This is a genomic window from Bacillus sp. FSL R5-0523, from assembly GCF_037975295.1.
GTDB lineage: Bacteria > Bacillota > Bacilli > Bacillales > Bacillaceae > Bacillus > Bacillus subtilis.
Genome location: NZ_CP150251.1, coordinates 633,874 through 749,216 on the forward strand (window position 1 = coordinate 633,874; position 115,343 = coordinate 749,216).

Here is a 115,343-nt window from a genome sequence, read left to right on the forward strand (position 1 = left end):
GCGTAGCCGACCTGAGAGGGTGATCGGCCACACTGGGACTGAGACACGGCCCAGACTCCTACGGGAGGCAGCAGTAGGGAATCTTCCGCAATGGACGAAAGTCTGACGGAGCAACGCCGCGTGAGTGATGAAGGTTTTCGGATCGTAAAGCTCTGTTGTTAGGGAAGAACAAGTACCGTTCGAATAGGGCGGTACCTTGACGGTACCTAACCAGAAAGCCACGGCTAACTACGTGCCAGCAGCCGCGGTAATACGTAGGTGGCAAGCGTTGTCCGGAATTATTGGGCGTAAAGGGCTCGCAGGCGGTTTCTTAAGTCTGATGTGAAAGCCCCCGGCTCAACCGGGGAGGGTCATTGGAAACTGGGGAACTTGAGTGCAGAAGAGGAGAGTGGAATTCCACGTGTAGCGGTGAAATGCGTAGAGATGTGGAGGAACACCAGTGGCGAAGGCGACTCTCTGGTCTGTAACTGACGCTGAGGAGCGAAAGCGTGGGGAGCGAACAGGATTAGATACCCTGGTAGTCCACGCCGTAAACGATGAGTGCTAAGTGTTAGGGGGTTTCCGCCCCTTAGTGCTGCAGCTAACGCATTAAGCACTCCGCCTGGGGAGTACGGTCGCAAGACTGAAACTCAAAGGAATTGACGGGGGCCCGCACAAGCGGTGGAGCATGTGGTTTAATTCGAAGCAACGCGAAGAACCTTACCAGGTCTTGACATCCTCTGACAATCCTAGAGATAGGACGTCCCCTTCGGGGGCAGAGTGACAGGTGGTGCATGGTTGTCGTCAGCTCGTGTCGTGAGATGTTGGGTTAAGTCCCGCAACGAGCGCAACCCTTGATCTTAGTTGCCAGCATTCAGTTGGGCACTCTAAGGTGACTGCCGGTGACAAACCGGAGGAAGGTGGGGATGACGTCAAATCATCATGCCCCTTATGACCTGGGCTACACACGTGCTACAATGGACAGAACAAAGGGCAGCGAAACCGCGAGGTTAAGCCAATCCCACAAATCTGTTCTCAGTTCGGATCGCAGTCTGCAACTCGACTGCGTGAAGCTGGAATCGCTAGTAATCGCGGATCAGCATGCCGCGGTGAATACGTTCCCGGGCCTTGTACACACCGCCCGTCACACCACGAGAGTTTGTAACACCCGAAGTCGGTGAGGTAACCTTTTAGGAGCCAGCCGCCGAAGGTGGGACAGATGATTGGGGTGAAGTCGTAACAAGGTAGCCGTATCGGAAGGTGCGGCTGGATCACCTCCTTTCTAAGGATATTATACGGAATATAAGACCTTGGGTCTTATAAACAGAACGTTCCCTGTCTTGTTTAGTTTTGAAGGATCATTCCTTCGAAACGTGTTCTTTGAAAACTAGATAACAGTAGACATCACATTCAATTAGTAACACAAGATATCACATAGTGATTCTTTTTAACGGTTAAGTTAGAAAGGGCGCACGGTGGATGCCTTGGCACTAGGAGCCGATGAAGGACGGGACGAACACCGATATGCTTCGGGGAGCTGTAAGCAAGCTTTGATCCGGAGATTTCCGAATGGGGAAACCCACCACTCGTAATGGAGTGGTATCCATATCTGAATTCATAGGATATGAGAAGGCAGACCCGGGGAACTGAAACATCTAAGTACCCGGAGGAAGAGAAAGCAAATGCGATTCCCTGAGTAGCGGCGAGCGAAACGGGATCAGCCCAAACCAAGAGGCTTGCCTCTTGGGGTTGTAGGACACTCTGTACGGAGTTACAAAGGAACGAGGTAGATGAAGAGGTCTGGAAAGGCCCGCCATAGGAGGTAACAGCCCTGTAGTCAAAACTTCGTTCTCTCCTGAGTGGATCCTGAGTACGGCGGAACACGTGAAATTCCGTCGGAATCCGGGAGGACCATCTCCCAAGGCTAAATACTCCCTAGTGACCGATAGTGAACCAGTACCGTGAGGGAAAGGTGAAAAGCACCCCGGAAGGGGAGTGAAAGAGATCCTGAAACCGTGTGCCTACAAGTAGTCAGAGCCCGTTAACGGGTGATGGCGTGCCTTTTGTAGAATGAACCGGCGAGTTACGATCCCGTGCAAGGTTAAGCAGAAGATGCGGAGCCGCAGCGAAAGCGAGTCTGAATAGGGCGCATGAGTACGTGGTCGTAGACCCGAAACCAGGTGATCTACCCATGTCCAGGGTGAAGTTCAGGTAACACTGAATGGAGGCCCGAACCCACGCACGTTGAAAAGTGCGGGGATGAGGTGTGGGTAGGGGTGAAATGCCAATCGAACCTGGAGATAGCTGGTTCTCTCCGAAATAGCTTTAGGGCTAGCCTCAAGGTAAGAGTCTTGGAGGTAGAGCACTGATTGGACTAGGGGCCCCTACCGGGTTACCGAATTCAGTCAAACTCCGAATGCCAATGACTTATCCTTGGGAGTCAGACTGCGAGTGATAAGATCCGTAGTCGAAAGGGAAACAGCCCAGACCGCCAGCTAAGGTCCCAAAGTATACGTTAAGTGGAAAAGGATGTGGAGTTGCTTAGACAACCAGGATGTTGGCTTAGAAGCAGCCACCATTTAAAGAGTGCGTAATAGCTCACTGGTCGAGTGACTCTGCGCCGAAAATGTACCGGGGCTAAACGTATCACCGAAGCTGCGGACTGTTCTTCGAACAGTGGTAGGAGAGCGTTCTAAGGGCTGTGAAGCCAGACCGGAAGGACTGGTGGAGCGCTTAGAAGTGAGAATGCCGGTATGAGTAGCGAAAGAGGGGTGAGAATCCCCTCCACCGAATGCCTAAGGTTTCCTGAGGAAGGCTCGTCCGCTCAGGGTTAGTCGGGACCTAAGCCGAGGCCGAAAGGCGTAGGCGATGGACAACAGGTTGATATTCCTGTACCACCTCCTCACCATTTGAGCAATGGGGGGACGCAGGAGGATAGGGTAAGCGCGGTATTGGATATCCGCGTCCAAGCAGTTAGGCTGGGAAATAGGCAAATCCGTTTCCCATAAGGCTGAGCTGTGATGGCGAGCGAAATATAGTAGCGAAGTTCCTGATTCCACACTGCCAAGAAAAGCCTCTAGCGAGGTGAGAGGTGCCCGTACCGCAAACCGACACAGGTAGGCGAGGAGAGAATCCTAAGGTGATCGAGAGAACTCTCGTTAAGGAACTCGGCAAAATGACCCCGTAACTTCGGGAGAAGGGGTGCTCTGTTAGGGTGCAAGCCCGAGAGAGCCGCAGTGAATAGGCCCAGGCGACTGTTTAGCAAAAACACAGGTCTCTGCGAAGCCGTAAGGCGAAGTATAGGGGCTGACGCCTGCCCGGTGCTGGAAGGTTAAGAGGAGCGCTTAGCGTAAGCGAAGGTGCGAATTGAAGCCCCAGTAAACGGCGGCCGTAACTATAACGGTCCTAAGGTAGCGAAATTCCTTGTCGGGTAAGTTCCGACCCGCACGAAAGGCGCAACGATCTGGGCACTGTCTCAACGAGAGACTCGGTGAAATTATAGTACCTGTGAAGATGCAGGTTACCCGCGACAGGACGGAAAGACCCCGTGGAGCTTTACTGCAGCCTGATATTGAATGTTGGTACAGCTTGTACAGGATAGGTAGGAGCCTTGGAAACCGGAGCGCCAGCTTCGGTGGAGGCATCGGTGGGATACTACCCTGGCTGTATTGACCTTCTAACCCGCCGCCCTTATCGGGCGGGGAGACAGTGTCAGGTGGGCAGTTTGACTGGGGCGGTCGCCTCCTAAAAGGTAACGGAGGCGCCCAAAGGTTCCCTCAGAATGGTTGGAAATCATTCGCAGAGTGTAAAGGCACAAGGGAGCTTGACTGCGAGACCTACAAGTCGAGCAGGGACGAAAGTCGGGCTTAGTGATCCGGTGGTTCCGCATGGAAGGGCCATCGCTCAACGGATAAAAGCTACCCCGGGGATAACAGGCTTATCTCCCCCAAGAGTCCACATCGACGGGGAGGTTTGGCACCTCGATGTCGGCTCATCGCATCCTGGGGCTGTAGTCGGTCCCAAGGGTTGGGCTGTTCGCCCATTAAAGCGGTACGCGAGCTGGGTTCAGAACGTCGTGAGACAGTTCGGTCCCTATCCGTCGCGGGCGCAGGAAATTTGAGAGGAGCTGTCCTTAGTACGAGAGGACCGGGATGGACGCACCGCTGGTGTACCAGTTGTTCTGCCAAGGGCATCGCTGGGTAGCTATGTGCGGACGGGATAAGTGCTGAAAGCATCTAAGCATGAAGCCCCCCTCAAGATGAGATTTCCCATTCCGCAAGGAAGTAAGATCCCTGAAAGATGATCAGGTTGATAGGTCTGAGGTGGAAGTGTGGCGACACATGGAGCTGACAGATACTAATCGATCGAGGACTTAACCATATTTTTGAATGATGTCACACCTGTTATCTAGTTTTGAGAGAACACTCTCAATTTGTTTGGTGGCGATAGCGAAGAGGTCACACCCGTTCCCATACCGAACACGGAAGTTAAGCTCTTCAGCGCCGATGGTAGTCGGGGGTTTCCCCCTGTGAGAGTAGGACGCCGCCAAGCATTACTTTTATCATCGCGGGGTGGAGCAGTTCGGTAGCTCGTCGGGCTCATAACCCGAAGGTCGCAGGTTCAAATCCTGCCCCCGCAACCAAATATATGATTAAATAAGGAGTGCCCTAAGGGTACAACTAAAATAATCTTATACAAATATGGTCCGGTAGTTCAGTTGGTTAGAATGCCTGCCTGTCACGCAGGAGGTCGCGGGTTCGAGTCCCGTCCGGACCGCCATTAATGTAAACGAAACGATCATGTTTTCGTTTTTTTTGTGTTTTCTTTTACTGTATCTTCTGCTTGGTGTCATAGCCAAGCTTTCTTTATATCGGGAACATCTTGGATATTTCAGCAAAATTCGATAAACTAGGAAGAGCACATATAGGCATAAGCAGGGTTGAAAGGAGATTTTGGTTCATGGATGAATTTGATTTGATACATAGCATTACTCCGCGGACCATTCACCATTCTTCCGTTGATGTAGGAATAGGTGATGATGCAGCGCTCTACACTGCGAAACACGGCGTTCAGGAAATTGTTTGTGTTGATACTATGGTAGAAGACGTGCACTTCAAATTACACTATTCCTCACCTGAAGATATCGGGTATAAGGCGTTAGCCGTTAATATAAGTGATATTGCCGCGATGGGAGGCATTCCGAAATTTTATCTGGTATCACTTGCGGTACCTTCAAAATGGACTGAATCTGAAATCAAGGCGATGTATGAAGGAATGAATGAACTGGCGAAACTATATCATATGGATCTGATTGGTGGCGATACAGTTTCTACCGCTGACAAATTAGTCGTTACAGTCACTGTGATCGGTGAAATTGAAAAGGGACAGGCCTGTTTGCGCAGCTTAGCAAAACCGAATGATATTGTGTTTGTAACCGGTGAAATCGGTTCTTCTGCAGCAGGACTTTCTTTATTATTAGAGGAGACTCATCCTCAAAATTCTTCTATTGACACGGATTACTTTATCCACAGGCATAAACGGCCTGAGCCAAGAGTAATTGTCGGCAGATTATGCTCGAGTCTTAAACGGGCAGCTTTAAATGATGTTAGTGACGGATTGGCTAGTGAACTGAACGAGATTGCAGAAGCCAGCTGTGTTTCAATTGAAATTGTTGAAAGCATGCTTCCAATTCATTCTGATTTACCTAAGCTTCATCCTAACTGGAAAGAATGGGCTTTGTTTGGCGGTGAGGATTTTGAGCTGACAGGGACGGTTTCAAAAGAGGAGTGGGAAGTGTTGAAGCAGCAGTGCGCAGCACGTCAACTTCCCATTACAAAGATTGGCCATGTCAGGGAAAAAACAAAATCTAAAGTGATCCTAAAAACAGATCAAACATCAATGATCTTAGAGAAAAAGGGATATAATCATTTTAAATAAGACGGGTGACTCGTGTGAAGCAATTAAAATGGAGAACTGTAAATCCAGAAGAAACAAAAGCAATTGCCAAGCTTGCGGCAGCGTTTGCTAAACCGGGAGACGTCCTGACATTAGAGGGCGATTTAGGTGCAGGAAAAACGACTTTTACGAAAGGTTTTGCAGAAGGGCTGGGAATTACACGTATTGTAAACAGTCCGACTTTTACAATTATAAAAGAATATAACGATGGCGTACTTCCTCTTTATCACATGGATGTGTATAGAATGGAAGATGAAAGTGAAGATTTGGGACTTGATGAATATTTTCACGGACAAGGTGTCTGTCTCGTTGAATGGGCTCATTTAATTGAAGAACAGCTGCCACAGGAGCGACTGCAAATTGTCATCAAAAGAGCTGGTGATGATGAGCGGGAAATTACCTTTACTGCTGTCGGGAATCGGTATGAAATGCTTTGTGAGGAGTTAAGTAGACATGACAATATTAGCAATTGATACATCAAATTATACATTGGGCATTGCGCTGCTTCGAGAAGACACTGTTATAGCAGAATACATTACATATTTGAAAAAGAACCACTCTGTAAGAGCGATGCCTGCTGTTCATTCATTGCTGAATGATTGTGATATGGCACCGCAGGACCTTTCTAAAATTGTCGTTGCAAAAGGCCCTGGTTCATACACAGGAGTAAGAATAGGTGTGACGTTGGCCAAAACACTTGCCTGGTCTTTAGACATTCCAATAAGTGCTGTATCAAGTCTTGAGACGCTTGCGGCAAATGGCCGGCATTTTGACGGTCTGATCAGCCCAATCTTTGATGCTAGACGGGGACAGGTGTACACAGGTCTGTATCAATATAAAAATGGGCTTTTAGAGCAAGCTGTTCCAGATCAAAATGTGATGCTGGCAGATTGGCTGGAGATGTTAAAAGAAAAGGATCGTCCTGTTTTGTTTTTAGGTCACGACACTTCTATTCACAAGCAGATGATAGAAGATGTTCTTAGAACAAAAGGATTCATTGGAACTGCCGTCCAGCATAACCCGCGTCCTTCAGAATTGGCTTTTCTCGGGAAGGAAAAGGAAGCAGCTGATGTTCATGGGCTTGTCCCGGATTACTTGCGGCTGGCAGAAGCTGAAGCGAAATGGATTGAAAGTCAAAAGTAGGGTGATAGGATGAAAACAAAAGCAGCGGTCAGAAATATGCGGCTTGAAGATATAGATCACGTATACGAAATCGAAGCATCCTCCTTTACGTCTCCTTGGACGAAGGATTCGTTTTATCATGAGCTGCTGGAAAATCCATATGCTCATTATCTCGTGATTGAAAAGGACGGCCATGTTGCTGGGTATTGCGGGATTTGGATTGTGATGGACGATGCCCAAATTACAAATATAGCGATAAAACCAGAGTATCGCGGCCAGTCTTTAGGAGAAACGCTTTTTCGCTCAGCTGTTGAACTGTGCAAAGAAAAAGACGCAAGGCGGCTTTCGCTTGAAGTGAGGGTTTCGAATCATCCTGCTCAAGGCTTATATAAGAAATTCGGGATGCAGCCCGGCGGAATAAGAAAGAACTATTATACTGATAACGGGGAAGATGCGTTAATTATGTGGGTGACGATAAATGAGTGAGCAAAAAGACATGTACGTATTAGGAATTGAAACAAGCTGTGATGAGACTGCTGCAGCTATTGTGAAAAACGGGAAAGAGATCATTTCAAACGTAGTAGCCTCTCAAATTGAAAGCCATAAGCGCTTCGGAGGCGTTGTTCCGGAAATTGCTTCAAGACATCATGTTGAACAAATCACTTTGGTTATAGAAGAGGCGTTTCGCAAAGCTGGCATGACGTATAGTGATATTGATGCGATTGCAGTAACAGAAGGTCCGGGACTGGTGGGGGCGCTTCTTATCGGAGTGAATGCCGCTAAAGCATTGAGCTTTGCACATAACATTCCGTTAGTAGGCGTTCATCATATAGCCGGTCATATATACGCGAACCGTCTTGTAGAAGACATCGTGTTCCCGGCACTGGCATTGGTCGTTTCAGGAGGCCATACAGAACTGGTTTATATGAAGGAACATGGATCATTTGAAGTCATTGGGGAAACCCTTGATGATGCGGCTGGAGAAGCCTACGACAAAGTGGCGCGGACGATGGGATTGCCGTATCCGGGTGGACCGCAAATTGACAAGCTAGCTGAAAAAGGGAATGACAATATTCCGCTTCCTCGCGCATGGCTTGAAGAAGGCTCTTACAACTTCAGCTTTAGCGGATTGAAGTCTGCGGTGATCAATACGCTTCATAATGCATCCCAAAAAGGGCAAGAGATTGCTCCGGAAGATTTGTCTGCCAGTTTCCAAAATAGTGTGATCGATGTCTTGGTCACCAAAACGGCGCGCGCGGCAAAGGAATATGATGTCAAACAGGTCCTTTTAGCCGGAGGAGTAGCTGCAAACAGAGGCCTCAGAGCTGCATTAGAAAAGGAATTTGCCCAGCATGAAGGGATTACGCTTGTTATTCCTCCATTAGCTTTATGCACGGATAATGCTGCGATGATTGCTGCTGCTGGTACAATTGCTTTTGAAAAAGGAATTCGCGGTGCATATGATATGAATGGGCAGCCCGGCCTTGAATTGACTTCTTATCAAAGTCTCACGAGATAATAGCGTGAGACTTTTTATATGTTTGTTATTAACAGATAATTCACAATTTATCCACATGTCTGTGAGTAATTATAGAGATATAGATGGATAAAGGGCTTAAGTCGCTGTTAATAAAGTGGATAAATTCAGAATATTTTGTGGATATTGTGTATAAAGCGCTTACTTTGTTTTGCTTATTAGGGTATGTTCTGTGGATAAAAAGCACCTCTAAAAAGAGGTGCTTGACTTTTTTAATCTTCTTCTGTGGATAGTTCTTCCCATTCGGACAAAAGAGATTCCAGCTCCTGATTGAGCTTCTCATTGTCTGCATGGATAGCTTGTACTTTTTCATGATCCTGATAGACTTCAGGGTCACATAGCAATTCATCATTGCGGCTGATGTTTTCTTCAATGGTTTGAACAGTGGTTTCAATTTCTTCAATCCGACGGAGTCGTTGGCGCTCTTTCTTTTTCCATTCTTTTTCTTCCTCGTAGGAACGTTTGGAGTCAGACTTCACTGTAGCTGGCGTTTTTTCAGTTTCCTCTTGCTGATTTATTTTCTCCAATTCAAGCTGCTCTGTTTTTTTCTCTGTATAATAATCGTAATCTCCCAGATACTCCTCTATATGGCTTGAAGAAAGCTCCAATACTCTTGTGGCGATTCTGTTAATAAAATATCTGTCATGTGAGACAAATAACAGTGTGCCTGGATAATCAATCAGCGCGTTTTCGAGAACTTCTTTGCTGTCTAAATCCAGATGGTTCGTCGGTTCATCAAGGATGAGAAAGTTGGCTTTTTGAAGCATCAGCTTAGCTAGAGCCAATCTTGCTTTTTCGCCACCGCTCAGTGAATGAACTGGTTTCAGCACATCATCTCCGGAGAATAAGAAATTTCCGAGACACGTTCTGATTTCTTTTTCTGGGAGCCCGGGGTACTCGTCCCACAGCTCATCAAGGACACGTTTAGAGGAAGTCAGCTCAGCCTGTTCCTGATCATAATAGCCGACACTGACATTTGAGCCGTATGAGATCGTTCCTTGATCTGGTTTTAGGGTGTCTATTAATGTTTTCAGCAATGTCGATTTACCAATTCCGTTAGGGCCGACAAGCGCTGCGCTTTCTCCTCTTGTGAGCATGAATGACACTTCTGTTAAAAGCGGCGGCTGGTTTTCATAGCTGATTGTGAGATCCTGAACACGAAGGACTTCATTTCCGCTCTGTTTGGTAATATCAAAATGAAAGTTTGCTGATTTTTCATCGCCAAGCGGTTTTGACATGACATCCATTCGCTCAAGCTGCTTTCTGCGGCTTTGCGCCCTTTTGGTGGTAGAGGCTCTCGCCAGATTTCGGTCTACGAAGTCCTGCAGCTTTGCAATCTCGTCCTGCTGCTTTTCATAAAATTTCAGATCTTTTTCATACTGCGCGGCTTTTTGGTCGAGATAAGCGCTGTAGTTGCCGTGATACTTTTTGCTTTCTGCTCTTGATACCTCGTATACCTGGTTTACTACTTTGTCCAAAAAGTAGCGGTCATGCGAAACGATGAGAATGGCGCCTGAATAGCCTTGTAAATAATGCTCAAGCCAGGTAAGCGTATCAATATCCAGATGGTTTGTCGGCTCATCGAGAATGAGCAAATCAGGCTGTGTTAACAGAAGCTTACCTAAAGCCAGTCTTGTTTTCTGGCCTCCGCTGAGGCTTTGAACCTGTGTAGAATCGTCAAAATGGCTGAAGCCGAGACCATGCAGCACAGATCTAACATCCGCTTCATATTGATAGCCGCCTTTATCTTTGAATTCCTGCTGAAGGCGGTCGTAGGTTTTCATGATGCTTTCTAATTCACCCGGGTCAGCTGCCGCCATTTTTTCTTCTATAGCCCGCATTTCCTTTTCCATTGCTTTTAAATGGTCAAAAACAGTCAGCAGCTCTTCTTTTATGGTAAGCTTAGAATCCAAGCCAGTATGCTGGGCGAGATATCCCATTGTAATATCTTTCGGTTTAATAATTTCGCCCTTTTCATACGAAAGCTGACCTGCGATAATTTTAAGGAGCGTGGATTTTCCAGCGCCATTTCTTCCTACAATGGCGATGCGATCACGATTTCTGACTTCCAGCTTTATATTGTTTAAAATAGTATCAGCACCAAACGATTTGGACAGCTGATTAATTTGTAAGATCATCATATTATTTCACCTCTGCTATAATAAGTTAAGTGTAGCTTATGAACCAGAAGTCAGCAAACAATACATTGGCCATATAAGACATAGAGAAGAAAATAGTGTATGATCTGTTTAAGGAGCGTTTTAATATGAATAGATTTTCTCATTTTAATGAACAGGGCAGAGCCCAGATGGTGGATATCAGCGAAAAATCTTCGACTGTCCGTACTGCGGCGGCTGTTTCAAGCGTACACATGAAGAATGAAGTGTACGAGAAAATACAGAGTCACGATATCGGCAAAGGAGATGTACTGGCTGTCGCGCAGGTGGCAGGCATTATGGCCGCAAAGCAAACGTCGAATATCATTCCGATGTGCCATCCGCTTTCATTGAGCGGGGTAGATATATCGTTTGACTGGAAAATAAAAGAAGCAGAAGTTATACTTCATATAAAAGCACAGGTCAAAACGAAAGGGAGTACAGGTGTGGAAATGGAAGCGCTCACTTCTGCATCGGTGTGCGCTCTTACCGTTTACGATATGTGCAAGGCCCTTGATAAGGGGATGGTCATCGGCCCTACTTTCTTGCTGGAGAAGACAGGAGGGAAAAACGGTGACTTTAAAAGAGAACTATCCGAGTATAATTTGGAGGACCAAAAATGAATAAGGATCAATCAAAAATTCCGCAGGCGACGGCGAAACGGCTGCCGCTTTACTATCGCTTTTTAAAGAATCTGCATGCGTCAGGAAAACAGCGTGTATCATCCGCTGAACTCAGTGATGCCGTAAAGGTTGATTCTGCCACGATTCGGAGGGATTTTTCCTATTTTGGAGCTCTTGGCAAAAAAGGATACGGATATAATGTGGATTATTTGCTGTCTTTTTTCCGAAAAACGCTTGATCAGGATGAGATGACAGACGTCATCTTGATTGGTGTCGGGAACTTGGGAACGGCATTTCTTCACTATAATTTCACAAAAAATAATAACACAAAAATTTCTATGGCTTTTGATATAAATGAGAGTAAAATAGGAACTGAGGTAGGCGGCGTGCCCGTCTATAACCTTGATGACCTTGAACAACACGTAAAAGATGAATCAGTTGCCATTCTTACAGTGCCTGCAGTTGCCGCTCAATCCATTACAGACAGATTGGTCGCATTAGGAATCAAGGGAATCCTTAATTTTACGCCGGCCCGTTTGAATGTGCCGGAACACATTCGAATTCATCATATAGATTTAGCAGTTGAGCTTCAGTCACTGGTTTATTTTTTGAAGCATTATTCAGTTTTAGAGGAAATCGAATAGAGGGAAAGGAGGAGCCCAAATATGCCGATCGGTCCTGGAAGCCTTGCTGTTATCGCAATCGTTGCTCTGATTATCTTTGGTCCCAAAAAGCTGCCTGAATTGGGGAAAGCAGCGGGAGACACACTTCGTGAATTCAAAAACGCTACTAAAGGGTTAACGAGTGATGAAGAGGAAAAAAAGAAAGAAGATCAGTAAGTTAGGATGACACGAATGAAAGTGAATCAAATGTCGCTGCTGGAGCATATTGCTGAGCTTCGAAAACGGTTGCTGATTGTAGCGCTGGCGTTTGTCGTTTTCTTTATTGCTGGATTTTTTTTAGCGAAGCCGATTATTGTGTACCTGCAAGAAACAGATGAAGCGAAGCAGCTTACGCTTAACGCGTTTAACCTGACAGACCCGCTTTATGTGTTTATGCAATTTGCATTTATCATCGGCATAGTCTTGACCTCGCCGGTTATTCTTTATCAGCTTTGGGCTTTTGTGAGCCCGGGCCTCTATGAGAAAGAGCGCAAAGTAACGCTCAGCTACATTCCGATCTCTATTTTGCTGTTTTTAGCGGGCTTATCTTTTTCATATTATATTTTATTTCCTTTTGTTGTTGATTTTATGAAGCGAATTTCTCAGGACTTGAATGTCAATCAGGTGATCGGAATTAATGAATATTTTCATTTTCTTCTGCAGCTGACGATTCCGTTTGGACTGCTGTTCCAAATGCCGGTCATCCTCATGTTTTTGACTAGGCTCGGAATTGTGACACCGATGTTCTTGGCTAAAATCAGAAAGTATGCGTATTTTACGCTGCTGGTGATCGCAGCCCTGATTACACCGCCTGAGCTTCTGTCCCATATGATGGTCACAGTCCCGCTTTTGATTTTATATGAAATCAGTATCCTTATATCGAAGGCCGCTTATCGGAAAGCACAGAAAAGCAGTGCAGCCGATCGGGACGTGTCTTCTGGGCAATAATAAAAAATCCATTTCTCATGCGAGAAATGGATTCAGCGTGTTGACAAACCCCCGCATTCGTTGTCAAGTCTGTGCGTTGGTGCTCACGAATGAAAACATTCGGTCCGCTCCAATGCTCGCCTTTCCTAGACTTCAAGGGTTTTCAATCACGCTGAAAATGACAAAATCCTAAAACGAAAGCCGTTTTAGGATTTAATTTGAATCCATTTCTCATTCAGAAATGGATTTTCTTTATTTTTGGTTCTTTTTGATTTTAAATGAAAAGGCGAACATCTTAAAAGAAATGCTGATGTTGTAAGCGGCGAACACCATCAGCAGGATGGAGTAAAATGACCACATGCTGCCTGGCGAGCTTGCGGCAAGATAAGTAAAGATGCACCCTACGGCAAAGTAGATCATTCCCCAAACTACCGGGTTTCTCATAAAAATAATCCTCCAATAATCAATTGCATTTGTGTGCTCTGCTGTTCAAGGTAATTCCGAACAGGCTCAAGCTGCATGATGACGACGAATGTATTCATCATTAAATGGGCGAAAATCGGCACCCATATCCGTTTTGTTCTCGCATATAAAAAGGCAAAGGTAAAGCCCATTGCTGTATATAGAAGGAGATGCTTCAAATCAGCGTGAACAATACCGAAGATAACCGAGCTGATCAGTCCTGCAAAAAAGAAATTCGTTTTTTCGTACAGCGCGCCGAAAATGATTTTTCTGAAGATAATTTCTTCTAATATAGGCCCGACGATGGAAGAAACGATAATCATGAGCGGCACTGCCTGAATGACATCCAGAATCGCTTGTGTATTTTCTGATTCTCTCCCGATGCCAAAAACATAATATTCAATAGAGCCTGCTATTCCTTGAGAGAAAAGGGCAATGAAAAAACCGGCTATCGCCCAAAGGATAGAAAGTCCGATTGAGCCCTTCTGTCCGTTTCGCAGCGTTTCTTTCGGAACGGTTCTCAGAATGAGCAGAACAACAACGAGACAGGCGATAAAGCTGATAACGGACCATAATCCTTGTGCATGCAGCATATTTTCATCTGTAGGCTGTCCTCCGGCATAACCGAATTTAAATAACAAGGGAATCGCGATTAATGCGGAAAACTGCATGATGATATATGTCAAAATAATAAACCAATACTGTTTTCTCAAATGGTATGTACTCCTTTGTTAAGTGGGTTTCGTTCATCTACAGCTATTGTAACATAATCGGTACGGGGGTGAAAAAGCTAACGGAAAAGGGAGCGGAAAAGAATGATGTAAGCGTGAAAAATTTTTTATCTTATCACTTGAAATTGGAAGGGAGATTCTTTATTATAAGAATTGTGTTAGCACTCTTTAGTGCTGAGTGCTAAAATTACATATTCATACTATTGAGGAGGTTATTACATTGTTAAAGCCATTAGGTGATCGCGTTGTCATTGAACTCGTAGAATCTGAAGAAAAAACTGCCAGCGGAATTGTGTTGCCGGATTCTGCAAAAGAAAAACCGCAAGAAGGCAAAATCGTGGCAGCTGGTTCAGGTCGCGTGTTAGAAAGCGGAGAGCGCGTTGCTTTAGAAGTAAAAGAGGGCGACCGCATTATCTTCTCAAAATACGCAGGTACTGAAGTGAAATACGAAGGTACTGAATACTTAATCTTACGTGAAAGCGACATTTTAGCTGTTATCGGCTAATTCTTAAATAAACAATATTTAAAACATTTGAGGAGGTCTTGTAAACATGGCAAAAGAAATTAAGTTTAGTGAAGAAGCTCGCCGCGCAATGCTTCGCGGTGTCGATGCACTTGCTGATGCTGTTAAAGTAACTTTAGGACCAAAAGGACGCAACGTGGTTCTAGAGAAAAAATTCGGTTCTCCGTTAATCACAAATGACGGTGTAACAATCGCTAAAGAAATCGAGCTAGAAGACGCGTTTGAAAACATGGGTGCTAAGCTTGTTGCTGAAGTAGCCAGCAAAACAAACGACGTTGCCGGTGACGGTACAACAACTGCAACAGTTCTTGCGCAAGCAATGATCCGTGAAGGTCTTAAAAACGTAACAGCAGGCGCTAACCCTGTAGGTGTGCGTAAAGGGATGGAACAAGCTGTAGCGGTTGCGATCGAAAACTTAAAAGAAATTTCTAAGCCAATCGAAGGCAAAGAGTCTATCGCTCAGGTTGCTGCGATCTCTGCTGCTGATGAGGAAGTCGGAAGCCTTATCGCTGAAGCAATGGAGCGCGTAGGAAACGACGGCGTTATCACAATCGAAGAGTCTAAAGGCTTCACAACTGAGCTTGAAGTTGTTGAAGGTATGCAATTCGACCGCGGATATGCGTCTCCTTACATGGTAACTGACTCTGATAAGATGGAAGCGGTTCTTGACAATCCTTACATCTTAATCACAGACAAAAAAATCACAAACATTCAAGAAATCCTTCCTGTGCTTGAGCAGGTTGTTCAGCAAGGCAAACCATTGCTTTTGATCGCAGAAGACGTTGAAGGCGAAGCGCTTGCAACACTTGTTGTAAACAAACTTCGCGGCACATTCAACGCAGTTGCTGTTAAAGCTCCTGGCTTCGGTGACCGCCGTAAAGCAATGCTTGAAGACATCGCTGTCCTTACTGGCGGAGAAGTCATCACAGAAGATCTTGGCCTTGACCTGAAATCTACTCAAATCGCTCAATTGGGACGCGCTTCTAAAGTTGTCGTTACTAAAGAAAACACAACAATCGTTGAAGGCGCTGGCGAAACAGACAAAATTTCTGCCCGCGTGACTCAAATCCGCGCTCAAGTGGAAGAAACAACTTCTGAATTCGACAGAGAAAAATTACAAGAGCGTCTTGCGAAACTTGCTGGCGGCGTAGCTGTCATCAAAGTCGGCGCTGCGACTGAAACTGAGCTGAAAGAGCGTAAACTTCGCATCGAAGACGCCTTGAACTCAACTCGCGCAGCTGTTGAAGAAGGCATCGTATCCGGTGGTGGTACAGCGCTTGTAAACGTATATAACAAAGTCGCTGCAGTTGAAGCTGAAGGCGATGCTCAAACAGGTATCAACATCGTGCTTCGCGCGCTTGAAGAGCCAATCCGTCAAATCGCACATAACGCTGGTCTTGAAGGATCTGTCATCGTTGAGCGCCTCAAAAACGAAGAAATCGGCGTAGGCTTCAACGCTGCAACTGGCGAATGGGTAAACATGATCGAAAAAGGTATCGTTGACCCAACGAAAGTTACACGCTCAGCTCTTCAAAACGCTGCGTCTGTAGCTGCAATGTTCTTAACAACTGAAGCCGTTGTCGCTGACAAGCCAGAAGAAAACGCTGGCGGCGGAATGCCTGATATGGGCGGCATGGGCGGTATGGGCGGCATGATGTAATCAAACGGCGAAAACCCTTGATATACCAAGGGTTTGTCGGCAACGGACGTCATTTTTGATGCCCTTTTGATGCCATTTGTAAATTTCGAGGCTTCTCATGAGTGCATTGAACTTGTGAGAAGCTTCTTTTTTTCTGTCTTTTTTGATGTGTAAATAAACCTGTGTAGTATGTAGGGGCATACATGGCATTTATGGACCGAAAACAAAAGCAAAAAAGGACTACTGAGTCCTTTTCTAAAATCGAAGCAGACTTTTTTGCCAAACACGTCATCTGCAATTGATATTATTTTATCTGGCATTTTACCGTCTCGATAACGATTAGAAACGTTTACTATATATGACTCGCTTTCTTTATGGAAGCTATGTAAGTATCCGAATGCAATTTCTTCCCTATCTTCAAGATCAAAAGTTTCAGGAGAGGGGGTAGCGCTGAATAAATTTTGACATATTCTAAATAATCTTTTGGGAACTTTACTTGTAATGTGTCTTCTACTTCATTAATTTCCTTATTACTAACAGGTTGCTCTCCGAAATCCCATTCAATCATATGAAATCTCCGCCTCGATATGTAAAACCCTTCTTTATGTAAGAAGGGTTTTAATTTTATTCAGCCTTTAAATATGTCCGGAATTTTATCTCGCCATATTAATAGCAATTCTTTAAATTGATCGGTTTCAATTGAGTTTTCATAGGGTTCTTCTATCCTAAAAGAGTTTTCAACAATTGTCACATCTTTTTTAATGAGAACACTTGTAGCATTTAACTCAATCTCAAAATCTTCATATATCCCTTCTAAAACCTTCTCAATGTAATCTATATACTCGTTGGCTTGTTCTTCTGTAGCGATGTTTTCAATGAAATCAGAGAAAATACTGATTTCTTTTGGCAATACTATTCCTAAATCACCAAATGGATCTTCTTCAAATTTATATGGATATTTCATATGTTATTTCACCTTCAAGATTATTTTTTATATAACGGGTATGCAGTTGCTATTGTTCCATCCTTATTTAAATACATTTCTATTTTAATACCCGACGCAGACATGCCCCTGAATTTATTTGAGCCGATTTGCTTTTTAGTTTGGTAAGCTTCATCAATAGCTTTTAATACATCTGCACGGTTCCACTCTCTAGGGAAGAAACTAGAATCAGCTATTTTTTTAACACCGTCAACCTCAACCTTTGCCATATAAACTCCGTTTTTATCAGGTTTTTTTTCCGTACCCTGAATAATTTTTCCGCCCATCATACTTTCATGGTGATAACCAACTGCTTTACCGCGTTTATTTATTTCTCCATGGTAGATGTGCTTCATTGTACCTGTGGTATACTTTCCATTACCCGAACTGAAATTAGATGTTGTAGATTTAGTTAAAATACTCTCTTTTTGATTTTCAATAATACTTTTTAACAAAGGAGTATTTTTTGCATTATACGTATTGTCAATATCTTTAGCTATCCCTACAAGTGCAGGTTCATATTTATTTTTTAATAAGGGGTTAATAAAGTCTTTTCCCTTTAAAAGCCCTTTATTGACATGAGCAGCGGCTGTTCCACCTTCAACTACTTTACCTACTTTAGAAAGCTTGGTAGTCGTTTGCACTGCGGCACCTGCACCTTTTGGGCCAACGATATTTCCTATCGCATAACTGATATAATGCCCTTTTTCGTATGCATCGCCATTTACCATTTTATCATTCCATGAGTCGATCAGGCTTGTCCAGATGATTTTTGAATAAGAGGGCACGCTTAAAACTGTTGAAATTGTTTTTGTGAGTTTTAGTTCGGTAGGAAGCTGTGAATATTCCCATGTACCTACAACCAAGTCTTTGATGCCATATATCGTATCGTCAATCACATCGTCAATTCCATCATTAACTCCGTCGACGAAGTCAATTACTGTCTTACCGGTATTGATTACACTTTCACCGACGGCCTTCAGCTGTTTTGCTTGTTCAAGCTGTACCACATACTGGAGCTGTTCAGGGGTAAGATTCTCATAGCCGACCTTCTTGGCAATTTCTAAGTATTCATCCGGATCTGTCACTCCGTCAGCTAGCTTCTTCTTCAATTCTTTGATTTCTCGTTCTTTCGCTTCGTCTTTCTTGATCTTCAAATAAGCCTCAGTTTGTTTCTCAATATCGCCTTTTTTCTTATGTATGTCACTGTCACGGTACGCCTTGGCATTGTAATGGATGGGGGTAGCATTCTTGCCTTTACCTGTTGATTCCTCAAGCTTGTGGAAGTCCTTCTTGATGAATTGCTCGTTTGGCTCTGATTGGGCATATTCAGTAACAAGTGATTCGTCTACGCTGCCTAGTTTATCGACTGTTTTTTTACGTTTGTTCTCTGCATCAGCAAGTTCGTCTTTGAAGACTTCTGTCGAGAACAAATCAAGCGGAAGAATATCGTCGATATCATTTAAGATATCTTTCATCGCTTTCTTCTGTTCAGACATAATGGATTTTGATTTTGTATAGGCGTTAGCCAGCTCGTGTTCTAAGAAGGATTCTTCTATGTATGCATCCGATAAGCTAGCGTCCTCTAAAGCGCCTGAAATGCTTGTCAAAAAAGCAATTTTCATATCTATTAGATCAATCCAATTGTCAGCCACACCAGCGTGATCTTGATAAAATGCTTTGATGTTGTCAGCGCCTTTTCCGGAAAACTCACTGTCATCTAAATGAGCTACGGATTTAAAGGCTTTTTTAAGATTGACCATCTGGCTTCTTAATTCCTTGTATTCTTTTGCACGTTTATCTGCTTCTGAAAGCAGTGTTTTGGCTTCAAATACTTTCATATTCATATCCTTTCATTTAAATAGATCAACAAGATTTTACCATGGGAAAATGAAGAAACAGACTAAATGTGATACAAAAGTGTGAAATGGTCAACTTTAACTATGTCATTTTACCTATCTGAATCTCTTGTTTGGGTTACCGCCACGCCTATAGCTAGAAGGGCTTTCTACAGTTAGATTTATAGACCGAAAAAAAATTGAGGTTATTGAAATTAAAAATTCCCTCTCATAGAGAGAGGGAATTATTTATTTTTGTTATAAAAATTCATTGTAAAAAAAGATAAAACTAATAAAACTAGAAAATAGACTATGAAGGTTGAGATAAAGTTCCAAGAGAAAAAGTTAAAGTCTTTATTTAGAGAATAAAATACAATTTGACTTACTAAAGTTATTACGAAAACAACTGTTATTAATTTAGAGAATTTTTTGGTCATGACAAAACACCTCTTCTATTTTAGTGAAATAAACCCATTTAATATAGTAGAATATTTGGTAAAATATAGTATGTAAATAACGATTAGGAGGATGTTCTATGAAAAAGCTTTTAGCTGTAGTGTTAACATTTACTATGATAACACTAATGTTCGGAAGTACGTCAATAGTTCAAGCGGAGGAAAAGTGTCCAACCTGTGAGAAAACAGATCCTTTGGTAGCACCTACCACAAAAGATCTAAATAAAACTATTGAAATATTAAAAGACAATAATGTGAACACGTTAGCTTTGGATAAAGAAAAAGCTGCAGTAGTCGAAAATGATAAAGACAAAGCTGTAATTATCGCAGAAAAGCTAGGTGATAGTAAAGATAAGATTGAGTATAACCAGTATTTTGTTGACGTTAATAACGAAAAATTTGTAACTTTAAAACAAAAAGTTGAAAAACTAGATGATAAGACTGTAAAAGCTGAAGTCATAAACGCAGAATCAGGAGCAAAATATTCTGTTACAATTGATAAAGATGGAAATAAATTAGATGAAAATTTTATTTCAGGAAAGTCTGCTGATTTTAAACAATCAAGTTTATGTAGTGCTATCGTAGGTGCAGTTCTTGGTACAGGATCTAAATTTGCTTGTATTGCAGCTTGTACAGCTGTAACTGGAGGTTGGGGAGCAGTTGCATGTGGTGTATTATGTGCAGCAGTAACTGGCGGAATAAGCTGGGCTGGGGCAAAAGATATGTGTGAACAATTATTCGGTTGAAAAACGACGCTCCTATATAGGAGCGTCAGGCTGTCGAGAAAATCTCGACAGCCTTTATTTTTTCTTAAAATATCCATTCTTCTGTAATAAAATAAAAGAGAGACTTCAAAAGGACGGTGTCTTTCCCATGTTCCACACAAGAAATTCTTCTCAAAACGCAGCCGAATTTGTTCTTCTCGACCAACTTGTCGAAGAGGATCATCTGCTTCGAAAAATCGATAAATACATAGACTTCTCTTTTATCATTGAAAAGGTTAAGCCTTACTACAGTGAAAACAAAGGCCGCCCCTCACTTGATCCGCTGATTTTATTCAAAATGATGTTTATCGGATACCTCTATGGTATCCGTTCAGAAAGACAGCTCGAAAAAGAAATTTACTACAATATGGCGTACAGATGGTTTCTCGGATTGAACATAAACGATCCAGTTCCACACCACTCCACCATCAGCTGGAACAGACGCACACGTTTTAAAGATACAACCATCTTCCAAGATATTTTTGATGAGATCGTTCTTCAGGCCATCAATCATGACATGGTGGGCGGACGTGTCCTATTCACTGACTCCACACACCTTAAAGCCAATGCCAACAGGCATAAATACACAAGAAAAACAATTGCGCAGGATACCCAAAACTATATCAAGGATTTAAATGAAGCCATTCAAGAGGATCGGGAGGAACACGGAAAAAAGCCATTAACAGCCAAAGAGGAGGTGAAAGCTGAAAAAGAGATCCGCCACAGTACAACCGATCCGGAAAGTGGCTATCTGTATCGTGAAAACAAACCAGAAGGTTTTTTCTATTTAGATCACCGTACAACAGATATGAAATTCAACATTATCACCGATGCCTATGTCACACCCGGAAATGTCCATGATTCTGTGCCCTATCTTGACCGATTGGATCACCAAATCGCACGATTTGGTTTTCAAGTAGAAGCCGTCGCCCTTGATTCCGGATATTTAACGACTCCGATCTGTAAAGGATTATCTGACCGACAAATCTTTGGTGTCATCGCACATAGACGTTATCACCCTACCCGAGGGTTGTTTCCAAAATGGAAATTTCATTATGACAGTGAACAAGACAGATACATTTGTCCAAATCACCAAACACTTACATACTCAACAACTGACCGAAAAGGCTACCGGTCATACAAATCAAATCCTGAAATATGTTCCTCATGCCCGCTGCTTAAAAACTGTACAAAATCAAAGAATCAGCAGAAAGTGATTACTCGGCATGTATGGGAAGATCATAAAGAAAAGGTCAGACAAAATCGCTTGTCTGTTTCAGGAAAAAACCTCTACAAAAAAAGAAAAGAAAAAATAGAGCGAAGCTTTGCAGATTCAAAACAACTGCACGGGCTTCGCTATTGCAGGTTGAGGGGAAAACGGAATGTGAGCGAACAAGTTCTCCTCACAGCCGCATGCCAAAACATGAAGAAGATTGCCACATACCTAGCCAAGCAGAGCTAGGTATGTGGGAGCTCTTTTTCTGTTTTTGAAATCAGCTGAAAATCTAAAGAAACATTACAAAACAAATAAGCTTGTAGAAAAAACATCGTTTTCTCTACAAGCTGACGCTCCTATATAGGAGCGTTTTTTTATCACTAGTAATATGGAGAAATTAATAAATAAACTAAAACACCCGTAAGGCTAACATACAGCCAAATTGGCATTGTCCAACGTACTATTTTTCGGTGTTTTTGTGTCTGCATTGTTAAACCCCAAATTAATGAAAATAACGCTAAAGGTACGACAATACCAGCAAGAATACTATGAGAAGTTAGAATAATGTAGTAAAAGTATTTGGCGAGCCCTTCTCCTCCATAATGAGTGGTCTCTTGAGATAAGAAGTGGTAAGTTAAATATGAAAATAAAAATAATATTGTTGAAGAAAATGCTGCAAGTATGAAGGCTCTGTGAAGTTTAATGTTATGCTTTTTTATAAAAATTAAAGCTGCTATAAGAAAGATGAACGTAAAGCTATTTAGAACAGCATTTATACGAGGAAAGATGGTTATATTAAAATTCACCTCCCCCTTATACCCTAAAGGCGAAAAAAATAATAGCAAGATAATCACATTAGCTAAAAGTGAAAGTGTGATTACTGTTTTTGTATAATTTGAGTTCTCCTTGGACCTTTGAGTCTTTATTCTATTCAAAATTTTCACCTCCCTCTCTAAATTAACATGATTTTTTCCATAATGGGCCCTATATGAAAAAAACAAAACTTAATTCCTATTCTACACAATATCTATTTAAGGTTGTAAAAGTTATTATATAAGTATGAAAAAATATTTTAATACAGTTCATGAGATATTGCCGTTTTGCTCATTTTGGTTATTGTGATCGTTGCAATTAACCTGACCGATGAGGTATATCTGAGCTGATTGCGCATACTGTATTGATGATAGCCGTTGTTTTTACCTTGTTAAAAGGGACCATTATAATGTGGAGAGAATGCCGACATGAAAGAAAACGAAAAAATTAAGTTTATCCAGAAAGAAGTTTTGACTGCAGCGGAAGTGGGATAACTGCTTGGAATCACTCGGCACGTTTAAGCTACTCTTGTGACTTCACGGAAGCTCAAGCCTGTTAAAAAGGTTGGGACAGTTGCAATGTTTTTGCTTGAACATGTACAAGCCTTTAAAAAAGAATTAAAAGCCGGCCGGAAGAAGGCCCTATGATAAATGAAGCTCCTCTTATATTAAAAGGAGCTTTCGTACGTTTTTATGAAATCCTCTTATATAAATCATCACAACATGTGGATATATGGGTGCAAAAATTAAAAAATGGTGAGATATCTATCGGGTGAAAAAAGGACATAAATAGGGGCAATGCATGGGGTGGAATGATGTAATCTGCCCTCCTAGGCCCTTGATATTTAGGGATTCAGAAGTTATTTTTACTCTAAGAAGACTTAAAATATCAGGGATTAGTGAGACCTTTCATACATTCGATGCATGTACGAGGGGTCTCTTTTTATTGGTTATGTGTAATTCGTGAAAATTACAAGACGAATTGTTGACTGGGTAGTTATAGAATGATATGATTTAAATTGCAATTAGATTAAGTAATTTTAAAGAAATACTTTTTGAAGAGGGCGGGTTATGCGACTTGAAGAGATTGTAACGGTTAAAATAGGGAGAAACCTTTCCAGAGGACATGAGAAAAATGATCCTACATTAGTTGCTTATACATATGAGGACTTAATAAATGATTTAGATGGCTCTTTTCTAGACTCACAAGTTAGTTCTCGTGCTGAACAATCAAATCATACAGAAAGCTATTTGAGCAGTGTCGGGGATGTTGTTTTCAGCTTTGTTAGTTCGAAGGCTGGGATCGTGAGTGACTTACATCACGGAAAGGTCATCAACCAAAACTTTGCGAAACTCATGATTGAACATAATGATTTGGATAGTCGATATTTATGTTATGCATTAAATGAGTCGCACGCTATGAAAAAACAAATGGCGATTTCCATGCAAGGAAGCACTGTACCGAAATTGACTCCTTCAATATTAAAAGAATTGGAGATTGAGTTACCTAGTATTGAGAAACAACAGACGATTGGAAACGCTTATTTCTGTTTGAGAAAGCGTCAAGCTTTGGCGAAGAAACAAGCGGTACTTGAAGAGCAACTTTATTTAGAAGCATTGAAGAGATTAGACCAACAATAGAAAAAGTGAGGAACACAACTATGGCTGAATTACACTCAAAATTATTTAGTGCCGCAGACAACTTGCGAAGCAAAATGGATGCATCAGAGTATAAAAACTACTTATTAGGATTGATCTTTTATAAATACTTATCTGATAAGTTATTAGAAAAAGTCGTTGAAATCGCAGATGAATCGCTAGAAGAATACTACACTCAAGAAAAACAAACGCAGTTGTACCGGGATTTATTAGCGGATGAAGAGATCAAAAATGATTTGATCGAGACGTTAGTCGATACATTAGGTTATGATATTGCGCCGAAGCATTTATTCAATGTATTAGCCAATCAAGCGAAACAAAATACGTTTCAGCTGAATGATTTGAATAAGGCATTTATCGATTTGTCCACGAAGTATGACCAATTCAACGGTCTGTTTGATGACGTGGATTTGACATCAAAAAAACTGGGATCAGATGACCAACAGCGAAACATTACGATTACTGAAGTATTGAAGAAACTAAATGATGTCAATGTAATCGGTCATGATGGGGATGTCATTGGGGATGCCTATGAGTACTTAATTGGCCAATTTGCCTCAGAAGCTGGTAAGAAAGCGGGAGAATTTTACACACCTCATCAAGTATCTGACATGATGGCGCGTATTGCCGCAATCGGTCAAGAAGACAAAAAATTGTTTAGCGTATTTGACCCCACGATGGGATCTGGTTCTCTAATGTTGAATATTCGAAACTATATTCATTATCCAGATAGTGTGAAATATCATGGGCAAGAACTAAACACAACAACTTTTAATCTAGCGAAGATGAACTTAATTTTGCATGGTGTGAATAAAGAAGATATGCGGTTACGCAATGGGGATACATTGAACAAAGATTGGCCGACAGATGAGCCATATACCTTTGATTCTGTTCTTATGAATCCGCCTTACTCTGCAAAATGGTCTGCAGATGCTACATTCTTAGATGATTCACGTTTCAATCGTTACGGAAAGTTAGCGCCAAAATCAAAAGCCGACTTTGCTTTTCTTTTACATGGGTTCTACCATTTGAAAGATTCGGGAACGATGGCCATCGTCTTACCCCATGGGGTTCTGTTCCGTGGTGCGGCAGAAGGTGTGATTCGCAAGAAATTATTAGAAGATGGCAGCATTGATGCCGTGATTGGTATGCCAGCAAACTTATTCTTTGGCACATCGATCCCAACAACAGTCATCATCTTGAAGAAAAATCGCAGCACTCGTGATGTGTTATTTATTGATGCAAGTAAAGAGTTTATAAAAGGAAAGAACCAAAATAAACTTTCTAAAGAACATATTGATAGGATTGTCGAAACGTATAAGAAACGAGAAGATGTGGAGAAATATGCCCACGTTGCTACATTCGATGAAATCAAAGAGAATGATTTCAATTTGAACATCCCTCGATATGTCGATACGTTTGAAGAAGAAGAACCTGTGGATATGGCTGCAATTGGCTCGAAAATCAAAGATATTCGAAAAGAAAAAGCGGAACTAGAAGCTAGCTTGTATGACATGGTTTCTTCATTGCAATATGATGAAGAAAATGCAGAGTGGATCAAGGGTGCGTTAGAGGTGTTTAATCGTGGGAAATAAGCGTGTACCAGAAGTGAGATTTGAGGGATTTAATGGGGACTGGGAAGAGCGAAAGTTGAATGAAGTAGCTGAAATTATTGGTGGAGGAACGCCAAGTACTGCTGTTCAAGAATATTGGGATGGTGATATAGATTGGTATTCACCAGTAGAAATTGGAAAAGAAATATATGCTGTTGGTAGTCAAAGAAAAATAACTTCACTTGGATTAAAAAAGAGTTCTGCCAAAGTACTACCTGCGAACAAAACAATTTTGTTCACCTCTCGTGCTGGAATTGGAGATATGGCTATCTTAAAAAAAGATGGAGCTACAAACCAAGGCTTTCAATCTTTAGTAGTTAACAATAATTACAATACTTATTTTGTTTATTCTATAGGACATAAAATAAAAGAGTTTGCATTAAAACATGCATCGGGATCAACTTTTTTAGAAATATCAGGAAGGCAATTGGGAAAAATGGTTTTATTTGTACCGTCATTAGAAGAACAAACTAAAATCGGCATCTTCTTCAAACAACTAGACGACACGATCGCTCTTCATCAACAAGAACTAACCACCCTCAAACAAACAAAACAGGGCTTCTTGCAAAAAATGTTTCCAAAAGAAGGGGAGTCTGTGCCGGAGGTTCGTTTTCCGGGATTTACTGGGGAGTGGGAAGAGCGTAAGTTGAAAGAAGTTGCTACATTTATAAACGGTAGAGCATACAAACAACACGAGTTATTAAATTCTGGTAAATATAAAGTGTTACGAGTTGGTAATTTTTATACAAACGATTCTTGGTATTATTCTGATTTAGAACTTGATGAAAAGTATTACGCAGAAAAAGGAGACTTACTATACACATGGTCTGCCACATTTGGTCCACATATCTGGTATGGAGATAAAGTCATTTATCATTATCATATTTGGAAAGTGGATTTATCAAATAATCTTGATAAACAATTTGCGATTCAGCTATTAGAATATGATAAAGCAAAAATATTAAGTGATAAAAATGGTTCAACAATGGTTCATATTACGAAAAAAGGAATGGAAGAAAAAAAAGTTTTGTTAACATCAATCGAAGAGCAAACCCAAATCGGCAACTTCTTCAAACAACTAGACGACACGATCGCCCTTCACCAACGCGAATTAGATGCCTTAAAAGAAACGAAAAAAGCTTTCTTACAAAAGATGTTTGTCTAACGAATCAAGAGGGGGAGAATCATGGCAACGATCCAATATAAAGATGAAGCAGAGGTAGAGCGCCGCCTGATTGAAGTGTTAGGCGAAGGGTATAATCAGTGGAATTATCGTCCTGATTTGAAATCTGAAGAAGACCTGTGGGAGAACTTGCGTCAAAAGATTACGCAAAATAACTTATCAGAAATTGGGGAACATCCAATGACTGATAAGGAATTTGACACAATAAAGACAGAGTTATTATCGAAAACACAGACACCCTTTGATGCTGCAAAATGGCTCAAAGGGGAAAATGGAATTGCTCGTATTACGATTGAACGTGAAGATGTTTCATTGGGTTCGATGTCGTTGGTGCTGTACTCCAATCAAGACATTGGCGGAGGCATTTCTACATACGAAGTCGTTCACCAGATAGCGAAACAAAAAGCAAACGTTGACGGTCGAGATCGGCGTTTTGACGTGACACTTCTCATTAATGGATTGCCCATTGTTCAAATTGAGTTAAAACAGGCCAGTGCAAAAGACGGCGTATTCCAAGCCTATCATCAAATCAAGAAATACGCAGAAGAAGGAATGTTTCGAAACAATATCTTTTCCACCCTGCAGTTATTTGTCATTTCCAACGAACAAACGACTCGCTATTTTGCCAATGCGCTTCCAAAAGATATGCATAAGAAATTGATCTTTAGCTGGCGGACAACGGATAATCGAAAAGTAGAAAATCTCTATGAGTTTGTGAAACAAGTGTTAAACATTCCAGATGCACACCGCTTGATTGCCAATTATACAATTGTGAGTGAAGACCAAGACAACAAAGCTCTAGTGGTGTTAAAACCGTATCAAATTCATGCCATAGAAGCCTTGTTTACGTCCGCCATGAGGCATCAATCCGGCTTTGTTTGGCATGCGACCGGTTCAGGAAAAACGTTGACAAGTTTTGTGTCTACGAAGTTATTGGCTCGCAAACCAGGTGTAGACCGTACCATTATGCTGATTGACCGAAAAGACTTAGATAATCAAACGACGACAGAATTCACCAAATTTGCTTCCGAATTTAATACCGGTATTTCTTCTGGTGATGCAATATCGAATAGCTTGATTGTCGGAACTGGAAGTGCGAAGGAGTTAAGTGATACTCTACTGTCTGATGCCAATTCCAATACAGTGATTATTACCACTCGTCAAAAACTAGAAGCTGCCTTGCGCTATGCCCAAAGGCAAGAGGAGCAAAAAGGTACTCAGCGCTTTAAGAAACTGCTGGGACAACATATTGTCTTTGTCGTGGATGAATGCCATCGTGCGTTAAGTGCAGAAGGCATGGAAGTCATTAAGGGGTTCTTTCCAAATTCGACTTGGTTTGGATTTACAGGGACACCGATATTTAATGAAAATAAAAAACAAGCTAAAGGCCGATTAGCTCGCACCACCCGTGACCAATATGGAGACGTATTGCACACGTACACCATTAAGAATGCGTTAGACGATGGTGCTGTTTTAGGGTTTCAAGTAGAGCATGAAGATACAATTGACCCCACTTCATTAAATAATCATATTTTCGAACAGCTGCGTCATCAAGAAAAATACGCCAATTGTAGTGATGATGAAATCAACGATATGATTGATCGAATGGATGGAATCGAAAAAGAAGCATACCTTGAACCATCTTCGTTCGAGAATGATGAACATATTCAAAAAGTCATTCATAAGATTTTTAGGCCGGATAATGCCTATATTAAATTTGATTTTCAAAACGGCCGCCCGCAAAAATCAGCTATTTTAACAACAAGTTCCATTGATATGGCGAAACGTTACTATCAGGCAATTAAAGAAATGACGAAAGATCCAGGTTGGTTAACAAAAGAGTTTGCGGGACACCCGATCCGAACAGGGCGTACAATTGAGGATCCTGATTTTCCTCGGATTGCAATTACGTATTCAATGCAAGAAAACGAGGAAGATTCCAAGCAAACTCAAGATGAAATGATGGAGATTATTAAGGATTATAACGATTACTATCACACTGCTTGGTCGATAGAAGATATTGAACGATATAATGGTGATATTAACAATCGGTTAGCTCGTAAAAAAGGGGAATTTAAAGAATTTGGGAAACAAATTGACCTTGTCATTGTTGTCGATCGGTTATTGACTGGTTTTGATGCCCCAACGATTCAAACGTTATTTGTGGATCGGAATTTAAGTTATGCCAATTTAATTCAAGCCTTTTCCAGGACCAATCGTACGTATCCAGGAAAGACAAAAGGATTAATTGTCACATTCCGTAAACCTTTTACAATGGAACAAAACGTAAAGAATGCGACGAAGTTATATTCTCATGCACAAGAGGAATCTAGTCTTGTTTATCCAACGTACGATGAATCGAAGAAACGTTTTAAAAAGGCTCATAAAACGCTAACGACACTTATTCCAAATCCAACCGACATTGATGAGCACTCCCCTCTTGACACTCGGATTGAATTTGTGAAAACGTTCCAAGAGCTAAACAATTCATACGAAGCGTTAGTGACGTATGATGACTATAACGATGATATAGAGAAATCAACAGCACTTCAAGAACAGGTCAAAACATTAGAAGAATATATTGGTATCTATAACACGATTAAAGGTTCACTTATAGATGAAGAGAATCAAGATGGTCCGGAGCCGGATTTCTCAGACATTGAATTTTATGGAGAAAACGCAGTGAAGATCTATGATATTGATTCAACGTATATTGATCGACTTTTAGAAACATACTCGGCCAATAACCAGAATATCCGTGATGAGATCGAAAGCGCACTTCAAAAACTGGAGAAATCAGACATTGTTAAAGATGTATATCGTGAGATGTTAAATGCCATTGATACGAAAAAAGTAGATGAAGAGGAAGATATTCTTGTAGTGAAAAGACGCTTCTTCACGAAAGAACGCAGCCAAGCAGTTAGGGAATTTGCGAATACTTGGTTTGTGGCAGAGGATGAACTGTATTTATCTGCAGTTCAATATGTGGTAGGGGCAGATCCTATTCCGAATATCGGGGGAATTATCAATAGCAAGCAATTTGATCAGTATAAAGCCGTACATCCAGATGCAAAACCGTTGAAATACGGACCAGAGTTGAAGCGTCAGTGGAGAAAGATGTTAGATGAAGTCATTGTACCTTTGGATGGCGAGCTGAGATAAAGACATTTTGAACTAAAGGAATCTATATAACGAAAGGCCAACTGCGATTTCAGTTGGCCTTTCCTATTTATAATAAAGAAACTGAGGGATTGCTGACAGAACTACTATGCGTACTAGTCGTTTTCTTTAATCACCATTGCCAGTTCTTCCACCTCATCCCGAATCCCAATCGCAGGCTCCCACGAATCAATCAAACGAATCGCTCTCTGATTAGCTTCCATCGCTTTCGTTTTCTCTCCTTTACGGTTCAACAGCTGCGCCATCCCGTAAAAATAATAGATCAACTCAACCTGATTGGCGTTATGTTTGTCATAGAGCATTTGCTCAAAGGCTTCTTCCGCTTTCTCAAATTGACCACATTTCACGTAAGCGACACCCAGATTGAAATAGGCTTCTATCGTTTTTTCGCCGCCGTACGTGGAGCTGATTTCATTTGCCGCTTCGTATAATTGAATGGCTTCTTCATGATGACCTCTCGCAAAGCTTAAGTCACCGCGAACCAATAGAACTCTGTGTTGAATGGTAGGGGAAATCGGTTGATTTTCGATTTCGTTTAAAATGGTCTCTGCATTTTCCTGTTGCCCGTCTTTTAAAAAAAGCCTTGCTTTGAGTGCGTGTCCCCAAACCTTTAGATCATAGGCATAGTGAGCGTCTGATTGTTCCAGAATCCCCAGCCCGGCTTCAATTTGCTGTAAGGCCCTGTCTAAATCATTGACTTCCATCAGAGCCCAGCCTGCTGTGTCGATTCGGAAGTACGCTTCTCGTGTGTGTTTGCCTAATTGATGGGCGGCGTCGGCGGCTTTGCATCCGTATTCGATACGCAGGGGCAGGTTGATTCTGCTTAGAAAATGGCTGATGCGGGTGATGAGTTCGATTAGGATTTCTTTTTGTTCAGTTTCACTTGCCCATTGGATGACCTTTAAGATGTTTGGCCATTCTTGTTTCATATGATCTAAGTTCCGTCCCAGCAGGTAGCTCCAATAGATAGAGTTGGGCTGTTCCCGCTTTAAATGGGTTTCGGTATAATCAACATAATAGTGCGCCCAGCGATTGCGGGCTTCTTTTTCATATTCGTGCTGTTCGGACAAGTGCTGTTCTCCGTAAGCGACAACGGTTTGGTGCGCTAAGTATTGTGTCCTGCCTTGGCTTCGTTCCGGCTGAATCAGCGCATATGACCGCATTTGTTCCATAGCGTAATGAAAACGGCGGGCGACTAATCCGGCTGCTGCAGCCAGGCTTTTCTCATCTGGCGGCTTGCTGAAAAAGCAAAGCGTCTGCCATAGCTTTCGCGTATCTTCATTGCATCTATCCCAGGTGCGGCCAAAGAGGAATTCAAACAATTCCAGCAGTGAGTAGCCTGCTTTTCCAAGCTCATGAATCAGCTGCTGAGCGGGGATGTCATCGTCTGACATATAGGCAATGCTGAGTGCCATGGCTTTCGGGTTTCCGGCAGTCGCTGAAATGAATTCGTTTTTCAGGTCAGATGATAGATGTAACAGCTGCTCCAGCTTTTCCCGTTTATTTTGAATGTTGCATGTTTGTAAGCATCGGTGCACTTCTTGCTGAAAAAAATCCAAGGCATCTGTTTGGTCAAGGCCGCTCAGCTGAATAGCTGTCATTTCTCCGAAGCTTTCCCGATAGGTTTGCTTTACGTTTTCCCGCGCTGTGAGGAGAACTTTCACGCCTTGCGGAAGGCTGGTGATAAATTCATGAATGTCACGTTCTGCAGTATCAATGCTGTCAACGATCAGCAGGATCGGTTTTTCTCTAGTGTAATTAGCTAACGCATTGCGGACGACGAACCGTTTTTCATTGATTGATTTATCGATTTGTTCTGTGCGCCCGAGCTGATAGGCGATCGTATTTAAAAAATCGCTAAAGCTCAATCCTTTCCAATCGGCGCTGACCCAAATGATACTGTTGAACGCCGGCCAATCTGAAGTATCATCGACACAGGAATAGGCGGCTTCAAGAGCGATTGTGGTTTTTCCCATGCCGGCCCAGCCGGTGATTAAACAGACTGGTGACGGAGAAAGCATCCATTGCCGTATTGCTTCCATATCAAAGCTGCGCCCGATAAAGCGTCCGGACCAGCGTGAGGGTAAATTATGAGTGATAGGCTGTTCTGTAAGCGCATTCGTTTCATGGCCGGGTCTGTCATGAAACAGCCGTTTTACTACATTTTCAATTTCGCCTTCACTCGGAGCCCCGAATAATCCGTCTTTTCGAAGTATTTTCGCTTTTTTCAAACAGGATGCTGCCCATACAGGCAATGCGGGTTTGATGACTGGGATAGTGGTGGCTTCCAGCAAGTCGGTCAACCACTCGATATCCAAGTCGGTCTTTTCGAGAATGATCCAGATCATTCCGAACAGTTTTCCGTCGTCGATTCTCCCGGGAATGTAGTTTGCCCCCATCTGTCCGATCCAGCTTTTGATCGTGTTTGGGGAGACTCCCAGCTGGAGTGCGATTTTATCTATGTAAGACTGTCCTGTTTTTTCGTTCATTTTCCTTCTGACTTTATAATCAGGATGAAGTTTTAGCGTTTTGACGCCAGGTGCCAGCAGTTGTGCAAATTGTTTTCGGTTTTCAAGTTCAGCCATAAGCCTGCACCTCCTATTAGTACTATTTTATCAATCCAGCGTTTTTTGTATATGAAAAAATAAAAGTACAGTGCCGCTGTCCTTTTATACAGCAGGAAAGGCTGTTGAACGTGTTGAAAAGCAGATAAAATGGGGGCAGTAACAGAGAAAACAAAAATGTATGCACTTACATTTTATTTTCTAAAGAAAGGAACTTGCCAAATGACTCACACAGTACCTCAAAACATGAAAGCGGCTGTTATGCACAACACAAGAGAGATCAAAATTGAAACATTGCCTGTGCCTGATATCAATCATGATGAAGTGTTGATTAAGGTGATGGCTGTCGGAATTTGCGGATCTGATCTGCATTACTATACAAATGGCCGAATAGGCAACTATGTTGTGAAAAAACCATTTATCCTTGGGCATGAATGTGCGGGTGAAATTGCCGCTGTCGGATCATCTGTCGATCAATTCAATGTGGGAGACCGCGTCGCTGTAGAGCCGGGTGTTACGTGCGGACGATGTGAAGCGTGCAAAGAAGGGCGTTATAACCTTTGTCCGGATGTACAGTTTTTGGCTACACCGCCGGTAGACGGCGCGTTTGTCCAATATATTAAAATGCGTCAGGACTTTGTTTTTTTAATCCCAGACTCACTTTCTTATGAAGATGCTGCTTTGATCGAGCCGTTTTCTGTTGGCATCCATGCGGCGGCCAGAACGAAGCTACAGCCCGGATCAACGATTGCGATTATGGGGATGGGTCCTGTTGGGTTAATGGCTGTTGCCGCAGCTAAAGCATTTGGGGCAGGTACAATCATTGTCACCGACTTAGAGCCGCTGCGGTTAGAAGCTGCGAAAAAAATGGGAGCGACTCATATTATTAATATACGTGAACAGGATGCACTTGAAGAGATTAAAACGATCACGAATGATAAAGGCGTTGATGTTGCTTGGGAAACAGCAGGGAATCCAGCGGCATTGCAATCCGCACTGGCTTCTGTGCGCCGGGGCGGAAAATTGGCGATTGTCGGTTTGCCTTCACAGAACGAGATTCCGCTCAACGTGCCGTTTATTGCGGATAATGAGATTGATATTTACGGGGTCTTCCGTTATGCCAATACGTATCCAAAGGGAATCGAATTTCTTGCTTCAGGCATTGTGGACACGAAGCATCTAGTAACGGACCAATATTCGCTGAAGCAGACGCAAGATGCCATGGAGCGGGCGCTTCAATTTAAGAATGAATGTTTAAAAGTGATGGTGTATCCAAATCGCTGAGTGAACAGGGAGGATCTTCGTATTCTCCCTCTTGTTTACTGGAAATGAAAACGGATTCTTGGGGTGGGAAATATGATTGAAACAGAAAAAGTAACGGCAATGAATGCGAAGCGTCAGTCAAAATCCAGTACCGGACTGTCCTGGTTTGAACGAATCGGTTATGGATTCGGCGATATGTCGTATAATATTATCTTTCAGTTTGTAAACGCATACTTATTATTCTATTATACAGACGTCGGCGGCATTCAGCCTGCGGTGATCGCAACTTTGTTTCTTGTTGTGCGTGTGCTGGATGCTATTTTTGACCCGATCATGGGATTGATTTTAGATAAAACGAATACAAGGTGGGGAAAAGCAAGACCATATTTGCTGTGGGTGGCATTTCCTTTTGCGCTATTCACATTCTTATGTTTCACGACGCCTCATTTCGGTGAGACGGGGAATATGGTATATGCGTACGTCACCTATATTCTGCTTGGGATGTCCTTTAGTATGCAAACAATCCCGGTGAACAGCTTAACGGGGCGGATGACGAATTCTGTGGAGGAACGGACGGTTCTGACCACAACTCGGATGATTTTGGTGTATATCGGCATTCTTTTATCCATTTCCTGTGCGACACCGCTTGCAACTGCTATCGGAGGAGAGGATCAGGCGTTTGGATTTCAAATGACGGCGCTCATCTACGCGGCTGTCAGCATCGTTTTGAATTTATTCAGTTTCTTTACTGTCCGGGAGCGGATTCAGCCTAAAAAGAGAAAAAAACAAGGGATCAAAAAGACGTTATCCGTTTTATTCCGAAACAAACCCTTGCTTATGTTAATTTCATCATTTTTGGCTTTTGCGATCGGGTTTAATATTAAGCTCAGCACGATGGTGTATTATTTTACGTATAACGTCAACCATAAAGAGTTCGTATTTATGGGCACCGTTTTATTTTTCGGAGCAGCGCTGATCAGTAATTTGTTTATTCCTTTCTTTTCTGAGAAGTGGGGCAGAAAACAAGTCATGATCATCACGGCAGCTCTATCGCTTATTTCTTATGCCGGCCTGCATTTTACGCCGTATTCTTCAATTCCACTCATTTTCATTTGGCTTTTCGCTTCAGGATTTTTCACAACGCCTTTAAATACGCTTGCTTGGGGAATGGTTGCGGATTGTGTTGATTATGCGGAATGGAAAACTGGAATTCGCGCGGATGGTGTGGTGATTTCGAGCATGAGCTTTATTAATAAGCTGGGTGTTGCATTAGCCGGGTCATTTTCGGCCATTTATTTAGGGTTCGCCGGGTATGTGGCGAATACAGACCAGACAGTTGCGTCATTGAATGCGATTAAAAACATGAATGCTTTGATTCCGGGATTTTTCATTTTGCTTTCTATTATTCTTATCGCCTTCTATCCTTTAACGGAAAAAAGATATAAACACATCATCTCTGAGCTGGAGCAAAGGTCTGCGAGATAAATATATGTAAAATTTTTAATATTCAATGTTGTATTTATGGCAGAAAGTAATATACTGAGACTGTAATCTAGACTTTATAAATGAGTGTGATAATATGCGTAGTCATTCTGTAGTTTGTATTGGGGAATTGTTGATTGATTTCTTTTGTACCGATGTTGACGTTGATTTAAAGGAAGGGCGCCAATTCTTGAAAAGTGCGGGCGGTGCACCGGCGAATGTGTCGGCAGCAATTGCCAAGCTGGGAGGAGACGCCGCTTTCAGCGGAAAAGTAGGAAAGGATCCGTTTGGGTATTTTCTGAAGCAAACATTGGACGCTGTACATGTCGATACCTCTATGCTGGTGATGGATGAGAAAGCGCCTACAACGCTTGCTTTTGTTTCATTAAAACAAAATGGAGAGCGTGACTTTGTTTTTAATAGAGGCGCGGACGCTTTGTTTACGCTGGAGGATATTGACCAGGAAAAACTAAACGAAGCGAAAATTCTTCATTTCGGTTCTGCGACGGCACTGTTATCGGATCCGTTTTGCTCAGCCTATTTACGGCTGATGTCGATTGCGAAAGACAATGGACAGTTTATTTCGTTTGACCCTAACTACCGTGAAGATTTATGGAGGGGAAGAGTCTCAGAGTTTGTAAGTGTTGCGAAAAAAGCGATCGCTGTAAGTGATTTTGTGAAAGTCAGTGACGAGGAGCTTGAGATTATCAGCGGTGTGAAGGATCATGAAAAGGGTGTTGCGATCCTTCATGAGATCGGAGCCAACATTGTCGCTGTGACACTTGGGAAAAGCGGAACGCTTCTTTCCAATGGAAAAGACCGTGAAATCATTCCAAGCATTCCGGTGACATCAATCGATTCAACAGGGGCGGGAGATGCTTTTGTCGGTGCGGCTTTATATCAATTGGCAAACACGGATCAGATTCAATCTGTAGATGCTGATTTTGTGAAACTGCGTGAGATTGTGGCATTTGCCAATAAGGTCGGAGCTCTTGTGTGCACTAAAATTGGAGCGATTGATGCACTGCCGAGCTTGGATGAGATTGAAGTTTCTTTGTAAACATTGAAGATGTTTCTTGAAAGTCTTTGGACTTTTGGAGGCATCTTTTTTTATTACTTACATTTTTGTTCGGGTAAAAAGTTGTGTATTTTTTGTTTGAAATGTCATTTTTTATTAAAAAAGTGAAACTTTTAACGATAATAAATAGTATATGTAACAAGGGTTACCGAATTAGCTTTAGGAGGAACGATATAATGAGTATCATTGGAAGATTTAAAGATATTATGTCTGCGAATATCAATGCTTTATTGGACAAGGCTGAAAATCCGGAGAAAATGGTAGATCAATATTTAAGAAATATGAATAGCGATTTGGCTAAGGTTAAGGCAGAAACAGCAGCTGTTATGGCCGAGGAGCAGAGAGCAAAAAGAGAATATCACGAATGCCAGGCGGATATGGAAAAGATGGAAAGCTATGCAATGAAGGCGCTGCAAGCCGGGAATGAGAGCGATGCGAGAAAATTTCTTGAAAGAAAAACATCTTTGGAGTCAAAGCTTTCTGAGCTGCAGGCGGCGAATCAAATTGCTGCAACCAATGCCGCACAGATGAGAAAGATGCATGACAAATTGGTATCTGACATTGGAGAGCTGGAAGCACGTAAAAATATGATCAAGGCGAAGTGGGCAGTAGCGAAAACGCAAGAAAGAATGAACAAACTGGGCGCTTCTGTTTCAAGTACAAGCCAATCAATGTCTGCATTCGGCCGAATGGAGGACAAAGTAAATAAGGCACTTGATCAGGCCAATGCAATGGCTGAACTGAACAGCGCTCCGCAGGATGATATGGCTGATCTGACTGCAAAGTATGACACTGGCGGTTCAAGCCAGGTTGATGATGAACTTGCGGCGTTAAAAGCGAAAATGATGCTCGATAAGTAATACATAGGAGGCCGCAGCTCTCGGCTGCGGCGTCATTTTATCATAAGATGTGAGAGGGAACGGTAATGATAATATCTTATAAGTGTCCGAACTGCGGCAGTAATATGGCATTTGACAGTGAAACCGGCTCGTTATCCTGCGGCAGCTGCGGAAGACAGGACAATATTGAAAGCCTTCCGAAAGAAAACATTGCGGCACGGTTTTCTGATGATGAAGCAAAAGAATATCAATGTGAAAACTGCGGCGCCGTTTTGATCACGGAAGCTGAAACGACAGCAACGACGTGCAGCTTCTGCGGAGGTGCTGCAATACTTGCCGATCGTTTATCGGGACATTTGGCACCGGCGAAAGTCATCCCATTTACAATCAGCAAGCAAGAAGCCGAGCAGGCATTTCGAAAGTGGTGCAAAAAAGGCCTTCTGACACCAAGAGGTTTCATGTCTGCCGATCGCATTAAAAGCATCACCGGCATGTATATTCCGTTTTGGATGTTTGATTTAAATAGTGAAGTACAGGTGAGAGCAAACTGTACCAGGGTCCACCGGTATGAAGAAGGGGATTATATTTGCACGGAAACAGAGCACTTTGAAGCGTTTCGTGATATCAATCTCGATTATTTGAAAATCCCTGTCGATGCCTCTGAAAAAATGAAAGACGAATTAATGGACAAATTGGAGCCTTATTCATACGAAGAGCTGAAGGACTTTCAAACGGCATATTTGGCCGGTTATATTGCGGAAAAGTACAATTATACCGATGAGGAGCTTTTTCCGAGGGCAAAAGAGAAAATCAGCAGTTATATAGATTCATACATCCATTCTACTTTTTCCGGATATACGTCAGTCAATGTGAGGGAAAAACATATTCACACGAAAAACGTGAACAGCTTTTACGTTTTGCTTCCTGTTTGGATGGTCAGTTACGATTATGAAAGAGCGGAGCATATCTTTGCGATGAACGGGCAAACAGGAAAGGTTGTTGGAAAGCCGCCGATCAGTCGAGGAAAAGTGGCGGCATGGTTTAGCGGAATAGCAGGCGGGACATTTCTTGCGTTGAAGCTCGTCTCTTTGATGATGGGAGGCGGATTTTGATGCGTGGATTTTTTGGGAAAGCGATCTTTGTTGTGCTGGCTGTTTTCATCATGATGCCTTTACTGGGTATCGAAGCGGCAAGAGCCTCTGAATCGCAGCAGCATGTGTACGATCGCGCTCATCTATTGTCAAAAGCGGAGATCGGAAAACTTGAATCTCTCTCGGCAGAGCTGGGTGCAAAGAGGGACACTGATTTCATCATTATTACGACAAAAAGCACAAACGGTGAAGATATTGCAGACTATACCGGCGATTTTTATGATCGTTACGGAAAAGGCAGTACAGCCATTCTGACCATTGATATGACAAACAGAGAAGTGTTTATCGCAGGCTTCAAAAAAGCCGAACAGTATTTGGACAACAGCAGGCTCAATAGCATCAGAAATACGATTTCATCTGATTTATCCAATGAAAATTATTTTAAAGCTTTTGAGACATATATTCAGCTTTCCTATAAAGATATGGGCATAAAACCGGGAGTAAACCCTGACAACATATTCTTTACATGGTGGTTTCAGCTGATTGCTGCCATCGCAGTCGGGGGAATTGCGGTTTCAATCATGCTTTATCATGCAGGCGGCAAAGTAACGGTTAATGGAAATACATATATGGATCAGCGTACGTCTGATGTGATTGATCAATACGACACTTATATTAGAACGACTGTAACAAGAGAAAGAAAACCATCAGATAAAGACAGCGGCAGCGATGGCGGTGTTACGAAAGGCGGCACGTCATACAGTGGGAGCCGGGGCAGTTTTTAAATGTAAGAAATAGAGAAAGGGAGAGGCGTAATGTCGTTTTTCAGAAATCAATTAGCGAATGTAGTAGAGTGGGAAGAATTTAGAGATGATATGATTTTTTATAAATGGAACAATCGTGAAATCAAAAAAGGGAGCCGTTTAATCATTCGTCCCGGACAGGATGCTGTCTTTTTGAACAATGGGCGGGTTGAAGGAGTCTTTCAAGATGATGGCGATTATGATATTGAATCAGAAATTATTCCATTCCTTTCAACGTTAAAGGGCTTTAAGTTTGGCTTTAACAGCGGCATGCGAGCTGAGGTGCTGTTTGTCAATACGAAGGAATTTACCGTAAGATGGGGAACAAAACAGGCGATAAATATTCCGGCAGCGGGAATGCCAGGCGGGATGCCCATTCGCGCAAACGGCACATTTAATTTCAAGGTGCAGGACTATATCAGCCTGATTGATAAAATCGCTGGCGTGAAAGATCAATATTTTGTAGAGGATATTAAAACCCGTATCATTTCTATTCTGGATCAGCTTCTCATGAAGTGGATCACAAGAGAAGGGAAAGATATGTTTAATCTTCAAGCAAACGCTTTTGATATTGCCAAGGGAATTCAAGAGGACTTAGATATGCAATTAATAAGCGACGGGATGACGGTCACTGGTTTTCAAATCATGAGCTTTAATTATCCTCAAGAGGTTCAAGATATGATTACAAAGAACGCTTCCTACGGTATGGTTGGGGATGTGAACAGATACCAGCAAATATCAATGACGGATGGAATGGCATCCGGAAAGATGAGCGGAGGCGGAGCGGCTTCGGATATGGCTGGAATGATGATGGGAATGAATATGGCCAATCAGATGATGAACCAAATGAATCAAAATCAGCAGGCACAGTCATCAGGCCCACAGTCAACTGGCAGCGGAAGCAAACCGAATTTCTGTCCAAACTGCGGAACAAAAACGGGCGAAGCCAATTTTTGTCCGAATTGCGGCCAGAAGCTTGTGTAAGACTCATACAGTGAAAAGTCCGGAGTGATCAGCGCTCGGGACTTTTTTATTTAGGAGAATAAGCGTTACCTATTGCTTGCTCCTGAACTGGCCATTTTCGAGCACCCGCTTGGATAATTCCCAGCAGCAATTGACGACGTTCCTTTATTGAATTGACGGCAATTTGAAATGTTTGCTTTGATGAAGCCGGTATGCCTGATTGTTGAAGCTTTGAGAGGTCTGGTTCCGGCGGCGCTTGTTCTGCAGGATGGATATAGGCAGTATGAACGGTATCCAGATAGTTTTTGATGCTTGAGCGCGCTTCTTTGATATGAAGCTGATTCGGCTGATATTGTTCAGGAATTCCGTATTTGAAAATGGTTAGAGCCTCATCCAATACAGCAACAGCTATAATGGATGATTCCTGATGCTGCGTGCTGTGGTAAAAATGAAGGATGGGGAAGGCGTTATGCTGAGCGGTCAGCTTTCCCAGCTCTGATGAGGCGGCGACAAGAAGAAAATCAATGTCGTGAAAGTCTTTGCCATTCCATGCATTATGGACGATTTCTGTTCCGTCATGCCCTAGACTTAATACACTTTGGGCAAAGGAGCGTTTTTGATTAACCGCACTCAAGACGGAAATCAAATACGTGACAGAAAACGTGATGGTAAGCAGTCCTTGAGCTGTTTCAATAATCGTGACAAGCTTCCATAGGCCTCCGTTCGGAGCGAGGTCGCCATTTCCTAATGTAAACATGACATAGCCGGAAAAATAAATTCGGTCTGACCAGGAAGCCGGTTCTTTTGATTGAGTTTCCATAAGTGAGTGAGGGTCACTCGAGTAAATTAAAACCCACCCGCCCCAAAACAGACTGATCCATATCACTAATGTCAGGCATAACAGCAGAGGACCAGCCATACTTAGAACCTTTGCGTGGTCACCGCTGATTCTGCGGCAGCCCTTCCAAAGCCAGGCAGACAGGCATCTTGTGATCGGGCCTGCACCGCTCTCTAACCATAACGTGGTCCATAAAAAATCAATCATCCCCGCTGTCAATAATAAAAGGCCTGCAATGATATAACCCTCATTCATTTTGGTTACCTCCCTTAAGTCAGCCTTCTTTTATTTTCTTCTCTATTTCCTTTTATCCTGAGTCTGAAACAATTGAACGAATGTTTGATTTTACAGAGAAAAACAGGAGAAGTTACCCAACACTTACTCATTTATCGATATGAACAAAAAATCACAGGATTTTTGACTTGATTCACACATTTTCATGAAGAAAAACGTTCATTTTCCCCTTGAATTGGTGATTTTCCTTTTATAGAGTAAAAAATTTTCAGAAATTTATATTGACTGAAAACGTTTTTATAATTATGATAATATCAGATATAACAAGAATGTCACTATAACATCACTACGATTGAACTATCAAGTGACTAATAAATACCAAATGAACAAGGTTATGCACAAAGAAATGACCATTGCTCTTTTAGTGAGAAATGAAATCGCTTCCATTTGGACTGACATGCTAAGAAGAAGGGAAGGTTATGAGGTTATTGGATAAAAACATGAACAACTATTTTCTGAAGCCTGCTTACAAAATGTGAGGAAGGCAGCAGCCCTGGAATAAGTTTTTGACATACGCATTTTGAAAAAGACTGGGGGAAACAGTATGAATAAACAAGGCAATCAAATGTCATTTTTACGTACAATTATTTTAGTCTCCACTTTTGGCGGGCTTCTTTTTGGCTATGATACCGGTGTGCTCAATGGAGCTTTGCCGTATATGGGAGAGCAGGATCAGCTTAATCTCAATGCCTTCACAGAGGGCCTTGTCACCAGTTCACTTCTTTTTGGAGCCGCGCTAGGTGCTGTGTTTGGCGGCAGGATGTCTGATTTTAACGGCCGCCGCAAAAATATTTTATTCCTCGCTGTTATATTTTTTATTTCGACGATCGGGTGTACGTTTGCTCCGAATGTTACGGTCATGATCATTTCACGTTTTGTGCTTGGTATTGCGGTAGGGGGTGCATCAGTAACGGTGCCTGCCTATTTAGCAGAGATGTCTCCTGTGGAAAGCAGGGGACGGATGGTGACGCAGAACGAATTGATGATTGTATCAGGACAGCTATTGGCCTTTGTTTTTAATGCAATCCTTGGAACAACAATGGGAGACAACTCCCATGTGTGGAGGTTCATGCTGGTCATTGCGTCGCTTCCAGCCGTGTTCCTGTTTTTCGGGATGATCAGAATGCCCGAGAGTCCCCGCTGGCTTGTTTCTAAAGGAAGAAAAGAAGATGCTTTACGTGTATTGAAAAAAATCAGGGATGAAAAACGGGCAGCAGCTGAGCTGCAAGAAATTGAATTCGCTTTCAAAAAAGAAGATCAGCTTGAAAAAGCGACGTTTAAAGATCTTTCAGTCCCATGGGTGCGCCGTATTGTGTTTATTGGATTAGGGATTGCGATTGTACAGCAAATTACAGGTGTGAATTCGATTATGTATTATGGGACTGAAATTCTAAGAAATTCCGGTTTCCAAACGGAAGCCGCTTTAATCGGAAATATTGCGAATGGAGTGATTTCGGTATTGGCAACATTCGTCGGAATCTGGCTGCTGGGAAGAGTGGGGCGCCGGCCGATGCTGATGACAGGCTTGATCGGTACGACAACAGCGTTATTGCTAATCGGGATATTCTCACTTGTACTTGAAGGATCACCGGCACTTCCGTATGTAGTCCTGTCATTAACGGTCACATTTCTTGCTTTTCAGCAGGGCGCCATTTCACCAGTGACTTGGCTAATGCTATCTGAAATTTTCCCGCTTCGCCTTCGCGGACTGGGAATGGGTGTTACGGTATTCTGTCTGTGGATGGTGAATTTTGCAGTCAGTTTCACGTTTCCAATATTGCTGGCAGCCATCGGGCTGTCCACAACGTTCTTTATCTTCGTTGGATTAGGAATTTGCTCTGTCTTGTTTGTGAAGAGGTTTTTGCCGGAAACGAAAGGGCTTTCGCTTGAGCAGCTGGAGGAAAACTTCCGCGCTTATGATCACAGCGGGGCAAAGAAGGATTCTGGGGCTGAAGTGATTGGATAATTTAAAAAAGAATCCGCACCCGAGTGCGGATTCTTTTTGGTTTCAAATTAGTTAGGTCTGACAAGGATTTTGACTTGGCTTTTCTCTTTAATAAGAGCCCCGAAGCCTTCCTCGATCAAATCATCTAGTACGATTTTTTTCGTTACGAGTTTGTCGGCTGAGAAATAGCCTTCTTTCATTAATGACAATACAGCCGGGAAGATGTCGCGGTATCCGATAATTCCTTTTACTGTACGTTCTTTGATTACGATATCGTTCGGATGGATTTCAGCACCTTTTTCCCAAATGCTGACGATGACGGTTTCACCGGCAATTGTAGTGGACTGGATGGCTTGTCGTAACACCACTGGGACACCCGTGACTTCGAATGCTACGTCAACACCGCCTCCTGTACGTTCTGCAATCTCAGCGACTACATCGTCTGTTTTAGACGGATCAACGATGATCGCGCCAAGCTCCTCAGCTTTTTGCTGGCGTTCAGGAGAAAGCTCAACAGCGTAAATATCAGTTGCACCGGCAGCCTTCAGCGCTTCAATGACAAGAAGTCCGATCGGGCCGCAGCCGAATACAGCCGCTTTGTCGCCTGCTTTGAGTTTGCTTGAGCGGACAGCGTATAGAGCAACTGCAGAAGGTTCAACGAGCGCGCCTTGTTCATATGATAATTCATCAGGAAGTTTGAACAAAAGCTCTTCATCTACAGAGACGTATTCAGAGAAACCACCGCCTCCGCCGGCTAAGCCGAGGAATCCCATTTGTTCATCAAGGTTGTAGGCGCCTTGGTGGCCGTGTGTAGCAAAAATCGGCTCGACTACGACGCGGTCTCCAACTTTATAATTTTCAACGCCTTCTCCGACTTCGACAACTTCACCGGAGAATTCATGCCCCATTGTGACAGGTGCCGTTTCATTTGTTAATGGATGCGGTTTGTCAACCGGAATAAAGATCGGGCCGCCCAGATATTCGTGTAAATCACTTCCGCAGATGCCGCACCATTTGACTTTGATCTTTACTTTTCCCGGCTCCGTTTTTGGCTCCTCGATATGTTCAATACGGATATCCTTTTGGTTATGCCATCTTGCTGCCTTCATGGATTACCACTCCTATAGCTTTTGATGTGAGTAATTCCGCACCGGTCAATATGAACTGTTCACAAAATCGCCATTTTTAAAACCAAAAAAGAAATGAAATTTTTATATAATATAATCTACGTTTTTTTGAAAAAAGAAACTTTGAAGAAAAAAGGGTCTCGCACACTCTTTTTTCTTTATATGAGAGTATCAATCGTTTACATAGCTATGAATTTGGTTTGAACAATACGGTAATGGTTCGTTCATATTGAATGCGACAACTACTCTATCAATAATTATAACGCTAATACCGCTATTATAATAGGATAATCTTCCATGGTTTAATTTAACAGAGGTAACTTTTTTGACTTTGTAACATTACTGTAAGGATATTGAAATAAAAAATAGCTGGTTGATCGTGTATAATCTTCCTAGATGTTAACAAACAGGGGGACGAAATGTTGAAGAAAGTCATTTTAGCCGCTTTTATCTTAGTAGGAAGTACTTTGGGAGCTTTTAGTTTTTCATCAGATGCCAGTGCGAAACATGTGAACGGAAATATTACTTGGTATAATGGAGTCGGGAAAAAAGGCTCTTCAGGTAAGAAACTTGGACATTGGGATTGTGCGACCAAAATCGGATTTGATGTTCCTAGAAACGGGACAAAAATCAGAGCTTATGCAAAAGCGAAGCCTAAAAAGGTGATTACGGTTTATAAAAATGATGTTGGCAGAATGCCTAATGCGGTGCTGGATGTAAGCCCTAAAGCGTTTAAAGCGCTTGGATACCCATTAAGCAAAGGTAAGGTAGCGGGGCATTACAGCTATTAATGTACATATATAATCTGGAAAGCAAGAAGTCACATTCTTGCTTTTTCTATTGGTGGAGATAAAAGATGAAAAAAAGAATCATATTATTGTTAGCAGTGACAATAGCGGCAGCTGCCGCGGGAGTTGCGTTTTATGTTGCAAAGGATAAAGGCCATGAGAAGGCTGCTGATGTTTCAGTCAATACCGAAAGCGGTGATGAGCTGCTGGTTTCAATTACAGATACGGATCTGCTGACAAAGTATTATGAAAATGACAAGGTGATCCATGAGGAGAAGCTGACCAGCTATCCGGCATTTGCCTTGGATCAAAAACAGCAGGTGCTCTATTATACGGGCAATAATGAACAGAATGAAATGAGGCTTTTTAAACTGGATCTAAAGTCTAATAAAAAGACGGTGCTTTATAAAGGCGCGGAGAGTGCGGACAGTTTGTTTTTATCAAAGGACCGTTCAACCATCTATTTCCGCTTAGGAAAAGCGGACGAAAACAATTTTCGGATCGCCGCTTTTGATCTGAAAACAAAAAAGTACAAAAATCTTTATCCTGCCGCTAATGATCAGGATAACACCGTTAGCAGCTTCTTTTATAACCAAAAAAACGATTCATTTGCATTGCTTCATTATTCTGTAGAAGAAGACTACAAGAAAACAGATGAAGCAAACGAAAAGGGAATCGACCCTGAACCGACAACGATTCATTTTGCGGAAGGCCGCCAACATAAATTTAATGAGCTGAAAAGCCTGAACCAATTTATCAGCGATATTGCTGTTTCTGATGATGATAAACGTATTTTATTCACATCATATACGCAGAAAGGAACGGAGCAAACCGCTTCTATTCAGATGCTCAATGCGGATACGAAAAAATATGAAAGCATCATCTCAAATCAAAAATCATTTAAGCTGTTAATTGACGCACAGCCTCAGTTCTCTAAGGATGGAAAGAACATTTATTTTCTTGCCGAAGCCAAGGGGGCTAAAAAGCTGAAGGACGAAACAGGGCGTGAAGCTAAGGTGCGGACGATTTATTCCTATAGCCTTGAAAATAAGACCTTCAAAAAAGTATGGGAAAATTCGAACGGCATCATCAACAGCTTTTCTGTGATTAACTAATAAAAACCACTCGGCATAAGCTGAGTGGCTTTTTTAATGGATGAAGTGCAGGGCTAATGATCCGAGCCATTTAAAGATATGAATCAGAGGTATCGACAAAAACAGAAGTTCAACATACAAGTTCATTGCAACATTCAGCTTTTTGAACGCAGCTCTTTTTTTCAAGTCTTTTTGCTGCTGGTTTGAGATCACGTTATCCCTCCTCTTATATCCATATTATACCATTGAAGCAGACAAAAAAGCCCTAAACGTTTACAGTTTTGGGCTTCTTTCTTCGTATTTGGCCTCTTGCAATAAGAGGCTTTTATTCTGAAATATAGAATTTTGTCTCCGTTTGAGGTTTGTTTGCTTGCGGGAGACTGCATTTGTTATAGGGAAGAACTAGCTTGTTTTCGTTTGGCTGTTGTTTTGGAGATTCACTAATGAACGGATGCCGTCGACCATTTTACTTCCGCATAAAGGGCACAATGGCGTATCACTGCTGGCGAAGTTTTTTCGGGTCCAGCCATTACAGTCTTCTTTTGTGCATTCCCAAGTACTCACATCTTCTTTTGGCAGCGGTTCTTGATTTCGTTTGTTATAGTAAGACATAAAGTCACTTCTTCCCTCATGTATTTTACTGCACATTTCTTATTGTCTCATACTTTTCCCTAATCTCCTAATTCCTTTTTCTTTATGACTTTCCAATAACCCCATCTAAAAAGGAGAGGAGTGTGCTGTTAAAAGCATCTGGCTCTTCTAAAAACGGGCAATGGCTGCTTTTAGAAAAGGTAACGAGTGTCGCGTTCGGAATATTGCTGCGCAAGTGTTCCCCAGCTGCTGTAGAGAAAAATTTCTTGTCTTCCCCGAAGCACAACAATGTCGGCACATTGATGTTTTGGAGGGTGCTCCGGTAATCAGCGGCCGTTTGGTTAAATAAAATCGTGCTAGAAATGGCAGCCGGCTGTTTGAGGATTTCTGCCAGCATCCATTCTGTTTCGGTCTCGGCAGGCGGTTCTGCGAACATATTCTGGATGAAGCTTTCGTAGAAAGGCAGCGGGTCAGTTTGAATGGCGTGCATCGCTGTTTTTAAGCCGTCAAAATCAAATGGACCGTGTTCCCAGCCCTCCCATTGATAGTCGGAAGCGGATTGATCGATGATCACAGCGGCTTGAATGTTATCATTCCCAAATTGATTGAGATAATCCCATACGACAAAAGCGCCCATTGACCAGCCGGCAAGAACGACATGGCCAAGCTCCATTACATTTAGAAATTCCCTTATGTCACGGGCATATTGGGAAATGGTGTGGCCGTGAAGCACTTTGTCAGATTCGCCGTGTCCTCTAAGATCAAGACGAATACATTGATAATTGGCAGAAAGCGCCGAAAATTGTTTGTGGAAAAATTGTCCGCTCATCAGCACCCCATGTATAAACAGGATCGGCGTCCCGCTCCCGTGTGTTTCATAGTAAAGGCGTGTCTGATCTTCTAATGTGATGTATGGCATGTTTCTCCTCCTTTAGTTTCCATCATGAGTATGGCTGGCTGCTGTTGAGCTGATGATGGCAGCTGTCGCGGCTGCCTGCTGTGCTTGAATGACTGTTTCGATAGCGGTGTATAGTCCTGATTCCATCAGCAGATTTTTCTCCATATGCTCACTGAGATAGAGGCTGACAGCAATTTTAAAGTTCATTTCCTTTTGCCATTTAAAAGCTTTTTCCTGGTTTAATTCGTCAGTGATGCACAAAACGGTTTTGATATCTGGCTCTTCCAGAAAGGTGAGGAGAGCAAGGTCTGGGTAATGATAATCCTTTGGTTTTTTGACAGATTCAGTGATCGATTGATATATCTGTTTGCAAGCGGAAACAAGCATTTCGGGCTCTTTTTCACTTTGCAAGGCCAGAATATGGCTGACCTGATGTAAGTACTGTCCTTTTTTAAAGCCGTTGGCCGCCAGCAGCTGATAGCATGTTTCCGCCTTCTGTAGCGCCTGCAAACCTTCTCCGTTTTCTCCAAGCAGTACGGCAAGCGGAACATTCTGAGTTGAAGTGAGGAAATAATGATTTTTTTTCATCTGCTGATAAACAGCTAGCCCCATGCTCATCTGTTCTTTTTGGTTTGTCGTTTCAGATTTTCCGGTGAGCAAGATCAAAGCGGAAAGGTATGTGAACATATCCCGCTTATACCCTAGCTTCACCATTTCATTGTATACATCGATAAAAGTATGAAATGTTTGTTTTGCCTCATGCTGAAAATGAATGTCCAGAATAGATGCAACAGTAAAGCGGTGGTGTGAATTGAGTGTTGAGAAGCTGCCGATGTTTGATTTGATATAGCTGCTCAAATCATAAAAGCGCTGAAAATCAAACTCTCTTTTATTCACAATATATGCAGAAGAAATGAGCATTAATATCTGATCGTGTGAAACTTTCCATTTTAATTTTGATTTTAATTCAGCATAAATGGAAATGTATTGCTTTATTTTTTCATGTAGGTCGTGTGTCAGCATAAAAAGCAGCTCCTTTTTGCTGTTTTTACGTAATACGATAAATAGGGCCGAAGGTTTCATAAAGAAAAAACTTGCCTGCTAGAGGCAAGTTTGTCGGGTTATTTATAGGGATCTGTTATATCCATCGGTCTCATCATGTCATAGTCTTCATGCTCTAGAATATGGCAATGCCATACGTATCGTCCGCTGTACGGACCGAATGTCGCCGCGATTCTCAGGACTTCACCTGCATGCGCTTGAATGGTGTCTTTCCAGCCCTTTTCACTTGGCGGCGGCGGGACAGCCGGACCGGTATAGGACAATTCCCCGCTTTCTTGATAACGGGCGATATCAAACGGCCGCCGGTCTAATACACGGAAGGAGACTAGATGCAGGTGAATCGGATGTGTTCCGCGTGTCGGGTTGATAATGGACCATATTTCAGTTGTGCCGACTTTTGGTGCTTCTGTGACGGGATCGTGCCAGCGTTTGTTATTAAGCAGAAGGACGGGTCTGCCGTATTCGTCCTGGGTGCCTGCCAGTTTTAACGTTCTGATGTTTTGTATTCTTTCATGCTGTACCGAAGGGTATGAGGCGAGGTACTTCGGCTTTCTGCTTTCGTCTTTTTGTGCCAAAGGTTTTGTGACTCTGAATTGTATGATATTCGCATCTGTTTCGGGATTGACGTCTCCGCCGCAGCCCGCGCTGTTTGCCAAAATGATCGATTCTCCTTCATATGCTGTGAAGTCAATGATGATATCATAACGTTCAGCAGGCGCAAGGCTGAAAGAATTCAGTTTAACAGATCGCGGCAGGAGCCCTCCATCTGAACCTATCTGAATAAACTCTCCGCCATTATCGAGTGACAGGTTATAGGTTCTTGTATTGGAGGCGTTGATGACACGGAATCGGTATTTCCTTGGCTCGACCTCCAAGTATGGCCATACCTTCCCGTTGACGAGTATGGTTTCTCCGCAAAAAGCCGGAACGATTGAAGGATTAGGCAGTGACGGAGAAGGGTTTTCCGGTGCGCTCGGATAAAACAAAGAACCGTCCTCATTGATCGTGCGGTCTGTGATAAGAAGCGGCACATCGTATTCGTCTGAAGGCAGTTTTAAGCGTTTTTCCTTTGGGTCATGAATGATATAAGCACCGACAAGTCCGGCATAGACATTTAGCCTGGTGAGCGCCATGGCGTGATCGTGATACCACAATATAGCCCCGCGCTGCTGGTTTGGATAATGATAAACCTCTCTTTTGAAATAAGGTCCTGTTTGTTCAAAGTCTTTGGAAAACCAAGCCTCCGGATACCCGTCACTATCATCTGGCGTGACGCCGCCGTGTAAATGAACAACAGTCTTTACCTCGGGCTCTTCATGCTGGCTGTCACTGTGATGAATGGTGTGATCAATCGGAAGGAAATGCGTGGAAGGAAGGTTATTCATCCATTTTACATATACGTTTTCATTTCTTTTAACCTCAATGGTCGGCCCCGGAAATAAGCCGTTGTAGCCCCACAGGCGGGTTGGAGGGAGATCGCGATGGAGCTGATGAGTGCATTCCTCCATGGTGACTTCGTAGTATGTTTTTTCTTTTGATTGCTGTACTGGCTTTAGTGTATCTGGGATTGGGAGAGCATCCACAAATTTTTCAAGTGTCATTTTCATCTGTCCTTATCTAAATTTTCCAAATTGGTACTATAGTTAATGACAATAAGGACGTGATGGTTACAAAAAATCTTCGTGCTGCAGACCGCCCGAAGAAGAAAATAACTAAATCCTAAACGGCAGGCCGTTTAGGATTTGATCAGCATTAAGGCAGGATATCGGGCTGCTGCTGTGTGACTGGGTTGGCAGCCGCTTTCTCGCTCACCTTGCGTTTTCTGAACACAAGGTAAGAAATCAGAACGATTCCCGTGATGACGCCTGTCAGCAGCAGCTCGTCTCTCATTGAATCAATAAACGCCATGGACACTAAAATTCCGCAAATGGCGAGGATGGTCAAGTAGGTTAGGAAAGGGAAGAGCCACATTTTAATCTTCAATGCTTCTGGGTTTGTTTTTTCGAGTTTTTTCCGCATTTTCAGCTGGGAAACTGCGATGACAAGATAGACGAGTAAAGCGATTGCGCCTGATGAGTTGACTAAGAATAAAAAGACGGTATCCGGTGAAAAATAGTTCATTACGACCGCGATATAAGAGAAAAATGTCCCGGCCACAATGGCTTGTACGGGAACGCCTTTTTTGCTCAATTTCATAAAACGGCGCGGCGCTTCGTTTCTTTCTGCAAGTGAATACAGCATTCTGGATGTGGTATACAAACCTGAATTCAGGCAAGAGAGTACGGCTGTGAGGACGATAAAGTTCATAATCTGTGCGGCTGCCGGCACTCCTATATGCTCAAGTACAGCGACGAAAGGGCTTTCTAAAATATTTGCTGAATTCCATGGCAACAGCGCTACGACAATGGCGATTGAGCCCACGTAAAAGACGATGATGCGCCATACAACGGATCTGGTGGCTTTTGTCACAGATTCGACCGGGTTGGATGTTTCCCCTGCTGCAATGGCAACGATTTCAGTTCCCATAAAAGAGAAGATGACAACGACAATGCCGAGCAAAACAGAGCTGATGCCTTCCGGGAAAAATCCGCCTTTGCCTGTAAGATTCGATAAACCGACTGGCTCACTGCCCGGTGCAAAGCCAAAAATAAAGGCAAAACCAACGATTAGAAAAGCAATGATAGTCACAACTTTAATGAGAGAGAACCAATATTCAAACTCACCGAAAGACTTAACGGAGTAGACGTTTGTCAGGGTGAGTACAATGGTCAAGATCAAACTTGTCAGCCACAGCGGAATATCATGGAACCAGTATTGAATAATGCCAGCACCGGCGATGGCTTCAATCGCGATGACGATCACCCAGAAAAACCAGTACAGCCAGCCGATTGTAAATCCTGCCCACGGTCCGATGGCGTCGTGAGCGTATTGAGAAAACGATCCGCTCGTCGGGTTTACGGCAGACATCTCACCGAGCATTCTCATAATAAAAATCACCAATAATCCGGCTAACGCGTAAGAAACAACGGCACCCGGACCGGTCGAGTGAATCACTGAACCGCTGCCTACAAATAGGCCGGCTCCGATTACACCGGCAATCGAAATCATTGTCATATGGCGGGTCTTTAATTCCTTTTTTAATCCTGATTGAGATTGGTTCATAAGTTACCTCCTTTTAAAATGCAATCATTACTGAATATTATGATAATTGAAACTCTATCATAAATATACAGTTTGTCGAAAATTCATGTGAGAAAATATAACGTTTTATTTCAAATTTGTAGTGTTTTGTTTGCGCTTTCAGCGAATGTGTGGAAAAAATGTTTCGTTTTTTATTTGCTGTGTGATTTTGTGTACTATTTACAATTCGATAGAATGCGAGAAGCGCTGGTGTCATTGGATCTGATGGGCTTTTTGGCGGAGCAAATAAATTGGATGAGAGAAAAAGTGTTCCATCGTCACTATTTTTCTGTGGCGGGTGAATCATGTTTCTGTAGACCCACTGCGGATCAGCTTTGTAAGATAATAATAGGAAAATGTGAGCGGGGAGGAGGGTTTTGTATGGAGAGATATGATGAACTGAAAAAGGGAGAATCCGGAGCGCTGGTCAGCATTGCCGCGTATCTTGTTCTTTCCGCAATTAAACTGATCATCGGTTATCTTTTTCACTCGGAAGCACTTACCGCAGACGGGTTAAATAACACAACTGACATTATTGCTTCTGTTGCTGTGCTGATTGGCCTGCGCATCTCTCAAAAGCCTCCTGACGAAGATCATCCATACGGCCACTTTCGAGCGGAAACGATTGCATCGCTTATCGCATCGTTTATTATGATGGTTGTCGGACTGCAAGTGCTGTTCAGCGCCGGAGAATCTATTTTTTCTGCTAAACAAGAGACGCCGGATATGATTGCGGCCTGGACGGCAGCGGGCGGGGCAGTCCTGATGCTGATCGTTTACCGGTACAATAAAAGGCTGGCCAAAAAGGTGAATAGCCAGGCGCTCCTTGCTGCGGCTGCTGATAATAAATCAGACGCATTCGTCAGTATCGGCACATTTATCGGCATTGTGGCTGCTCAATTCCATCTTGCTTGGATTGATACGGTCACTGCGTTTGTGATCGGTCTGCTTATTTGCAAGACCGCATGGGATATCTTTAAAGAGTCATCTCACTCTTTGACAGATGGATTCGACATAAAAGACATTTCCGCTTATAAACAAACAATCGAAAAAATCTCCGGTGTGAGCCGTTTAAAAGACATAAAAGCAAGATACTTGGGCAGTACGGTTCATGTTGATGTGGTGGTTGAGGTATCGGCAGATTTAAATATTACGGAAAGCCACGATATAGCCAATGAAATTGAGCGGAGAATGAAGGAGGAGCATGCGATTGATTATTCGCATGTTCATATGGAGCCTTTAGAACACAAATAATTGAGCTTCCTGCACAGGAAGCTTTTTTGTGTGTTTTGGCCAGCTTTATTGGAAACAATTTGCTAGAATCGTTTTTTTATACAGATTGCTTTTTGTGGTAAAGTTAGGTTACATTATGATGAATTTTGTAGATGACTAGGAGGAAAAGAATGGCATATCAAGAAGAACTGCATCCTTTGCTGGGGAAAGCAGTTGAACATATTAATAGAGTAATGGTTGGAAAACGAGACATCGCCATACTCAGCTTAGCAGCCCTTCTTGCCAAAGGGCATGTGCTGCTTGAGGATGTACCCGGAGTCGGAAAAACGATGATGGTCCGCGCGCTGGCAAAGTCAATCGGCGCCGATTTCAAAAGAATCCAATTCACTCCGGATTTGCTGCCATCTGATGTAACAGGGGTATCTATCTATAATGCGAAAACGATGGAATTTGAATATCGTCCCGGCCCGATTATGGGAAATATCGTACTGGCAGATGAAATCAACCGTACCTCTCCGAAGACACAGTCGGCTTTGCTCGAAGCGATGGAAGAGGGGAGCGTCACGGTAGATGGCCATACGATGCAGCTTGCCGATCCGTTTTTTGTGATGGCAACGCAAAACCCGGTCGAATATGAAGGGACCTATCCTTTGCCGGAAGCTCAGCTTGACCGTTTTTTATTCAAACTTCGGATGGGTTATCCGTCCTTTAATGAAGAGCTTGACGTCTTATCTCTTCAGGAAAAAAGCCATCCGATTGAGACGCTTGAGCCGGTTATTGCAAAAGAAGACTTCATCTTTTTACAGAGGGAAGTGCAAAATGTCCGTGCTGATGACAGCATTAAGGAATATATCGTTGAAATTGTGCAGAAAACGAGACAGCATCCTTCTGTTCAATTAGGCGTCAGTCCGCGCGGCTCAATCGCCCTCATGAAAGCGGCACAGGCATACGCGCTGCTGCATCATCGCGACTATGTCATACCGGATGATATTCAATATTTAGCTCCTTTCACGCTGCCGCACCGGATGATGCTTCATCCTGAGGCAAAATTTGAAGGGATTCAGGCAGAAGCGATCGTAAGGGAGATCATGTCAGCTGTGAAGGTGCCGGTTCAAAGGTCGTCGATCCGCTGATGAATAAGAAATGGCAATGGCTCGTTTATGGTTGGAAGCTGATTATATTAACTTTATTGACGGCTGCTGTTTTTTCTTATGCGATGTTTCAGGGCGGCTTTGTCAGCTGGTTTTTGTTTTACGCGTTTCTCCCTTTTGTCTTGTATGCCGGGCTGTTGGCCTTGTATCCGCTCCGTTCTTTTCAGGCTTCGAGGCAAATGGATAAAACACAATTGCATGCGGGGGACAGGCTGGGCGTAACGGTTACGCTGAGAAGAAAGCTGCCATTTCCCCTGATGTATATGGTGATTGAAGATTGCCTGCCAGAAGGTATCGAGTCATTAAATCGAGACGGAGCCGCGGCCAAACGGCTCGTTTTTCCTTGGTTTAAACGGAGCATGACGATGTCGTATGAATTAGCTCGGGTACCGCGCGGAGAGCATCACTTTCATTCTGTCAGGGTGCGAACCGGGGATGTTCTTGGCTTGATTGAAAAAACAGCATTTTTTGAGCTGGATGATACCCTGTTTGTTTATCCATCCTTTCAGCGTTTTTCCTATCAGGTGAATGAGAGGCATCAGGAAGACGGTGTAATCGGTTCTTCTCCTATTCATCAGCACCATTCCTCAGTCGCAGCAAGTGTGCGGAATTATCAGCCGGGAGACCGGTTTGCTGCGTTAGATTGGAAGACCTCTGCGCGCCGGAGCCAGCTGATGACGAAGGAATTTGAGCCTTCTCGCAGCAAAAATCTGTTTCTGCTGATGGACCGTTTTTCCTCTGACGCATTCGAAGAGGTCGTTTCAGTGACAGCTTCGATTCTTCATTCTGTTTTAAAAAACGGCGCGGGTGCTGGCTTGGCTTCCATCGGAAAGGAAAAAAACATTTTCCCTATTCAGGAAGGGGATCAGCATTTTAAGCACATGCTTCGGCATTTAGCCATCGCTCATTGTGATGCGGCAGACCCGATAAGCCGATATGCACGGGAAGAGCTGCGAAAGCCATCTGTTCGCCAAGCTGATCAAGTTGTTGTCACGGGACAGTTAACGGAAGATATGCTGCACCTCGCAGAAATAGGAGGCGGCCGGGTTACGGTGATACTGGCAAAAGAGAAAGATGCTGAGCTCTCTCAAGCTGAAAATGCCATGATTGAACGCATGATGAAACGCCAAATCAGAGTTCGGGTCATGAGGGGCGGGCGAGTTTCGCGTGTTGTTTAGAAAGAGAGGTGACTGGTTCACATGCCGCACGATGATCACAAGGGAAGCCGTTTGAGCTTGCTGTTATTTTATTTTCTGGCTTTTTTATTGCTGTGGGAGTGGCTCAGGCCGCTTGACAGTTTTACTGAAACGAAACATACAGGCTTTTTTAGTGTCTTTATCGGCTTGACGTTTCTGCTGACTTTTTTCAGGATGAGGTGGTTTGTCACCGTTCCTTTTTGTGTCATATTTACATTGATCTCGATACACATCCTGTTTTATCAAGGATCTATATTCGACTTGAGCTGGGTCAGCTCTTTTTTGAAGGATGTCTATCTGAATATCACGCTGATTCAATCTGGGCAATGGAATGACATGATTCCTTCATTTCGGACCCTGCTGTTTTTTGTGCTGCTGTGGCTGCTGGTCTATCTCCTGCATTATTGGGTGATTTACCAGAGAAGAATTTTGTTTTTCTTTTTGATGACAGTAGCGTATATTACGATTCTTGATACCTTTACGCCATATGATGCCACTTTTGCCGTCATCCGTATCGTGCTGATCGGCTTCTTTATGCTGGGCCTTTTATACTTGGAACGCATTAAGCTGATGGAAAGAATCACACTGCCAAAAACATCTGTCCTGAAATGGTTTCTTCCTTTATCTGTATTGGTTTTGGCTGCAACGGGATTCGGACTCGCCGCTCCAAAATCAGAGCCGGCCTGGCCTGATCCGGTGCCTTTTCTTAAAAAAATCACTCATCAAGACCGCGTGTCTGCAGGGGAAAGCAAAATCGGATACGGGAATCATGATGAATCACTCGGCGGCCCGTTCCAGCAGGATGCTACACCTGTTTTTACATGGCAGGGAAAAGAGCGTACGTATTTCCGTGTGGAAACGAAGGACACGTATACCGGAAAAGGCTGGATTGAAACAGACACAGGCATGTCGTATCAGCTTAGCAATGGAAAAGTTGAAAATCTGTGGTTTGACCATAAGGTTGCGACAGAGCGCCGCACCGTCCGTGTAAAAGTCGATAAGCACTACGGGTATAACCATTTGATGTATCCGATTGGTGCGGAAACCATTCAGCCAAAGCAGGCTGTCTCACTTGAAATGAACGGCAACACGGAGCAAATTTCTCCGATCAGTGAACAAGCCGGTGAAATCAGAAATATGGGGAATTATACTGTAACGTACAATTCCCCGGTCTATAAGCTGGATGAACTGAGAAAGGTAAAAGTGAGAAAAAACAGTGAGGAGTACACATTCAGCGATCGCTACATGCAGCTTCCAGATTCACTGCCAGAGCGGGTGAGAACCCTTGCGATCAAACTGACTCAGGATCACGACAATATGTTTGATAAGGTGAAAGCGGTTGAGGACTATTTAGGGTCAAATGCGTTCACCTATGAAACAGAAAACGTGACCATTCCTAAGAATGATGAAGATTATGTCGATCAATTTCTCTTTGAAACGAAAATGGGTTATTGTGATAACTTTTCTTCCGCCATGGTGGTGCTCTTGCGCTCGGCCGGCATTCCGGCCCGCTGGGTAAAGGGTTATACGTCCGGCGAATACAAAGAAGCAGGGAACAAAAATGGCAGCATTTATGAAGTGACAAATAACAATGCCCATTCCTGGGTAGAGGTGTATTTCCCGGAACAGGGCTGGGTTACATTTGAGCCGACTAAAGGGTTTACAAATCCGGCTGAATTTACTTCTTCTGACACAAAGGACTCCGGCAGCGATAACAGCAGCTCGCCGAAGAAAGCACAAGAGAAACAGAAAGAAGAGAAAAAACAGCCGCAAAAAGAAGAAAAACAAAAGGAAAAACGGGAGCCAGCTGTTTCTAAAAAGCCGTCCGCTTCACATACCAATGCCGGTGCGGGCTTGTATGCAGCGCTTGCGGTTCTTGCAGTCCTCCTGGTGGCAGCTGTATTGCTGTATGTTTTCCGCTCGTTATGGATTCCTGTTTTCGCCGTGAGGAAATTGAAGCGGCGCAGCGATCAGCACGCGTTTTTTGAGGCATATGACGCGCTTCTGAAACAACTGAAGAGAAAAGGGCTGCCGAAACGAGGCAGTGAAACGCTGCGTGATTATGCAAAACGAATCGATGAAAAATACGACATAGAAGACATGTCAAAGCTGACATTAAGCTATGAAAGGGCGCTTTACAGAAATGAAGATTCTTCAGTGCTTTGGAATGATTCCAGAGAGTTATGGGAAAATTTAATTAAAAGAAGATGGTCTTGACCGCTTATCAACGTGTTGTTAGAATTAGTGAATATTATCGGAGTCTGGGAGCGAGTTGGCCTGACTCCGGCAAACGGCCTTGCCAAAGAGGGCGGAGCGAGCTTCATATCTGTCCTCGTTTTTTTCTGTGTCAAAAAACTTAGAGGAGATTAGGTGACAACCATGACAAAGTTAGTGAATGAAATGATTCTTGTCCTTGATTTCGGCAGTCAGTATAACCAGCTGATTACACGCCGTATCCGTGAATTCGGTGTTTACAGCGAGCTGCATCCACATACATTGACGGCTGAAGAAATTAAAAAAATGAATCCAAAAGGAATTATTTTATCCGGCGGTCCAAACAGTGTGTATGATGAAAACTCTTTCCGCTGTGACGAGAAAATCTTCGAGCTTGATATTCCTGTTTTGGGAATTTGCTACGGCATGCAGCTGATGACTCATTACCTTGGCGGTAAAGTTGAAGCGGCAAGCCAGCGTGAATACGGAAAAGCAAATATCCGCATCGAAGGCACACCTGATTTGTTCAAAGATCTTCCAAACGAACAAGTGGTTTGGATGAGCCACGGCGATTTGGTTGTAGAAGTTCCTGAAGGCTTCACTGTTGACGCGACAAGCCATCACTGCCCGAACTCAGCAATGAGCAAAGCGGACAAAAAATGGTATGGCGTTCAGTTCCACCCGGAAGTGCGCCACTCTGAATACGGCAATGATCTTCTGAAAAACTTTGTATTCGGTGTTTGCGAATGCGAAGGCGAATGGTCAATGGAGAACTTTATCGAAATCGAAATGCAAAAAATCCGTGAAACGGTCGGAGACAAACAGGTTCTTTGCGCGCTAAGCGGCGGCGTTGATTCCTCTGTTGTTGCTGTTTTGATTCATAAAGCGATCGGCGACCAGCTGACTTGTATCTTTGTAGACCATGGTCTTCTCCGTAAAGGCGAAGCTGAGGGTGTTATGAAAACATTCAGCGAAGGCTTTAACATGAATGTGATTAAAGTAGACGCAAAAGATCGATTCTTAAACAAACTAAAAGGCGTTTCTGATCCTGAACAAAAACGCAAAATCATCGGTAATGAATTCATTTACGTGTTTGATGATGAAGCGGACAAGCTCAAAGGCATCGACTACCTTGCACAAGGTACGCTTTACACAGATATCATCGAGAGCGGTACAGCAACGGCGCAAACGATCAAATCTCACCACAATGTCGGCGGACTTCCTGAAGACATGCAGTTTGAGCTGATCGAGCCGTTAAATACGCTCTTCAAAGACGAAGTGCGCGCGCTTGGCACAGAGCTCGGCATTCCGGATGAAATCGTATGGCGTCAGCCGTTCCCAGGACCGGGACTCGGAATCCGTGTTCTTGGCGAAGTAACAGAAGAAAAACTTGAAATCGTTCGTGAATCAGATGCAATCTTGCGTGAAGAAATTGCAAATCACGGCTTAGAGCGTGATATCTGGCAATACTTCACTGTTCTTCCTGACATCCGCAGCGTTGGCGTTATGGGTGACGCAAGAACATATGATTACACAATCGGAATCCGTGCCGTTACATCAATCGACGGCATGACATCTGACTGGGCGCGTATCCCGTGGGATGTGCTTGAAGTCATTTCGACACGTATCGTAAACGAAGTGAAGCACATTAACCGCGTGGTGTACGATATTACAAGTAAGCCGCCTGCGACGATTGAGTGGGAATAAGTAAATAACAATGAGAAAAACGTCCCTTTTTCAAAAGGGGCGTTTTTTTTGTTAACTTTTTGAAACCGTTTCGACAGTTTTCGTATCTAACAACATAGGAGGTGGATAAGGTGAAGGAAGAAAGATTGATTACAAAGGCGAGAAAAGGAAATGCTCGGGCCTTTGAAAAGCTTATGCTTGCACATCAGGAGACTTTATATAAAACAGCTTATCTCTATTTAAGAAATAAAGAAGATGCACTTGATGCTGTACAGGAAACAGCTTATAAAGCTTTTATCAGTATAGAAAAACTAAAAGAGCCAAAGTATTTTTTAACGTGGCTCACCCGAATTCTTATTAATTCAATTTTTGCAATGAAGAAAAAGCAGGGGGAATTAGTTCCGTTTGAAAGCCATCATGACACTGGCACGGACCAAAGGAATATTGAAGAATATATAGACTTGCGCAATGCGCTGGATACACTTGATGAACATGTTCAGTTAACAATTCAGCTCTATTATTTTCAAGATTATTCGATTTCAATGATAGCTGAACAAACAGGAATGGCAGAAGGCACAATTAAAACCCATTTACATAGAGCGAGAAAAGCATTGAAACAGGAGCTGGAAAAGGAGGATCAAAACAAATGGACAAACACCAAATGAAGCAGATGTATGATGACATAGCAGTGCCAAAGAAAGCACTCAAAAAGGCAATACATCAAGCTGTCGTTCGTGCTGAAAATGAAAGTAACACAAGGCGCCGTTTTAAATGGGCACGAACTATTACAAATGGAATGGCTATTGCTGCTGTGGTATGTATTTTGTATTTATCATCTGGTCTTTTTCTTCCCTCTGTAAACAAAGCGATGGGAAGCATACCCATTGTCGGACAAATTTATAAGGATTTTCAAGATAAAGTTGGTCTATCATTGTTTAAAAGCAATTTGGTCACAGCTTTAAATGAAAAAGCAGAGTCCAGGGGAATCACTGTTTCTGTAAACAGTTCCTATTACGATGCCGGACAGCTTGTTTATAACTTCACTGTTGATAACTTCCACTCTGATGAAAAAGAGATCATGTATGATGTCGACGAAACGAGTTATAGCGACAACTTTTCAATCAACTACGATTCCTTAATGCTTAAAAAATTAAATAACAAGCAATACGCAGGACAATTAAGGATTTATACAAATGGTACTGAAATAAAAAATGGGGAAACCGTGCCCTTTGTAATTACTCATATCAATGAAATACAGGGAAATTGGAGATTCAAACTGCCTATTACCAAAAAGAATGCGGGTTATTTAGAAAGCTCAAAAGTTATATCGGCTTATCATAATCGTTATCAATTTTCCAATATTCAAGTGGAAAACGGGAAACTTGGATCTGTCCTTCAATTTACAATCGATTATCAAGGCATAGCAAAGCATGATACGGTTGAAATTAACGAAGTTAAAGATGATTTAGGAAACACATATGAGATGTCAGCATCAAACATCGAACTTGGAGATCGCATAAAGGTAAACGAGAGAACGGTAAGAGCAAAAGGACAAACACAGTTAGAATCACCAATTAATCCAAAAGCGAAAAAGCTAACATTAATTGCAGATATTAGATCTGAGGCTGAGGGTAGTGAAATCGTCCCGCTTAATGCAGGGATGCCGTATCGTCTTTCGGAAACAAAACATCAAAACATAGGGATTGAAATCGAGAACATTAAACAAGAAGGGAGGAAAGTATTGGTACATTACCGTTTCACTGGAGTTGATACTTCAAATATGTCAAAAGATGACTTAGTGAATATAGGTGAAATGATTGGCCTTGGTGATATGAAAAAAATGCAATCATGGTCTGATCCAATGGCTTATTATGAAGAAGGTTATTATTTGAAATGGAATAAAGCTGAAGTGAAGAATATGGACACAGCCGAAATGGTATCAACTTTTGAACTGGATGACGCTTATCTTGATAAGCTGTCTTTAAAGCATTTTGAGTTTAATGAATACGGTCTGTATATTGATAAAGGCGTTTTAAATGACCTGATTCAACTAAAGCCATTCTCGTTTACTGTACCAGTGCATCAGGTGAGTCAGCCTACCGAAAAAAAATAATCATAAGTTGAAAAGCCGTATGTTGCCATACATACGGTTTTTATCATTGTTACCAATTTAGTCAATAGACGAATAAACCAATTTTTTTAATAAGTAATGTTCGTTGTTTATATTGTCAATTCAAAATGAACTTGGTACAATAGACACAGAAATCAAATAAGATGAATTCGTATAATCGCGGGAATATGGCTCGCAAGTCTCTACCAAGCTACCGTAAATGGCTTGACTACGTAAACATTTCTTTCGTTTGATATAAATAAAACACGTTTATTTATTCGAACTGAAATCCGTCTGTAGTCAAGCGTCCCAAAATGATTGGGGCGTTTTTTATTTGGCGATTTCAGGGCAGGATAAATAGCAAAGAGTGAAGGGAGTTAAATAGCTTGAAAAAGTATTTTCAGTTTGATGAGCTGGGCACCAGCTATCGCAATGAAATCATTGGCGGATTAACGACTTTTTTGTCTATGGCATATATTTTGTTCGTCAATCCGATTACGCTTGCTTTGGACAGCGTGAAAGATTTTCCGGAGGCGCTGAGAATTGACCAAGGTGCGGTCTTTACGGCGACAGCGCTGGCGTCTGCAGCAGGTTGTATCTTAATGGGATTAATAGCGAGATATCCGATCGCCATCGCGCCCGGTATGGGGCTGAATGCGTTTTTTGCGTTTTCTGTTGTCCTTGGTATGGGTATTTCATGGCAGGCAGCTTTGTCTGGTGTTTTTATTTCAGGTCTTATTTTCGTTGCTCTTTCTTTAACAGGTTTTCGTGAAAAAATCATCAATGCCATTCCGCCTGAGCTGAAATTGGCAGTCGGTGCGGGGATCGGCCTGTTTATTACATTCGTTGGCTTACAAGGATCAGGAATCATTACTGCAAACCCTTCTACGCTCGTCACGATCGGAAACATTCACAGCGGTCCTGTGCTGTTAACGATTTTCGGTGTGATTGTAACAGTTATTTTAATGGTGCTTCGCGTGAACGCAGGCGTGTTTATCGGGATGCTGTTAACAGCGGTTGCCGGCATGATTTTCGGTTTGGTCCCGGTTCCGACTCAAATCATCGGCAGTGTGCCGAGCCTTGCGCCGACTTTCGGACAAGCGTGGATTCACCTCCCGGATATTTTCTCCGTACAAATGCTGATCGTTATTTTAACATTCTTGTTTGTCGGTTTTTTTGATACAGCTGGTACACTTGTTGCTGTGGCAACACAAGCTGGTTTAATGAAGGAAAACAAATTGCCGCGTGCGGGGCGTGCGCTATTAGCTGATTCATCTTCTATTGTGATCGGTGCCGTGCTTGGTACGTCTACAACAACTTCTTACGTGGAATCAAGCTCAGGTGTCGCTGCGGGTGCCCGGTCAGGATTTGCCGCAATTGTAACAGGGATTCTCTTTTTACTGGCTACGTTTTTCTCGCCGCTCCTATCAGTCGTTACGTCAAATGTAACAGCGCCGGCGCTTATTATTGTTGGTGCATTGATGGTGGCGCCGCTTGGCAAAATCGCTTGGGATAAGTTCGAGGTGGCCGTTCCTGCTTTCCTTACCATGATCATGATGCCGTTAACGTACAGCATTGCAACTGGTATTGCCATCGGATTTATTTTCTATCCGATTACAATGGTGTGCAAAGGGAAAGCAAAAGAGGTTCATCCAATCATGTACGGGCTGTTTGTCGTATTTATCCTGTACTTTATCTTCTTAAAATAAGAATTGAAAAACCAGCTGCACCGGCAGCTGGTTTTTTTGTTGCAAAAGATAAAACCATTTCATACGATATACCGTCATGTAGATGTGCCGCCATGCTTTACTTAAATGGAAATGACTTGACTGTTCAGGAAGGCTTCGGTACCTTATATAAGTGTTTTATTTTCTTGCTGAATGGTATTCCGCCGTATTTTTTTGATAGGAGTTGCTGACATGACGGAAGAAAGAAAAGAAACGTTTGAAGAAGAAATTAACCAGAGTGAAAGAATAGATGCAGATGAAGAACCGCTATCGAGAATGTCCAGAAAGGCGAGCCGGCAAAGCAAGCAGAAGCAAAAACAAAAGCAGAAACCGCGCCAGGAACGCGGTGAATCAACTGTTAAAGACAAGCTTGCGTCTGTTTGGGCAGCCATCAACAGATATTGCGGTTTTGCGTTCTCGATTTTAAAATCTCCGGCAAAAACTGTCGTAACGGATGGTTTTTCTCATTATAAGTACGGTCTGATTTCAATGCTTATATTCAGTATCATTTTTTCAATTGGGAATTGGTTTCAGTTAAAGGCAAGCTGGAATCGGCCGCTCGGTTTCGGAGAACGCCATCATGCTTTCTATGACGGGTTTTTAGTTGTTCTTGTGTATTTGCTGATCTTTTTTGCGGTAATGGTCTTTGCTATATGGGCTGTCTCCCGCTATATGATGAAGCATAAGGTGACGTTCAGAGAAGCGGCTGCCGTATTGGGTTCATTGCTTGTACCGGTAGTTGCTGTTTCAATCCTTTGGCTGATCTTTGCGATCGTAAATATCCCAATGCTGACAGTACTGTTTACGGTGCTGATCTTGTTTTCCATCTTTTTTATCATCGCGCTGTATGTACAGCGTGTGTACCAGGCGGCACAAGATGCACCAATTGATTATATCTATTGTGTATTTGCAGTGGTTGCGATAGCGCTGCTGTTTACAGCAGTGACTTGGCCGTTCATTTCTGAATATTTTACGGCGTCGCTGATTCCGCTTTAATGAAAAAACCGGCTAATCCTAGCCGGTTTTTTTATGTCACACTTTTTACAAATATATCTAAAAAACATAGTTGATTTGTAGGAATAACCCGTGTATGATGGGGAAAATGCTGAAAACGTCCAGCGCAAAAACCTTTATGTTTAAGGAGGATGATGGACATGGCTGATGTGCTTCGCCGAGCAATTAATCAAAAGAAGCAATTTTTAAAAACCAAATTACTGCTCTCGGAATTTTATCAAGGAAGAGGGGAACAGCTTGCTGACTACACGCTGAGTGAGCTTGAGAAAGAATACAAGTCCCTTCAGAAAATGAAAAAAGAGATCTGACAATAGATATAAAGAGGTGAGTCTGCTGAAAAGCGGGCTTTTTTGTTTTGATTTTGAAAAGGCGAGAAAGAGGGTAAACTACTACTGTTCAACTCATAAAAGCATGTCGAAATATTTTGCTTAAACTTACGGGCGAAGCTGATTGTAAACGGCTCATTTCTCTAGTAGAATATGAATGCTTTGTGCAAGCTGAAGAGTAGGGGGATGAATAAAATGATGCAAACCATCTTATCAAATGGGATAGCCATGGTTCTCATAATTCTCATTATTAATATTGTCTATGTGTCATTTTTTACGATAAGAATGATTTTAACGCTGAAAGGACAGCGTTATTTAGCGGCCGGCATCAGTACGATTGAAATACTGGTTTATGTGACAGGGCTGAGTCTGGTGCTCGATAACTTAGACCAGATTCAAAATGTGATCGCGTACGCGCTCGGTTACGGTCTTGGCGTAATTGTCGGCATGAAAATAGAAGAAAAATTGGCGCTTGGCTATATTATGGTCAATGTGATTACGAAGGAGCTCGATCTTGATCTTCCGAAGCAGCTCCGTGAAAAAGGCTACGGCGTGACAAATTGGGTGGCAGGCGGGCTTGAAGGCGACCGCACAGCCCTTCAGATCCTGACGCCGAGAAAATATGAACTCCAGCTATATGATACGATTAAAACACTTGATTCAAAAGCCTTTATTATTGCGTACGAACCAAAAACAATCCACGGCGGCTTCTGGGTCAAAGCGGTGAAGAAGAGGAGAATTAAAGAATAATGGCAAAGCCGAAGAAGAAAAAGTTTGAAGTGACAGAGCAGCAAACGATTGATGCGGTGCTTCAGCAAATGAAAGAAGAAGGATATCTGCCTGTAAGGCGAATGGAAGAGCCTATTTTTATGGAAAAAAAGGAAAATGGGTCAATTCAGATCGTTCCGTGCGGGAAAAAAATCGTATTTGAAGGGAAATTGATCTAAAACACGAACATTAGTAGAATGAATTTTTGTATCGTTCGATAATATCGTTGACATTATCCATGTCCGTTGTTAAGATAAACATGAAATCAAAACACGACCTCATATAATCTTGGGAATATGGCCCATAAGTTTCTACCCGGCAACCGTAAATTGCCGGACTATGCAGGAAAGTGATCGATAAAACTGACATGGATATATCGCAGAAGCGAACGACTGACGATACATGTACCATGCCCGGTTTGTATTGCTTCCTCATAAGTGCAATGCAGAGCGGGTATTTTTTATTTTCTGAAAACAAAAGCATTAGAAGGTGGGGAACAGAATGCAGCCGCTAGTAGGAATCATCATGGGAAGCACTTCCGATTGGGAGACAATGAAACACGCATGCGACATACTTGACGAACTCAATGTTCCGTACGAAAAAAAGGTCGTTTCCGCTCACCGGACGCCTGATTTCATGTTTGAATATGCTGAAACTGCTAGAGAAAGAGGCATCAAGGTGATTATTGCCGGTGCCGGAGGGGCAGCGCATCTGCCAGGGATGACGGCTGCGAAAACAACACTGCCAGTCATTGGAGTTCCGGTTCAGTCCAAGGCGCTGAACGGAATGGATTCACTTCTTTCCATCGTCCAAATGCCTGGAGGCGTGCCTGTTGCGACAACATCCATCGGCAAAGCGGGTGCTGTGAACGCAGGCCTGTTAGCGGCGCAAATTTTGTCAGCATTTGACGAAGTCCTTGCCCGTAAGCTGGATGAGAGAAGAGAAAATACAAAACAGACAGTGTTAGAAAGCAGTGATCAGCTTGTCTAAACAAATCATCTATCCGGGAGCTGTAATCGGCATTATCGGCGGCGGCCAGCTTGGGAAAATGATGGCTGTGTCCGCCAAACAAATGGGGTATAAAGTCGCGGTCGTTGATCCGGTGAAAGATTCGCCGTGCGGGCAGGTTGCGGATGTCGAAATTACCGCTCATTATAATGACCGTGAAGCGATTCGAAAATTGGCTGAAATCAGCGATATCATCACATATGAGTTTGAAAACATCGACTATGATGCGCTGCATTGGCTGAAAGATCATGCGTATCTCCCGCAAGGAAGTGAGCTGCTGCTCATTACCCAAAACCGTGAAACAGAGAAAAAAGCAATTCAATCCGCGGGCTGTGAAGTCGCACCGTACAGCATCGTCAAAACAAAGGATGAACTGAAACAGGCGGTACGGGAGCTCGGGCTTCCGGCAGTGCTGAAAACATGCCGCGGCGGGTACGACGGCAAAGGCCAATTTGTGATAAAAGAAGCGGCGCAAATGGAGCAGGCAGCCGCTCTGTTAGAACACGGAACCTGCATTCTTGAAAGCTGGGTTTCTTTTAAAATGGAACTGTCGGTGATCGTCGTCAGATCGGTAAACGGTGAAATTTCAACATTTCCGACAGCTGAAAACATTCACCACAACAATATTCTTTTCCAAAGCATCGTGCCCGCACGGGTAGAGGAAGGGATTCAGCAGAAGGCTGCTGATCTCGCAGTTAAGCTTGCAGATGAGCTTAGCCTTGTCGGACCGCTTGCTGTTGAGATGTTCCTGACAGAGGACGGAGAGCTTTTGGTCAATGAACTGGCGCCAAGACCGCACAATTCTGGGCATTATACGCTGGACCTTTGCGAGACGAGCCAGTTTGAGCAGCATATCAGAGCGGTATGCGGGCTTCCGCTTGGGAAGACAGATTTGCTGAAGCCGGGCATGATGGTGAATCTTCTCGGCGATGAAGTGAAGCTTGTTGAGGAAGACCCGGTGCTTTTAAAAGAGGCAAAGCTATATATATACGGGAAACATGAAATCAAAAAAGGCCGCAAAATGGGGCATATTACATTTATGAAGCAGCCTGAAGACGAATGGATTCAGGAGATCACAAATAAATGGATGAATAGAGACGGAGGACAAGCAGAATGATCGAACGTTATTCAAGACCTGAAATGTCCGCGATTTGGACGGATGAAAACAGATTTCAAGCATGGCTGGAGGTAGAGATTCTTGCCTGTGAAGCGTGGGCGGAGCTTGGCGTTATTCCAAAAGAAGACGTAAAGCTGATGCGCGAGAACGCGTCATTTGACATCAACCGCATTTTAGAAATCGAACAGGACACGCGCCATGACGTTGTCGCTTTTACACGCGCCGTTTCCGAATCACTGGGCGAAGAAAGAAAATGGGTGCATTACGGCTTAACGTCAACTGACGTTGTTGATACGGCCCTTTCCTACTTATTAAAACAGGCAAACGATATTCTGCTCAAGGATCTTGAGAGATTTGTTGACATTATAAAAGAAAAAGCGAAAGAACATAAATACACAGTCATGATGGGGCGCACGCACGGCGTACACGCTGAGCCTACAACTTTCGGCTTGAAACTTGCGCTTTGGCATGAAGAAATGAAACGTAATCTTGAGCGCTTCAAACAAGCGAAAGCAGGCATCGAGGTTGGAAAGATTTCTGGCGCTGTCGGCACATATGCGAACATTGATCCATTTGTTGAACAATATGTCTGTGAGAAGCTCGGATTGAAAGCAGCACCAATTTCCACTCAAACCCTTCAGCGTGACCGCCATGCTGACTATATGGCAACACTAGCTTTGATCGCGACAAGCATCGAGAAATTCGCTGTGGAAATCCGCGGACTGCAAAAGAGTGAAACACGTGAAGTTGAGGAATTTTTCGCGAAAGGGCAAAAGGGTTCATCTGCAATGCCGCATAAACGAAATCCGATTGGCTCTGAAAACATGACAGGCATGGCGCGCGTGATCCGCGGCTACATGATGACAGCTTACGAAAATGTTCCATTATGGCATGAGCGCGATATTTCTCACTCTTCAGCAGAACGGATTATTCTTCCGGATGCGACAATTGCGCTGAACTACATGCTGAACCGCTTCTCCAACATTGTGAAGAACTTAACGGTCTTCCCGGAAAACATGAAGCGCAACATGGACCGCACTCTCGGCCTTATCTATTCTCAGCGTGTGCTGCTTGCTTTGATTGACACAGGCCTTACACGTGAAGAAGCCTATGATACAGTTCAGCCGAAAGCAATGGAAGCGTGGGAAAAACAAGTGCCGTTCCGCGAACTTGTGGAAGCGGAAGAGAAAATCACGTCACGTCTTTCTCCGGAAAAAATTGCTGACTGCTTTGATTACAATTACCATCTGAAAAATGTTGATCTGATCTTTGAACGTTTAGGTTTAGCATAGAAGAAGCTTTTAGCGGCTTCTTCTAAGCCGCCGCAGTTTGAAAATTCCCAACATTCGGGTTAGGAGGCCTTCCGTGAATATTGTGAAGAATGAACTTTTATACGAAGGAAAAGCAAAAAAGATCTACAAAACCGATGACGAAAACACGCTGTATGTCGTGTATAAAGACTCCGCTACTGCCTTTAACGGCGAGAAAAAAGCAGAAATAAGCGGGAAAGGGCGCTTAAATAACGAGATTTCAAGCTTGATTTTCAAACACCTTCATGCAAAGGGCATTAACAATCACTTTATCGAGCGCATTTCGGAAACGGAACAGCTCATTCAAAAGGTAACGATCGTGCCGCTTGAAGTCGTCGTCAGAAATGTTGTGGCAGGAAGCATGTCCAAACGTCTCGGCATTCCAGAAGGCACGGAGCTTGAGCAGCCGATTATCGAGTTTTACTACAAGGATGACGCGCTGGGTGATCCGCTCATCACCGAAGATCATATTTGGCTTTTGAAGGCGGCGACTCCTGAGCAGGTAGAAACCATTAAGTCCATTACAAAAACAGTAAATGAAGAGCTTCAAAGCATCTTCGACGATTGTCATGTCAGATTAATAGATTTCAAGCTTGAATTCGGTTTAGATGCAGAAGGGCAAGTGCTTTTGGCGGATGAAATTTCTCCTGACACATGCCGCTTGTGGGATAAAGATACGAACGAAAAGCTGGATAAAGATTTATTCAGACGCAATCTGGGAAGCTTAACCGACGCATACGAAGAGATTTTCAAAAGACTGGGAGGCATTCATCATGTATAAAGTAAAAGTTTATGTCAGCTTAAAAGAAAGTGTACTAGATCCACAAGGGAGCGCTGTCCAGCATGCCTTGCACAGTATGACTTATAACGAAGTTCAAGATGTGCGCATCGGGAAATACATGGAGCTTACCATTGAAAAATCTGACCGTGATCTTGACGTGCTAGTGAAAGAAATGTGCGAAAAACTTCTTGCGAACACAGTGATTGAAGATTACAGATATGAGGTTGAGGAGGTAGTCGCACAGTGAAATTTGCGGTGATTGTGTTACCCGGCTCCAACTGTGATATCGATATGTATCATGCTGTAAAGGATGAGCTCGGCCATGAAGTGGAATACGTCTGGCATGAGGAAACAAGTCTTGACGGCTTCGACGGCGTGTTAATTCCGGGAGGATTTTCTTACGGCGATTACTTAAGATGCGGCGCCATCGCCCGATTTGCGAATATTATGCCAGCTGTCAAACAAGCAGCGGCTGAAGGAAAACCTGTTCTTGGCGTCTGTAACGGATTCCAGATTTTACAGGAGCTTGGGCTGCTGCCAGGCGCAATGAGACGCAACAAAGATCTGAAGTTTATTTGCCGTCCGGTTGAATTGATTGTTCAGAACGACGAAACCTTATTCACAGCTTCCTACGAAAAGGGAGAATCGATTACAATCCCGGTTGCCCATGGTGAAGGGAATTTCTACTGTGATGACGAGACGCTTGCTACATTAAAGGAAAACAATCAAATTGCTTTCACATACGGCTCTAATATTAATGGAAGTGTCAGCGACATTGCCGGTGTCGTCAATGAGAAAGGCAACGTATTAGGCATGATGCCTCATCCTGAGCGCGCGGTCGATGAACTGCTTGGAAGCGCCGACGGTCTTAAATTGTTCCAGTCTATCGTGAAAAATTGGAGGGAAACTCATGTCACTACTGCTTGAACCAAGTAAAGAACAAATAAAAGAAGAGAAACTATATCAGCAAATGGGTGTCAGTGATGATGAGTTTGCATTGATAGAATCCATTCTTGGAAGATTGCCAAACTACACAGAAATCGGGATTTTTTCTGTCATGTGGTCTGAGCATTGCAGCTACAAAAACTCAAAGCCGATTCTGCGTAAATTCCCGACAAGCGGCGAGCGTGTGCTGCAGGGGCCGGGGGAAGGCGCCGGAATCGTTGATATCGGTGATAACCAAGCGGTTGTGTTCAAAATTGAATCACATAACCACCCATCAGCTCTCGAGCCTTACCAAGGCGCTGCGACTGGCGTAGGCGGAATTATCCGTGATGTATTCTCAATGGGTGCCCGTCCAATCGCTGTATTGAACTCTCTTCGATTTGGTGAACTGACTTCACCCCGCGTGAAGTACTTGTTTGAAGAAGTAGTAGCGGGTATCGCTGGATACGGCAACTGTATCGGCATCCCGACAGTCGGCGGAGAAGTGCAGTTTGACAGCAGCTATGAAGGAAATCCGCTCGTCAACGCAATGTGCGTCGGTTTAATCAACCATGAAGACATCAAAAAAGGCCAGGCAAAGGGTGTCGGCAACACAGTAATGTACGTAGGAGCGAAAACAGGGCGTGACGGAATCCACGGCGCTACGTTTGCTTCTGAAGAAATGTCAGACTCGTCTGAAGAAAAGCGTTCTGCTGTCCAAGTTGGCGATCCGTTTATGGAGAAGCTTTTGCTTGAAGCATGTCTGGAAGTTATCCAATGCGACGCCTTAGTCGGCATTCAGGATATGGGAGCTGCCGGTTTAACAAGCTCAAGTGCAGAAATGGCAAGTAAAGCCGGTTCTGGCATTGAAATGAATCTTGACCTGATTCCTCAGCGCGAAACAGGCATGACCGCGTATGAAATGATGCTTTCTGAATCACAAGAACGGATGCTTTTGGTTATTGAGCGAGGACGTGAGCAGGAAATTATCGATATTTTTGACAAGTACGATCTTGAAGCGGTTTCTGTCGGACATGTGACAGATGATAAAATGCTTCGCCTGACACACAAAGGAGAGGTTGTATGCGAGCTGCCTGTTGATGCCTTGGCAGAAGAAGCACCGGTTTACCATAAGCCTTCTCAAGAGCCTGCTTACTATCGCGAGTTTTTGGAAACGGACGTTCCGGCTCCGCAAATTGAAGATGCGAATGAAACGCTGAAGGCCCTTCTTCAGCAGCCGACGATTGCGAGTAAAGAGTGGGTTTATGATCAGTATGACTACATGGTGCGCACGAATACAGTTGTCGCTCCTGGGTCTGATGCTGGTGTTCTCAGAATCCGCGGAACGAAAAAGGCGCTGGCGATGACGACAGACTGTAACGCGCGTTATCTCTATCTTGATCCTGAAGTCGGAGGGAAAATTGCTGTCGCTGAAGCAGCGCGCAACATCATTTGCTCAGGCGCAGAACCGCTTGCGGTCACAGATAACCTTAACTTCGGAAACCCGGAGAAGCCGGAAATCTTCTGGCAGATCGAAAAAGCGGCAGACGGCATAAGCGAAGCATGCAATGTTCTCAGCACACCGGTTATCGGCGGTAACGTATCGCTTTATAACGAATCAAACGGCACGGCGATCTATCCGACACCAGTTATCGGCATGGTTGGCTTAATTGAAGATACAGCACACATTACAACACAGCATTTCAAACAAGCGGGAGATCTCGTATATGTGATAGGCGAAACAAAACCAGAGTTTGCCGGAAGCGAGCTGCAAAAAATGACAGAAGGCCGTATTTACGGCAAAGCGCCGCAAATCGATCTTGATGTAGAGCTGTCTCGTCAAAAAGCACTGCTTGACGCGATTAAAAAAGGCTTCGTTCAATCTGCGCATGATGTGTCTGAAGGCGGCTTAGGCGTAGCGATTGCGGAAAGTGTCATGACGACGGAAAACCTTGGCGCTAATGTGACTGTAGAAGGGGAAGCGGCATTATTATTCTCTGAATCTCAATCCCGCTTCGTCGTATCAGTGAAAAAAGAACATCAAGCAGCGTTTGAAGCAACTGTCAAAGATGCGGTTCATATTGGTGAGGTAACGGCTGACGGAATTCTGGGGATTCAAAACCAAGACGGACAACAAATGATTCATGCGCAAACGAAAGAGCTTGAACGCGTATGGAAAGGAGCTATCCCATGCTTGCTGAAATCAAAGGCTTAAATGAAGAATGCGGCGTTTTTGGGATTTGGGGACATGAAGAAGCCCCGCAGATCACGTATTACGGTCTCCACAGCCTTCAGCACCGAGGACAGGAGGGTGCAGGCATCGTAGCGACTGATGGTGAAAAACTGACGGCGCACAAAGGCCAAGGGCTGATCACTGAAGTATTTCAAAATGGCGAGCTCAGCAAAGTAAAGGGAAAAGGCGCTATCGGGCACGTTCGGTACGCAACGGCTGGAGGCGGCGGATACGAAAATGTTCAGCCGCTCCTCTTCCGTTCCCAAAACAATGGCAGCCTGGCGCTTGCACATAACGGAAATCTTGTCAACGCCACTCAGCTGAAGCAGCAGCTCGAAAATCAAGGGAGCATCTTTCAAACCTCTTCGGATACAGAGGTTTTGGCTCACCTGATCAAAAGAAGCGGACATTTCACGCTGAAGGACCAAATTAAAAACTCGCTTTCTATGCTGAAAGGCGCCTACGCGTTCCTGATCATGACCGAAACAGAAATGATTGTCGCACTTGATCCAAACGGGCTGAGACCGCTATCCATCGGCATGATGGGCGACGCTTATGTGGTCGCATCAGAAACATGCGCATTTGACGTCGTCGGCGCAACGTACCTTCGCGAGGTAGAGCCGGGAGAAATGCTGATCATTAATGATGAAGGAATGAAATCAGAGCGTTTTTCCATGAATATCAACCGTTCCATTTGCAGCATGGAGTACATTTATTTCTCCAGACCAGACAGCAATATTGACGGTATTAACGTACACAGTGCCCGTAAAAACCTTGGAAAAATGCTGGCTCAGGAATCCGCAGTTGAAGCTGACGTCGTAACCGGGGTTCCGGATTCCAGTATTTCTGCGGCGATCGGCTATGCAGAGGCAACAGGCATTCCGTATGAGCTTGGCTTAATCAAAAACCGTTATGTTGGCAGAACGTTTATTCAGCCGTCCCAGGCTCTGCGTGAGCAAGGCGTCAGAATGAAGCTGTCTGCGGTGCGCGGGGTTGTAGAAGGCAAACGCGTCGTGATGGTGGATGACTCTATCGTGCGAGGAACAACTAGCCGCCGGATTGTCACGATGCTAAGAGAAGCGGGTGCGACAGAGGTGCATGTGAAAATCAGTTCACCGCCGATCGCTCATCCGTGCTTTTACGGCATTGATACTTCCACACATGAAGAACTGATCGCGTCTTCGCATTCTGTTGAAGAAATCCGTCAGGAAATCGGAGCCGATACCCTCTCATTTTTGAGTGTGGAAGGGCTGCTGAAAGGCATTGGCAGAAAATACGATGACTCGAATTGCGGACAGTGTCTCGCTTGCTTTACAGGAAAATATCCGACTGAAATTTACCAGGATACAGTGCTTCCTCACGTAAAAGAAGCAGTATTAACCAAATAAAACTTGAAAAATGACATAAAGGCAGCGCAGTTCGGCTGCCTTTCTCTTTCTGCCCTCTTTCGGGGAGATATTTTGAAAAGCGCCTTAAAGGAGTGAATAGGATGTCTGAAGCATATAAAAACGCAGGAGTTGACATCGAAGCCGGATATGAAGCTGTAAAACGAATGAAAAAACACGTGGAGCGCACGAAACGGCTTGGCGTTATGGGCAGCCTTGGCGGTTTTGGCGGCATGTTTGACCTGTCTGAGCTTTCTTATCAAAAACCAGTTCTCATTTCGGGAACGGACGGTGTCGGAACAAAATTAAAGCTCGCTTTTTCCATGGATAAACATGACACGATTGGCGTGGACGCTGTTGCAATGTGTGTCAATGACGTGCTGGCACAAGGTGCAGAGCCGCTGTTTTTCCTCGATTATTTAGCGGTCGGCAAAGCGGACCCAGTGAAAATTGAACAGATTGTACAAGGTGTGGCGGAAGGCTGTGAGCAGTCAGGTTCAGCCTTAGTCGGCGGTGAAACGGCTGAAATGCCGGGACTCTATACAGCTGATGAATACGATATTGCCGGTTTCTCAGTAGGAGTGGCAGAAAAGGACGAAATCGTGACTGGAGAAAACATCGAAGAGGGCCATCTTTTGATCGGCCTCAGCTCCAGCGGCCTTCACAGCAACGGCTTTTCCCTTGTCAGAAAAGTGCTTCTGGATGATGCGGAGCTGGACCTTGATACAACATATGAGCCGTTTGAACGCCCGCTTGGCGAGGAATTGCTTGAACCGACAAGGATTTACGTGAAGCCTGTGCTTGCCGCGGTCAAAAGCGGAAAAATCGACGGCATGGCGCACGTGACAGGCGGAGGATTTATAGAAAATATTCCGCGTATGCTTCCGGAAGGCTTAAGTGCGGAAATTGATCATGGCTCATGGCCGATCCCGCCAATTTTTTCTTTCTTGCAAGAGTACGGCAAGCTAAAGGAAGAGGACATGTTCAACGTCTTTAATATGGGTATCGGTTTTGTTTTGGCTGTCAAAGAAGAGCATCTGACAGATGTGATCGGAACGCTTGAAAGCCATGGCGAAAAAGCCTATTTAATCGGGCGTGTGAAAAAAGGTGAAGGCGTCACATTCGGCGGTGCGGCACTTTCATGAAAAAGTTTGCGGTATTTGCATCAGGAAACGGTTCAAACTTCGAAGCCATCGTCACGCGTTTGAAGGAGGAGAACTGGGATGCGTCAGCAGCGCTCCTCGTTTGCGACAAACCGCAGGCGAAAGTCATCGAACGGGCGGAAGCATTCCACATTCCATCCTTTGCATTTGAGCCGAAGTCTTATGAAAACAAGGCTGCATTTGAAAAAGCCATTATTGAACAGCTTCGTCTTCACGAGGTTGAATTGATTGTTCTTGCCGGCTATATGAGGCTGATCGGTGATACGCTCCTTCAAGCATATGGAGGAAAAATCATTAACATTCACCCGTCGCTTCTTCCGGCGTTTCCTGGAATCGACGCAGTCGGACAGGCATACCGGGCGGGTGTGAAGGTGGCCGGAATCACCGTGCATTATGTCGATGAAGGAATGGATACAGGTCCGATCATCGCTCAAAAGGCAATCGAAATTGATGAACATGATACATTGGAAACAATCGAACAGCGGATTCACAAGCTTGAGCATAAATGGTATCCGAGTGTGATTAAACAGCTATTAGGATTAAATAACAGAGGTGAAAAGGCATGACCATTAAACGTGCGTTAATCAGTGTTTCAGATAAAACAAATCTCGTTCCTTTCGTAAAAGAACTGACAGAGCTTGGCGTTGAAGTCATCTCCACAGGCGGAACGAAAAAGCTTCTTCAAGAAAACGGTGTGGATGTGATCGGAATTTCGGAAGTGACAGGCTTCCCTGAAATTATGGACGGCCGGTTAAAAACCCTTCACCCGAATATTCACGGCGGCCTTCTGGCGGTTCGCGGCAATGAAGAGCATATGGCGCAGATCAATGAACACGGGATTCAGCCGATTGACCTCGTTGTCGTCAACCTCTATCCATTTAAAGAAACGATTTCAAAGGAAGACGTCACATATGAAGAAGCGATCGAAAATATCGACATCGGCGGACCTGGCATGCTGCGTGCGGCATCAAAGAACCATCAGGATGTCACGGTTATCGTCGATCCGGCCGATTACAGCCCAGTGCTGAATCAAATCAAAGAAGAAGGCAGCGTATCTCTTCAGAAAAAACGCGAGCTCGCGGCAAAGGTATTCCGTCATACTGCGGCATATGATGCACTGATCGCTGACTATCTGACAAATGTTGTCGGTGAAAAAGAACCAGAGCAATTCACTGTGACATTTGAGAAAAAACAATCGCTTCGCTATGGAGAAAACCCGCATCAGGAAGCAACTTTCTATCAAACAGCTCTTCCTGTCAAAGGCTCCATTGCGCAAGCAGAACAGCTTCACGGAAAAGAGCTTTCTTACAACAACATTAAAGACGCGGATGCGGCAGTTCAAATCGTTCGTGAATTCACTGAACCTGCTGCTGTTGCCGTGAAGCATATGAACCCGTGCGGCGTGGGAACAGGAAAAACGATCGCAGAAGCGTTTGACAGAGCGTTTGAAGCGGATAAAACATCTATCTTCGGCGGCATTATCGCGTTGAACCGTGAAGTGGACAAGGCAACTGCCGAAGCGCTTCACAACATTTTCTTAGAAATCATCATTGCGCCTTCATTCAGCCAAGAAGCGCTCGACGTCCTGACTGCGAAGAAAAATCTCCGTCTGCTGACGCTAGACGTATCCGCCGCTGTTCAAAAGGAAAAACAACTGACATCTGTTCAAGGCGGGCTATTGATTCAAGATTTAGATATGCACGGCTTTGATGATGCTGAGATTAGCATTCCGACAAAAAGAGAGCCGAACGAGCAAGAGTGGGAAGACTTGAAGCTTGCTTGGAAAGTCGTGAAGCATGTGAAATCAAATGCGATTGTTCTCGCGAAGGACAACATGACAGTCGGCGTGGGAGCAGGCCAAATGAACCGCGTCGGATCGGCAAAAATCGCAATCGAGCAAGCAGGGGAAAAAGCGAAAGGCAGCGCGCTCGGATCTGATGCATTTTTCCCAATGCCGGATACTGTTGAAGAAGCGGCAAAAGCGGGCGTTACGGCTATCATTCAGCCGGGGGGATCTGTGCGTGACGAGGATTCCATCAAAAAAGCGGATGAATACGGCATTGCCATGGTATTCACCGGCATCAGACACTTCAAACATTAAGGGGATGAAACGACGTGAATGTATTAATTATCGGTAAAGGCGGAAGAGAACATACGCTGGCGTGGAAGGCAGCGCAAAGCAGCCTCGTCGAGAATGTATTTGCCGCTCCTGGAAATGACGGTATGGAAGCTTCCGCACAGCTTGTAAACATTGAGGAAAGCGACCACGCAGGGCTTGTCTCGTTTGCAAAAGAAAACCAGGTCGGCCTAACCATTGTCGGCCCTGAGGTTCCTTTAATTGAAGGTCTGGTGGATGAATTTGAAAAAGCGGGTCTGCGCGTGTTCGGCCCGTCAAAAGCCGCGGCGATCATCGAAGGAAGCAAACAGTTCGCTAAGGATTTAATGAAGAAATACGACATTCCGACCGCAGAATACGACACGTTTACATCCTTTGATGAGGCGAAGGCATATGTGCAGGAAAAAGGTGCTCCGATTGTGATAAAAGCAGATGGACTTGCAGCTGGAAAAGGCGTTACTGTGGCTATGACAGAGGAAGAAGCAATTGCGTGTCTGCATGACTTTCTTGAAGATGAAAAGTTCGGTGATGCGAGCGCGTCCGTTGTCATTGAAGAATATCTTTCTGGTGAAGAATTTTCTCTGATGGCCTTTGTCAAAGGGGAAAAGGTGTATCCAATGGTGATTGCCCAGGATCACAAGCGTGCGTTTGACGGAGACAAAGGCCCGAATACGGGCGGAATGGGCGCTTACTCTCCAGTTCCGCAAATTTCGGAAGAAACGGTCCGCCATGCTGTAGAAACGATCGTGAAGCCGGCCGCAAAAGCAATGGTACAAGAAGGCCGTTCCTTCACTGGCGTTTTGTACGCTGGATTGATGCTTACTGAAAACGGCTCGAAGGTCATTGAATTTAATGCCCGTTTCGGCGATCCGGAAACACAGGTCGTGCTTCCGCGCATGGAATCTGATCTGGTGCAGGTGCTTCTTGATCTTTTAGATGATAAGGAAGTTGACTTAAGATGGAAGGATACCGCTGCTGTTAGTGTGGTGCTTGCTTCTGAAGGATATCCGGAAAGCTACGCAAAAGGCACGCCGATCGGCAGCCTTGCTGCGGAAACTGAGCAGGTCGTGGTCTTCCATGCCGGAACGAAAGCAGAAGGCGGAGAGTTCGTTACAAACGGGGGGCGCGTCGCAAATGTGACGGCTTTTGATGAAACGTTTGAAGCGGCTAGAGACCGAGTGTACAAAGCGGTTGATGAAATTTTCAAACCGGGACTCTTTTTCAGAAAAGACATTGGGGCACGCGCTTTAAAGGCTGCCCAAAAATAAGTGAGGAAAACCCGCAGAATAGCTGCGGGTTTTTTGTTATCAAAAAGCGGGATGGCAGCTGGAAGAAGAAAGGACAACGAGCGTGGTTGGTTTTCCATGGGCCATCGAGGCGTCAATAAAATCCTCAAGCGTATGTACCGAATCAGTCACGACCTTTGTCACATAGCTGTACATCCCTGTGATGCGGTGATTTTCTGCTACATCAGGATGCGATGTTGCAAAGGCGGCGTAGTGCTTGCAGCTTTTTGGCTCCATGAGAATAAAAGCGGTGACATGCTTGTTTAGTTTTTCGTAACAGATATTCGCACTGTAGCCGGTAATCACTCCTTTGTCTTCAAGCTTCCTGACACGCTCCGCCGCGCTTGGCGAACTGAGTCCGACAAGCTTTCCCAGCTCAACCATCGTTAATCTGCCGTTTCGCTGCAAATGCGAGAGAATTTGAAGGTCTGTACCGTCCATTTGTCTGACTCCTTTACATATTTAGGCGAATGAATGAAAATTCCTTTGATCGTAAGGTAATGCTGTTGATTTACCTTCATTGTAGCATATGGATGCCGTCTTATTTTTTCTATAATAAAGCCATCAACGGGAGAGGAGGCATCATGTTGCCAGAATTGCAGCGTTCGATCACTTGGATACAAGGAACGGCCTTAACGATTGGGGCGGTTTTAGGCTGCGGGATTTTAATCCTGCCGTCTGTCACCGCGGACACGGCCGGTCCGGCTTCTTTATTCGTCTGGGTATTCATGTCTTTTTTATCTTTTCTTCTCGTCGGCACGCTGGCCCGGCTTGTGAAAATAGCGCCCAGCGCGGGAGGAATCACGGCTTATGTGCAGCTGGCCTTTCAGAAAAAAGCCGGGGCTATTTTGGGCTGGATCATGTTAGGGTCCGTTCCGATCGGCGTTCCCATCATCGCTTTGACTGGCGCGCATTACGTCAGTTACATCACAGAGGCGGCGGATTGGCAGGTTACATCGATTGCTGGTTGTATGCTGGCTATATCTATTTTGCTTCATATGAGAGGGATTCAACTATCCGCAAACATCAGTACACTCGTTATATGTGTCATCGTATTTCTGCTTGTCACTTCTATTGCTGTGTCATTGCCACACGTCACGATAGCAGAATTCAAGCCGTTTCTTCCGCATGGCTGGTCTGCCGCGGGATCTGTTTCAGTTATGATTTTTTTCTCTTTTGTAGGGTGGGAAATGATTACCCCATTGGCTGAGGAGTTTCATCGCCCTGAAAAAGATATCCCGCTCAGCTTGTTTTTGGCAGCGTCTTGTGTGGCAGGGCTGTATATCTTGCTGTCATTTGTGACGGTAGGAACTCATTCATACGGAGAGAATGGAGAAATTGCATCGCTTGCCATGCTCATCTCAAAAGGAGCAGGGGAAAGCGGTGTATATGTAACGGTTTGTTTAGCGCTGTTTATTACATTCGCCACCATCCATGCCAATATTGCTGGTTTTTCAAGAATGGTGTACGCATTGGCGAGAGAGGGGCACATACCCGTATTTTTTGGAAAACTCAGTGCGACAAAACGTACGCCTATCCGTGTTTTGACAGCGATGGCCGCAGTGTTTGGCTTAGTGCTTGCGGCGCATGGCGTGTTTCAAATCGATTTGACGACTCTGTTGAAAGGGCCGAGCGCGGCTTTCATCGCATCTTACATATGTACAATGGCGGCAGCACTGAAACTGCTGGGCAGGAGAGATATAGGCTGGTGGATGGCGCTCGGGGCATTTGCGGCGTGCGCGGTGATTTATTCATTCAGCGGCTGGGCACTGCTTTATCCGGCAGTGCTGGCAGCTGCAGGATATTTCTATATGAAAACAAAGGGTGGGCATAAAAAAAAGCTCGATCACGTTTCGTGATCAAGCTTTTTCATTTATCCGTTATGCTGGCCGTTATTTCCAGAATCGCTGTGTTGAAACATGTAGGTCACAGGGCAGAATCGAAGGATTCCCGAACCCGCTTTCATGGCCCCCATAAAGATGTAAAAGAGATGCATTCTGCACCAAGGTTTTTTCGTAAACTTTGCGCTGGCGGCTGACATAATCGTCAATCCGCAGGCGATTCTGAACACGGCATTGATGAGACTGATGTTTGGCTTCAAGGAAATCCGCTCCTTTTACTTAAAAAAGTTTTTTAATCGAACCTTCAAAAATTTGTAACGTTTTTATCGTGCGTGATGAGGAAGGATGTGATACCATGAGTCTAATACATGTAAAGGAGAGTATGTGAATGTCCGAACGCACCTTTAACTGGAAAAACAAAGACATCAGGGCACAGGTTGATGTTGTAGACTCAAAGCTGCTTCCAACGCTCCTTTTACGGAATGCTCTCGTCTTAAATCCATATGTAAAACAATGGCTGAAAAAAAACATTTGGATTTATCAGGACCGCATTGTTTATGTGGGTCATGAACTTCCGAATAGAGCCGAAGAAATTCATACAATTGATTGTGAAGGAAAATACATTGTGCCAGGTTATATTGAACCGCACGCCCATCCTTTTCAAATATATAATCCCCAAACACTGGCGGAATATGTGTCTCAATACGGAACAACGACATTCGTGAATGATAACTTATTTTTGCTTTTGCAAAGCGGAAAAAAGAAAGCGCTTACGATTTTGAATGAACTCAAAAAGCAGCCTGTCCAGTATTTTTGGTGGTCACGCTATGACCTCCAGACCGAGGTTCTGAACGAGGACCACGTCCTTCCATTTGACGTCAGAAAACAGTGGATTGAACATCCGGATGTGATTCAAGGCGGAGAAATGACCGGATGGCCTCGCCTGGTAGATGGTGATGATTTAATGCTCCACTGCATGCAAGCTACAAAGAAACAGCGAAAACGCATTGAAGGACATTTTCCCGGCGCTTCTGATAAAACGCTTACAAAAATGAAGCTGTTCGGTGCGGATTGTGATCATGAAGCGATGACAGGTGATGAAGTGATGAGAAGGCTGGAACTGGGCTATTATGTTTCCCTTCGGAACTCTTCCATTCGCCCCGATGTAAGAAAAATCTTGCAAGAGCTGCATGAGAAGGGCTTCCGCTATTATGACCACTTCTTTTACACGACAGATGGCGCAACCCCGAATTTCTATAAAGGCGGCATGACAAACGAGCTGATTCGCATCGCTTTAGAAGAAGGTGTACCTGCAATCGACGCCTACAATATGGCATCATTTAATATCGCAAAGTATTACCAAATGGATGATTATTTAGGAGTTGTCGGACCGGGTAGACTGGCATCGCTCAACATACTGGAAGATCCGTTAAATCCGAATCCAGTGACTGTTCTGTCAAAAGGGACCATTCTGCGTGAAGACGGCTGTGATTTGAAGGCGTTTACAAAGACGGACTGGCACAAAGGCGGTCTTGTCCCGCTTGAGCTTTCATATGATATGACGATGGATGACTTGCAGTTTTCTATGCCGATGGGCGTGAAAATGCGGAATGCGGTTATTATGGAGCCATATATGATTGAGATCGACAATTCGATGGAACAGCTCTCGTTTGACCATGATGAAAGTTATTTGACGATGCTCGACAGACACGGGAAATGGCGCGTCAATACGATGATAAAAGGGTTTGCCTCAAGCGTGCAGGGATTTGTAAGCTCCTTTACGACGACGGGCGACATTGTCGCGATTGGAAAAAATAAAGCGGATATGCTGCTCGCTTTCGCCCGCATGAAAGAAATCGGAGGAGGAATTGTTTTAGCGGAGAACGGAAACATTCTGCATGAAATCCCGCTTGCGCTGTGCGGCTGCGCCTCTTCGGAAGCGTATGAAGACGTGCTTGAGAAGGAACAAAAGCTGAGAGATCTTTTGACTGAAAGAGGCTATGAGTTTTGCGATCCTATCTATACGCTGCTCTTTTTGCAAAGTACGCACCTTCCGTATATACGCATTACGCCTAGAGGAATCTTCGACGTCATGAAAAAAACTGTACTCTTTCCATCGATAATGCGTTAAAATATAAAAGAGCAGGGAGCCGACATATGAAAAAATGGATGACAGTTTGCGCGCTGTGTTTCGTGTTTTTTCTGCTGGTATCCTGCCAGCAGAAGGACGCTGTCCCGGATTCCGCAAAGAAGCAGAAAGCTCCTTTGACGGGACTGGAGATTGAACAGAAGGTGACTGAACGCCGGCCTGTTGCTGTTGTGGTGAACAATCACCCGAAGGCGAGGCCGCAGTCTGGACTGTCTAAAGCTGACATTGTCATAGAAGCGCTTGCCGAAGGGCAGATCACACGATTTCTGGCTATTTTCCAAAGCCAGATGCCTGAAACTGTCGGACCTGTGCGGAGCGCGCGGGAATATTTCGTCACTCTCAGCAATGGCTTTGACAGCATATTTGTCCATCACGGCTGGAGTCCCGGCGCCAAAGAGCAGCTAGAATCCGGAGCTGCCGATTATATAAACGGATTGGATTTTGACGGAAGCTTATTTTGGAGAGCTGATTTCAGCAAACCGCCCCATAATTCCTACACGTCTTATGATTACATAAAAAAGGCGGCGGAACAAAAGGGATATGAGCTGAAGCGGGAAACAAATCCGCTGCTGTTTCAAACATCAGAAGCAAAACCTGCAAATGAATCTTACAATGTTCGGGTAGATTATGGAACAAATAACGTTACAAATCTTGTCGAATACAACTATGATAAAAAAGCTGAATCTTATACAAGAAGCTCTGATGGTGTCATAACGACAGACCGGGAAACCGGAAAACCGGTTGCAATGCAAAATATTTTCATTGTTGAAGCCAGCCATCATATTATTGATCAAGATGGAAGGCGGGACATCGACTTGGAATCAGGAGGAAAAGGTCTGTTGTTTCAGCACGGAAACGTCATTGAAACAGACTGGAAACAAGTGAATGGCAGAATTGTGCCGGTAAAAGACGGCAAGTGGCTTCCGTTTGTGCCAGGAAAGACTTGGATCAATATCGTACCTGATCTTGATGCGGCTTCCATTAGTAAAGGAGAAGGTGTGTAACGATGCAAATCGATAAATTACGCGGCAAAGAGCTGGACCAGTTATTTAACTCGATCTTATCGCTGAAAGACCTGGAGGAATGTTACCGATTCTTCGATGATCTATGCACAATTAACGAAATTCAATCGCTGGCTCAGCGCCTTGAAGTGGCGCGCATGCTTCGCGAAGGAAACACGTATCATAAGATTGAAACAGAAACAGGCGCTTCCACGGCTACGATTTCCCGTGTGAAACGCTGCTTAAATTACGGGAATGACGCTTATGAAATGGCGCTTGACCGTGTGAAGGAGAATGAAACAGAGTCTTCTTCCAAATAAAAAACCGCCCTGCCGTCTGGCAAGGGGCGGTTTTTTTATGAAACAATTTTCTCAATCAGATTGTCAATGTCAACTGTGCTGCCATCCTCTTTCCGATAGACAACATGCTCCTTGGAAAAGTGAATCGGCGAATTGATCCCTGCTGCGGCTGCAAGGTTAAACAGCCCCTCGCGCAGGGAAATGACGTAGTTGCAGACACGATGCTGTTTTTCCTCAACGCTCAACGCTTTTTGCAATTTCGGATCTGTCGTCGCCACACCTGCCGGACAGGTGTTGGTGTGGCAGACGAGAGCGCGGATGCAGCCAACGGAAAACATCATGCCGCGTGCGATGTTGACAAAGTCAGCGCCGAGGGCTAAGGCGACCGCGATTTTATCAGGAGTCAGGAGCTTTCCGGAAGCAAAGATTTTCAGCTGGCTGCGCAAGCCGTACTGTTTAAGAAGCGTGTCAACAATAGGCAGCGCTGTCATAATCGGAAGGCCGACTGTATCCGCGAGCTCGTAAAAGGAAGCTCCGGTACCGCCTTCACTTCCGTCGATCGTGATAAAATCCGGATGCTTTCCGCTTTTCTGCATATGAGAGAAAAGCTCATGCAATTCTTCAGGATGCCCTGCGACCAGTTTGATGCCGACTGGCTTTTGCCCGACATCTCTAAGTTTTTCAATAAAGTCGAGCATTTCAGGAGGGTTTGAGAATTCATAAAAGCGGTTCGGGCTGTCAATCGACTTTCCAGGTTCGACATTCCGAATGTCTGCCACTTCCTCTGATACTTTGGCGCCGTCCACATGGCCGCCCCGGGTTTTCGCTCCTTGTGCCAGCTTTAGCTCAAACGCTTTAATCTGGTCAATCCTGCTTTTTCTTTTAAATTCCTCCCATGAAAATTCTCCGTTTCTTTTGCGAACGCCGAATAGGCCCGGACCGATTTGGCAAATGATATCGGCGCCGCCCTTTAAGTGATACTCAGACAATCCTCCTTCACCTGTATTCATCCAGGTTCCGCCTGCCTGATGGAGCCCTTTTGAGAGCGCCGTAACAGCCCGTTCTCCAAGAGAACCGTAGCTCATGGCAGACTGGCCGACTAAGCCCTTCACATAAAATGGCTTCTCGCATGTATGCTCGCCAATCACCTGCACATCATCAGGATGGAGAAAGTACGGGTCTGCCTTGATATGTTCGGCATGCTCCTTGCGTTTGAACAGATTGTCAGCATCCATTTTATAGATTTGGGTTTCAATTTTTGGCGTTTGATTTACGTGCATTTCTTCCCTTTGTTTTGGAAACATAGCGTTACGGATATAATAGCCAGGTTTATCAAAATCTCTTACAGATCCAAAGCCCATCATTCTGCTTTTGTATTTGCCGGAGATGACGGTTTGCTCATATTCCTTTCGTGAAAAAGGCTGCTCCTCATTGTCATTGCTGTATAAATACTGCCTCAGCTCCGGCCCGATTTTTTCAAGGATATACCGAAACCTTCCGATGACGGGATAGTTGCGAAGAATTGAGTGCTCCTGCTGTTTTTCATCCTTTATGTAGATCCAGGCAAACAAGACGATCGGGATAGCGATGATCCCTATGATAAATGCGATGAGTGCTATTATGATGGTTTCCATCTCTCAGCCTCCCTTTTTATGTAACCATTTCCACAGTTGAACACTTTCCAAACAATAGCAGAAGGAATCTGGTGAAAAATGTGTGCTTTTGCCGATACAGGACTCAGCAAGCAGGTACTGCCATATGCTCTCTTTTTTTATGAAAAAAGAATCAAAACACCTTTTTCAGTGAATAACGAGATTAACGGCTTTTTCCGTTTTTCCGCGCTATGTGAATTTGTTATAATGTTTAAATGGTAACAAACGAATGGAGGAACGTATGACGTGTACGATGTAACGGAGTGGAAGCATGTCTTTAAACTCGATCCAAATAAAGATTTGCCTGACGAACAGCTGGAGATTCTTTGCGAATCAGGAACGGATGCGGTCATTATCGGAGGCAGTGATGGTGTAACAGAGGATAATGTCCTGCGGATGATGTCTAAGGTAAGACGGTTTTTGGTGCCGTGTGTCCTTGAGGTATCAGCGATTGAAGCGATCGTTCCCGGCTTTGACTTATATTTTATTCCGAGTGTATTAAACAGCAAAAACGCGGATTGGATTGTCGGAATGCACCAGAAAGCCATGAAGGAATACGGAGAACTGATGTCTATGGAAGAAATCGTGGCGGAGGGCTACTGCATCGCAAATCCAGATTGCAAAGCCGCGGCACTGACTGAAGCGGACGCCGATCTGAATATGGATGATATTGTCGCCTATGCGCGTGTGTCGGAGCTGCTGCAACTGCCGATTTTTTATTTAGAATACAGCGGCATGCTTGGAGACATAGAAGCTGTCAAGAAAACGAAGGCTGTATTGGAAACGTCCACCTTGTTTTATGGCGGCGGCATCAAAGATGCGGAAACGGCCAAACAGTACGCAGAGCATGCGGACGTGATCGTTGTAGGCAATGCTGTGTATGAAGATTTCGACAGGGCTTTGAAAACAGTAGCGGCTGTGAAAGGCGAGTAGTAAATTGTACGGATTTGGTTTATGATAGAACATATGTTTTGTATAGGCGGGTGAACAAATTTTGAATTATATTAGCAATCAATTACTAAGCGGTTTAAACCCCGTTCAGCAGGAAGCTGTCAAAACAACGGACGGGCCTCTTTTGCTGATGGCGGGAGCGGGAAGCGGAAAGACGCGTGTCCTGACACATAGAATTGCTTATTTAATGGCAGAAAAGCATGTGGCGCCGTGGAACATTCTGGCAATCACATTTACAAATAAAGCGGCACGCGAAATGAAAGAACGTGTGGAAAGCATCCTCGGACCCGGCGCGGACGATATCTGGATTTCCACATTCCACAGCATGTGCGTGCGGATCTTGCGCAGAGATATCGACCGGATTGGGATCAACCGAAATTTCTCCATCCTCGATACGGCTGACCAGCTTTCAGTGATCAAGGGGATTTTGAAGGAGCGCAATCTTGATCCGAAGAAGTTTGACCCGAGAAGCATCCTCGGTACGATCAGCAGTGCGAAAAACGAATTGACCGAACCGGAGGAATTCTCTAAAGTTGCCGGCGGCTACTACGATCAGGTGGTCAGCGATGTATATGCTGATTATCAGAAGAAGCTATTGAAAAACCAGTCGCTCGATTTTGACGATTTGATTATGACGACGATTAAATTGTTTGACCGAGTGCCGGAAGTACTTGAATTTTATCAGCGCAAATTCCAGTACATCCATGTTGATGAGTATCAGGATACGAACAGGGCGCAATACATGCTCGTTAAGCAGCTTGCCGAGCGTTTCCAGAACCTTTGCGTTGTGGGGGATTCAGATCAGTCAATCTACAGATGGCGCGGCGCGGATATCACCAACATCCTTTCATTTGAAAAAGATTATCCGAATGCAAGCGTGATTTTGCTAGAACAAAACTATCGTTCAACGAAACGGATTTTGCGCGCGGCAAACGAGGTCATTAAAAACAACTCTAACCGCAAACCAAAAAATTTGTGGACGGAAAACGATGAAGGCATCAAAATTTCCTATTATCGCGGTGATAATGAATTCGGTGAAGGACAGTTTGTGGCCGGTAAAATTCATCAGCTTCACAGCTCAGGCAAGCGGAAGCTGTCTGATATCGCCATATTATACCGGACAAACGCGCAGTCCCGTGTGATTGAGGAAACGCTTCTCAAAGCGGGCTTGAACTATAACATTGTCGGCGGTACAAAGTTCTATGACAGAAAAGAAATTAAAGACATTCTTGCGTACCTGCGCCTCGTATCCAATCCGGATGACGATATCAGTTTCACGCGCATTGTCAATGTGCCGAAGCGCGGAGTCGGCGCGACATCACTTGAAAAAATCGCTTCGTATGCGGCCATAAACGGCTTGTCATTTTTCCAAGCGATTCAGCAGGTTGATTTTATCGGCGTCAGTGCCAAAGCGGCAAACGCGCTTGACAGCTTTAGACAGATGATTGAAAACCTGACCAATATGCAGGATTACTTATCCATTACAGAGCTGACAGAAGAAATTCTTGATAAGACGGAATACAGAGAAATGCTGAAGGCTGAGAAATCGATCGAAGCCCAAAGCCGTTTAGAAAATATCGACGAGTTCCTGTCTGTTACGAAAAACTTTGAACAGAAAAGTGAAGACAAGACACTCGTTGCGTTCCTGACAGACTTAGCGTTGATCGCAGATATTGATCAGCTCGACCAGAAGGAGGAAGAGTCAGGCGGCAAGGATGCGATCACCCTGATGACACTGCACGCCGCGAAAGGACTGGAGTTCCCGGTTGTTTTCTTGATGGGGCTTGAAGAAGGCGTCTTCCCGCACAGCCGTTCACTCATGGAGGAAGCGGAAATGGAAGAAGAACGCCGCCTTGCGTACGTTGGGATTACAAGGGCGGAACAGGAGCTTTATCTGACCAATGCTAAAATGCGCACCTTGTTTGGCCGGACAAATATGAACCCGGAATCTCGCTTCATTGCTGAAATACCGGATGATTTACTGGAAAACCTAAATGAGAAAAAAGAAACAAGAGCGACGTCTGCGAGAAAAATGCAGCCGAGACGCGGCCCTGTTTCACGCCCGGTATCCTACGCCAGCAAAACAGGCGGCGACACCTTGAACTGGGCAGTCGGAGATAAGGCGGGCCATAAAAAATGGGGAACAGGAACTGTTGTCAGCGTGAAAGGCGAAGGAGAAGGGACGGAGCTCGATATTGCCTTCCCGAGCCCTGTCGGCGTGAAACGCCTGTTAGCAGCATTTGCTCCTATTGAAAAGCAGTAATTGAAGAGGAAAGGAAGAAGCAGATGGACAAAGAAACAGCGAAGCAGCGGGCAGAAGAACTGCGCCGCACCATCAACAAGTATAGCTATGAATATTACACCTTAGATGAACCGAGCGTCCCAGATGCCGAATACGACAGATTGATGCAGGAGCTGATTGCGATTGAGGAGGAGCACCCAGACCTCAGAACGCCTGACTCTCCTACGCAGCGCGTCGGCGGAGCTGTGCTTGAAGCGTTTCAGAAAGTCACCCACGGCACACCGATGCTCAGTCTGGGCAACGCCTTTAATGCTGATGATCTTCGTGATTTCGACCGCCGTGTGCGCCAAGCCGTCGGCGACGATGTGGCGTATAATGTGGAGCTGAAAATAGACGGTCTTGCTGTTTCTCTCCGTTATGAAGATGGCTATTTTGTCAGAGGGGCCACAAGAGGTGACGGAACGACGGGAGAGGATATTACGGAGAATCTGAAGACGATCCGCAATATCCCGCTCAAAATGAACCGTGAGCTGTCAATCGAAGTGCGCGGCGAGGCGTATATGCCGAAGCGTTCGTTTGAAGCTCTTAATGAGGAACGAATTAAAAATGAGGAAGAACCGTTCGCCAATCCGCGAAATGCCGCGGCGGGATCACTCAGGCAGCTCGATCCGAAAATTGCAGCGAAACGAAACCTCGATATCTTCGTCTACAGTATAGCGGAGCTTGACGAGATGGGTGTGGAGACCCAAAGCCAGGGGCTTGATTTTCTCGACGAACTCGGATTTAAAACGAATCAGGAACGAAAAAAATGCGGCAGCATAGAAGAAGTCATAGTGCTGATCGATGAGTTTCAGGCGAAGCGCGCTGACCTGCCGTATGAAATAGACGGCATTGTCATTAAAGTCGATTCCCTCGATCAACAGGAGGAGCTCGGTTTTACGGCGAAAAGCCCGCGCTGGGCCATCGCGTATAAGTTTCCTGCTGAAGAGGTCGTGACGAAGCTTCTCGATATCGAATTAAATGTCGGCAGAACGGGTGTGATCACGCCGACCGCGATTCTTGAGCCGGTAAAAGTTGCCGGCACAACGGTCTCAAGAGCATCCCTTCATAACGAAGATTTAATTAAAGAGAAGGACATTCGGATTTTGGATAAGGTTGTCGTCAAAAAAGCGGGCGATATCATCCCGGAAGTTGTGAATGTCCTCGTTGAACAGCGCACAGGAGAAGAACAGGAATTCAGCATGCCGACGGAATGTCCTGAATGCGGCAGTGAGCTCGTCCGGATCGAAGGAGAAGTGGCGCTTCGCTGCATAAATCCTGAATGTCCGGCGCAAATCCGGGAAGGGCTGATCCATTTCGTTTCCCGCAATGCCATGAACATTGACGGGCTCGGCGAACGAGTGATCACACAGCTGTTTGAGGAAAACCTTGTCCGCAATGTGGCAGATTTATATAAGCTGACGAAGGAACGAGTCATCCAGCTCGAGCGCATGGGTGAAAAGTCCACTGAAAACCTGATCAGCTCTATCCAAAAATCAAAAGAAAATTCGTTAGAGCGTTTGCTGTTTGGGCTTGGCATCCGTTTTATCGGATCAAAGGCCGCAAAGACGCTTGCCATGCATTTTGAAAGCTTGGAGAACCTGAAAAAAGCCTCTAAAGAGGAACTTCTCGCGGTAGATGAAATCGGTGAAAAAATGGCTGATGCTGTGATCACCTATTTTCATAAAGAAGAAATGCTTGAACTCTTGAATGAACTTCAGGAACTGGGCGTAAACACGCTCTACAAAGGCCCGAAAAAAGTAAAAGCAGAGGACAGCGATTCTTACTTTGCCGGTAAAACAATTGTTCTGACAGGAAAGCTGGAAGAGCTGTCAAGAAACGAAGCCAAAGCGCAAATTGAAGCGCTGGGCGGAAAGCTGACTGGAAGCGTCAGCAAAAACACAGACTTGGTCATCGCCGGAGAAGCGGCGGGAAGCAAGCTGACAAAAGCACAAGAGCTGAACATTGAAGTATGGAATGAAGAACAGTTAATGGGAGAGCTAAAGAAATAAGAGGAGTGTTTTCTATTGAAAAAGATGTTGGCATTGGCGGCAACGGCGGCAGTATTAATGCTGTCTGCCTGCTCGTCAGGTTTCGGGGGGGAGAAGGAGGAAGAGATTACGCAAAAGACGGCGAAATCGTCAGAAAAAGCGATTGTCCCGAAATATAATATCTCTGACTCCTATTACAAAATGGTGCTGCCGTTTAAGGCAGGCAAAGCGCGCGGCTTAACAACGGAACAGCTGAATACTAGGCTGGACATTGACGAGTTTGAAACAGGGCTGATGCGTCTTGCCCAAGATTCTTTCTCGACTGACGATTATCTGTTCCAAGAAGGACAATATTTAGATGAGGATACAGTATTAAGCTGGCTGGCACGGAAAAAAACGGGCTCTGATTTGAAAAAAGCCGAAAAAGAAGATAAAAACTTCAAAAATGAAGGCTTGAACCCAGCGCTCCCGAGTTCTGGTTCAACAGAAGAAAAGAACGAAAGCAGCCCGATTTATTTAGCATCCATGCTTGAGCACGATTATTTAGTCAGAAAGGACAAGAATTCTATCCAGCTTGGCGGCGTCATGATCGGACTGGCGTTAAACTCCGTGTATTACTATCGTGAAAAAACTGGCGACCCGCAAAAAGAAGTGGAGATTAAGGACAGCACGCTTCGCCAGCAGGGAGAAAAAATTGCACAGGAGGTTATTAACCGCCTCCGCAAAAAAGATAACTTGAAGAATGTGCCGATTACCGTCGCGCTTTATAAGCAGGCGTCAAAAACATCGATTGTGCCGGGGAACTTCATCGCCAAAACAGAGGTCAAAGCAGGCTCTACTGATATCTCAAATTGGGATGACATCAATGAAAAATATGTATTCTATCCGGCAGATACAACCACAGCAGAAAAATACCCGGATGACACCGAGGTCTTTAAGCGGTTCAAAAACTCAATTGAAGAATATTTCCCGAACTATACAGGCGTTGTCGGTACAGCGCTGTATGAAAATGATGAAATGAAGAAAATGAAGATTGACATACCAATGCAATTCTACGGAAAAAGTGAAGTTGTCGCGTTTACCCAGTTTTTAACGGGTGAAGTGATGGACTACTACTCTAAAGGCTCAGTTGATGTCGAAGTCAATATCACGTCCTCAGACGGACAGGAAGCGGTCATTATCCGCAATGCCGGAGATAAAGAGCCGACTGTTCACATTTATAACTGATAGAAACCCCTTGTGCCATATTGGCACAAGGGGTTTTATGTTACAATTAACAGGAAAAGGGAAATTATTTTCGCTTCTGCCGAAACACAAATCAAGGGGAGGTATGTTGATGCTGGAAATCGTGTGAAAACAATCATTATCAAATCTATAGCAATGAAAGGATGTTAGACATGCATAAAGATATCAAAAAAATATTTGAGGAAGAGCAGGTTTTGGCAGAAGCTGCAGCGAGATACGGTTTCTCAAAAGATCAGGTGCGTTTTCTGGCTGATGCGGAAAACTATGTATATGAATGTATGAAAGACAATCAACCTTATATTTTAAAGATTACCCATACGATTCGGAGATCTTCTGATTATATAATGGGAGAGATGGAATGGCTCCGTCACCTTGCAATAGGGGGAATTTCAGTAGCCAAACCGCTCCCGTCGCTGAACGGAAAAGACGTAGAAGCAGTGCCGGACGGAAACGGCGGGTCATTTTTATTGAGAGTGTATGAGAAAGCTCCGGGGCAAAAAGTGGATGAATCGGACTGGAATGAAACGCTATTTTATGAGCTTGGCAGATACACAGGCAGCATGCACAGCCTGACAAAAAGCTACAAATTGAGCAATCCCGCTTTCAAAAGACAGGAATGGGATGAAGAGGAGCAATTAAAGCTGAGAAAATATGTGCCTGAAGATCAGATAAAGGTGTTTCAGCAAGCCGATTCTTTGATGAATGAACTGCGGAGGCTCCCGAAAAGCCAGGACAGCTACGGCTTGGTGCATGCGGATCTGCACCATGGCAATTTTAACTGGGATCATGGCAAAATCACGGCATTTGATTTTGATGATATCGGCTACAACTGGTTTGTTAACGATATTAGCATTCTTCTCTACAATGTCCTGTGGTATCCTGTTGTGCCATATGATGATAAAGCTGCGTTTACAGAAGAATTTATGACGCATTTTATGAAAGGGTACTGGGAGGAAAATGAGCTTGACCCTGCATGGCTGATGATAATACCTGATTTCCTCCGCCTTCGCCATATGCTGATTTACGGATTGCTGCATCAGATGTTTGACCTTAACACAATAGGAGAAGAAGAAAAAGAAATGCTGGCCGGTTTCAGAAGAGATATAGAGAATGGCACGCCGATTACAGCATTTGATTTTTCAGCACTGGTGTAGATAGAAAAAGCCAATGGGATTCCAGTCCCATTGGCTTTTATAATGTATCACACTTCACGCCGACTACGCCTTCAATGGCTTTAATGTCATAGTAGACGTCGGTCGTGTATCTGTTTTTATGGACGCGGACCTTCACTTCCATAATTGGAAAATCCTTTTCGCCTAGGTCGTCGATCCGAACGGAGTGTGCTTTGATATCTCTTCTTTTCATTTCTTTTAAAATCTCTGTCATTTTGTCTTTATCAGAAAGTGACATTCTGATGCGGATGTCTTTTTCCTGCAGGCGGTCGGGGCCGATTTTTCTGACCACCCATGGGAGAAATTCCACGCTGATCAGGATGAACAGAAGACTGGCAAACGCTTCTTTATAAAAACCGGCTCCCGTAGCAAGCCCGAGCCCCGCTGCCCCCCAGATCATGGCCGATGTCGTCAGGCCGGAAATGACATCATTGCTTTTTCGCAGGATGACACCCGCGCCGATAAACCCGACGCCGGAGATGATTTGTGCCGGCAGACGAAGCGGATCCATCATGATGCGGTAGTATTTAGGGAAATGATATGCCGCATTAATACTGACGATCGTCAGCATGCATGAGCTGACTGCGATGACAATACAGGTTTTTAATCCGAGCGGCTTATTTTTTAATTCGCGTTCAAGCCCGATGACCATGCCAATCAATGTGGCAATGCCCAATTTCAATAAAATATCAGGATCAATATACCAGCTCAACAGCAACTTCCCCCTTCTCTATGGTGTTTTTAAATAAATATGATTTTCTCACAGTATTTATAGCAAAACAAGAGCACAAAAGCCACCAAGCTGCGCTTGATGGCTTATTGCTTACTTTTTGCGTTTTAACAGCTTTTCCATGACACCGAATAATCGGTAAGAGGCTTTTGCAGGACGTTTTGTGATCATGCTGACAATGATGCCGGCAATCATACTGAGAATAAACCCAGGAATAATTTCGTACACACCGGTTGATTTTGCCAGGCCGGTTGTAATCCAGATCAACACGGTCGCAGCCCCGACAATCATGGCAGCAAGCGCGCCCCATTCGTTCATTCGCTTCCAATACAGACTGAGCAGAATCGCAGGCCCGAAAGCTGAACCGAAGCCGGCCCAAGCGTATCCGACCAAATCAAGAATGGTGCTGTTCGGGTTCAATGATAAGAGTACCGCGATAACGGCAATGACTAAGACGGACAAACGCCCGATCATGACCAATTCTTTATCGGAAGCTTTTCGTCTGAAAAATGACCGATATAAATCCTCTGTTACAGCACTTGCTGTGACTAAGAGCTGTGAGGAAATCGAACTCATGATGGCAGCCAAAATAGCTGACAATAAGAACCCTGTAATTAATGGGTGGAACAAAATTTTAGAGAAGATAATGAAAATCATCTCCGGATCTTTTACAGCAACTCCGAATTTATGGGCGTATGCAACACCGATTAAACCCGTCAGCACGGAACCTAGAACTGTAATGATCATCCAGCTCATGCCGATTCGGCGTGCAGGCTTCAAATCTTTAATGTTTTTAATCGCCATAAATCGGACGATGATATGAGGCTGGCCGTAGTAGCCCAAGCCCCAGGCTAAATAGGAAATAATGCTAATGACGCTCGCGCCTTTAAAAATATCCAATAAGTGTGGGTTAACAGCGCCGATTTCATGGAGAGTCGGAGCAACGCCGCCCACATGGGTAAAAGCAACGATCGGCACAAGCACTAGTGCTGCAAACATGATCGCACCCTGCACGAAGTCAGTCAGACTGACAGCAAGGAAACCGCCAAACAGTGTGTATAACACGACAACTGCGGTGGTCAGAAACAAGCCTAATTTGTAATCCGCGCCAAAAGCAGATTCAAACAGCCGTCCGCCAGATACCATACCGGAAGAGGTATACAATGTGAAAAAGATCATGATGATCAAAGCAGATACGATTTTCAGCAGTGATGAAGAATGCTGGAATCGTTTATCAAAGAAATCAGGAATCGTAATCGCATCATCTGCCGCTTCTGTATAAGCACGCAGCCTTGGAGCCAGCAGCAAGTAATTTGAGTACGCCCCGATTGTAAGGCCTAAAGCAAGCCATAAGGTGGACAGCCCTGTCGCAAACATCGCGCCGGGAACACCCATCAGCATCCATCCGCTCATATCGGCCGCGCCGGCAGACAAAGCAGTAACGAATGGTCCGAGGCCTCTTCCTCCAAGCATGTAATCATTGATGTCAGTGGTTTTCTTGAATGCATACCAGCCGATTAACAGCATGGCAATAAAGTAAATTCCTAAAGATATAATAATTTCAATACTCACGTTTTACCCTCTCTTCATTTCTAATAATGTTGCATCACCTCTCAAATTGATGGTGCCAGTTAAGCAGCCTGGCGTAAGTGCAAAACAAAAGAAATTCCTTTGCGGGTGCACTTGGTAACTTAACCTAACAAAGTATTCCCGGCCATTCAAGCAATGAAACCTTGATCATGAGCGGGGAAAACCGTTGCAAACCTAGAAGGGAATAAAGAATAAAACGCTTTCAATAAATAATTAAAGTAAAAATATTCAGAAAAATGTTTCGTTTCTCCTTCTCCTCATTTTAGTATAAAATATATAGGGTATTGTTTCGAAAACACAGGCCTGTCTCAAGGCGTTTTGTTGCTTTAAAGGGCTTGTTTTTGATATGATCAGTATTATATGACTTAACGGAGAAATATGTGGAGGTGGATCATATGTCACGAATTTCAATAGAAGAAGTAAAGCACGTTGCGCACCTTGCAAGACTTGCGATTACTGAAGAAGAAGCAAAAATGTTCACTGAACAGCTCGACAGTATCATTTCATTTGCCGAGGAGCTTAATGAGGTTAACACAGACAATGTGGAGCCTACAACTCACGTGCTGAAAATGAAAAATGTCATGAGAGAAGATGAAGCGGGTAAAGGTCTTCCGGTTGAGGATGTCATGAAAAATGCGCCTGACCATAAAGACGGCTATATTCGTGTGCCATCAATTCTGGACTAAAGGAGGGACACAAGAATGTCATTATTTGATCATAAAATCACAGAATTAAAACAGCTCATACATAAAAAAGAGATTAAGATTTCTGACCTGGTCGATGAATCTTATAAACGCATTCAAGCTGTAGATGATAAGGTACAAGCCTTTTTGGCATTAGATGAAGAAAAAGCGCGCGCGTATGCGAAAGAACTTGATGAGGCGGTTGACAGCCGTTCTGAGCATGGTCTTCTCTTTGGTATGCCGATCGGCGTAAAAGATAATATCGTAACAAAAGGGCTGCGTACAACTTGCTCCAGCAAAATTCTCGAAAACTTTGATCCGATCTATGACGCTACTGTCGTTCAGCGCCTTCAAGACGCTGAAGCGGTCACAATCGGAAAACTGAACATGGACGAATTCGCCATGGGATCATCTACAGAAAACTCAGCTTACAAGCTGACGAAAAACCCTTGGAACCTGGATACAGTTCCCGGCGGTTCAAGCGGCGGATCTGCAGCTGCGGTTGCTGCGGGAGAAGTTCCGTTTTCTCTTGGATCTGACACAGGCGGCTCCATCCGTCAGCCGGCATCTTTCTGTGGCGTTGTCGGTTTAAAACCTACATACGGACGTGTATCTCGTTACGGACTGGTCGCATTTGCGTCTTCATTAGACCAAATCGGACCGATTACACGTACGGTTGAGGATAACGCGTTTTTACTTCAAGCGATTTCCGGCGTAGACAAAATGGACTCCACGAGTGCAAATGTGGACGTGCCTGATTTTCTTTCTTCATTAACTGGCGACATCAAAGGACTGAAAATCGCCGTTCCGAAAGAATACCTTGGTGAAGGTGTCGGCAAAGAAGCGAGAGAATCTGTCCTGGCAGCGCTGAAAGTCCTTGAAGGTCTCGGCGCTACATGGGAAGAAGTGTCTCTTCCGCACAGTAAATACGCGCTTGCGACATATTACCTGCTGTCATCTTCTGAAGCGTCAGCGAACCTTGCACGCTTTGACGGCATCCGCTACGGCTACCGCACAGACAATGCGGATAACCTGATCGACCTTTACAAGCAAACGCGCGCTGAAGGTTTTGGAAATGAAGTTAAACGCCGCATCATGCTTGGAACGTTTGCTTTAAGCTCAGGCTACTACGATGCGTACTACAAAAAAGCGCAAAAAGTGCGTACGTTGATTAAGAAGGACTTCGAAGACGTATTTGAAAAATATGATGTTATTGTTGGACCGACTACACCGACACCTGCGTTTAAAATCGGTGAAAACACGAAGGATCCGCTCACAATGTACGCAAACGATATCTTAACGATTCCGGTCAACCTTGCCGGCGTACCGGGAATCAGCGTGCCATGCGGATTAGCAGACGGACTTCCGCTCGGCCTGCAAATCATCGGAAAACACTTTGATGAAAGCACTGTATACCGCGTTGCTCATGCATTTGAACAAGCGACAGACCATCATAAAGCAAAACCTGAACTGTAAGGGGTGAAAAGAATTGAACTTTGAAACGGTAATCGGACTTGAAGTCCACGTTGAGTTAAAAACAAAATCAAAAATTTTCTCAAGCTCTCCAACGCCATTCGGCGCGGAGGCGAATACGCAGACAAGCGTTATTGACCTCGGATATCCGGGCGTCCTGCCTGTTCTGAACAAAGAAGCCGTTGAATTCGCAATGAAAGCCGCTATGGCGCTCAACTGTGAGATCGCAACGGATACGAAGTTTGACCGCAAAAACTATTTCTATCCTGACAACCCGAAAGCGTATCAGATTTCTCAATTTGATAAGCCAATCGGCGAAAACGGCTGGATCGAAATTGAAGTCGGCGGCAAAACAAAACGCATCGGCATCACGCGCCTTCACCTTGAAGAGGATGCTGGAAAACTGACGCATACGGGCGACGGCTATTCTCTTGTTGACTTCAACCGTCAAGGAACGCCGCTTGTTGAGATCGTATCAGAGCCGGACATCCGCACGCCGGAAGAAGCGTACGCGTATCTTGAAAAGCTGAAATCCATCATCCAGTATACAGGCGTTTCTGACTGTAAAATGGAAGAAGGCTCACTTCGCTGTGACGCCAATATCTCTCTTCGTCCGATCGGGCAAGAGGAATTCGGCACAAAAACTGAATTGAAAAACTTGAACTCCTTTGCGTTTGTTCAAAAAGGCCTTGAGCATGAAGAAAAACGCCAGGAGCAGGTTCTTCTTTCCGGCGGCGTCATCCAGCAGGAAACGCGCCGTTATGATGAAGCAACGAAGAAAACCATTCTTATGCGTGTCAAAGAGGGATCTGACGACTACCGTTACTTCCCAGAGCCGGATCTAGTCGAGCTCTACATTGATGATGAATGGAAGGAACGCGTAAAAGCAAGCATTCCTGAGCTTCCGGATGAGCGCCGCAAGCGTTATATCGAAGAGCTTGGCTTGCCTGCATATGACGCGATGGTTCTGACGCTGACAAAAGAAATGGCTGATTTCTTCGAAGAAACCGTTCAAAAAGGCGCTGAAGCTAAACAAGCGTCTAACTGGCTGATGGGTGAAGTGTCAGCTTACCTAAACGCAGAACAAAAAGAGCTTGCCGACGTTGCCCTGACACCTGAAGGCCTTGCCGGCATGATCAAATTGATTGAAAAAGGAACCATTTCTTCTAAGATTGCGAAGAAAGTGTTTAAAGAATTGATTGAAAAAGGCGGCGACGCTGAGAAGATTGTGAAAGAGAAAGGCCTTGTTCAGATTTCTGACGAAGGCGTGCTTCTGAAGCTTGTCACTGAGGCGCTTGACAACAATCCTCAATCAATCGAAGACTTTAAAAACGGAAAAGACCGCGCGATCGGCTTCCTAGTCGGACAGATTATGAAAGCGTCCAAAGGACAAGCCAACCCGCCGATGGTCAACAAAATTCTGCTTGAAGAAATTAAAAAACGCTAATAAAAAAGCAGCCCTTAGAGGCTGCTTTTTTTATGGTCAAATTGAGATAAAGACAGAGATGAGGGCCCGAAGCCTTTCAACTTCTTTGTCGTTGGTTCCGGTCAAATTGGACAGCATGCCTTTAATAATCGGTTTGCGCGGTTTATCCTGAGTCAATTCTTCCTCGATAACATCAAGTGATACGGTGATATCCTCGGGCAGCGTGCTGTTTTCTTTCACTTTCTGAATGTCCTCAAGCAGCTGGTCTTTTCCCGCAGGCATCGGGTTGAAAATGTCTTTTGATACAATCGGATTGAGTGCAGAACGGCTCAGCCCCTGTACAAGATCATCCAGTCTCTCAATAATAAAGGCTGAGATTTCTTCTGCATCGATATTAAGCTCACCGTTAAATACCATCACGTTCATATAAGAATGCACAATGCCTCTTGCCATAATGGACAGATCTGCGACATACCGCTCGATTCCTTTTCCATAGGATGACAGCAAGGCGTTCCGGTACAGCTTATCCGTCTCCATGGTTACTTTGTAAAAGTATTGCTTGATTTCTTGATTTTCCGGAATGATATTTTCGGTAAGCAAAAGTACGATAAAATCTTTATGATCACGAAAATCCTCAAATTGAGCGCCAATTTGTTTTTTCAAAACTTCTTTAGGCGGCTTTCCGGCGAGATCTTCTTCTATATTTTTCATTTTGTTCATAGACATACCGATATAATATTCACAGGCAGATAACAGCAGCGCTTCTTTCGATTTGAAGTGCAAATAAAAAGCGCCCTTCGAAATGCCGCATTCACTGGCGATTTCTTGGATCGTCGTAGCTGCGAATCCTTTTTTCGCAAATAAACGAATGCTGGTTTTTATGATTCTCTCTTTTTTTTCATTCATGACGTGCTTCCCCTTAATCCTTGAAAAATTTAGTAAAATTTTCTGGTATATGAGTTGACGTTGTTGCGTTATAACGTTTAGTATTATATAGAATGACCAGTCAGTCAATAAAAAATGTAATGGAGGATATGATGAATCACGTTATTAATTTCGTTCTGAAAAACAAATTCGCCGTATGGCTGATGACGATTATTGTAACGGCAGCCGGCTTGTATGCGGGTATGAATATGAAGCAAGAGTCTATTCCTGACGTGAACATGCCTTACTTGACGATCAGCACGACATATCCGGGTGCGACACCAAGCCAAGTGGCTGATGAAGTGACCAAACCGGTTGAACAAGCCGTGCAGAACTTGGACGGTGTCAGTGTTGTGACTTCGACGTCCTATGAAAACGCATCGTCGGTCATGATTGAATATGATTATGAGAAAGATATGGACAAAGCGAAAACAGAAGCAGCTGAAGCGTTAGAAAACGTCAACCTGCCTGATGACGCGAAGGATCCGGAGATTTCACGCTACAGCTTGAACTCATTCCCGATTCTGACGCTGAGCGTGTCCAGTGATAAAGATAACCTGCAAGAGCTAACGAAACAAGTGGAGGACAGCCTCGTTTCTAAGCTTGAAGGCATAGAAGGTGTTGCGTCCGTCCAAGTATCAGGCCAGCAGGTGGAAGAGGTTGAATTCTCTTTCAAAGAAGACAAACTGAAAGAATACGGCCTTGATGAAGATACAGTCAAGCAAGTGATTCAAGGTTCAGATGTGACAACTCCGCTTGGATTGTACACATTCGGAAATGAAGAAAAATCTGTCGTCGTCAGCGGCGATATTGAAACAATTAAAGATTTGAAGAATATGAGAATCCCGACGGCATCTGCTTCAAGTGCAGGCAGCAGCGCAGCATCTCAAGCGGGTGCGCAGAGTGCTCAAGCAGCTCAAAGCGCGCAAGCGGCAGCACAGGCGCAGCAAAGCGCAAGCACAGCAGTGCCGACGGTCAAGCTTTCTGACATTGCCACAATTAAAGATGTGAAAAAAGCTGAATCTGTTTCACGCACAAATGGCAAAGACAGCATCGGCATCAATATCGTCAAAGCAAACGATGCGAATACGGTAGAGGTTGCCGACAATGTCAAAGCTGAGCTGAAGAAGTTCAAAGAAGACCATAAAGGCTTCAATTACAGCGCAACTCTCGACATGGCGGAGCCGATCACACAGTCAGTTGACACGATGTTAAGCAAAGCCATCTTCGGTGCTATTTTTGCGATTGTGATTATTCTCTTATTCTTAAGAGATATCAAATCAACATTAATTTCTGTTGTTTCAATTCCATTATCATTGCTGATCGCACTCCTTGTACTGCAGCAGCTTGATATCACATTGAATATTATGACGCTCGGCGCAATGACCGTTGCCATCGGACGTGTAGTCGATGACTCCATTGTTGTCATCGAGAACATTTATCGCCGAATGAGACTCAAAGACGAGCCGCTCCGCGGAAAAGCCTTGGTTCGTGAAGCGACGAAGGAAATGTTTAAACCGATCATGTCATCGACGATCGTGACAATTGCGGTATTCCTGCCGCTCGCACTTGTTGGCGGACAAATCGGTGAATTGTTTATTCCATTTGCCTTAACGATTGTTTTTGCGCTTGCCGCATCCCTGGTGATTTCAATCACGCTTGTGCCGATGCTCGCACACAGCCTGTTCAAAAAATCATTAACGGGCGCGCCGATTAAAGCGAAAGAACACAAACCTGGCAGACTTGCAAACATCTATAAAAAAGTATTGAACTGGGCGCTGAGCCACAAATGGATCACGTCTATCATCGCTGTTCTGATGCTCCTTGGAAGCTTGTTCCTCGTACCGTTAATCGGTGCCAGCTACCTGCCGTCCGAGGAAGAAAAAACGATGCAGCTCACATACAGCCCAGAACCGGGTGAAACGAAAAAAGAAGCCGAAAATGAAGCTGAAAAAGCGGAAAAAATCCTGCTTGACCGCAAGCATGTCGATACGGTTCAGTATTCATTAGGCTCTGGCAGCCCGCTTGCCGGAGGAGATTCTAACGGTGCGTTATTCTATATCAAATATGAAAGCGACACGCCTGACTTTGATAAAGAAAAAGATAACGTTCTGAAGGAAATCCAAAAGCAATCTGACCGCGGAGAATGGAAGTCACAGGACTTCAGCTCTTCAGGCAATAACAACGAATTAACATACTATGTGTATGGCGATTCTGAAAACGATATTAAAGACACGGTCAAAGACATTGAAAAAATCATGAAAGATGAAAAGGATCTGAAAAACGTAAATTCAGGCCTTTCCAGCACATATGATGAGTACACATTTGTCGCTGACCAAGAAAAACTAAGCAAACTCGGTTTAACTGCGTCTCAAATTTCTCAGGCCTTAATGTCACAAACATCGCAAGAACCGCTCACCACAGTGAAAAAAGACGGCAAAGAGCTTGATGTGAACATTAAGACAGAAAAAGACGAGTATAAGAGTGTGAAAGATTTAGAGAATAAAAAGATCACTTCCGCGACTGGCCAGGAAGTCAAAATCGGCGATGTGGCAAAAGTGAAAGAAGGATCAACATCAGATACCGTGTCAAAACGTGACGGAAAAGTCTATGCGGATGTCACAGGTGAGGTTACATCTGACAATGTCACAGCCGTATCAGCTGCTATCCAGAAGAAAATTGATAAGCTTGACCATCCTGATAACGTATCGATTGATACAGGCGGCGTATCAGCGGATATCGCTGATTCCTTCACGAAGCTCGGTTTAGCGATGCTGGCAGCAATAGCGATCGTTTACCTTGTGCTCGTGATTACCTTCGGCGGAGCACTAGCGCCATTTGCGATTCTGTTCTCATTGCCGTTCACAGTCATCGGTGCCCTGGTCGGACTTTACGTATCAGGTGAAACGATCAGTCTGAACGCAATGATCGGTATGCTCATGCTGATCGGTATCGTTGTCACGAATGCCATTGTCTTAATTGATCGCGTGATTCATAAGGAAGCGGAAGGCCTGTCTACGAGAGAAGCGCTCCTGGAAGCCGGCTCTACACGACTCCGTCCGATCCTGATGACAGCCATTGCGACAATCGGCGCCTTGATTCCATTAGCCCTCGGCTTCGAAGGCGGAAGCCAGGTCATTTCAAAAGGACTCGGCGTCACGGTTATCGGCGGTTTAATCAGTTCAACACTTCTGACGCTCTTGATCGTGCCAATCGTATATGAAGTATTGGCGAAGTTCCGCAAGAAAAAACCTGGAACGGAAGAAGAGTAAAAAACAAAAAGCCTCAGCTCTGCTGGGGCTTTCAGCTTGTTGAAAAACCCTCGCATTCGTTGTCAGGTCTGCGCGTCGGTGCTCACGAATTCTACATTCGCTCCGCTCCAATGCTCCCCCTTCCTAGACTACAAGGGTTTTCAATCAAGCTGAAAGAATGTTAAGGATGACAAAAGCTCAAAACAAGAATCAGTTTTGAGCTTTTGTGCGTTTTCACCTGTAAGATTATGTACATTTTGTTGCGATTTTTTTAACTCATAGTATAATTAAAGGTTGTTAGTGTAAAAATGGATCGGATACTCTTAAGTAGGATGATGAGATAATGAAACGTGCACGCATAATATACAATCCGACTTCAGGACGGGAGATCTTTAAAAAGCATCTTGCCCAGGTCCTGCAAAAATTTGAACAAGCCGGCTATGAAACCTCCACCCATGCGACAACATGCGCAGGAGACGCTACACACGCTGCCAAGGAAGCGGCATTGCGTGAGTTTGACCTGATCATTGCGGCAGGCGGAGACGGAACGATCAACGAGGTCGTCAACGGGCTTGCGCCTTTAGACAACCGTCCGACACTTGGTGTGATTCCTGTCGGCACAACGAACGACTTCGCCAGAGCGCTCGGCATTCCGCGAGAGGATATTTTAAAAGCGGCAGATACGGTCATTAACGGCGTCGCCCGCCCGATTGATATCGGACAGGTCAACGGCCAGTATTTTATCAATATCGCCGGAGGAGGCCGTCTGACAGAGCTGACGTACGACGTGCCAAGCAAACTCAAAACAATGCTAGGCCAGCTTGCTTATTATTTAAAAGGAATGGAAATGCTGCCTTCACTTCGTCCGACAGAAGTCGAGATTGAATATGACGGCAAGCTGTTTCAAGGTGAAATCATGCTGTTTTTGGTCACGCTGACAAATTCCGTCGGCGGGTTCGAAAAACTCGCGCCGGATTCCAGCCTGAATGACGGCATGTTTGATTTGATGATATTAAAGAAAGCAAACCTTGCTGAATTTATCAGGGTCGCCACGATGGCGCTTCGCGGCGAACATATCAACGACCAGCACATTATTTATACAAAAGCGAACCGCGTGAAAGTCAATGTATCAGAAAAGATGCAGCTGAACCTGGACGGCGAGTACGGCGGCATGCTGCCGGGCGAATTCGTGAATCTGTACCGGCACATTCACGTCGTCATGCCGAAGGAGAAAGCGGAACAGCTGGATGACTAAAACTTGGCTTTGTAAGCCAAGCTCAGAATGTTGACAAAATCCTAAAACAGTTTTCGTTTTAGGATTTTGTCATCTTTTCAGCGTGATTGAAAACCTTTGAAGTCTAGGAAGGGCGAGCATCGGAGCACAGCGAATGTTGAATTCGTGAACACCGAGGCACAGGCCTGACAACAAATGCGAAGGTTTGCCTACACGCTGAAACTTTGCTTGAATAGGCCAAGTTTTTCTTTCGCTTAAAACAAGAGGTGAACATACATGAAAATGAAACCCCCAGTAGAAAAAAACGAATACTACGACGTGACATTTGAGGATTTGACCCACGAAGGAGCGGGCGTCGCAAAGGTTCAGGGATTCCCGATATTCGTGCCGAACGCTCTTCCGGAAGAAAAAGCCCAAATCAAAGTGACCCGCGTAAAAAAAGGTTTTGCTTTCGGACGCTTGATTGAGCTGAAGGAAGAAAGCCCGCATAGAACGGACGCCCCATGCCCGATTTACAAGCAATGCGGAGGCTGTCAGCTTCAGCACATGACCTACGAAGGCCAGCTCCTGTTTAAACAGAAACAAGTCAAAGACGTCTTAGAACGCATCGGCAAGCTGAACCTGTCAAACGTCACCGTGCACCCGACACTCGGCATGGAAGACCCGTGGAACTACAGAAACAAAGCACAGGTGCCGGTAGGAGAACGGGAAGGCGGACTCGTCGCCGGATTCTATCAGCAAAGAAGCCATGACATCATCGATATGAGCGCCTGCCTGATCCAGCAATCCAAAAACGACGAAGCCGTCCAAGCCGTCAAAGACATTTGCGCCAAATACGGTGTCAAAGCCTACAATGAAGAACGCCACAAAGGCTGGCTCCGCCACATCATGGTCAGATACGGCGTTGTTACGGGCGAAATGATGATCGTCTTCATCACAAGAACAAGCGATTTCCCGCATAAAGCGAAGATCATCGAAGACATCACAGCGCAATTCCCGCACGTCAAATCCATCGTGCAAAACATCAACCCAAACAAAACAAACGTCATCTTCGGAAACGAAACAAACGTCATCTGGGGCGAAGAATACATCTACGACCTCATTGGAGATGTCAAATTCGCCATCTCCGCCAGATCGTTCTACCAGGTCAACCCGGAGCAAACAAAAGTGCTGTACGACAAAGCACTTGAGTACGCAGAGCTGCAAGGTGAAGAAACCGTCATCGACGCCTACTGCGGCATCGGAACGATTTCTCTCTTCCTGGCAAAGCAGGCGAAAAAAGTGTACGGCGTTGAGATTGTGCCAGAAGCAATTGAAGACGCCAAACGAAATGCCGAACTAAACGGCATCACAAACGCAGAGTTCGCGGTCGGGGAAGCGGAAACCGTGATTCCACAATGGTATGAAGAAGGCATCACGGCCGATACGCTAGTCGTCGATCCGCCAAGAAAAGGCTGCGACGAAGCTCTTCTGCGGACGATTGTGGAGATGAAACCGAAGCGAGTGGTGTACGTTTCCTGTAATCCTGGCACGCTTGCGAGGGATTTGCGGGTGCTTGAGGATGGCGGGTATGAGACGCGCGAAGTGCAGCCTGTGGATATGTTTCCGCATACGAATCATGTGGAGTGTGTGGCTGTGCTTAAACTTAGAGAAGGCAACTAACCCTTGGGGGTTGTTGCCTTTTTTGATTGTTATAACTGGAAAGGCTAAACTTCATGGTTTTTCTTGAATAATTTTATAGTTAGATCACTAATTTTAGATATACCACTCAAGTGAGGTCATCGTTTTGTGGATTTCAAGCAGAAGTTAATCAGCATCTTGAACATCAACATTCTATCACCTTGTCACCTATTTCTTCAGAAAAAGAGACACAGCCTAAGCTGCGTCTTGTCCTTAACCAAGCGTTCCGTTTTCTGCAATCGTCATTTCCTTGTCAAAGATGGCTTTGTCTGCTAGGGAGTTCGTTGAATCGTTTGCAGCTTTGCTTGTCATGTTTCTGGATGCTACGTTTACTTCATTTCCTAAGGAAGAACTGATAAAGCTTACACCGATCAAAGCAATTACAGCGCACAAAGTCAGTTTAAATTTCATACAAACAATCCCCTCTCTGAATTTGTTTGCGGGCATGAACCATCTTTTTGAAACAGATAACAGAATCATCCATCTGCCCAATTTCAGTATAAAACTTTGCGGCTAATAATGCCAACTCTTCCATATAAGGATATCCTTGGGATGTCTCTAATTTGTTGAAAACATTTAATAAAATGGATGCTTCTCCTTTTTTGATAAACAGCGCCTGCAATCCTTCAAACATGATTTTAAATAGGTTATCGCCGAATTTACATGCGAAGCGTACGCCTTTTCTGAAACAATCCATTGCTTGGTCTTGTTTATGTTGAAGAAAATAAATTAAGGCTAAATCGTGGTAAGCTTGTGTCAAGTTGTTGAAATTTGATTTTTTAAATTGGAGTATCGATTTCTCCATATATTTTGCTGCTTTCGTCAATTCGCCCATTTTAAGGTAACAATTTCCGATATTGAATAAAGCTTGGCCGTAAATCCGCTTGTTTTTGCTTTCAAGCAGTCGTGCGCCTTTTAGCGCCTGCTCGAGGTGAGGGAGTGCCTTTTCATGACTTTCTAAATCGTCGTAGTTACCTGCGATCACAAAATGGCATTGTATGCGGCGGACTGAGTAAAGATCGTGCGTTTTATAGATGTTATACGCCTGAGAAGAATAGTGCATGGATACGTGGGTTTGTTTCATATGATAAAACACTTCAGCCATTTTAAAATAAAATTCCGCCCGCTCAATTTCATCTGAAATATAGGGAATTGTGTTTTCCGCTTTTTGATAGAATGTAATGGCACTTAAGAAATTGCCCTCTTTGAATTCATACATCCCTTGAAAAAAGTAATAGTAGTATTCAACGAGTTTCTCCATCTTTCTGTTGCTGTCTTCAATTCTCTTTGAATATTCTGATAACTCCATTTGGTTTCCTTCAGATGGAATCACATAGTCAATCATAAGCTGATGGCGAAATGCAATGAGCTGATAGTAAATCAAGAGGTCTTGGTCTTCTTCCATGATGTCAATGTTCCGTTCGATCTCAGCTTTAAGCATTTCAGCATCTGTCACATTAAACTTTTGAATATGCCGGTTCCATTCATTAATTTTTATCCCAACGTGCGGAGACGAAATCGTGCCCAAACTTCTCACCCTTCCTCTTCTCACTAATTATGTAAATTTTATCAATACAGAAATTTAATAGGAAGGGGTTGAGCGAACGCAAAAAAAATTTTCGGTGCTGTCCGCAAAAGGGAGTTTGGGTGTTTTGCGTTATATTTGGTTTTGTGAAGGTTAGCGGAAACTCAATTCGTGAAGTTAGGATTGCGGTTATTACGACTGAGTAGTAGTTTCGTCATACTCTTTTAGCAGTTTTTCTGTCTTATGCATTTCTTTGAGCATCGGATTCATGTAGTCGTTAGCTGATTCTAGATATGCTCTTGTCAGAGTATCTAGTTTATTTTTAACTTTAGAGAGGTCTTCTTCGAATTGTTCCTTTGTTGAATGTTGGATAAATTCTTTTGCCTCTTCATATCTTTTTAATATGTTTTTCACCATTGGAGTTGGATTCTTTTGATTGTTTGTTTTTATTGCTGTGATTGTTAAATTAATTTGTTTTATTAATTCTTTTCTTACTGTCAAGGTGATGCTTCTTTTATAAAGTGAGATGAGATAAAAATAAAGCCCTCGAGTAAGAGGGCTTCATATTTATTTAGAATTTTTTACTTAAACATAGGATACTGCACCAATAAATTTAAATGAATAGTTTTTATCGTTTATTTCTTTCTCCCTGCCGTCATATTCAAAATTATATAAAAGAACAGCAGCATTGATGTGTTCAGGAATTGCGGTACCTACTATTTTCTCAAATCGAGGTAAGATGACACTATCGTACGAACAGCCGCCAATTAGTTCAGATAAATTATTACAATTTTTTTCATGTGCAACTTTTTCTATAAAATCTTCATCTAATTCATCTATATCTATATCAAAATCAATTAAAAATTGGGAAGGAAGAAAATCACCTTCATCCTCATTGTAATCTAATTCAACATATTTACTTAATGATTCATCATCATTTATACTTCCAATCCACAATGATACGAAATTTTGACGTTCCATATTAACCTCCTATTATTTAGTCCTTAATCCTTCTGGCAGTGCTGCCGCTCCACCTTTTAGCCTATAGTTCGCCCAATTATTTAATCTTCGGACAAACATATTATAGTTTAAGGATGAATCAATAATTCCTAGCAATTCATTATGAGCAGCGGTTGAACCCAATCCTCCGTGTTTACCAACTGGATTCACAAACTCGACTTTGTTTATGGCAGTTCTTAAATCTCTAATTTGTTCAGCTGTAACTCCCCAATGTTTGAAAGTAGGGGCCCGAGAAACTAAATGCCATTCGTGCATGCCGCCGGGTGCTCTCAATTGTCTTTCAATTGCTCTTCTAACTTTCTTATCTGTCCAAAGCTCATCAAGTTGCTTCGTTGTTAATGAGTTGAACCAATTATTAAATTCACCACTTTTTACTGTAGGAATTATTGTTTTTCTAGGTTTCTTTATGTTCTGTGTTTTTCTTTCAGTTTTTTGCAATGCATTTGATTTCTGTTCTTCAATTTCTTTTTTCAGAAGCGATGTATTCTTTACATTATGCGTATTCTCAATATCCTGAGCAATCCCTGCAAAAGCGACTTGATTTTTACCTTTTAAAGCACTGCTGAAATCTTTTGTTTTCTGGATCCCTGTCTTTACATGTTTAGTAGTAGCTTTTTCTCCAGCTTCAAGCACTTTATCGATTTTGGCAGCACCTGCTTTACCAAGTTTACTTGTTACTTTCACAACAGAGCCAGCACCTTTTAGTCCGACGAGGCTCCCGACCACATAGGTAATATAATGAGATCGTGAGTATGCATCACCGTTAACCATTTTATCATTCCATGAATCTGCTATGTTTGTCCATATGATTTTTGCATAAGAAGGTGTCTTCAATACAGTTGAAATTGTTTTGGCTAATTTTTGTTCTTCGGAGAGCTGGGAAAACTCCCACGCTCCGACAGCTAAATCTTTAACACCAGTCACAGTATCCTTAGCGACATCGTAGAGACCGACTCCAACTCCTTTCAGAACTTCCCATGTGGTTTCACCAACTTCTTCGAGCTGTTTTGCTTGCTCAAGCTGCACCACATACTGTAACTGTGCAGGCTCAAGGTTCTCATACCCAATCTTCTTCGCAATTTCTAAATATTCATCAGGGTCAGATACCCCATCCGCAAGCTTTTTCTTCAATTTTTCAATCTCGCGTTCCTTCGCTTCCTCTTTCTTAATCTTCAAGTAAGCCTCAGTCCGCTTTTCAATGTCGCCTTTTTTCTTATGTATGTCGCTCTCACGGTACGCTTTGGCGTTGTAGTGGATGGGTGTGGCGTTTTTGCCTTTGCCTGTTGCTTCTTGGAGCTTTTGGAAGTCGGATTTAATGAATTGTTCGTTTGGTTCTGACAGGGCGTATTCTGTCTTCAGGTCTTCGTCCAAGGCGTCCAATTTTTCCAGTGTTTTTTTGCGTTTGTCGTTGGCATCGGCCAGCTCGTCTTTAAAGGTTTCTGTTGAAAACAGGTCGAGCGGGAGGATGTCGTCGATATCGTTCAGGATGTCTTTCATCGCTTTTTTCTGTTCGGACATGATGGATTTTGATTTTTTATGGGCATTTGCCAGTTCGTGCTCCAGGAAGGATTCTTCGATGTATGCGTCTGAGAGGCCTTTGTCTTCGGCGGCTCCGGCGATGCTGTTGAAAAATGCGATTTTCATGTCGATGTAGTCGATCCACTGGTCTGTGACGCCGACGTGGTCGTGATAGAATGCTTTGATATTGCTGGCGCCTTTTCCTGAGAATTCGCTGTCACTGAGATCAGCGACTCCTTTTAACGCTTTTCTCAAGTTGACCATTTGCGTTCTTAGTTCTTTGTACTCTTTTGCACGGTCTGTCGCTTCCGAAAGCAGTGTTTTCGCTTCAAATACTTTCATGACCATTTCCCTTCTTTTGTTCACTCAATATCAAAATTTTACCACGGTGTGGGATGATGGTGGGTGTGAGAACGTGTTTTAGTGGAAAAATGAGTCATTTGGCATGTGTCTTTATTCGTGGAGGGATTGGCAGAAACATGATCGAAATGTATTGTCGCTACACATTTTTTGGAAGTTTGTATTCTATATTATTTTTTAAGGAGCATGGTGATGAAGAAAAAATGGATTACATTTGGTTTATTAGGGTTAATGGTATGCATCATACTGTTTGTTCAGTTACGCAATAAAGACAGTATTCCTGTCCAATCTTCCACCATTCACCCCAAAGAAGACCGGATCTTTTTTATCTACTCCAATCCTTTCATAAAAGAAAGCGTGCTGCTTTCAACCTCTACAGGTGAACGGTTTAACAGGCGCACGTTCAAGGTGGCGGATGTGCCTTATATTCAAACGAAATCTTATGCATCAACAGACCTTGTACTATTAGCGGAACACGAGCCTTTTTACTACACGCTGGAGAAGGATGCGATCAAAGAGCATCTGCTGTCAGATCCATTTGCGTTTTGGTATGAGGGGAAGGATGTCTCTGTTAAGGCCTATAATGTTGATACGACGGGAAATGAGATCCACATAAACGACAGAAAAACGAAAAAGGAATATAGCCTTACCTTGCCTTCGCTTGTCACGATGGGGGCCAGTGATGAGAACTATATTTATATTATTCAAAGCATGGCTATTTACGTGATTGACAGAAAAACAGAGGAAATGATTGAGACCCTGAGTTTAGCCTCGTACGCTGATCAATTCGCAGAATCGGAGGAATTTATTGTCGCGAGTTCGGATCATAAATTGACTGTGATTGAAAAAGGGACATGGAAAACGACATATATTCCGTATCCTGATGATCTTAAATACGCTGATACCGTATACTATGACAAAGAAAGCGGCAGTTTTTACGTTACGTACGAGGACAAAGAGGGTGAGGCGAACTTGTTGGAATATTTGAAGGATTTTTCTTTTCACACATACAGCTTGAACTTCCCTTATATGGAGGCGAAGTTTAAGGGGAATCTATTGTATATAGTTGCCCAGGAAGAGCATAAAAAGGGCATCGGCGGGTATGTGGGTGTGTTTGATATCCATTCTAAGAAGAAGCTTTATCAGTTTGATTTGCCTGAGGAACAGGTGAAGGTGCAGGATTTTGTGGTGGTTGAGTAAGCTCATTTCAGTCTCTTTCTGCCTATGTAAAAATCAAATGTACAAACCTGCAAAAGACCTATAAAATGAGAAAGCTACCATGAGAGAGCAGAAGGGTGAGAGAGACGATGAGTTATAAATTGGGTGCGCTGCTTTTATCTATTTTATTTCTTTTATCAGCGTGTTCTGATAGCGGAGCTTCTGATAAAAATCAGGAAAAGCAAGCCGTGAAGAAAGCTAGCGTTGCGAAACTGACGGAGCAGGAAGTAAAATCAGCTTTGAAAAACGATATTGATTCGATCTTTAATGCATTTGATAAAGCGGGAAAAGAAAACGGCTGGAGCACGGCAAACAAGGCGGATTTCAACAAGCTGCGGCCTAGTGTGCTGCCTTATGCAACAGAAACGTTTGCAGATCAGACCTTAAAGGATTTGGCTGGGGAGTACTTTTGCGAGTGTGATGCTCCTTTTCAACCCGGCACTGATTTTGATGTGCGTTTTACATATGAACAGAACAAGAATAAGATAGAGGCTTCATCAATAGATCCGGCAACAGAATTAAACAATATGGGCACGTTATGGACGTTTGAATTGGTGAAGGAAGATGGCGATTGGAAGATCAACAAATGGGACAGCAAGTCGCTTCAAGGGGATGATATCAAGCTGACAAAAGAAGAAGCGAAAACGATTCTGTCTAGAAACGGTGAAACGGCGGAATTTGTGAAGTCCTATGAATCGAAGGCTGCTGGCGGAACAGCTTATCTTTTCAATGTGAAAAGTTCAAATGGGGAAAGAAAGGCAGCGATCAGCTCAAAGGATACCAGTCTGGTAAGTGATAATGAAAACGAGACTGAGGCCCCGGAGCAAGAGACAGCTCAGAAGACTGCGGAAACCGCATCGCCCGATACAGCGGATACACAGAGCAGTGAGCAGACAACGGGAAGCACAAAAGTAGATTATGCTGCCAAATTGTCAGCGACAGAACAGAAAGAAAAGCACAATGACTATCAAAGTGATTATCAGATGATTGAGGATTACGGTTATAATTATCAAATGTGGGACGGATTGCTGAACGAGATATACGGCGTGCTGCAAAATCAGCTTTCTGCTTCAGACATGGCGGCATTAAAAGGGAAACAGCGCCAATGGATAAAGGATAGGGATGCTGCGGCCCAGAAACGATATGATGAGGAGGGCGGCGGTTCATTATCCCGAGTCGTCCAAACGGAAGAGCTTGCCAAACAGACGAAAGAGCGCTGTTACGAGCTCGTGAATACGTATATGAAATAGAATGACAAAGACCCTTGCGTAAAGGGTCTTTTTTGCGGAGAAAAACAAATTGACAGGATGAAAAAACAATTTCTTCCTTCTGTGTTGTTTTCAAAATTTGGGATTGATAGAATATGACATATCTCATAGAGAAGGAGGGAAGCCGTTGAGTCAAGCCATACCGTCTTCGCGTGTCGGTGTTAAGATTAATGAATGGTACAAGATGATTCGCCAGTTCAGTGTTCCGGATGCTGAGGTTCTGAAAGCGGAGGTTGAGCAGGACATTCAGCAAATGGAAGAAGACCAGGATTTACTGATCTATTATTCTCTGATGTGTTTTCGTCACCAGCTGATGCTTGATTATTTGGAGCCGGGACAAACATACGGGAATCGCCCTACAGTGACAGAGCTTCTTGAAACGATTGAGACCCCTCAGAAAAAACTCACAGGCCTTTTGAAATATTACTCTTTGTTTTTCCGCGGCATGTATGAATTTGATCAAAAAGAATATGTGGAAGCGATCGGGTATTATCGCGAGGCGGAGAAAGAACTGCCGTTTGTGTCAGATGAAATTGAGAAAGCGGAATTCCATTTTAAAGTGGCCGAAGCGTATTATCACATGAAGCAAACCCATGTGTCGATGCATCATATTCTTCAAGCCTTAGACATTTATCAAAAAAATCCCCTATACAGCATTAGAACGATACAAAGCTTGTTTGTGATCGCCGGCAACTATGATGATTTCAAACATTATGATAAAGCGCTCCCGCATTTAGAGGCGGCGCTGGAATTGGCAATGGACATTCAAAATGACAGGTTTATCGCCATTTCTCTATTGAACATCGCGAACAGCTATGACAGATCAGGAGACGATCAGATGGCTGTAGAACATTTCCAAAAAGCGGCGGAAGTAAGCAGAGAGAAAGTGCCTGATCTGCTTCCGAAAGTCTTGTTTGGATTAAGCTGGACATTATGTAAAGCTGGCCAAACACAGAAGGCGTTTCAGTTCATAGAGGAAGGATTAGACCATATCACAGCACGTTCTCACAAATTTTATAAAGAATTGTTTCTGTTCTTGCAGGCCGTGTACAAGGAGACTGTTGATGAACGAAAAATTCATGATCTTTTAAGCTATTTCGAAAAAAAGAACCTGCACGCTTACATTGAAGCATGTGCCCGGAGTGCTGCCGCTGTTTTTGAAAGCAGCTGTCACTTTGAACAAGCCGCTGCGTTTTATCGGAAAGTGCTGAAAGCCCAAGAAGATATTCTAAAAGGAGAGTGTTTATATGCCTATTAAGAAAAAAGTGATGATGTGCCTGGCTGTTACTCTAGTTTTCGGAAGCATGTCGTTTCCATTCCTGACAAACTCCGGCGGATTTAAGGAAACAACAGATCGAAATACGACGTATATCGATCATTCCCCTTACAAACTTAGTGATCAGAAGAAAGCCCTTAGCTAGGGCTTTTTCTTGCTTTACGGAAGACGTTCCATTTTCCACATCGCGGCGTTCCTTCTATTTCTAACGCAAGACACTCGAAACAACTAAACCATTTGAGGTATAATGGATAAAGTGAATAACAGTATTTAGATTGATATATATGAAAGAGAGTGGAACATCATGGGCCGTAAGTGGAACAATATTAAAGAGAAGAAGGCGTCTAAGGACGCAAATACGAGTCGAATTTATGCGAAGTTTGGCCGTGAGATTTATGTGGCGGCGAAACAGGGCGAGCCTGATCCGGAATCCAACCAGGCGCTGAAGGTTGTGCTTGAGCGTGCGAAGACTTACAGCGTGCCGAAAAACATCATTGAACGTGCGATCGAGAAGGCGAAGGGCGGAGCGGAAGAGAATTACGATGAGCTTCGTTATGAGGGCTTCGGGCCGAATGGATCAATGATTATCGTTGATGCGCTGACGAATAATGTAAACCGTACGGCGCCGGAAGTGCGTGCGGCGTTCGGGAAAAACGGCGGAAACATGGGTGTGAGCGGATCTGTTGCTTACATGTTTGACGCGACGGCTGTAATCGGTGTGGAAGGCAAAACTGCTGACGAAGCGCTTGAAATCCTGATGGAAGCGGATGTTGATGTACGTGACATTTTAGAAGAGGATGACAGCGTGATCGTATATGCTGAGCCTGATCAATTCCATGCGGTGCAAGAGGCGTTTAAAAACGCGGGTGTCGAGGAATTTACAGTAGCGGAGCTGACAATGCTTGCGCAAAGTGAAGTA

At 43.9% G+C, this 115,343-nt stretch carries 97 protein-coding genes, 2 tRNA genes, 3 rRNA genes, 1 pseudogene and 2 riboswitches (2 of these 105 only partly in view); of the genes and pseudogenes, 76 read left to right on the top strand and 27 right to left on the bottom strand.

The genetic code is table 11. The features are described 5' to 3' along the window. The 10 genes from NYE53_RS03295 to tsaD all read left to right on the top strand — a co-directional run. Positions 1-1,261: ribosomal RNA gene (locus tag NYE53_RS03295) — 16S ribosomal RNA — on the top strand (it extends 289 nt beyond the left edge of the window). Positions 1,262-1,431: 170 nt separating this feature from the next. Beyond that, positions 1,432-4,359, top strand: a 23S ribosomal RNA gene (locus NYE53_RS03300). Positions 4,360-4,414: 55 nt separating this feature from the next. Beyond that, positions 4,415-4,530: ribosomal RNA gene (gene rrf / locus NYE53_RS03305) — 5S ribosomal RNA — on the top strand. Together the 16S, 23S and 5S rRNA genes with 2 tRNA genes alongside form the textbook arrangement of a ribosomal RNA operon. Before the next feature lie 14 nt (positions 4,531-4,544). Then, positions 4,545-4,621: transfer RNA gene (locus NYE53_RS03310), tRNA-Met, on the top strand. A 60-nt stretch (positions 4,622-4,681) separates the two neighbouring features. Continuing rightward, a tRNA-Asp gene (locus tag NYE53_RS03315) sits at positions 4,682-4,758 on the top strand. A gap of 180 nt (positions 4,759-4,938) precedes the next feature. Continuing rightward, entirely contained in the window at positions 4,939-5,916 is a 978-nt protein-coding gene (gene thiL / locus NYE53_RS03320) for a thiamine-phosphate kinase (RefSeq protein ID WP_339247240.1), read from the top strand. Positions 5,917-5,930: 14 nt separating this feature from the next. After that, positions 5,931-6,407 carry a tRNA (adenosine(37)-N6)-threonylcarbamoyltransferase complex ATPase subunit type 1 TsaE gene (gene tsaE, locus NYE53_RS03325; protein WP_014479022.1) on the top strand — a complete coding sequence of 159 codons (477 nt, stop codon included), beginning with the start codon at positions 5,931-5,933 and terminating at the stop codon, positions 6,405-6,407. After that, positions 6,388-7,077: a tRNA (adenosine(37)-N6)-threonylcarbamoyltransferase complex dimerization subunit type 1 TsaB gene (gene tsaB, locus NYE53_RS03330; protein ID WP_339247243.1), complete on the top strand. Its 690-nt coding sequence runs from the start codon at positions 6,388-6,390 to the stop codon at positions 7,075-7,077. Before tsaE ends, tsaB begins: the two co-directional genes overlap by 20 nt. A 9-nt stretch (positions 7,078-7,086) precedes the next feature. Beyond that, positions 7,087-7,542 (top strand): ribosomal protein S18-alanine N-acetyltransferase, encoded by a 456-nt coding sequence (gene rimI / locus NYE53_RS03335; protein WP_014476001.1) that lies wholly within the window; start codon positions 7,087-7,089, stop codon positions 7,540-7,542. Further along, positions 7,535-8,575 carry a tRNA (adenosine(37)-N6)-threonylcarbamoyltransferase complex transferase subunit TsaD gene (gene tsaD / locus NYE53_RS03340; protein WP_003234076.1) on the top strand — a complete coding sequence of 347 codons (1,041 nt, stop codon included), beginning with the start codon at positions 7,535-7,537 and terminating at the stop codon, positions 8,573-8,575. Before rimI ends, tsaD begins: the two co-directional genes overlap by 8 nt. Positions 8,576-8,805: 230 nt before the next feature. Here the strand turns inward: tsaD and NYE53_RS03345 are convergent, their stop codons facing one another. Next, positions 8,806-10,734 (bottom strand): ABC-F family ATP-binding cassette domain-containing protein, encoded by a 1,929-nt coding sequence (locus NYE53_RS03345; protein WP_339247248.1) that lies wholly within the window; start codon positions 10,732-10,734, stop codon positions 8,806-8,808. A 125-nt stretch (positions 10,735-10,859) separates the two neighbouring features. On the opposite strand from NYE53_RS03345, the gene moaC reads away from it, so the two are divergent. Genes moaC through tatC form a run of 4 tightly spaced genes read left to right on the top strand, consistent with a single transcriptional unit; the run spans position 10,860 to position 12,982 of the window. Beyond that, on the top strand, positions 10,860-11,372 hold the full coding sequence (moaC, locus tag NYE53_RS03350) for a cyclic pyranopterin monophosphate synthase MoaC (RefSeq protein WP_335388937.1): 513 nt from the start codon (positions 10,860-10,862) through the stop codon (positions 11,370-11,372). Continuing rightward, on the top strand, positions 11,369-12,016 hold the full coding sequence (locus NYE53_RS03355) for a redox-sensing transcriptional repressor Rex (RefSeq protein WP_003234073.1): 648 nt from the start codon (positions 11,369-11,371) through the stop codon (positions 12,014-12,016). The genes moaC and NYE53_RS03355 overlap by 4 nt, the downstream gene beginning before the upstream one ends. A 21-nt stretch (positions 12,017-12,037) precedes the next feature. Further along, positions 12,038-12,211 (top strand): sec-independent protein translocase protein TatAY, encoded by a 174-nt coding sequence (gene tatAY / locus NYE53_RS03360; protein WP_003234072.1) that lies wholly within the window; start codon positions 12,038-12,040, stop codon positions 12,209-12,211. Between the two features lie 6 nt (positions 12,212-12,217). Beyond that, a complete protein-coding gene (gene tatC, locus NYE53_RS03365; protein ID WP_072174264.1) occupies positions 12,218-12,982 on the top strand; it encodes a twin-arginine translocase subunit TatC in 765 nt (254 codons plus the stop codon). A 231-nt stretch (positions 12,983-13,213) separates the two neighbouring features. Here tatC and NYE53_RS03370 read toward each other — a convergent pair whose 3' ends face one another. Further along, entirely contained in the window at positions 13,214-13,405 is a 192-nt protein-coding gene (locus NYE53_RS03370) for a YdiK family protein (protein ID WP_003225680.1), read from the bottom strand. Continuing rightward, the gene (locus NYE53_RS03375) at positions 13,402-14,136 is read right to left on the bottom strand and encodes a type II CAAX endopeptidase family protein (RefSeq protein WP_339247252.1); all 735 of its coding nucleotides are present in this window, start codon (positions 14,134-14,136) and stop codon (positions 13,402-13,404) included. Before NYE53_RS03375 ends, NYE53_RS03370 begins: the two co-directional genes overlap by 4 nt. A 238-nt stretch (positions 14,137-14,374) precedes the next feature. On the opposite strand from NYE53_RS03375, the gene groES reads away from it, so the two are divergent. Further along, positions 14,375-14,659, top strand: a complete 285-nt coding sequence (gene groES / locus NYE53_RS03380; protein ID WP_003155970.1) for a co-chaperone GroES — start codon at positions 14,375-14,377, stop codon at positions 14,657-14,659. A 46-nt stretch (positions 14,660-14,705) separates the two neighbouring features. Further along, positions 14,706-16,337: a chaperonin GroEL gene (gene groL / locus NYE53_RS03385; protein WP_003234067.1), complete on the top strand. Its 1,632-nt coding sequence runs from the start codon at positions 14,706-14,708 to the stop codon at positions 16,335-16,337. A gap of 607 nt (positions 16,338-16,944) precedes the next feature. Here the strand turns inward: groL and NYE53_RS03390 are convergent. Continuing rightward, positions 16,945-17,280 carry a tRNA-Val4 gene (locus tag NYE53_RS03390; protein WP_339247254.1) on the bottom strand — a complete coding sequence of 112 codons (336 nt, stop codon included), beginning with the start codon at positions 17,278-17,280 and terminating at the stop codon, positions 16,945-16,947. A 20-nt stretch (positions 17,281-17,300) separates the two neighbouring features. Continuing rightward, entirely contained in the window at positions 17,301-19,139 is a 1,839-nt protein-coding gene (locus NYE53_RS03395; RefSeq protein WP_339247255.1) for a T7SS effector LXG polymorphic toxin, read from the bottom strand. 532 nt (positions 19,140-19,671) lie between these two features. Between NYE53_RS03395 and NYE53_RS03400 the strand changes: the two genes are divergently transcribed. Together NYE53_RS03400 and NYE53_RS03405 are read left to right on the top strand one after the other, a co-directional pair. Then, the gene (locus NYE53_RS03400; protein WP_061573204.1) at positions 19,672-20,337 is read left to right on the top strand and encodes a hypothetical protein; all 666 of its coding nucleotides are present in this window, start codon (positions 19,672-19,674) and stop codon (positions 20,335-20,337) included. A 127-nt stretch (positions 20,338-20,464) separates the two neighbouring features. Next, the gene (locus NYE53_RS03405; protein ID WP_339247258.1) at positions 20,465-21,817 is read left to right on the top strand and encodes an IS1182 family transposase; all 1,353 of its coding nucleotides are present in this window, start codon (positions 20,465-20,467) and stop codon (positions 21,815-21,817) included. Between the two features lie 134 nt (positions 21,818-21,951). Here NYE53_RS03405 and NYE53_RS03410 read toward each other — a convergent pair whose 3' ends face one another. Next, a complete protein-coding gene (locus NYE53_RS03410) occupies positions 21,952-22,506 on the bottom strand; it encodes a DUF420 domain-containing protein (protein ID WP_044444891.1) in 555 nt (184 codons plus the stop codon). Between the two features lie 948 nt (positions 22,507-23,454). On the opposite strand from NYE53_RS03410, the gene NYE53_RS03415 reads away from it, so the two are divergent. The 4 genes from NYE53_RS03415 to NYE53_RS03430 are packed head-to-tail and all read left to right on the top strand — an operon-like array spanning position 23,455 to position 30,000. After that, the gene (locus tag NYE53_RS03415) at positions 23,455-24,024 is read left to right on the top strand and encodes a restriction endonuclease subunit S (RefSeq protein ID WP_339247261.1); all 570 of its coding nucleotides are present in this window, start codon (positions 23,455-23,457) and stop codon (positions 24,022-24,024) included. 20 nt (positions 24,025-24,044) lie between these two features. Then, a complete protein-coding gene (locus NYE53_RS03420; protein ID WP_339247264.1) occupies positions 24,045-25,637 on the top strand; it encodes a type I restriction-modification system subunit M in 1,593 nt (530 codons plus the stop codon). Continuing rightward, positions 25,627-26,820 (top strand): restriction endonuclease subunit S, encoded by a 1,194-nt coding sequence (locus tag NYE53_RS03425; protein WP_339247267.1) that lies wholly within the window; start codon positions 25,627-25,629, stop codon positions 26,818-26,820. The genes NYE53_RS03420 and NYE53_RS03425 overlap by 11 nt, the downstream gene beginning before the upstream one ends. A 21-nt stretch (positions 26,821-26,841) precedes the next feature. Then, on the top strand, positions 26,842-30,000 hold the full coding sequence (locus NYE53_RS03430) for an HsdR family type I site-specific deoxyribonuclease (RefSeq protein WP_339247269.1): 3,159 nt from the start codon (positions 26,842-26,844) through the stop codon (positions 29,998-30,000). Positions 30,001-30,113: 113 nt separating this feature from the next. Here NYE53_RS03430 and gutR read toward each other — a convergent pair whose 3' ends face one another. Next, positions 30,114-32,603, bottom strand: coding sequence for a glucitol operon transcriptional regulator GutR (gutR, locus tag NYE53_RS03435; RefSeq protein ID WP_339247271.1), 2,490 nt, complete (start codon positions 32,601-32,603; stop codon positions 30,114-30,116). A gap of 201 nt (positions 32,604-32,804) precedes the next feature. Here gutR and gutB point away from each other — a divergent pair, with 201 nt between their 5' ends. The 7 genes from gutB (at position 32,805) to NYE53_RS03470 (ending at position 40,122) form a co-directional block, all read left to right on the top strand. Then, positions 32,805-33,866 (top strand): sorbitol dehydrogenase, encoded by a 1,062-nt coding sequence (gene gutB / locus NYE53_RS03440; protein ID WP_339247273.1) that lies wholly within the window; start codon positions 32,805-32,807, stop codon positions 33,864-33,866. A 72-nt stretch (positions 33,867-33,938) separates the two neighbouring features. Beyond that, on the top strand, positions 33,939-35,330 hold the full coding sequence (locus tag NYE53_RS03445; protein WP_339247275.1) for an MFS transporter: 1,392 nt from the start codon (positions 33,939-33,941) through the stop codon (positions 35,328-35,330). Between the two features lie 94 nt (positions 35,331-35,424). Next, on the top strand, positions 35,425-36,387 hold the full coding sequence (locus tag NYE53_RS03450; protein WP_232567359.1) for a carbohydrate kinase: 963 nt from the start codon (positions 35,425-35,427) through the stop codon (positions 36,385-36,387). A gap of 194 nt (positions 36,388-36,581) precedes the next feature. Next, positions 36,582-37,265, top strand: a complete 684-nt coding sequence (locus NYE53_RS03455; RefSeq protein WP_072173431.1) for a PspA/IM30 family protein — start codon at positions 36,582-36,584, stop codon at positions 37,263-37,265. A 65-nt stretch (positions 37,266-37,330) separates the two neighbouring features. Next, a complete protein-coding gene (locus tag NYE53_RS03460; protein ID WP_339247281.1) occupies positions 37,331-38,356 on the top strand; it encodes a TFIIB-type zinc ribbon-containing protein in 1,026 nt (341 codons plus the stop codon). Then, complete coding sequence (locus tag NYE53_RS03465) at positions 38,356-39,120, top strand: YgcG family protein (protein WP_015252670.1); 765 nt, start codon at positions 38,356-38,358, stop codon at positions 39,118-39,120. Before NYE53_RS03460 ends, NYE53_RS03465 begins: the two co-directional genes overlap by 1 nt. 30 nt (positions 39,121-39,150) lie before the next feature. Continuing rightward, positions 39,151-40,122 carry an SPFH domain-containing protein gene (locus tag NYE53_RS03470; RefSeq protein WP_003234032.1) on the top strand — a complete coding sequence of 324 codons (972 nt, stop codon included), beginning with the start codon at positions 39,151-39,153 and terminating at the stop codon, positions 40,120-40,122. Positions 40,123-40,168: 46 nt separating this feature from the next. On the opposite strand, the gene NYE53_RS03475 is transcribed toward NYE53_RS03470, so the two are convergent. Beyond that, entirely contained in the window at positions 40,169-41,194 is a 1,026-nt protein-coding gene (locus tag NYE53_RS03475) for a potassium channel family protein (RefSeq protein ID WP_339247284.1), read from the bottom strand. 583 nt (positions 41,195-41,777) lie between these two features. On the opposite strand from NYE53_RS03475, the gene iolT reads away from it, so the two are divergent. Further along, positions 41,778-43,199 carry a myo-inositol transporter IolT gene (gene iolT, locus NYE53_RS03480; protein WP_339247287.1) on the top strand — a complete coding sequence of 474 codons (1,422 nt, stop codon included), beginning with the start codon at positions 41,778-41,780 and terminating at the stop codon, positions 43,197-43,199. Positions 43,200-43,246: 47 nt separating this feature from the next. Here the strand turns inward: iolT and bdhA are convergent, their stop codons facing one another. Continuing rightward, positions 43,247-44,287, bottom strand: a complete 1,041-nt coding sequence (gene bdhA, locus NYE53_RS03485) for a (R,R)-butanediol dehydrogenase (protein WP_003234015.1) — start codon at positions 44,285-44,287, stop codon at positions 43,247-43,249. Between the two features lie 437 nt (positions 44,288-44,724). Between bdhA and walM the strand changes: the two genes are divergently transcribed. Both walM and NYE53_RS03495 read left to right on the top strand, forming a co-directional pair. Next, positions 44,725-45,096 (top strand): cell wall metabolism protein WalM, encoded by a 372-nt coding sequence (walM, locus tag NYE53_RS03490; RefSeq protein WP_003234013.1) that lies wholly within the window; start codon positions 44,725-44,727, stop codon positions 45,094-45,096. 65 nt (positions 45,097-45,161) lie between these two features. Beyond that, a complete protein-coding gene (locus NYE53_RS03495; RefSeq protein WP_339247288.1) occupies positions 45,162-46,208 on the top strand; it encodes a hypothetical protein in 1,047 nt (348 codons plus the stop codon). Between the two features lie 33 nt (positions 46,209-46,241). Here NYE53_RS03495 and NYE53_RS03500 read toward each other — a convergent pair whose 3' ends face one another. The 7 genes from NYE53_RS03500 to NYE53_RS03530 form a co-directional block, all read right to left on the bottom strand. Further along, a complete protein-coding gene (locus NYE53_RS03500) occupies positions 46,242-46,400 on the bottom strand; it encodes a hypothetical protein (RefSeq protein WP_327828724.1) in 159 nt (52 codons plus the stop codon). Between the two features lie 189 nt (positions 46,401-46,589). Continuing rightward, positions 46,590-46,799 (bottom strand): cold-shock protein, encoded by a 210-nt coding sequence (locus NYE53_RS03505; protein ID WP_003234008.1) that lies wholly within the window; start codon positions 46,797-46,799, stop codon positions 46,590-46,592. A gap of 82 nt (positions 46,800-46,881) precedes the next feature. Beyond that, on the bottom strand, positions 46,882-47,697 hold the full coding sequence (locus NYE53_RS03510; protein ID WP_339247290.1) for an alpha/beta hydrolase: 816 nt from the start codon (positions 47,695-47,697) through the stop codon (positions 46,882-46,884). 12 nt (positions 47,698-47,709) lie between these two features. Beyond that, the gene (locus NYE53_RS03515) at positions 47,710-48,699 is read right to left on the bottom strand and encodes a DUF4003 domain-containing protein (protein WP_339247293.1); all 990 of its coding nucleotides are present in this window, start codon (positions 48,697-48,699) and stop codon (positions 47,710-47,712) included. Positions 48,700-48,797: 98 nt separating this feature from the next. Then, entirely contained in the window at positions 48,798-50,339 is a 1,542-nt protein-coding gene (gene cotA / locus NYE53_RS03520; RefSeq protein ID WP_339247295.1) for an outer spore coat copper-dependent laccase CotA, read from the bottom strand. Positions 50,340-50,490: 151 nt separating this feature from the next. Then, positions 50,491-51,900: a GABA permease gene (gene gabP, locus NYE53_RS03525; RefSeq protein WP_339247298.1), complete on the bottom strand. Its 1,410-nt coding sequence runs from the start codon at positions 51,898-51,900 to the stop codon at positions 50,491-50,493. A 37-nt stretch (positions 51,901-51,937) separates the two neighbouring features. After that, positions 51,938-52,225, bottom strand: a complete 288-nt coding sequence (locus NYE53_RS03530) for a hypothetical protein (protein ID WP_032678949.1) — start codon at positions 52,223-52,225, stop codon at positions 51,938-51,940. Positions 52,226-52,299: 74 nt separating this feature from the next. Here NYE53_RS03530 and mneS point away from each other — a divergent pair, with 74 nt between their 5' ends. From mneS to purD, 24 genes are all read left to right on the top strand, one after another. Continuing rightward, on the top strand, positions 52,300-53,172 hold the full coding sequence (gene mneS / locus NYE53_RS03535) for a manganese transporter MneS (RefSeq protein ID WP_268556209.1): 873 nt from the start codon (positions 52,300-52,302) through the stop codon (positions 53,170-53,172). A 149-nt stretch (positions 53,173-53,321) separates the two neighbouring features. Beyond that, the gene (locus tag NYE53_RS03540; protein ID WP_339247303.1) at positions 53,322-54,284 is read left to right on the top strand and encodes a MoxR family ATPase; all 963 of its coding nucleotides are present in this window, start codon (positions 53,322-53,324) and stop codon (positions 54,282-54,284) included. Next, positions 54,284-55,480, top strand: a complete 1,197-nt coding sequence (locus NYE53_RS03545) for a DUF58 domain-containing protein (protein ID WP_339247304.1) — start codon at positions 54,284-54,286, stop codon at positions 55,478-55,480. The genes NYE53_RS03540 and NYE53_RS03545 overlap by 1 nt, the downstream gene beginning before the upstream one ends. Positions 55,481-55,501: 21 nt before the next feature. Continuing rightward, positions 55,502-57,715: a DUF4129 domain-containing transglutaminase family protein gene (locus tag NYE53_RS03550; RefSeq protein ID WP_339247306.1), complete on the top strand. Its 2,214-nt coding sequence runs from the start codon at positions 55,502-55,504 to the stop codon at positions 57,713-57,715. 162 nt (positions 57,716-57,877) lie between these two features. Beyond that, on the top strand, positions 57,878-59,419 hold the full coding sequence (gene guaA, locus NYE53_RS03555; RefSeq protein ID WP_003233970.1) for a glutamine-hydrolyzing GMP synthase: 1,542 nt from the start codon (positions 57,878-57,880) through the stop codon (positions 59,417-59,419). Positions 59,420-59,529: 110 nt separating this feature from the next. After that, a complete protein-coding gene (locus tag NYE53_RS03560) occupies positions 59,530-60,063 on the top strand; it encodes a sigma-70 family RNA polymerase sigma factor (RefSeq protein WP_101172015.1) in 534 nt (177 codons plus the stop codon). Further along, positions 60,045-61,511, top strand: a complete 1,467-nt coding sequence (locus NYE53_RS03565; RefSeq protein WP_339247313.1) for a DUF4179 domain-containing protein — start codon at positions 60,045-60,047, stop codon at positions 61,509-61,511. Before NYE53_RS03560 ends, NYE53_RS03565 begins: the two co-directional genes overlap by 19 nt. A gap of 147 nt (positions 61,512-61,658) precedes the next feature. After that, positions 61,659-61,760, top strand: a riboswitch (purine riboswitch). Between the two features lie 134 nt (positions 61,761-61,894). After that, positions 61,895-63,217, top strand: coding sequence for a hypoxanthine/guanine permease PbuG (pbuG, locus tag NYE53_RS03570; RefSeq protein WP_033883865.1), 1,323 nt, complete (start codon positions 61,895-61,897; stop codon positions 63,215-63,217). Between the two features lie 210 nt (positions 63,218-63,427). Beyond that, entirely contained in the window at positions 63,428-64,231 is an 804-nt protein-coding gene (locus NYE53_RS03575) for a hypothetical protein (protein WP_339247316.1), read from the top strand. A 158-nt stretch (positions 64,232-64,389) separates the two neighbouring features. Then, on the top strand, positions 64,390-64,557 hold the full coding sequence (locus NYE53_RS03580; RefSeq protein ID WP_003244066.1) for a Fur-regulated basic protein FbpA: 168 nt from the start codon (positions 64,390-64,392) through the stop codon (positions 64,555-64,557). 213 nt (positions 64,558-64,770) lie between these two features. Then, positions 64,771-65,325, top strand: a complete 555-nt coding sequence (locus NYE53_RS03585) for a DUF5698 domain-containing protein (RefSeq protein ID WP_015482896.1) — start codon at positions 64,771-64,773, stop codon at positions 65,323-65,325. After that, positions 65,325-65,522, top strand: a complete 198-nt coding sequence (locus NYE53_RS03590; protein ID WP_003219403.1) for an NETI motif-containing protein — start codon at positions 65,325-65,327, stop codon at positions 65,520-65,522. The genes NYE53_RS03585 and NYE53_RS03590 overlap by 1 nt, the downstream gene beginning before the upstream one ends. A 79-nt stretch (positions 65,523-65,601) precedes the next feature. Next, positions 65,602-65,703: riboswitch (purine riboswitch) on the top strand. 141 nt (positions 65,704-65,844) lie between these two features. Then, positions 65,845-66,333, top strand: a complete 489-nt coding sequence (purE, locus tag NYE53_RS03595; RefSeq protein ID WP_120027858.1) for a 5-(carboxyamino)imidazole ribonucleotide mutase — start codon at positions 65,845-65,847, stop codon at positions 66,331-66,333. Beyond that, on the top strand, positions 66,326-67,468 hold the full coding sequence (gene purK, locus NYE53_RS03600; protein ID WP_123374304.1) for a 5-(carboxyamino)imidazole ribonucleotide synthase: 1,143 nt from the start codon (positions 66,326-66,328) through the stop codon (positions 67,466-67,468). Before purE ends, purK begins: the two co-directional genes overlap by 8 nt. Beyond that, a complete protein-coding gene (gene purB, locus NYE53_RS03605; protein ID WP_029726598.1) occupies positions 67,465-68,760 on the top strand; it encodes an adenylosuccinate lyase in 1,296 nt (431 codons plus the stop codon). Before purK ends, purB begins: the two co-directional genes overlap by 4 nt. A 73-nt stretch (positions 68,761-68,833) precedes the next feature. Then, positions 68,834-69,559 (top strand): phosphoribosylaminoimidazolesuccinocarboxamide synthase, encoded by a 726-nt coding sequence (purC, locus tag NYE53_RS03610; RefSeq protein ID WP_101172022.1) that lies wholly within the window; start codon positions 68,834-68,836, stop codon positions 69,557-69,559. Continuing rightward, a complete protein-coding gene (purS, locus tag NYE53_RS03615; protein ID WP_003219409.1) occupies positions 69,552-69,806 on the top strand; it encodes a phosphoribosylformylglycinamidine synthase subunit PurS in 255 nt (84 codons plus the stop codon). The genes purC and purS overlap by 8 nt, the downstream gene beginning before the upstream one ends. Continuing rightward, complete coding sequence (gene purQ, locus NYE53_RS03620; RefSeq protein WP_003243954.1) at positions 69,803-70,486, top strand: phosphoribosylformylglycinamidine synthase subunit PurQ; 684 nt, start codon at positions 69,803-69,805, stop codon at positions 70,484-70,486. Before purS ends, purQ begins: the two co-directional genes overlap by 4 nt. Continuing rightward, a complete protein-coding gene (purL, locus tag NYE53_RS03625; RefSeq protein WP_032726728.1) occupies positions 70,470-72,698 on the top strand; it encodes a phosphoribosylformylglycinamidine synthase subunit PurL in 2,229 nt (742 codons plus the stop codon). Before purQ ends, purL begins: the two co-directional genes overlap by 17 nt. Beyond that, on the top strand, positions 72,674-74,104 hold the full coding sequence (gene purF, locus NYE53_RS03630) for an amidophosphoribosyltransferase (RefSeq protein ID WP_003233947.1): 1,431 nt from the start codon (positions 72,674-72,676) through the stop codon (positions 74,102-74,104). Before purL ends, purF begins: the two co-directional genes overlap by 25 nt. A 101-nt stretch (positions 74,105-74,205) precedes the next feature. Continuing rightward, complete coding sequence (purM, locus tag NYE53_RS03635) at positions 74,206-75,246, top strand: phosphoribosylformylglycinamidine cyclo-ligase (RefSeq protein WP_003233945.1); 1,041 nt, start codon at positions 74,206-74,208, stop codon at positions 75,244-75,246. Then, on the top strand, positions 75,243-75,830 hold the full coding sequence (gene purN / locus NYE53_RS03640; RefSeq protein ID WP_021481301.1) for a phosphoribosylglycinamide formyltransferase: 588 nt from the start codon (positions 75,243-75,245) through the stop codon (positions 75,828-75,830). Before purM ends, purN begins: the two co-directional genes overlap by 4 nt. Further along, positions 75,827-77,365 carry a bifunctional phosphoribosylaminoimidazolecarboxamide formyltransferase/IMP cyclohydrolase gene (gene purH / locus NYE53_RS03645; protein WP_033883868.1) on the top strand — a complete coding sequence of 513 codons (1,539 nt, stop codon included), beginning with the start codon at positions 75,827-75,829 and terminating at the stop codon, positions 77,363-77,365. Before purN ends, purH begins: the two co-directional genes overlap by 4 nt. Positions 77,366-77,379: 14 nt before the next feature. Further along, a complete protein-coding gene (gene purD, locus NYE53_RS03650) occupies positions 77,380-78,648 on the top strand; it encodes a phosphoribosylamine--glycine ligase (protein WP_123374308.1) in 1,269 nt (422 codons plus the stop codon). A gap of 39 nt (positions 78,649-78,687) precedes the next feature. Here purD and NYE53_RS03655 read toward each other — a convergent pair whose 3' ends face one another. Beyond that, a complete protein-coding gene (locus NYE53_RS03655) occupies positions 78,688-79,107 on the bottom strand; it encodes an Lrp/AsnC family transcriptional regulator (RefSeq protein ID WP_123374309.1) in 420 nt (139 codons plus the stop codon). A 143-nt stretch (positions 79,108-79,250) separates the two neighbouring features. On the opposite strand from NYE53_RS03655, the gene NYE53_RS03660 reads away from it, so the two are divergent. Continuing rightward, positions 79,251-80,525, top strand: a complete 1,275-nt coding sequence (locus NYE53_RS03660; RefSeq protein ID WP_123374310.1) for an amino acid permease — start codon at positions 79,251-79,253, stop codon at positions 80,523-80,525. A 14-nt stretch (positions 80,526-80,539) separates the two neighbouring features. On the opposite strand, the gene NYE53_RS03665 is transcribed toward NYE53_RS03660, so the two are convergent. After that, complete coding sequence (locus NYE53_RS03665; protein WP_047182212.1) at positions 80,540-80,767, bottom strand: DUF2892 domain-containing protein; 228 nt, start codon at positions 80,765-80,767, stop codon at positions 80,540-80,542. Positions 80,768-80,895: 128 nt separating this feature from the next. Between NYE53_RS03665 and NYE53_RS03670 the strand changes: the two genes are divergently transcribed. Genes NYE53_RS03670 through NYE53_RS03680 form a run of 3 tightly spaced genes read left to right on the top strand, consistent with a single transcriptional unit; the run spans position 80,896 to position 83,977 of the window. After that, positions 80,896-82,638, top strand: a complete 1,743-nt coding sequence (locus NYE53_RS03670) for an adenine deaminase (protein WP_015383004.1) — start codon at positions 80,896-80,898, stop codon at positions 82,636-82,638. Between the two features lie 26 nt (positions 82,639-82,664). Continuing rightward, on the top strand, positions 82,665-83,660 hold the full coding sequence (locus NYE53_RS03675) for a DUF3048 domain-containing protein (RefSeq protein ID WP_339247320.1): 996 nt from the start codon (positions 82,665-82,667) through the stop codon (positions 83,658-83,660). 2 nt (positions 83,661-83,662) lie between these two features. Then, complete coding sequence (locus tag NYE53_RS03680) at positions 83,663-83,977, top strand: YerC/YecD family TrpR-related protein (protein WP_014479070.1); 315 nt, start codon at positions 83,663-83,665, stop codon at positions 83,975-83,977. A 35-nt stretch (positions 83,978-84,012) separates the two neighbouring features. Here the strand turns inward: NYE53_RS03680 and NYE53_RS03685 are convergent, their stop codons facing one another. Further along, a complete protein-coding gene (locus NYE53_RS03685; RefSeq protein WP_120027862.1) occupies positions 84,013-85,590 on the bottom strand; it encodes an FMN-binding glutamate synthase family protein in 1,578 nt (525 codons plus the stop codon). 264 nt (positions 85,591-85,854) lie between these two features. Between NYE53_RS03685 and NYE53_RS03690 the strand changes: the two genes are divergently transcribed. The 5 genes from NYE53_RS03690 to NYE53_RS03710 all read left to right on the top strand — a co-directional run bounded on the left by NYE53_RS03690 (position 85,855) and on the right by NYE53_RS03710 (position 93,230). Continuing rightward, entirely contained in the window at positions 85,855-86,541 is a 687-nt protein-coding gene (locus NYE53_RS03690; protein ID WP_014479073.1) for a heptaprenylglyceryl phosphate synthase, read from the top strand. 61 nt (positions 86,542-86,602) lie between these two features. Then, complete coding sequence (pcrA, locus tag NYE53_RS03695) at positions 86,603-88,822, top strand: DNA helicase PcrA (RefSeq protein ID WP_015383008.1); 2,220 nt, start codon at positions 86,603-86,605, stop codon at positions 88,820-88,822. 23 nt (positions 88,823-88,845) lie between these two features. Continuing rightward, a complete protein-coding gene (ligA, locus tag NYE53_RS03700) occupies positions 88,846-90,852 on the top strand; it encodes an NAD-dependent DNA ligase LigA (RefSeq protein WP_339247324.1) in 2,007 nt (668 codons plus the stop codon). Between the two features lie 15 nt (positions 90,853-90,867). Continuing rightward, positions 90,868-92,058 carry a CamS family sex pheromone protein gene (locus NYE53_RS03705; protein ID WP_339247326.1) on the top strand — a complete coding sequence of 397 codons (1,191 nt, stop codon included), beginning with the start codon at positions 90,868-90,870 and terminating at the stop codon, positions 92,056-92,058. 161 nt (positions 92,059-92,219) lie between these two features. After that, complete coding sequence (locus tag NYE53_RS03710; protein WP_085186997.1) at positions 92,220-93,230, top strand: phosphotransferase enzyme family protein; 1,011 nt, start codon at positions 92,220-92,222, stop codon at positions 93,228-93,230. Positions 93,231-93,267: 37 nt separating this feature from the next. Here NYE53_RS03710 and NYE53_RS03715 read toward each other — a convergent pair whose 3' ends face one another. Both NYE53_RS03715 and opuE read right to left on the bottom strand, forming a co-directional pair. Beyond that, the gene (locus NYE53_RS03715; RefSeq protein ID WP_010886431.1) at positions 93,268-93,966 is read right to left on the bottom strand and encodes an MgtC/SapB family protein; all 699 of its coding nucleotides are present in this window, start codon (positions 93,964-93,966) and stop codon (positions 93,268-93,270) included. A 105-nt stretch (positions 93,967-94,071) separates the two neighbouring features. Beyond that, positions 94,072-95,550: a proline transporter OpuE gene (gene opuE, locus NYE53_RS03720; protein ID WP_003233905.1), complete on the bottom strand. Its 1,479-nt coding sequence runs from the start codon at positions 95,548-95,550 to the stop codon at positions 94,072-94,074. Between the two features lie 413 nt (positions 95,551-95,963). Here opuE and gatC point away from each other — a divergent pair, with 413 nt between their 5' ends. The 3 genes from gatC to gatB are packed head-to-tail and all read left to right on the top strand — an operon-like array spanning position 95,964 to position 99,171. Next, the gene (gene gatC / locus NYE53_RS03725) at positions 95,964-96,254 is read left to right on the top strand and encodes an Asp-tRNA(Asn)/Glu-tRNA(Gln) amidotransferase subunit GatC (protein ID WP_003219442.1); all 291 of its coding nucleotides are present in this window, start codon (positions 95,964-95,966) and stop codon (positions 96,252-96,254) included. Between the two features lie 15 nt (positions 96,255-96,269). Next, positions 96,270-97,727 (top strand): Asp-tRNA(Asn)/Glu-tRNA(Gln) amidotransferase subunit GatA, encoded by a 1,458-nt coding sequence (gatA, locus tag NYE53_RS03730; RefSeq protein ID WP_339247329.1) that lies wholly within the window; start codon positions 96,270-96,272, stop codon positions 97,725-97,727. 13 nt (positions 97,728-97,740) lie between these two features. Next, positions 97,741-99,171: an Asp-tRNA(Asn)/Glu-tRNA(Gln) amidotransferase subunit GatB gene (gene gatB, locus NYE53_RS03735; protein ID WP_003219444.1), complete on the top strand. Its 1,431-nt coding sequence runs from the start codon at positions 97,741-97,743 to the stop codon at positions 99,169-99,171. 14 nt (positions 99,172-99,185) lie between these two features. Here the strand turns inward: gatB and NYE53_RS03740 are convergent. After that, a pseudogene (locus NYE53_RS03740) lies at positions 99,186-100,056 on the bottom strand (TetR/AcrR family transcriptional regulator). A 131-nt stretch (positions 100,057-100,187) separates the two neighbouring features. Here NYE53_RS03740 and srfP point away from each other — a divergent pair. From srfP to rlmD, 3 genes are all read left to right on the top strand, one after another. Then, positions 100,188-103,346: a surfactin resistance protein SrfP gene (gene srfP / locus NYE53_RS03745; RefSeq protein WP_014479080.1), complete on the top strand. Its 3,159-nt coding sequence runs from the start codon at positions 100,188-100,190 to the stop codon at positions 103,344-103,346. 322 nt (positions 103,347-103,668) lie between these two features. Beyond that, entirely contained in the window at positions 103,669-104,580 is a 912-nt protein-coding gene (locus tag NYE53_RS03750; protein WP_003233894.1) for a diacylglycerol kinase, read from the top strand. Positions 104,581-104,835: 255 nt separating this feature from the next. Beyond that, positions 104,836-106,221, top strand: coding sequence for a 23S rRNA (uracil(1939)-C(5))-methyltransferase RlmD (gene rlmD / locus NYE53_RS03755; protein WP_339247330.1), 1,386 nt, complete (start codon positions 104,836-104,838; stop codon positions 106,219-106,221). A gap of 231 nt (positions 106,222-106,452) precedes the next feature. On the opposite strand, the gene NYE53_RS03760 is transcribed toward rlmD, so the two are convergent. The 5 genes from NYE53_RS03760 to NYE53_RS03780 all read right to left on the bottom strand — a co-directional run bounded on the left by NYE53_RS03760 (position 106,453) and on the right by NYE53_RS03780 (position 110,644). Continuing rightward, positions 106,453-106,650: a hypothetical protein gene (locus tag NYE53_RS03760; RefSeq protein WP_003240078.1), complete on the bottom strand. Its 198-nt coding sequence runs from the start codon at positions 106,648-106,650 to the stop codon at positions 106,453-106,455. Beyond that, positions 106,640-107,767 carry a Rap family tetratricopeptide repeat protein gene (locus NYE53_RS03765; RefSeq protein WP_339247332.1) on the bottom strand — a complete coding sequence of 376 codons (1,128 nt, stop codon included), beginning with the start codon at positions 107,765-107,767 and terminating at the stop codon, positions 106,640-106,642. Before NYE53_RS03765 ends, NYE53_RS03760 begins: the two co-directional genes overlap by 11 nt. A gap of 189 nt (positions 107,768-107,956) precedes the next feature. After that, entirely contained in the window at positions 107,957-108,265 is a 309-nt protein-coding gene (locus tag NYE53_RS03770) for a hypothetical protein (protein WP_336155606.1), read from the bottom strand. Between the two features lie 84 nt (positions 108,266-108,349). Further along, positions 108,350-108,745 carry an immunity 22 family protein gene (locus NYE53_RS03775; RefSeq protein WP_336155607.1) on the bottom strand — a complete coding sequence of 132 codons (396 nt, stop codon included), beginning with the start codon at positions 108,743-108,745 and terminating at the stop codon, positions 108,350-108,352. A 12-nt stretch (positions 108,746-108,757) separates the two neighbouring features. Further along, positions 108,758-110,644, bottom strand: a complete 1,887-nt coding sequence (locus NYE53_RS03780; protein WP_336155608.1) for a T7SS effector LXG polymorphic toxin — start codon at positions 110,642-110,644, stop codon at positions 108,758-108,760. A 210-nt stretch (positions 110,645-110,854) separates the two neighbouring features. On the opposite strand from NYE53_RS03780, the gene NYE53_RS03785 reads away from it, so the two are divergent. The 5 genes from NYE53_RS03785 to NYE53_RS03805 form a co-directional block, all read left to right on the top strand. Beyond that, positions 110,855-111,862 (top strand): hypothetical protein, encoded by a 1,008-nt coding sequence (locus tag NYE53_RS03785; RefSeq protein WP_339247336.1) that lies wholly within the window; start codon positions 110,855-110,857, stop codon positions 111,860-111,862. Positions 111,863-111,969: 107 nt separating this feature from the next. Then, complete coding sequence (locus NYE53_RS03790) at positions 111,970-113,130, top strand: lysozyme inhibitor LprI family protein (protein ID WP_339247338.1); 1,161 nt, start codon at positions 111,970-111,972, stop codon at positions 113,128-113,130. A gap of 145 nt (positions 113,131-113,275) precedes the next feature. Continuing rightward, positions 113,276-114,406, top strand: coding sequence for a response regulator aspartate phosphatase RapH (rapH, locus tag NYE53_RS03795; RefSeq protein ID WP_339247341.1), 1,131 nt, complete (start codon positions 113,276-113,278; stop codon positions 114,404-114,406). Continuing rightward, on the top strand, positions 114,396-114,569 hold the full coding sequence (phrH, locus tag NYE53_RS03800) for a phosphatase RapH inhibitor PhrH (protein WP_038828348.1): 174 nt from the start codon (positions 114,396-114,398) through the stop codon (positions 114,567-114,569). The genes rapH and phrH overlap by 11 nt, the downstream gene beginning before the upstream one ends. Positions 114,570-114,728: 159 nt before the next feature. Further along, positions 114,729-115,343: the 5' portion of a YebC/PmpR family DNA-binding transcriptional regulator gene (locus NYE53_RS03805; protein ID WP_003233863.1), read on the top strand. It continues 105 nt past the right edge of the window; the window shows 615 of its 720 coding nt (coding positions 1-615); it begins with the start codon at positions 114,729-114,731; its stop codon lies off the right edge, out of view.

What these genes read in the sequence shown, in the direction of transcription:
- NYE53_RS03395 (WP_339247255.1), bottom strand. Translation starts at nt 19,139, where the DNA reads ATGAAAGTATTTGAAGCCAAAACACTGCTTTCAGAAGCAGATAAACGT.
- NYE53_RS03420 (WP_339247264.1), top strand. Translation starts at nt 24,045, where the DNA reads ATGGCTGAATTACACTCAAAATTATTTAGTGCCGCAGACAACTTGCGA.
- NYE53_RS03460 (WP_339247281.1), top strand. Translation starts at nt 37,331, where the DNA reads ATGATAATATCTTATAAGTGTCCGAACTGCGGCAGTAATATGGCATTT.
- thiL (WP_339247240.1), top strand. Translation starts at nt 4,939, where the DNA reads ATGGATGAATTTGATTTGATACATAGCATTACTCCGCGGACCATTCAC.
- NYE53_RS03685 (WP_120027862.1), bottom strand. Translation starts at nt 85,590, where the DNA reads ATGGAAACCATCATAATAGCACTCATCGCATTTATCATAGGGATCATC.
- NYE53_RS03465 (WP_015252670.1), top strand. Translation starts at nt 38,356, where the DNA reads ATGCGTGGATTTTTTGGGAAAGCGATCTTTGTTGTGCTGGCTGTTTTC.
- NYE53_RS03505 (WP_003234008.1), bottom strand. Translation starts at nt 46,799, where the DNA reads ATGTCTTACTATAACAAACGAAATCAAGAACCGCTGCCAAAAGAAGAT.
- purN (WP_021481301.1), top strand. Translation starts at nt 75,243, where the DNA reads ATGAAAAAGTTTGCGGTATTTGCATCAGGAAACGGTTCAAACTTCGAA.
- NYE53_RS03785 (WP_339247336.1), top strand. Translation starts at nt 110,855, where the DNA reads ATGAAGAAAAAATGGATTACATTTGGTTTATTAGGGTTAATGGTATGC.
- NYE53_RS03390 (WP_339247254.1), bottom strand. Translation starts at nt 17,280, where the DNA reads ATGAAATATCCATATAAATTTGAAGAAGATCCATTTGGTGATTTAGGA.
- NYE53_RS03655 (WP_123374309.1), bottom strand. Translation starts at nt 79,107, where the DNA reads ATGGACGGTACAGACCTTCAAATTCTCTCGCATTTGCAGCGAAACGGC.
- NYE53_RS03355 (WP_003234073.1), top strand. Translation starts at nt 11,369, where the DNA reads ATGAATAAGGATCAATCAAAAATTCCGCAGGCGACGGCGAAACGGCTG.
- NYE53_RS03580 (WP_003244066.1), top strand. Translation starts at nt 64,390, where the DNA reads ATGGCTGATGTGCTTCGCCGAGCAATTAATCAAAAGAAGCAATTTTTA.
- iolT (WP_339247287.1), top strand. Translation starts at nt 41,778, where the DNA reads ATGAATAAACAAGGCAATCAAATGTCATTTTTACGTACAATTATTTTA.
- gutR (WP_339247271.1), bottom strand. Translation starts at nt 32,603, where the DNA reads ATGGCTGAACTTGAAAACCGAAAACAATTTGCACAACTGCTGGCACCT.
- srfP (WP_014479080.1), top strand. Translation starts at nt 100,188, where the DNA reads ATGAATCACGTTATTAATTTCGTTCTGAAAAACAAATTCGCCGTATGG.
- NYE53_RS03445 (WP_339247275.1), top strand. Translation starts at nt 33,939, where the DNA reads ATGATTGAAACAGAAAAAGTAACGGCAATGAATGCGAAGCGTCAGTCA.
- tsaD (WP_003234076.1), top strand. Translation starts at nt 7,535, where the DNA reads ATGAGTGAGCAAAAAGACATGTACGTATTAGGAATTGAAACAAGCTGT.
- NYE53_RS03530 (WP_032678949.1), bottom strand. Translation starts at nt 52,225, where the DNA reads ATGATTCACCCGCCACAGAAAAATAGTGACGATGGAACACTTTTTCTC.
- NYE53_RS03450 (WP_232567359.1), top strand. Translation starts at nt 35,425, where the DNA reads ATGCGTAGTCATTCTGTAGTTTGTATTGGGGAATTGTTGATTGATTTC.
- NYE53_RS03540 (WP_339247303.1), top strand. Translation starts at nt 53,322, where the DNA reads ATGGCATATCAAGAAGAACTGCATCCTTTGCTGGGGAAAGCAGTTGAA.
- NYE53_RS03675 (WP_339247320.1), top strand. Translation starts at nt 82,665, where the DNA reads ATGAAAAAATGGATGACAGTTTGCGCGCTGTGTTTCGTGTTTTTTCTG.
- NYE53_RS03475 (WP_339247284.1), bottom strand. Translation starts at nt 41,194, where the DNA reads ATGAATGAGGGTTATATCATTGCAGGCCTTTTATTATTGACAGCGGGG.
- rimI (WP_014476001.1), top strand. Translation starts at nt 7,087, where the DNA reads ATGAAAACAAAAGCAGCGGTCAGAAATATGCGGCTTGAAGATATAGAT.
- phrH (WP_038828348.1), top strand. Translation starts at nt 114,396, where the DNA reads ATGCCTATTAAGAAAAAAGTGATGATGTGCCTGGCTGTTACTCTAGTT.
- purS (WP_003219409.1), top strand. Translation starts at nt 69,552, where the DNA reads ATGTATAAAGTAAAAGTTTATGTCAGCTTAAAAGAAAGTGTACTAGAT.
- NYE53_RS03400 (WP_061573204.1), top strand. Translation starts at nt 19,672, where the DNA reads ATGAAAAAGCTTTTAGCTGTAGTGTTAACATTTACTATGATAACACTA.
- NYE53_RS03405 (WP_339247258.1), top strand. Translation starts at nt 20,465, where the DNA reads ATGTTCCACACAAGAAATTCTTCTCAAAACGCAGCCGAATTTGTTCTT.
- walM (WP_003234013.1), top strand. Translation starts at nt 44,725, where the DNA reads ATGTTGAAGAAAGTCATTTTAGCCGCTTTTATCTTAGTAGGAAGTACT.
- NYE53_RS03760 (WP_003240078.1), bottom strand. Translation starts at nt 106,650, where the DNA reads ATGAAATTTAAACTGACTTTGTGCGCTGTAATTGCTTTGATCGGTGTA.
- purF (WP_003233947.1), top strand. Translation starts at nt 72,674, where the DNA reads ATGCTTGCTGAAATCAAAGGCTTAAATGAAGAATGCGGCGTTTTTGGG.
- rlmD (WP_339247330.1), top strand. Translation starts at nt 104,836, where the DNA reads ATGAAAATGAAACCCCCAGTAGAAAAAAACGAATACTACGACGTGACA.
- NYE53_RS03790 (WP_339247338.1), top strand. Translation starts at nt 111,970, where the DNA reads ATGAGTTATAAATTGGGTGCGCTGCTTTTATCTATTTTATTTCTTTTA.
- purL (WP_032726728.1), top strand. Translation starts at nt 70,470, where the DNA reads ATGTCACTACTGCTTGAACCAAGTAAAGAACAAATAAAAGAAGAGAAA.
- cotA (WP_339247295.1), bottom strand. Translation starts at nt 50,339, where the DNA reads ATGACACTTGAAAAATTTGTGGATGCTCTCCCAATCCCAGATACACTA.
- NYE53_RS03545 (WP_339247304.1), top strand. Translation starts at nt 54,284, where the DNA reads ATGAATAAGAAATGGCAATGGCTCGTTTATGGTTGGAAGCTGATTATA.
- NYE53_RS03515 (WP_339247293.1), bottom strand. Translation starts at nt 48,699, where the DNA reads ATGCTGACACACGACCTACATGAAAAAATAAAGCAATACATTTCCATT.
- NYE53_RS03710 (WP_085186997.1), top strand. Translation starts at nt 92,220, where the DNA reads ATGTTAGACATGCATAAAGATATCAAAAAAATATTTGAGGAAGAGCAG.
- NYE53_RS03750 (WP_003233894.1), top strand. Translation starts at nt 103,669, where the DNA reads ATGAAACGTGCACGCATAATATACAATCCGACTTCAGGACGGGAGATC.
- gabP (WP_339247298.1), bottom strand. Translation starts at nt 51,900, where the DNA reads ATGAACCAATCTCAATCAGGATTAAAAAAGGAATTAAAGACCCGCCAT.
- NYE53_RS03775 (WP_336155607.1), bottom strand. Translation starts at nt 108,745, where the DNA reads ATGGAACGTCAAAATTTCGTATCATTGTGGATTGGAAGTATAAATGAT.
- bdhA (WP_003234015.1), bottom strand. Translation starts at nt 44,287, where the DNA reads ATGAAGGCAGCAAGATGGCATAACCAAAAGGATATCCGTATTGAACAT.
- NYE53_RS03430 (WP_339247269.1), top strand. Translation starts at nt 26,842, where the DNA reads ATGGCAACGATCCAATATAAAGATGAAGCAGAGGTAGAGCGCCGCCTG.
- NYE53_RS03495 (WP_339247288.1), top strand. Translation starts at nt 45,162, where the DNA reads ATGAAAAAAAGAATCATATTATTGTTAGCAGTGACAATAGCGGCAGCT.
- guaA (WP_003233970.1), top strand. Translation starts at nt 57,878, where the DNA reads ATGACAAAGTTAGTGAATGAAATGATTCTTGTCCTTGATTTCGGCAGT.
- NYE53_RS03510 (WP_339247290.1), bottom strand. Translation starts at nt 47,697, where the DNA reads ATGCCATACATCACATTAGAAGATCAGACACGCCTTTACTATGAAACA.
- tatC (WP_072174264.1), top strand. Translation starts at nt 12,218, where the DNA reads ATGACACGAATGAAAGTGAATCAAATGTCGCTGCTGGAGCATATTGCT.
- NYE53_RS03670 (WP_015383004.1), top strand. Translation starts at nt 80,896, where the DNA reads ATGTCCGAACGCACCTTTAACTGGAAAAACAAAGACATCAGGGCACAG.
- NYE53_RS03415 (WP_339247261.1), top strand. Translation starts at nt 23,455, where the DNA reads ATGCGACTTGAAGAGATTGTAACGGTTAAAATAGGGAGAAACCTTTCC.
- NYE53_RS03550 (WP_339247306.1), top strand. Translation starts at nt 55,502, where the DNA reads ATGCCGCACGATGATCACAAGGGAAGCCGTTTGAGCTTGCTGTTATTT.
- gatA (WP_339247329.1), top strand. Translation starts at nt 96,270, where the DNA reads ATGTCATTATTTGATCATAAAATCACAGAATTAAAACAGCTCATACAT.
- purB (WP_029726598.1), top strand. Translation starts at nt 67,465, where the DNA reads ATGATCGAACGTTATTCAAGACCTGAAATGTCCGCGATTTGGACGGAT.
- tatAY (WP_003234072.1), top strand. Translation starts at nt 12,038, where the DNA reads ATGCCGATCGGTCCTGGAAGCCTTGCTGTTATCGCAATCGTTGCTCTG.
- NYE53_RS03660 (WP_123374310.1), top strand. Translation starts at nt 79,251, where the DNA reads ATGTTGCCAGAATTGCAGCGTTCGATCACTTGGATACAAGGAACGGCC.
- purM (WP_003233945.1), top strand. Translation starts at nt 74,206, where the DNA reads ATGTCTGAAGCATATAAAAACGCAGGAGTTGACATCGAAGCCGGATAT.
- ligA (WP_339247324.1), top strand. Translation starts at nt 88,846, where the DNA reads ATGGACAAAGAAACAGCGAAGCAGCGGGCAGAAGAACTGCGCCGCACC.
- NYE53_RS03590 (WP_003219403.1), top strand. Translation starts at nt 65,325, where the DNA reads ATGGCAAAGCCGAAGAAGAAAAAGTTTGAAGTGACAGAGCAGCAAACG.
- NYE53_RS03470 (WP_003234032.1), top strand. Translation starts at nt 39,151, where the DNA reads ATGTCGTTTTTCAGAAATCAATTAGCGAATGTAGTAGAGTGGGAAGAA.
- gutB (WP_339247273.1), top strand. Translation starts at nt 32,805, where the DNA reads ATGACTCACACAGTACCTCAAAACATGAAAGCGGCTGTTATGCACAAC.
- groL (WP_003234067.1), top strand. Translation starts at nt 14,706, where the DNA reads ATGGCAAAAGAAATTAAGTTTAGTGAAGAAGCTCGCCGCGCAATGCTT.
- NYE53_RS03345 (WP_339247248.1), bottom strand. Translation starts at nt 10,734, where the DNA reads ATGATGATCTTACAAATTAATCAGCTGTCCAAATCGTTTGGTGCTGAT.
- tsaB (WP_339247243.1), top strand. Translation starts at nt 6,388, where the DNA reads ATGACAATATTAGCAATTGATACATCAAATTATACATTGGGCATTGCG.
- NYE53_RS03575 (WP_339247316.1), top strand. Translation starts at nt 63,428, where the DNA reads ATGACGGAAGAAAGAAAAGAAACGTTTGAAGAAGAAATTAACCAGAGT.
- mneS (WP_268556209.1), top strand. Translation starts at nt 52,300, where the DNA reads ATGGAGAGATATGATGAACTGAAAAAGGGAGAATCCGGAGCGCTGGTC.
- NYE53_RS03585 (WP_015482896.1), top strand. Translation starts at nt 64,771, where the DNA reads ATGATGCAAACCATCTTATCAAATGGGATAGCCATGGTTCTCATAATT.
- NYE53_RS03370 (WP_003225680.1), bottom strand. Translation starts at nt 13,405, where the DNA reads ATGAGAAACCCGGTAGTTTGGGGAATGATCTACTTTGCCGTAGGGTGC.
- purE (WP_120027858.1), top strand. Translation starts at nt 65,845, where the DNA reads ATGCAGCCGCTAGTAGGAATCATCATGGGAAGCACTTCCGATTGGGAG.
- purH (WP_033883868.1), top strand. Translation starts at nt 75,827, where the DNA reads ATGACCATTAAACGTGCGTTAATCAGTGTTTCAGATAAAACAAATCTC.
- NYE53_RS03780 (WP_336155608.1), bottom strand. Translation starts at nt 110,644, where the DNA reads ATGAAAGTATTTGAAGCGAAAACACTGCTTTCGGAAGCGACAGACCGT.
- NYE53_RS03680 (WP_014479070.1), top strand. Translation starts at nt 83,663, where the DNA reads ATGCAAATCGATAAATTACGCGGCAAAGAGCTGGACCAGTTATTTAAC.
- NYE53_RS03455 (WP_072173431.1), top strand. Translation starts at nt 36,582, where the DNA reads ATGAGTATCATTGGAAGATTTAAAGATATTATGTCTGCGAATATCAAT.
- moaC (WP_335388937.1), top strand. Translation starts at nt 10,860, where the DNA reads ATGAATAGATTTTCTCATTTTAATGAACAGGGCAGAGCCCAGATGGTG.
- NYE53_RS03565 (WP_339247313.1), top strand. Translation starts at nt 60,045, where the DNA reads ATGGACAAACACCAAATGAAGCAGATGTATGATGACATAGCAGTGCCA.
- gatC (WP_003219442.1), top strand. Translation starts at nt 95,964, where the DNA reads ATGTCACGAATTTCAATAGAAGAAGTAAAGCACGTTGCGCACCTTGCA.